General features: G+C 67.7%; 97 protein-coding genes, 1 tRNA gene and 3 riboswitches (2 of these 101 only partly in view). Of the genes, 70 read left to right on the forward strand and 28 right to left on the reverse strand.

Annotation, left to right across the window (positions count from 1 at the left end):
- The 16 genes from mnmG to WI26_RS00565 form a co-directional block, all read left to right on the forward strand.
- Positions 1–25, forward strand: the final stretch of a protein-coding gene (gene mnmG, locus WI26_RS00495) for a tRNA uridine-5-carboxymethylaminomethyl(34) synthesis enzyme MnmG (protein ID WP_069224968.1). 1946 nt of this gene lie to the left of the window's left edge; only the last 25 of its 1971 coding nucleotides appear in the window; the start codon falls outside the window, past its left edge; it ends in the stop codon at positions 23–25.
- Positions 22–708, forward strand: coding sequence for a 16S rRNA (guanine(527)-N(7))-methyltransferase RsmG (gene rsmG, locus WI26_RS00500; RefSeq protein WP_069224969.1), 687 nt, complete (start codon positions 22–24; stop codon positions 706–708). Before mnmG ends, rsmG begins: the two co-directional genes overlap by 4 nt.
- Before the next feature lie 51 nt (positions 709–759).
- The gene (locus WI26_RS00505; RefSeq protein ID WP_059465983.1) at positions 760–1539 is read left to right on the forward strand and encodes a ParA family protein; all 780 of its coding nucleotides are present in this window, start codon (positions 760–762) and stop codon (positions 1537–1539) included.
- A gap of 31 nt (positions 1540–1570) precedes the next feature.
- Positions 1571–2464, forward strand: a complete 894-nt coding sequence (locus tag WI26_RS00510; protein ID WP_069226323.1) for a ParB/RepB/Spo0J family partition protein — start codon at positions 1571–1573, stop codon at positions 2462–2464.
- Between the two features lie 13 nt (positions 2465–2477).
- Positions 2478–3608 (forward strand): SLC13 family permease, encoded by a 1131-nt coding sequence (locus WI26_RS00515; RefSeq protein WP_069224970.1) that lies wholly within the window; start codon positions 2478–2480, stop codon positions 3606–3608.
- 119 nt (positions 3609–3727) lie between these two features.
- On the forward strand, positions 3728–4063 hold the full coding sequence (locus WI26_RS32580; RefSeq protein ID WP_167359223.1) for a hypothetical protein: 336 nt from the start codon (positions 3728–3730) through the stop codon (positions 4061–4063).
- 114 nt (positions 4064–4177) lie between these two features.
- Positions 4178–4702, forward strand: coding sequence for an ATP synthase subunit I (locus tag WI26_RS00520; protein ID WP_060109661.1), 525 nt, complete (start codon positions 4178–4180; stop codon positions 4700–4702).
- A 110-nt stretch (positions 4703–4812) separates the two neighbouring features.
- The gene (gene atpB / locus WI26_RS00525) at positions 4813–5664 is read left to right on the forward strand and encodes a F0F1 ATP synthase subunit A (protein ID WP_059465986.1); all 852 of its coding nucleotides are present in this window, start codon (positions 4813–4815) and stop codon (positions 5662–5664) included.
- 75 nt (positions 5665–5739) lie between these two features.
- Positions 5740–6009: a F0F1 ATP synthase subunit C gene (gene atpE / locus WI26_RS00530; protein WP_006482730.1), complete on the forward strand. Its 270-nt coding sequence runs from the start codon at positions 5740–5742 to the stop codon at positions 6007–6009.
- A 129-nt stretch (positions 6010–6138) separates the two neighbouring features.
- Positions 6139–6609 carry a F0F1 ATP synthase subunit B gene (locus WI26_RS00535; protein WP_006477283.1) on the forward strand — a complete coding sequence of 157 codons (471 nt, stop codon included), beginning with the start codon at positions 6139–6141 and terminating at the stop codon, positions 6607–6609.
- A gap of 2 nt (positions 6610–6611) precedes the next feature.
- Positions 6612–7151, forward strand: a complete 540-nt coding sequence (locus WI26_RS00540) for a F0F1 ATP synthase subunit delta (RefSeq protein ID WP_040142773.1) — start codon at positions 6612–6614, stop codon at positions 7149–7151.
- Positions 7152–7195: 44 nt separating this feature from the next.
- Positions 7196–8737 (forward strand): F0F1 ATP synthase subunit alpha, encoded by a 1542-nt coding sequence (gene atpA, locus WI26_RS00545; RefSeq protein WP_006756467.1) that lies wholly within the window; start codon positions 7196–7198, stop codon positions 8735–8737.
- 69 nt (positions 8738–8806) lie between these two features.
- Positions 8807–9682, forward strand: coding sequence for a F0F1 ATP synthase subunit gamma (gene atpG, locus WI26_RS00550; protein ID WP_059452572.1), 876 nt, complete (start codon positions 8807–8809; stop codon positions 9680–9682).
- A 66-nt stretch (positions 9683–9748) separates the two neighbouring features.
- On the forward strand, positions 9749–11143 hold the full coding sequence (gene atpD / locus WI26_RS00555) for a F0F1 ATP synthase subunit beta (protein ID WP_059465987.1): 1395 nt from the start codon (positions 9749–9751) through the stop codon (positions 11141–11143).
- Positions 11144–11303: 160 nt separating this feature from the next.
- Positions 11304–11729 carry a F0F1 ATP synthase subunit epsilon gene (locus WI26_RS00560; protein WP_006477288.1) on the forward strand — a complete coding sequence of 142 codons (426 nt, stop codon included), beginning with the start codon at positions 11304–11306 and terminating at the stop codon, positions 11727–11729.
- Between the two features lie 257 nt (positions 11730–11986).
- Complete coding sequence (locus WI26_RS00565) at positions 11987–13714, forward strand: AMP-binding protein (RefSeq protein ID WP_069224971.1); 1728 nt, start codon at positions 11987–11989, stop codon at positions 13712–13714.
- A gap of 700 nt (positions 13715–14414) precedes the next feature.
- On the opposite strand, the gene WI26_RS00570 is transcribed toward WI26_RS00565, so the two are convergent.
- Positions 14415–15224 carry a transporter substrate-binding domain-containing protein gene (locus WI26_RS00570; RefSeq protein ID WP_069224972.1) on the reverse strand — a complete coding sequence of 270 codons (810 nt, stop codon included), beginning with the start codon at positions 15222–15224 and terminating at the stop codon, positions 14415–14417.
- Positions 15225–15373: 149 nt separating this feature from the next.
- Here WI26_RS00570 and hemE point away from each other — a divergent pair, with 149 nt between their 5' ends.
- From hemE to WI26_RS00590, 4 genes are all read left to right on the forward strand, one after another.
- Positions 15374–16468 (forward strand): uroporphyrinogen decarboxylase, encoded by a 1095-nt coding sequence (gene hemE, locus WI26_RS00575; protein ID WP_311766328.1) that lies wholly within the window; start codon positions 15374–15376, stop codon positions 16466–16468.
- Between the two features lie 448 nt (positions 16469–16916).
- The gene (locus WI26_RS00580) at positions 16917–19178 is read left to right on the forward strand and encodes a primosomal protein N' (RefSeq protein ID WP_069224973.1); all 2262 of its coding nucleotides are present in this window, start codon (positions 16917–16919) and stop codon (positions 19176–19178) included.
- A 378-nt stretch (positions 19179–19556) separates the two neighbouring features.
- Positions 19557–23489: a trifunctional transcriptional regulator/proline dehydrogenase/L-glutamate gamma-semialdehyde dehydrogenase gene (gene putA, locus WI26_RS00585; RefSeq protein ID WP_069224974.1), complete on the forward strand. Its 3933-nt coding sequence runs from the start codon at positions 19557–19559 to the stop codon at positions 23487–23489.
- A gap of 84 nt (positions 23490–23573) precedes the next feature.
- Entirely contained in the window at positions 23574–24713 is a 1140-nt protein-coding gene (locus WI26_RS00590) for a branched-chain amino acid ABC transporter substrate-binding protein (RefSeq protein WP_059539814.1), read from the forward strand.
- A gap of 212 nt (positions 24714–24925) precedes the next feature.
- Here WI26_RS00590 and WI26_RS00595 read toward each other — a convergent pair whose 3' ends face one another.
- Positions 24926–26578 (reverse strand): acyl-CoA dehydrogenase family protein, encoded by a 1653-nt coding sequence (locus WI26_RS00595; RefSeq protein WP_069224975.1) that lies wholly within the window; start codon positions 26576–26578, stop codon positions 24926–24928.
- 73 nt (positions 26579–26651) lie between these two features.
- On the opposite strand from WI26_RS00595, the gene WI26_RS00600 reads away from it, so the two are divergent.
- From WI26_RS00600 to WI26_RS00615, 4 genes are all read left to right on the forward strand, one after another.
- Positions 26652–27320: a TetR/AcrR family transcriptional regulator gene (locus WI26_RS00600; RefSeq protein WP_069224976.1), complete on the forward strand. Its 669-nt coding sequence runs from the start codon at positions 26652–26654 to the stop codon at positions 27318–27320.
- A gap of 266 nt (positions 27321–27586) precedes the next feature.
- The gene (locus tag WI26_RS00605) at positions 27587–28741 is read left to right on the forward strand and encodes a pyridoxal phosphate-dependent aminotransferase (RefSeq protein WP_060191023.1); all 1155 of its coding nucleotides are present in this window, start codon (positions 27587–27589) and stop codon (positions 28739–28741) included.
- Between the two features lie 114 nt (positions 28742–28855).
- Positions 28856–29644: an ABC transporter substrate-binding protein gene (locus WI26_RS00610; protein WP_069226324.1), complete on the forward strand. Its 789-nt coding sequence runs from the start codon at positions 28856–28858 to the stop codon at positions 29642–29644.
- Positions 29645–29657: 13 nt separating this feature from the next.
- Positions 29658–31088 (forward strand): FAD-binding oxidoreductase, encoded by a 1431-nt coding sequence (locus tag WI26_RS00615; RefSeq protein WP_069224977.1) that lies wholly within the window; start codon positions 29658–29660, stop codon positions 31086–31088.
- A 25-nt stretch (positions 31089–31113) separates the two neighbouring features.
- Here the strand turns inward: WI26_RS00615 and WI26_RS00620 are convergent, their stop codons facing one another.
- The 3 genes from WI26_RS00620 to WI26_RS32885 all read right to left on the reverse strand — a co-directional run bounded on the left by WI26_RS00620 (position 31114) and on the right by WI26_RS32885 (position 32600).
- Positions 31114–31686 carry a PadR family transcriptional regulator gene (locus WI26_RS00620; RefSeq protein ID WP_069224978.1) on the reverse strand — a complete coding sequence of 191 codons (573 nt, stop codon included), beginning with the start codon at positions 31684–31686 and terminating at the stop codon, positions 31114–31116.
- A 68-nt stretch (positions 31687–31754) separates the two neighbouring features.
- A complete protein-coding gene (gene cadR / locus WI26_RS00625) occupies positions 31755–32186 on the reverse strand; it encodes a Cd(II)/Pb(II)-responsive transcriptional regulator (RefSeq protein WP_059505566.1) in 432 nt (143 codons plus the stop codon).
- Positions 32187–32237: 51 nt separating this feature from the next.
- Positions 32238–32600 carry a hypothetical protein gene (locus tag WI26_RS32885; protein ID WP_236849287.1) on the reverse strand — a complete coding sequence of 121 codons (363 nt, stop codon included), beginning with the start codon at positions 32598–32600 and terminating at the stop codon, positions 32238–32240.
- 105 nt (positions 32601–32705) lie between these two features.
- Here WI26_RS32885 and WI26_RS00630 point away from each other — a divergent pair, with 105 nt between their 5' ends.
- Together WI26_RS00630 and WI26_RS00635 are read left to right on the forward strand one after the other, a co-directional pair.
- Positions 32706–34814, forward strand: coding sequence for a heavy metal translocating P-type ATPase (locus WI26_RS00630; protein ID WP_236849288.1), 2109 nt, complete (start codon positions 32706–32708; stop codon positions 34812–34814).
- A gap of 10 nt (positions 34815–34824) precedes the next feature.
- Positions 34825–35169 (forward strand): zinc ribbon domain-containing protein, encoded by a 345-nt coding sequence (locus WI26_RS00635; protein WP_069224980.1) that lies wholly within the window; start codon positions 34825–34827, stop codon positions 35167–35169.
- 120 nt (positions 35170–35289) lie between these two features.
- Here WI26_RS00635 and WI26_RS00640 read toward each other — a convergent pair whose 3' ends face one another.
- The gene (locus tag WI26_RS00640) at positions 35290–36168 is read right to left on the reverse strand and encodes an AraC family transcriptional regulator (protein ID WP_069224981.1); all 879 of its coding nucleotides are present in this window, start codon (positions 36166–36168) and stop codon (positions 35290–35292) included.
- 275 nt (positions 36169–36443) lie between these two features.
- Between WI26_RS00640 and WI26_RS00645 the strand changes: the two genes are divergently transcribed.
- From WI26_RS00645 to eutC, 4 genes are all read left to right on the forward strand, one after another.
- Positions 36444–37916 carry a mechanosensitive ion channel gene (locus WI26_RS00645; protein ID WP_059452694.1) on the forward strand — a complete coding sequence of 491 codons (1473 nt, stop codon included), beginning with the start codon at positions 36444–36446 and terminating at the stop codon, positions 37914–37916.
- Positions 37917–38110: 194 nt separating this feature from the next.
- Complete coding sequence (gene eat / locus WI26_RS00650) at positions 38111–39523, forward strand: ethanolamine permease (protein WP_059508682.1); 1413 nt, start codon at positions 38111–38113, stop codon at positions 39521–39523.
- A gap of 106 nt (positions 39524–39629) precedes the next feature.
- Positions 39630–41027: an ethanolamine ammonia-lyase subunit EutB gene (locus WI26_RS00655; protein WP_059452590.1), complete on the forward strand. Its 1398-nt coding sequence runs from the start codon at positions 39630–39632 to the stop codon at positions 41025–41027.
- The gene (gene eutC / locus WI26_RS00660; RefSeq protein WP_069224982.1) at positions 41024–41815 is read left to right on the forward strand and encodes an ethanolamine ammonia-lyase subunit EutC; all 792 of its coding nucleotides are present in this window, start codon (positions 41024–41026) and stop codon (positions 41813–41815) included. The genes WI26_RS00655 and eutC overlap by 4 nt, the downstream gene beginning before the upstream one ends.
- A gap of 12 nt (positions 41816–41827) precedes the next feature.
- Here the strand turns inward: eutC and WI26_RS00665 are convergent, their stop codons facing one another.
- The gene (locus WI26_RS00665; protein WP_069224983.1) at positions 41828–42712 is read right to left on the reverse strand and encodes a LysR family transcriptional regulator; all 885 of its coding nucleotides are present in this window, start codon (positions 42710–42712) and stop codon (positions 41828–41830) included.
- A 150-nt stretch (positions 42713–42862) separates the two neighbouring features.
- Between WI26_RS00665 and WI26_RS00670 the strand changes: the two genes are divergently transcribed.
- Positions 42863–44470: an MFS transporter gene (locus tag WI26_RS00670; RefSeq protein WP_069224984.1), complete on the forward strand. Its 1608-nt coding sequence runs from the start codon at positions 42863–42865 to the stop codon at positions 44468–44470.
- A gap of 158 nt (positions 44471–44628) precedes the next feature.
- Here WI26_RS00670 and WI26_RS00675 read toward each other — a convergent pair whose 3' ends face one another.
- Positions 44629–45057 (reverse strand): pyridoxamine 5'-phosphate oxidase family protein, encoded by a 429-nt coding sequence (locus WI26_RS00675; RefSeq protein ID WP_069224985.1) that lies wholly within the window; start codon positions 45055–45057, stop codon positions 44629–44631.
- A gap of 317 nt (positions 45058–45374) precedes the next feature.
- Between WI26_RS00675 and WI26_RS00680 the strand changes: the two genes are divergently transcribed.
- The 3 genes from WI26_RS00680 to WI26_RS00695 all read left to right on the forward strand — a co-directional run bounded on the left by WI26_RS00680 (position 45375) and on the right by WI26_RS00695 (position 48992).
- Entirely contained in the window at positions 45375–46901 is a 1527-nt protein-coding gene (locus WI26_RS00680; protein WP_069224986.1) for an aldehyde dehydrogenase family protein, read from the forward strand.
- A 328-nt stretch (positions 46902–47229) separates the two neighbouring features.
- Positions 47230–47772: a hypothetical protein gene (locus WI26_RS00690; protein ID WP_059594323.1), complete on the forward strand. Its 543-nt coding sequence runs from the start codon at positions 47230–47232 to the stop codon at positions 47770–47772.
- 185 nt (positions 47773–47957) lie between these two features.
- On the forward strand, positions 47958–48992 hold the full coding sequence (locus WI26_RS00695) for a helix-turn-helix domain-containing protein (protein WP_059594322.1): 1035 nt from the start codon (positions 47958–47960) through the stop codon (positions 48990–48992).
- 60 nt (positions 48993–49052) lie between these two features.
- On the opposite strand, the gene WI26_RS00700 is transcribed toward WI26_RS00695, so the two are convergent.
- From WI26_RS00700 to WI26_RS00740, 9 genes are all read right to left on the reverse strand, one after another.
- Complete coding sequence (locus WI26_RS00700) at positions 49053–50147, reverse strand: ADP-heptose--LPS heptosyltransferase (protein ID WP_069224988.1); 1095 nt, start codon at positions 50145–50147, stop codon at positions 49053–49055.
- A complete protein-coding gene (locus WI26_RS00705) occupies positions 50144–51859 on the reverse strand; it encodes a thiamine pyrophosphate-binding protein (protein ID WP_069224989.1) in 1716 nt (571 codons plus the stop codon). Before WI26_RS00705 ends, WI26_RS00700 begins: the two co-directional genes overlap by 4 nt.
- Positions 51860–52019: 160 nt before the next feature.
- Entirely contained in the window at positions 52020–53408 is a 1389-nt protein-coding gene (locus WI26_RS00710; RefSeq protein ID WP_060322742.1) for an L-serine ammonia-lyase, read from the reverse strand.
- A 30-nt stretch (positions 53409–53438) separates the two neighbouring features.
- Positions 53439–54575 (reverse strand): alginate lyase family protein, encoded by a 1137-nt coding sequence (locus WI26_RS00715; protein ID WP_069224990.1) that lies wholly within the window; start codon positions 54573–54575, stop codon positions 53439–53441.
- Positions 54576–54727: 152 nt separating this feature from the next.
- Positions 54728–57655 carry an aminomethyl-transferring glycine dehydrogenase gene (gcvP, locus tag WI26_RS00720; protein WP_069224991.1) on the reverse strand — a complete coding sequence of 976 codons (2928 nt, stop codon included), beginning with the start codon at positions 57653–57655 and terminating at the stop codon, positions 54728–54730.
- A gap of 61 nt (positions 57656–57716) precedes the next feature.
- Positions 57717–58097 (reverse strand): glycine cleavage system protein GcvH, encoded by a 381-nt coding sequence (gene gcvH, locus WI26_RS00725; protein WP_069224992.1) that lies wholly within the window; start codon positions 58095–58097, stop codon positions 57717–57719.
- Between the two features lie 127 nt (positions 58098–58224).
- Positions 58225–59343, reverse strand: coding sequence for a glycine cleavage system aminomethyltransferase GcvT (gcvT, locus tag WI26_RS00730; protein WP_069224993.1), 1119 nt, complete (start codon positions 59341–59343; stop codon positions 58225–58227).
- Positions 59344–59427: 84 nt separating this feature from the next.
- Positions 59428–59561, reverse strand: a riboswitch (glycine riboswitch).
- Positions 59562–59592: 31 nt separating this feature from the next.
- A riboswitch (glycine riboswitch) is annotated at positions 59593–59704 on the reverse strand.
- Between the two features lie 112 nt (positions 59705–59816).
- The gene (locus WI26_RS00735; protein WP_059465055.1) at positions 59817–60185 is read right to left on the reverse strand and encodes a hypothetical protein; all 369 of its coding nucleotides are present in this window, start codon (positions 60183–60185) and stop codon (positions 59817–59819) included.
- Positions 60186–60389: 204 nt separating this feature from the next.
- Entirely contained in the window at positions 60390–61442 is a 1053-nt protein-coding gene (locus tag WI26_RS00740) for an oxidoreductase (protein WP_059531109.1), read from the reverse strand.
- A 242-nt stretch (positions 61443–61684) separates the two neighbouring features.
- Between WI26_RS00740 and WI26_RS00745 the strand changes: the two genes are divergently transcribed.
- Positions 61685–62392, forward strand: a complete 708-nt coding sequence (locus tag WI26_RS00745) for an SGNH/GDSL hydrolase family protein (RefSeq protein WP_069224994.1) — start codon at positions 61685–61687, stop codon at positions 62390–62392.
- 21 nt (positions 62393–62413) lie between these two features.
- Here WI26_RS00745 and WI26_RS00750 read toward each other — a convergent pair whose 3' ends face one another.
- Together WI26_RS00750 and WI26_RS00755 are read right to left on the reverse strand one after the other, a co-directional pair.
- A complete protein-coding gene (locus WI26_RS00750; protein ID WP_059539831.1) occupies positions 62414–63208 on the reverse strand; it encodes an FkbM family methyltransferase in 795 nt (264 codons plus the stop codon).
- A 97-nt stretch (positions 63209–63305) separates the two neighbouring features.
- On the reverse strand, positions 63306–64745 hold the full coding sequence (locus tag WI26_RS00755; protein WP_069224995.1) for a glycosyltransferase family 2 protein: 1440 nt from the start codon (positions 64743–64745) through the stop codon (positions 63306–63308).
- A 379-nt stretch (positions 64746–65124) separates the two neighbouring features.
- On the opposite strand from WI26_RS00755, the gene WI26_RS00760 reads away from it, so the two are divergent.
- A complete protein-coding gene (locus tag WI26_RS00760) occupies positions 65125–67212 on the forward strand; it encodes a UvrD-helicase domain-containing protein (RefSeq protein ID WP_059465057.1) in 2088 nt (695 codons plus the stop codon).
- 88 nt (positions 67213–67300) lie between these two features.
- On the opposite strand, the gene WI26_RS00765 is transcribed toward WI26_RS00760, so the two are convergent.
- Entirely contained in the window at positions 67301–68200 is a 900-nt protein-coding gene (locus WI26_RS00765) for a c-type cytochrome (RefSeq protein WP_069224996.1), read from the reverse strand.
- A 253-nt stretch (positions 68201–68453) separates the two neighbouring features.
- Between WI26_RS00765 and WI26_RS00770 the strand changes: the two genes are divergently transcribed.
- The 4 genes from WI26_RS00770 to WI26_RS00785 all read left to right on the forward strand — a co-directional run bounded on the left by WI26_RS00770 (position 68454) and on the right by WI26_RS00785 (position 76056).
- Positions 68454–68529 (forward strand) — tRNA-Arg (locus tag WI26_RS00770).
- A 545-nt stretch (positions 68530–69074) separates the two neighbouring features.
- A complete protein-coding gene (locus WI26_RS00775; RefSeq protein ID WP_081334205.1) occupies positions 69075–70928 on the forward strand; it encodes a tetratricopeptide repeat protein in 1854 nt (617 codons plus the stop codon).
- Between the two features lie 63 nt (positions 70929–70991).
- Complete coding sequence (locus tag WI26_RS00780) at positions 70992–73502, forward strand: tetratricopeptide repeat protein (RefSeq protein ID WP_069224997.1); 2511 nt, start codon at positions 70992–70994, stop codon at positions 73500–73502.
- Positions 73503–73566: 64 nt separating this feature from the next.
- Complete coding sequence (locus WI26_RS00785; protein WP_069224998.1) at positions 73567–76056, forward strand: tetratricopeptide repeat protein; 2490 nt, start codon at positions 73567–73569, stop codon at positions 76054–76056.
- Between the two features lie 150 nt (positions 76057–76206).
- On the opposite strand, the gene WI26_RS00790 is transcribed toward WI26_RS00785, so the two are convergent.
- The 3 genes from WI26_RS00790 to WI26_RS00800 form a co-directional block, all read right to left on the reverse strand.
- Positions 76207–76506, reverse strand: coding sequence for a flagellar protein FliT (locus tag WI26_RS00790; protein ID WP_059539835.1), 300 nt, complete (start codon positions 76504–76506; stop codon positions 76207–76209).
- Between the two features lie 40 nt (positions 76507–76546).
- A complete protein-coding gene (gene fliD / locus WI26_RS00795; protein WP_069224999.1) occupies positions 76547–77977 on the reverse strand; it encodes a flagellar filament capping protein FliD in 1431 nt (476 codons plus the stop codon).
- Between the two features lie 184 nt (positions 77978–78161).
- Positions 78162–78980, reverse strand: a complete 819-nt coding sequence (locus WI26_RS00800) for a flagellin domain-containing protein (protein WP_069225000.1) — start codon at positions 78978–78980, stop codon at positions 78162–78164.
- Positions 78981–79527: 547 nt separating this feature from the next.
- Between WI26_RS00800 and rpsU the strand changes: the two genes are divergently transcribed.
- Positions 79528–79740: a 30S ribosomal protein S21 gene (gene rpsU, locus WI26_RS00805; RefSeq protein WP_006401410.1), complete on the forward strand. Its 213-nt coding sequence runs from the start codon at positions 79528–79530 to the stop codon at positions 79738–79740.
- A gap of 331 nt (positions 79741–80071) precedes the next feature.
- On the opposite strand, the gene WI26_RS00810 is transcribed toward rpsU, so the two are convergent.
- Positions 80072–80677 (reverse strand): DNA-3-methyladenine glycosylase I, encoded by a 606-nt coding sequence (locus WI26_RS00810; RefSeq protein ID WP_069225001.1) that lies wholly within the window; start codon positions 80675–80677, stop codon positions 80072–80074.
- 141 nt (positions 80678–80818) lie between these two features.
- Here WI26_RS00810 and WI26_RS00815 point away from each other — a divergent pair, with 141 nt between their 5' ends.
- On the forward strand, positions 80819–81700 hold the full coding sequence (locus WI26_RS00815) for a BadF/BadG/BcrA/BcrD ATPase family protein (RefSeq protein WP_069225002.1): 882 nt from the start codon (positions 80819–80821) through the stop codon (positions 81698–81700).
- Between the two features lie 386 nt (positions 81701–82086).
- A complete protein-coding gene (locus WI26_RS00820; protein WP_059465073.1) occupies positions 82087–82920 on the forward strand; it encodes a Cof-type HAD-IIB family hydrolase in 834 nt (277 codons plus the stop codon).
- Positions 82921–83024: 104 nt separating this feature from the next.
- Here WI26_RS00820 and aqpZ read toward each other — a convergent pair whose 3' ends face one another.
- A complete protein-coding gene (gene aqpZ, locus WI26_RS00825; RefSeq protein WP_069225003.1) occupies positions 83025–83765 on the reverse strand; it encodes an aquaporin Z in 741 nt (246 codons plus the stop codon).
- Between the two features lie 297 nt (positions 83766–84062).
- Here aqpZ and WI26_RS00830 point away from each other — a divergent pair, with 297 nt between their 5' ends.
- Positions 84063–84359, forward strand: a complete 297-nt coding sequence (locus WI26_RS00830; protein ID WP_059452621.1) for an H-NS histone family protein — start codon at positions 84063–84065, stop codon at positions 84357–84359.
- A gap of 110 nt (positions 84360–84469) precedes the next feature.
- Here the strand turns inward: WI26_RS00830 and WI26_RS00835 are convergent, their stop codons facing one another.
- Positions 84470–85534: a glycosyltransferase family 4 protein gene (locus WI26_RS00835; RefSeq protein WP_069225004.1), complete on the reverse strand. Its 1065-nt coding sequence runs from the start codon at positions 85532–85534 to the stop codon at positions 84470–84472.
- Positions 85535–86198: 664 nt separating this feature from the next.
- Between WI26_RS00835 and flhD the strand changes: the two genes are divergently transcribed.
- The 25 genes from flhD to metF all read left to right on the forward strand — a co-directional run bounded on the left by flhD (position 86199) and on the right by metF (position 111958).
- Positions 86199–86519 carry a flagellar transcriptional regulator FlhD gene (gene flhD / locus WI26_RS00840; protein WP_014895554.1) on the forward strand — a complete coding sequence of 107 codons (321 nt, stop codon included), beginning with the start codon at positions 86199–86201 and terminating at the stop codon, positions 86517–86519.
- A 94-nt stretch (positions 86520–86613) separates the two neighbouring features.
- Entirely contained in the window at positions 86614–87168 is a 555-nt protein-coding gene (gene flhC, locus WI26_RS00845; RefSeq protein ID WP_059452623.1) for a flagellar transcriptional regulator FlhC, read from the forward strand.
- A 179-nt stretch (positions 87169–87347) separates the two neighbouring features.
- Entirely contained in the window at positions 87348–88208 is an 861-nt protein-coding gene (gene motA, locus WI26_RS00850) for a flagellar motor stator protein MotA (protein ID WP_059452624.1), read from the forward strand.
- A 13-nt stretch (positions 88209–88221) separates the two neighbouring features.
- Positions 88222–89241, forward strand: coding sequence for a flagellar motor protein MotB (gene motB / locus WI26_RS00855; RefSeq protein ID WP_059594296.1), 1020 nt, complete (start codon positions 88222–88224; stop codon positions 89239–89241).
- A 107-nt stretch (positions 89242–89348) separates the two neighbouring features.
- Positions 89349–89726 (forward strand): response regulator, encoded by a 378-nt coding sequence (locus WI26_RS00860; protein ID WP_069226326.1) that lies wholly within the window; start codon positions 89349–89351, stop codon positions 89724–89726.
- Positions 89727–89759: 33 nt separating this feature from the next.
- Positions 89760–91997, forward strand: coding sequence for a chemotaxis protein CheA (gene cheA, locus WI26_RS00865; protein ID WP_069225005.1), 2238 nt, complete (start codon positions 89760–89762; stop codon positions 91995–91997).
- A gap of 48 nt (positions 91998–92045) precedes the next feature.
- Complete coding sequence (gene cheW / locus WI26_RS00870) at positions 92046–92561, forward strand: chemotaxis protein CheW (protein ID WP_031397017.1); 516 nt, start codon at positions 92046–92048, stop codon at positions 92559–92561.
- A 37-nt stretch (positions 92562–92598) separates the two neighbouring features.
- Positions 92599–94554: a methyl-accepting chemotaxis protein gene (locus tag WI26_RS00875; RefSeq protein WP_069225006.1), complete on the forward strand. Its 1956-nt coding sequence runs from the start codon at positions 92599–92601 to the stop codon at positions 94552–94554.
- A gap of 3 nt (positions 94555–94557) precedes the next feature.
- A complete protein-coding gene (locus WI26_RS00880; RefSeq protein WP_069225007.1) occupies positions 94558–95544 on the forward strand; it encodes a CheR family methyltransferase in 987 nt (328 codons plus the stop codon).
- Complete coding sequence (cheD, locus tag WI26_RS00885; RefSeq protein WP_069225008.1) at positions 95541–96287, forward strand: chemoreceptor glutamine deamidase CheD; 747 nt, start codon at positions 95541–95543, stop codon at positions 96285–96287. Before WI26_RS00880 ends, cheD begins: the two co-directional genes overlap by 4 nt.
- Complete coding sequence (locus WI26_RS00890; RefSeq protein WP_059465082.1) at positions 96284–97375, forward strand: protein-glutamate methylesterase/protein-glutamine glutaminase; 1092 nt, start codon at positions 96284–96286, stop codon at positions 97373–97375. Before cheD ends, WI26_RS00890 begins: the two co-directional genes overlap by 4 nt.
- Positions 97376–97442: 67 nt before the next feature.
- The gene (gene cheY, locus WI26_RS00895; protein ID WP_006754880.1) at positions 97443–97838 is read left to right on the forward strand and encodes a chemotaxis response regulator CheY; all 396 of its coding nucleotides are present in this window, start codon (positions 97443–97445) and stop codon (positions 97836–97838) included.
- Between the two features lies 1 nt (position 97839).
- Positions 97840–98571: a protein phosphatase CheZ gene (gene cheZ / locus WI26_RS00900; RefSeq protein WP_059452632.1), complete on the forward strand. Its 732-nt coding sequence runs from the start codon at positions 97840–97842 to the stop codon at positions 98569–98571.
- Positions 98572–98850: 279 nt separating this feature from the next.
- Positions 98851–99354 carry a DUF2844 domain-containing protein gene (locus WI26_RS00905; protein WP_059508699.1) on the forward strand — a complete coding sequence of 168 codons (504 nt, stop codon included), beginning with the start codon at positions 98851–98853 and terminating at the stop codon, positions 99352–99354.
- Positions 99355–99370: 16 nt separating this feature from the next.
- The gene (locus WI26_RS00910; RefSeq protein WP_059539843.1) at positions 99371–100621 is read left to right on the forward strand and encodes a DUF3443 domain-containing protein; all 1251 of its coding nucleotides are present in this window, start codon (positions 99371–99373) and stop codon (positions 100619–100621) included.
- Positions 100622–100786: 165 nt separating this feature from the next.
- Positions 100787–101284, forward strand: coding sequence for a VOC family protein (locus WI26_RS00915; RefSeq protein ID WP_059539844.1), 498 nt, complete (start codon positions 100787–100789; stop codon positions 101282–101284).
- 362 nt (positions 101285–101646) lie between these two features.
- Complete coding sequence (locus tag WI26_RS00920; RefSeq protein WP_059465086.1) at positions 101647–102027, forward strand: DUF805 domain-containing protein; 381 nt, start codon at positions 101647–101649, stop codon at positions 102025–102027.
- Between the two features lie 296 nt (positions 102028–102323).
- Positions 102324–103523: a flagellar biosynthesis protein FlhB gene (gene flhB, locus WI26_RS00925; RefSeq protein WP_069225009.1), complete on the forward strand. Its 1200-nt coding sequence runs from the start codon at positions 102324–102326 to the stop codon at positions 103521–103523.
- Complete coding sequence (gene flhA, locus WI26_RS00930) at positions 103520–105622, forward strand: flagellar biosynthesis protein FlhA (protein ID WP_059465088.1); 2103 nt, start codon at positions 103520–103522, stop codon at positions 105620–105622. The genes flhB and flhA overlap by 4 nt, the downstream gene beginning before the upstream one ends.
- Entirely contained in the window at positions 105619–107376 is a 1758-nt protein-coding gene (gene flhF / locus WI26_RS00935; RefSeq protein WP_069225010.1) for a flagellar biosynthesis protein FlhF, read from the forward strand. Before flhA ends, flhF begins: the two co-directional genes overlap by 4 nt.
- Entirely contained in the window at positions 107369–108178 is an 810-nt protein-coding gene (locus WI26_RS00940; protein ID WP_069225011.1) for a MinD/ParA family ATP-binding protein, read from the forward strand. The genes flhF and WI26_RS00940 overlap by 8 nt, the downstream gene beginning before the upstream one ends.
- 22 nt (positions 108179–108200) lie before the next feature.
- Positions 108201–108935, forward strand: a complete 735-nt coding sequence (locus tag WI26_RS00945; protein ID WP_059452641.1) for an RNA polymerase sigma factor FliA — start codon at positions 108201–108203, stop codon at positions 108933–108935.
- A gap of 77 nt (positions 108936–109012) precedes the next feature.
- Positions 109013–109129: riboswitch (S-adenosyl-L-homocysteine riboswitch) on the forward strand.
- 34 nt (positions 109130–109163) lie between these two features.
- The gene (gene ahcY, locus WI26_RS00950; RefSeq protein ID WP_059465092.1) at positions 109164–110582 is read left to right on the forward strand and encodes an adenosylhomocysteinase; all 1419 of its coding nucleotides are present in this window, start codon (positions 109164–109166) and stop codon (positions 110580–110582) included.
- Between the two features lie 167 nt (positions 110583–110749).
- Entirely contained in the window at positions 110750–111103 is a 354-nt protein-coding gene (locus WI26_RS00955) for a phage holin family protein (protein ID WP_006477367.1), read from the forward strand.
- A gap of 24 nt (positions 111104–111127) precedes the next feature.
- The gene (gene metF, locus WI26_RS00960; protein ID WP_059465093.1) at positions 111128–111958 is read left to right on the forward strand and encodes a methylenetetrahydrofolate reductase [NAD(P)H]; all 831 of its coding nucleotides are present in this window, start codon (positions 111128–111130) and stop codon (positions 111956–111958) included.
- A gap of 85 nt (positions 111959–112043) precedes the next feature.
- Here metF and WI26_RS00965 read toward each other — a convergent pair whose 3' ends face one another.
- Positions 112044–113522 (reverse strand): amidase, encoded by a 1479-nt coding sequence (locus tag WI26_RS00965; protein WP_069225012.1) that lies wholly within the window; start codon positions 113520–113522, stop codon positions 112044–112046.
- Positions 113523–113601: 79 nt separating this feature from the next.
- The gene (locus WI26_RS00970) at positions 113602–114294 is read right to left on the reverse strand and encodes a dienelactone hydrolase family protein (protein WP_069225013.1); all 693 of its coding nucleotides are present in this window, start codon (positions 114292–114294) and stop codon (positions 113602–113604) included.
- Positions 114295–114572: 278 nt separating this feature from the next.
- On the opposite strand from WI26_RS00970, the gene WI26_RS00975 reads away from it, so the two are divergent.
- Positions 114573–115343, forward strand: the 5' portion of a protein-coding gene (locus tag WI26_RS00975) for an NAD(P)H-dependent flavin oxidoreductase (RefSeq protein ID WP_069225014.1). It continues 309 nt past the right edge of the window; only the first 771 of its 1080 coding nucleotides appear in the window; the start codon lies at positions 114573–114575; its stop codon lies off the right edge, out of view.

Consider the following 115343-nt stretch of genomic DNA (forward strand, 5'->3'; position numbering starts at 1 on the left):
CGGTACCGTCCCGACGCAACAATGACGGCGCGTCGCGCGCCGGCGGTTAATCGGGACGTACTCGCACAGATGCTCGTCGATGGCGCGACCGCGCTCGACATCACATTGACGGATGCACAACGCAACCAGCTGCTCGACTATGTCGCGCTGCTCGGCAAGTGGAACGCGGTCTACAACCTGACCGCGATCCGCGACCCAAAGCAGATGATGATCCAGCACATTCTCGATTCGCTCTCCATCGTTCCGCATTTGCGCGACCGTGCATCGGCGCGCGTGCTTGACGTAGGTTCGGGCGGCGGGCTGCCCGGTATCGTGCTGGCGATCGTCCAGCCGGACTGGCAGGTCACGCTGAACGATATCGTGCAGAAGAAGTCGGCATTCCAAACGCAGATGCGTGCCGAGCTGAAGCTTGCGAACCTGTCTGTCGTCACCGGGCGTGTCGAATCGCTGCAGCCGGGTGTCGATGTGCCGGAAAAATTCGACATGATCGTATCCCGCGCTTTCGCGGATCTATCCGACTTCGTTAAACTTGCTCGACATCTCGTCGCGCCTGGCGGATCGATCTGGGCAATGAAGGGTGTCCATCCGGACGATGAAATTGCACGGCTGCCCGAAGGCAGTCGCGTAAAGCAGACGATGCGGCTGGCGGTACCGATGCTCGATGCCGAACGGCATCTGATCGAGGTCGCTGTCGACGAGGCGAATTGAAGGCGCGCGGTAGCGCGCCGTTTGTTTGAAGGTAAAGGGAACACACCAACGATGGCAAAGATCTTCTGCGTTGCGAACCAGAAGGGGGGCGTCGGCAAGACGACGACATCGGTCAATCTCGCCGCAAGCCTTGCAGCGCAGGAGCAACGAGTCCTGCTGATCGATCTCGACCCGCAGGGCAACGCGACGATGGGCAGCGGGATCGACAAGGCTGCTTGCGAGTCGACCGTGTACGAAGTGCTGGTCGACGGCGTATCGGTGACGGACGCGCGCGTGCGTCCGGAAGGCGTCACGTACGACGTGCTGCCGGCCAACCGTGAGCTGTCAGGTGCCGAGATCGAGCTGATCAGCATCGATAATCGCGAGCGACGGTTGAAGGCCGCGCTCGAGCGCGTGGCTGACGACTACGACTTCGTGTTGATCGATTGCCCGCCGACGCTGTCGCTGCTGACGCTGAACGGGCTATGCGCGGCGCATGGCGTCGTGATTCCGATGCAGTGCGAATACTTCGCGCTGGAGGGGCTGTCCGATCTCGTCAATACGATCAAGCAGGTTCACGCGAACATGAATCGCGACCTGAAGATCATCGGCTTGCTGCGTGTGATGTTCGATCCGCGCATCACGCTGCAGCAGCAAGTCTCCGATCAATTGAAAGCGCACTTCGGCGACAAGGTGTTCGACGCGGTGATTCCGCGCAACGTGCGCTTGGCGGAAGCGCCGAGTTACGGATTGCCGGGCGTCGTATTCGACCGTAACTCGCGCGGTGCGCAGGCGTATCTCCAGTTCGGTGCCGAGATGATCGATCGCGTGCGCGCGTTCGAGGTGTCGTGATCCGGACATGAGCGAAGCGAGGAAGAAAGACATGAACGCGGTACCAAAGAAGAAGGGCTTGGGACGTGGCCTCGAAGCGCTGCTCGGCGGCAGTGCGGACATCACCGAAGCGGTGAAGATCGAAGGGGCGCCGAACACGCTCGCGCTCGGCAAGCTGCAGGCCGGCAAGTATCAGCCGCGGACGCGGATGGACGAAGGCAGCCTGCAGGAGCTGGCGGCCAGCATTCGCGCGCAAGGCGTGATGCAGCCGATCCTGGTACGACCTATTTCGTCTGACAAATACGAAATCATCGCCGGCGAGCGGCGTTTCCGCGCGGCACGCCTGGCCGGCCTCGACGAAGTGCCGGTGCTCGTGAAGGACGTGTCCGATCAGGCCGCCGCCGCGATGGCGCTGATCGAGAACATCCAGCGCGAGGACCTGAATCCGCTGGAAGAGGCGCACGGTATCCAGCGCTTGCTCGGCGAGTTCGGTTTCACGCACGAGCAGGCGGCCGAATCGGTCGGCCGCTCGCGCAGCGCGGTGTCGAACCTGCTGCGCCTGCTGAACCTCGCAGCGCCGGTGCAGACGATGCTGCTGGCCGGCGACCTCGACATGGGCCACGCGCGTGCGCTGCTTGCAGTCGATGCCGCGACGCAGATCACGCTCGCGCACCAGGTCGTCAACAAGCGCATGTCGGTGCGCGAGACCGAGAAGATGGTCGCGCATACGACGAAGGAAGCGCCGGCGGTGAAGGCGCGCGCGAAGGATGACGGCGGCCGCGACACGCGTCGTCTCGAGGAAGAGTTGTCCGACCTGCTCGCGTCGACCGTGAAGATCAAGCTCGGCCGCCGTGGGCGAGGGCAGGTGATGATCGACTTCGGTAATCTCGACGCGCTCGAGGGCATTCTTGCGCGCCTGCGCGGCAACGTCGCGACCGAAGAATAACGAGGCTCGATTGATGGAAAACACGGGCGCGCCGGCGCCGCGCCGGTGGCTTGGCTGGCTTTTGCAGGAGCCCGTACTGACGGTGCTGGCGCTTGCGCTGATTGTTCTGCAATGGTTGCGTCCGCAACCAATCGCCGCACTGACCGGTCTCGTCGACTGGCAGACCGTTGCGACGCTCGCCGGTCTGCTGATGCTGACCAAGGCGCTCGAGCTGTCCGGATGCCTGATGTGGCTCGCACATCGCATCGTCCATCACGTGCATTCCGAGCGCGGGCTTGCGATGCTGCTCGTCGTGTTCGCGGCGGCACTCGCGATGTGGCTCACCAACGATGTCGCGCTGTTCGTCGTCGTGCCGCTGATGGTATCGCTGCGCACGTTGACGCCGCTACCGTTCCGGCGGCTCGTGATCGTGGTCGCGCTGGCCGTCAATGCGGGCTCCGTCGCGACCCCGCTCGGCAATCCCCAGAACCTTTTCCTGTGGCAATTGAGCGGTGTGTCGTTCGGCCGCTTCGTCGTCACGCTCGGGCCGCTCGCGCTGGCGCTGATGGCGCTGCTGCTCGTGTTGACGGTGTGCGCGTTTCGCGCGAAGCCGCTCGACCTGTCGGGGGATGTCGAGGCCGTTCCCGTGCAGCGTCTGCATGCGCTGCTCGCGGCGGTGCTGTTCGGTGCGTTCGTGCTGCTTGCCGACGCACACGATCCCGTGCCGGGCCTGATCGGCGTCGTGATCGCGCTGCTGGTGGCGAGGCGTGACGCAGTCCTGAAGATCGACTGGCTGCTGCTGCTGATCTTCGTGCTGATGTTCGTCGTGCTGCGCAGCGCGGCCGCGCTGCCGGTCGTCCACGATGCGATCGCGCGAACCCATCTCGATTCGCCGCTGCGTGTGTTCGCGGCGGGCGCGGTGGTTTCACAGGGAATCAGCAACGTGCCGGCGGCGATTCTGCTGTCGGAATTCACGCGCGACTGGCGGGCGCTCGCGTTCGGTGTGTCGGTCGGCGGTTTCGGTTTCGCAATCGGTTCGCTCGCGAACCTGATCGCGGTGCGTCTCGCGAGGGAGCCGCGCATGTGGCTGCCGTTTCACCTCGTGTCGATTCCGTTCGCGCTGGTGAGCGCAGCGCTGGGGGCGTGGCTGCTCGCTCACGGCTGAGCGATGCGGATCGGTTCGATGCGTACTGCAAGCGTGCCGGGGAGCGCGCACAGCGTTCCCGGTCGTTGTGAACTCAAGCCTGTTGATAAGTGTTGCGCCACCACAGTCGAAGGACTGTGGTGGCGCAACAACTGATTGTGGGCATCGGCGTGCTCGGTTCGAGCGCGTTTCACGCATCGCGCTCGTCGCGATGGTCACAGTATTTCCTCTGTCATGCATTGCCGCGCCGGGGTATTTCCCGTGATCGCATCACTGCAGAATTCCTGCTCCGATCGCATCGCGCCTGTGACATCCGCACCAGACGTCGCTGTCACATCATTTCGTTGGTGTCGCACTTTTTCGGGCAAGAAATACCGTTGCCAAAAACCGACCTTACAACTGTCATCGTACGTCGTTGCGACGCGCGTTTTTCACATGATGAGGCGTCGTTTTACGCAGGTTTTTGTCGCGTCTAAAGCCTTGAATCACCTGCAACTATCGCTTACAATCGCCCGGATTTGTTAGCTAGGCACCCCTGAAAGCTTTCAGAAAGCTTGGGGCCGGGTTCAAGGATTTTGCGGAAGATTGCGATGGCGGGTCAGGCGCCGAACGACAGGCACGATGGTCCCCGAGCGCAACGCACCGCTTCAGCGGCCGGCGAGCGGCGCGAGTCCGACGACGACTGGGATGCCGAGCAGCAAGATAACAACATCGTTCCGCTCACGCGGACAGAAGCCGAGAGGCTGTTCGGTCCGAACGTGAGCAAGCCGTCGCGCGTGACCCCCTACAAGGTGGTGATCGCGCAGGTGGTCTTGTCCCTGGTTGCAACGCTGGCGTGGTGGCTGTTTTCAAAGTCGCCGGGCGCCGCTGCGCAGTCCGCGTTTCTGGGCGGGGCGATCGGCTGGGTGCCAAGCGCGTTGTTCGTGGCACGACTGAAGGCAGGTGGTTCGGCCACCGTGATGAGCTGGGTGATGGGCGAAGCCCTGAAGCTCGGCGTGACGATCGGGATGTTCGCCGCAGTGGCGTACGGCTATGCCGGCGTGCACTGGCCGGCACTCCTCGTCACCTACCTCGTCGTGCTGAAGACGTACTGGATCGCGCTGGCCTGGCGGTAAGCAACAAGCAGCGTGCGGTTTCGACAACGAACCGCACCGGCCCGTTCCCGCAATAGCGTATTGCGGAACGGGGTAAAACGATTTTCGACAATTTGGGTGGCATTAACGATATGGCAGCTAGCGAAGGCACGCGCGGTCCGGATCCGTCCGAGTACATTGCGCACCACTTGCAGAATTTCTCCACCTCGCATCAGACGTCGATTTTCGACATCCACGTCTGGAACCTCGACACGCTGTTCTGGTCGATCGTGTGCGGCATCGTGACGATCATCCTGCTGCGTCTGGCCGCCCGCAAGGCGACCTCGGGCGTGCCGGGCCGTTTCCAGTGCGCGATCGAGATGCTCGTCGAAATGGTCGAAGACCAGTCGAAGGCCATCGTCCACGGCAACCGCGCGTTCATCGCTCCGCTCGCCCTCACGGTCTTCGTGTGGGTCGCGCTGATGAACTCCCTCGACTTCCTCCCCGTCGACCTGCCGGGCCGCATCATCGGCCTGCTCGGTCTGTCGGACGTGATTTCCCACCATCGCATCGTCCCGACGGCCGACCTGAACGGCACGCTCGGCATCGCGCTCGGCGTGTTCGTCCTGATGATCTACTACAGCATCAAGATCAAGGGCGCGGGCGGCTTTGCGCATGAGCTGCTGTCGGCCCCGTTCGGCGCCCACCCGCTGCTGTGGATCCCGAACCTCGCGCTGAACATCGTCGAATATCTCGCAAAGACCGTTTCTCTCGGCATGCGGCTGTTCGGCAACATGTACGCGGGTGAGCTGTTGTTCCTGTTGATCGCCCTGCTCGGCAGCATGTGGAGCTTCGGTGGCGACGCAACGTTCCTCGGCTTCGTTGGTCATGTGATCGCGGGTAGCGTCTGGGCAATCTTCCACATCCTGATTGTTCTGTTGCAGGCATTCATTTTCATGATGCTGACGCTGGTGTATCTCGGCCAGGCGCACGACAAGCACTAAGCGCGGCGTGCAAAAAAGAGTTTCCGTTTTAGTTTTTTAAATCTCAGTTCCAAGTCTTTTCACAAAGGAGTGATCATGCAAGCTTACATCGCCAACATCCAGGGTCTGACCGCCATCGGTATCGGCATCATCATCGGCCTGGGTGCAATCGGCGCCTGTATCGGTATCGCGCTGATGGGTGGCAAGTACATCGAAGCCTGCGCACGTCAGCCGGAACTCATCAACCCGCTGCAAACGAAGATGTTCCTGCTGGCCGGCCTGATCGACGCTGCATTCCTGATCGGCGTTGGTGTCGCAATGCTGTTCGCGTTCGCGAACCCGCTCCTGTCGAAGCTCGCAGGCTAAGGTTCCTCGGAAATATGCGTCCGGCGCAAGCCGGCGCAGGGCGGAACGGAGACTTGGGGCGCTGATCGAATGCAACTCGATGAGCGCCTTACCGTTTCATTTTTCCGGAATAGCAGATAAGGAAACACCGTGAATCTCAACGCAACTCTGTTTGCGCAAATGGTCGTGTTCCTGGTCCTCGCGTGGTTCACGATGAAATTCGTGTGGCCGCCGTTGATCAACGCCCTCGACGAACGTTCGAAGAAGATCGCCGACGGCCTCGCCGCCGCGGAGAAGGGCAAGGCGGAACTCGACGCAGCGCACAAGCGCGTGGACCAGGAACTCGCGCAGGCCCGCAACGACGGCCAGCAGCGCATCGCCGACGCTGAAAAGCGTGCACAGGCGGTCGCCGAGGAAATCAAGGCCAACGCCCAGGCTGAAGCCGCCCGCATCGTCGCCCAGGCGAAAGCGGAAGCAGAACAGCAAATCGTGAAGGCGCGCGAAGCGCTGCGTGGCGAAGTCGCCGCGCTGGCCGTGAAGGGCGCCGAGCAGATCCTGAAGCGCGAAGTCGATCAAACGGCCCACGCCCAACTGCTGAATCAACTGAAAGCCGAGCTCTGATCATGGCCGAACTTGCAACCATCGCCCGCCCTTACGCAGAAGCGCTGTTCCGCGTGGCCGAGGGAGGTGACATCGCCGCCTGGTCCACGCTCGTGCAAGAGCTGGCCCAGGTTGCGCGTCTGCCGGAAGTGCTGTCGGTCGCGTCGAGCCCGAAGGTGACGCGCACGCAAGTGGCCGAGCTGCTGCTTGCTGCGGTGAAGTCGCCGCTCGCGGCCGGCGCCGAAGCGAAGAACTTCGTGCAGATGCTGGTCGACAATCATCGCATCGCGCTGCTGCCGGAAATCGCCGAGCAGTTCGAGGCGCTCAAGAACGAACGTGAAGGTGCAGCCGACGCCGAGATCGTGAGCGCGTTCCCGCTGAACGGCGCGGATCTCGAAAGCCTCGTCTCTGGCCTCGAACGCAAGTTCAAGCGCAAGCTGAAGCCGACGGTCGAAGTCGATTCGTCGCTGATCGGCGGCGTGCGCGTGACGGTCGGCGACGAAGTGCTCGACACCTCGGTTCGCGCGCGCCTCGCATCGATGCAGGCTGCCTTGACCGCCTGAGCGCCACGCCGGCACGCAACAGAATTGACTATCAGGAGCGAATAATGCAACTCAATCCCTCTGAGATCAGCGAGCTGATCAAGAGCCGGATCCAGGGCCTTGAAGCGAGCGCAGACGTTCGCAACCAGGGCACCGTGATCTCCGTGACCGACGGTATCGTGCGCATCCACGGCCTGTCGGACGTGATGCAGGGCGAAATGCTCGAGTTTCCGGGCAACACGTTCGGCCTCGCGCTGAACCTCGAGCGCGACTCGGTCGGCGCGGTGATTCTCGGCGAATACGAACACATCTCGGAAGGCGACATCGTCAAGACGACGGGCCGCATTCTGGAAGTCCCGGTTGGTCCGGAACTCGTCGGCCGCGTGGTCGACGCGCTCGGCAACCCGATCGACGGCAAGGGCCCGGTCAACGCGAAGCTGACCGACGCGATCGAAAAGATCGCCCCGGGCGTGATCTGGCGTAAGTCGGTGTCGCAGCCGGTGCAGACGGGTATCAAGTCGATCGATGCGATGGTGCCGATCGGCCGTGGCCAGCGTGAGCTGATCATCGGCGACCGTCAGTGCGGCAAGACCGCGGTGGCGCTCGACGCGATCATCAACCAGAAGGGCAAGGACCTGATCTGTATCTACGTCGCGATCGGCCAGAAGGCTTCGTCGATCATGAACGTGGTTCGCAAGCTCGAAGAAACGGGCGCGATGGAATACACGATCGTCGTCGCCGCTTCGGCTTCGGATTCGGCAGCGATGCAGTACCTCGCACCGTACGCCGGCTGCACGATGGGCGAATACTTCCGCGACCGCGGCCAGGACGCGCTGATCATCTATGACGACTTGACCAAGCAAGCCTGGGCATACCGTCAGATCTCGCTGCTGCTGCGCCGTCCGCCGGGCCGTGAAGCATACCCGGGCGACGTGTTCTATCTGCACTCGCGTCTGCTCGAGCGCGCTGCTCGCGTGTCGGAAGAGTACGTCGAGAAGTTCACGAACGGCGAAGTGAAGGGCAAGAGCGGCTCGCTGACGGCACTGCCGGTCATCGAAACGCAGGCTGGCGACGTGACCGCGTTCGTTCCGACGAACGTGATCTCGATTACCGACGGCCAGATCTTCCTGGAAACCGACCTGTTCAACGCAGGCATCCGCCCGGCAATCAACGCCGGCGTGTCGGTGTCGCGAGTCGGTGGCGCTGCTCAGACGAAGGTCGTGAAGAAGCTGTCGGGCGGTATCCGTACCGACCTCGCACAGTACCGTGAACTGGCAGCATTCGCGCAGTTCGCATCGGACCTCGACGAGGCGACCCGCAAGCAGCTCGAGCGCGGCCGCCGCGTGACGGAACTGCTGAAGCAGCCGCAGTACCAGCCGCTGCAGGTGTGGGAACTGGCCGTGTCGCTGTACGCCGCGAACAACGGCTACCTCGACGATCTCGACGTGAAGCAAGTGCTGTCGTTCGAGAAGGGCCTGCGCGACAACCTGAAGACCAGCCACGCTGACCTCATCAAGCGCATCGAAGACACCAAGGATCTCTCGAAGGACGACGAAGGCGCGCTGCGCGCGGCGATCGAATCCTTCAAGAAGTCGGGTGCCTATTGATCCGCGAGTGACACACTGAGGCCGCGCGGGTGCTGATGCGCCCGCGCCGCTTCGGTCAAGGAGCAAGCTATGGCTGGAATGAAGGAAATTCGCGGCAAGATCAAGAGCGTGCAGAACACGCGCAAGATCACGAAGGCGATGGAGATGGTGGCCGCATCGAAGATGCGCCGCGCGCAGGAACGCATGCGCGCCGCTCGTCCGTACGCGGACAAGGTCCGTGCCATCGCCGCGCACATGAGCCGCGCGAACCCGGAGTACCGCCACCCGTTCATGGTGGCAAACGACGGCGCGAAGACGGCCGGCATCATCCTCGTCACGACGGACAAGGGTCTTTGCGGCGGTCTGAACACCAACGTGCTGCGTGCGACGGTGCAGAAGTTCAAGGAGCTGGAAGAGAAGGGCCAGAAGGTCGAAGCCACCGCGATCGGCGGCAAGGGCCTCGGGTTCCTGAACCGCTTCGGCGCGAAGGTGATGTCGCAGGTCGTGCACCTCGGCGACACCCCGCATCTGGACAAGCTGATCGGCGCCGTGAAGACGCAGCTCGATCTGTACTCGGAAGGCAAGCTGTCGGCGGTCTATATCGCTTACACGCGCTTCGTCAACACGATGAAGCAGGAAGCCGTGATCGAGCAGCTGCTGCCGCTGTCGTCGGACCACTTCGATGCCGATGACGGTACGCCGGCCACGTCGTGGGACTACATCTACGAGCCGGACGCGCAGGCAGTCGTCGACGAACTGCTCGTGCGTTACGTCGAGGCGCTGGTGTACCAGGCCGTCGCGGAGAACATGGCGTCCGAGCAATCGGCGCGGATGGTCGCGATGAAGGCCGCGTCCGACAACGCGAAGACGGTGATCAGCGAACTGCAGCTCGTATACAACAAGAGCCGCCAGGCCGCGATTACGAAAGAACTGTCGGAGATCGTCGGCGGCGCAGCCGCTGTTTAAGCGCGCGCCCGGGACGACAACTGCGCCTTTGCGCGAGTAAAGAATCAGGTATTTAAAGGAAAAGCGATGAGTACTGCTGCTTTGGTAGAAGGCAAGATCGTACAGTGCATCGGCGCCGTTATCGACGTGGAATTCCCGCGCGAAAGCATGCCGAAGATCTACGACGCGCTCATTCTCGATGGCTCGGAACTGACGCTCGAAGTCCAGCAGCAGCTGGGCGACGGCGTGGTCCGTACCATTTGTCTGGGTGCATCCGACGGCCTGCGCCGCGGCCTGACCGTGAAGAACACGGCGAAGCCGATTTCGGTGCCGGTCGGCAAGCCGACCCTCGGTCGTATCATGGACGTGCTCGGCCGTCCGATCGACGAGGCCGGCCCGATCGAGAGCGAACATACGCGTTCGATCCACCAGAAGGCTCCGGCGTTCGACGAACTGTCGCCGTCGACCGAACTGCTCGAAACGGGTATCAAGGTCATCGACCTGATCTGCCCGTTCGCGAAGGGCGGCAAGGTTGGCCTGTTCGGCGGTGCTGGCGTGGGCAAGACCGTCAACATGATGGAGCTCATCAACAACATCGCGAAGGAACACGGCGGTTACTCCGTGTTCGCGGGCGTGGGCGAGCGTACCCGTGAAGGGAACGACTTCTACCACGAAATGAAGGACTCGAACGTTCTCGACAAGGTCGCGCTGGTGTACGGCCAGATGAACGAGCCGCCGGGCAACCGTCTGCGCGTCGCGCTGACCGGCCTGACGATGGCCGAGCACTTCCGTGACGAAGGCCTCGACGTGCTGTTCTTCGTCGACAACATCTACCGTTTCACGCTGGCCGGTACCGAAGTGTCGGCACTGCTCGGCCGTATGCCGTCGGCAGTGGGCTATCAGCCGACGCTGGCTGAAGAAATGGGCAAGCTGCAGGAACGCATCACGTCGACCAAGAAGGGCTCGATCACGTCGGTCCAGGCCGTCTACGTCCCTGCCGACGACTTGACCGACCCGTCGCCGGCAACCACCTTCGGCCACCTGGACGCAACCGTCGTTCTGTCGCGTGACATCGCTTCGCTGGGTATCTACCCGGCAGTCGACCCGCTCGACTCGACGTCGCGCCAGATCGACCCGAACGTGATCGGTGAAGAGCACTACACGATCACCCGTCGCGTTCAGCAGACGCTGCAGCGCTACAAGGAACTGCGCGACATCATCGCGATTCTGGGCATGGACGAACTGTCGCCGGAAGACAAGCTGTCGGTCGCACGTGCGCGTAAGATCCAGCGTTTCCTGTCGCAGCCGTTCCACGTCGCTGAAGTGTTCACGGGCTCGCCGGGCAAGTACGTGCCGCTGAAGGAAACGATCCGTGGCTTCAAGATGATCGTCGACGGCGAGTGCGACCACCTGCCGGAACAGGCGTTCTACATGGTCGGCACGATCGACGAAGCCTTCGAAAAGGCCAAGAAGATCCAGTAAGGGCTTGAGTGAGTAGCACGCTGGCGCGTGCCGGCCGGATGCATGAGTCAGTCGTGATTCATGCGCCGGCCCATCGCGCCGACCGCAATACGCTCAACCCGCCGTGCATGGGACGAGCGCAGGCGCCGACAGGCGTGTGCGTTCGTCGACAGGAGTCGATATGGCAACCATCAAAGTAGACGTCGTCAGCGCGGAAGAGCAGATCTTCTCGGGCGAGGCGAAATTCGTCGCGCTGCCGGGCGAAACGGGTGAGCTGGGTATTCTGCCGGGTCACACGCCGCTGATCACGCGGATTCGTCCGGGTGCGGTGCGCATCGAAGTCGAGGGCGGCAACGACGAATTCGTGTTCGTCGCGGGCGGCATTCTCGAAGTGCAGCCGGGCGCCGTGACGGTGCTCGCCGATACCGCGATCCGCGGCAAGGACCTCGACGCGGCGAAGGCCGAGGAAGCGCGCAAGCGTGCCGAGGAAACGCTGCAGAACGCGAAGTCGGACCTCGACCTCGCAAAGGCGCAATCGGAGCTCGCGACCGCGATGGCGCAGCTCGAGGCGATCCAGCGTCTGGCGAAGATTCGCAGCCGGCACTGAGCCGCGCGCGCGTATCCCGCGAAAGAAAGCAGCCTTCGGGCTGCTTTTTTTTCGTCCATCGTTTTCGTCTGTTTTTTGCGGCCCGGATCCGTATCGTCCGGTCGTGCTATTTCATCCGGCCGCCGCGATTTGATGTCAGAGTGTCGTCAGCAGAGCGCGGCATCATCGGCGGAAAGGCAGACCGCCGCGATCGTGGCGGAGCAGGCGCGCGTCAGCCGCGCGCCGGGCCGATCAGACAAAAACGGACGGAGACATCGATGGCAGCAGACCTTGGCAAGGGGGCGCCGATCGCGCCCGAAAACGGACTGTCGTACGTGCGCGGCGCGACCGACGTGCCGCTATCCGAAGCGACGATCGGCCGGTTCCTGCTCGACACGGCGGGCCGCTTTCCCGATCGTCCGGCCGTCGTGTTCCGCGAGCAGGGCATTCGCTGGAACTGGCGCACGTTCGCGCACGAGATCGATGTGCTCGCGGCGGGCCTCGCCGCGCTCGGGATCGCGAAGGGCGACTGCGTCGGCATCTGGTCGCCGAACCGCAGCGAATGGCTGCTCACGCAGTTCGCGACCGCGCGCATCGGCGCCATCCTCGTCAACATCAACCCGGCCTACCGCCTCGCGGAACTCGAATACGCGCTGAACAAGGTCGGCTGCAAGGCCGTGATCGCGGCCGAGCGCTTCAAGACGTCCGCGTACGTCGAGATGCTGCAGACCATCGCACCGGAGCTCGCGAGCGCGACGCCGGGCGACCTGCATGCGGCGCGCGTGCCGAGCCTGCGCACGGTCGTGTCGATGGGCGAGGTCGCGCCGGCCGGCATGTTTCGCTTCGCGGACGTGATGGCGCGCGGCCGCGACACGCTCGATGTCGCGCGGCTCGACGCGATCGGCGCGACGCTGGCGGCCACCGATCCGATCAACATCCAGTTCACCAGCGGCACGACCGGCAGCCCGAAGGGTGCGACGCTCACGCACCGCAACGTCGTCAACAACGCCCGCTCGATCGCGATGGCGATGCGGTTCAGCGAGCAGGATTCGCTTTGCATCCCGGTGCCGCTGTATCACTGCTTCGGGATGGTGCTGGCCGTGCTCGCGTGCGTGTCGAAGGGCGCGGCGATGGTGTTCCCCGGCGAGGCGTTCGATCCGGTCGCGACGCTCGCGGCCGTCGCCGAAGAACGCTGCACCGCGCTGCACGGCGTGCCGACGATGTTCATCGCGGAACTCGATCATCCGGACTTCGCGAAATTCGACCTGTCGACGCTGCGCACCGGGATCATGGCCGGCTCGCCGTGCCCGATCGAGACGATGAAGCGCGTCGTGTCGCAGATGCATTTGTCGGAGATCACGATCGCGTACGGAATGACGGAGACGAGCCCCGTGTCGTTCCAGAGCTCGACCGACGACCCGCTCGAGAAGCGCACGACGACGGTCGGCCGGATCCAGCCGCATCTGGAGGTGAAGATCGTCGACCCGAACGGCGAGATCGTGCCGGTCGGCGCGACGGGCGAGCTGTGCACGAAGGGGTATTCGGTGATGCTCGGCTACTGGGACGATGACGCGAAGACACGCGAGGTGCTGGTCGACGGGTGGATGCATACGGGCGACCTCGCGACGCTCGACGCCGACGGCTACTGCAACATCGTCGGCCGCCTGAAGGACATGGTGATCCGCGGGGGCGAGAACGTGTATCCGCGCGAGATCGAGGAATTCCTGTTCAGGCATCCGAAGATTCAGAGTGCGCAGGTGTTCGGCGTGCCCGATGCGAAATACGGCGAGGAGCTGTGCGCGTGGATCGTGCTGCGCGCGGGCGAGCAGATGACGGAGGACGACGTGCGCGCGTTCTGCAACGGCCAGATCGCGCACTACAAGATTCCGCGCTACATCCGCTTCGTCGACGAGCTGCCGATGACCGTGACGGGCAAGGTGCAGAAGTTCGTGATGCGTCAGCAGATGATCGAAGAACTGAAGCTCGCCGTGCAGAAGACCGCGTGAGCAGGTTCGCAGGTTCGACGACGGGACTCACGCTGCGGCCTGCGGGCCGCTGCGTTTTCGATGGACGAAAAAAAGCGGGCTTATTAGCCCGCTAAAAACCACACGCTACGGGGTTAGCGCGAGGAGACCAAAGATGAAACCGAGTCCGGCGGGAGCCGGAAACGACTCCAACAAGGATGCCCCTCGGAAGGGCTTCGGTACGTGACCGACTGGCTCGCAGCGCTTCGCGTCCGCTCACACTTGGCACACGAGACCGCATCCGTGTTGAAACCGTTGAGGCCATTGTGGGCGAATTAATCAGCCGTCGCGGTAACAAAGTGTTTCAGGTTGTAACGCCCGCCAGATAAGGCTTTCCGGGATTTTTTGCTGTTTTCGGGATCCTGAAAAAGGTCATATTTACCCATCTATTCCGCAGAGTTTTCATCGGGTGCGCGTAATGCGTTTTTCATGCGTATCGGCGCTGATGAATTGCCGATTTACACGCCGGAATGTGCATCGTTTGGCAGATGCCGCATATGACGATTCATTCGTCGGAAAGATTTTGAAACGTGATTGCCGCGCGCGATAGTCGGCCATTCGGCCGGTTTCGCGATTTCACGCCGGCCGGGCGCAACGGCGGTGTGTAGCGGCGATGCGCCCGGCTCGCGTCGGCAACGGGGGCCGTGTCGTTATCGGCCATCTGTTCCGCGCGCGGTGACGCTCACTTCAACCACTTGTCGGAGATCGCCTGGTATTCGCCGGACGATAGCGCCAGGTGCAGCCATTGATCGACGTACTGCTGGAACACGACGTCCCCGCGCGGCACCATGTACGCCTTTTCGCCGAACTGGAACGGCTTGTCCGGATGCACGGAGCACAGGCCCGGATTCAGCTTTTGCTGCAGCAGCGTCTCGGACGCATCCGTCACCATCACGTCCGCCTTGCCCGCGAGGATCTGCTTGAAGATCGTCACGTTGTCCGGATAGACGCTCAGGTTCGCATGGGTGAAGAACTGCTTCGCGAAGCGCTCGTTGGTGCCGCCGGGGTTCACGATCACGCGGGTTTCGGGCCGGTCGATCTGCGCGACGGTCTGGTATTTGTCGGCGTCCGCACAGCGCACGATCGGCGTCTTGCCATCGACCACGTACGGCTGCGTGAAGAACACGCGCTTCTGGCGCTCGAGCGTCGTCGACACGCCGCCCACCGCGATGTCGCACTTCGCGACGAAGTCGTTGGTGAGGTTCGACCAGCTCGTCTTCACGAAATCGGCCTTCACGCCGAGCGATTTCGCGAGCGATTCGGCCATGTCGATGTCGATGCCCTCGAAGCGGCCATCCGTCCGGTAGTACGAATACGGCTTGTAGTCGCCCGTCGTGCACACGCGCAGCGTGCCGCGCGCGATCACGTCGTCGAGCCGCGAGCCGGCGGCCGCTGCGCTCGGCGTTGCCGTCGTGGTCGTACCCTGCGCGTACGCGGCGGCGCAGCAGAACACGGCAGCGGTGAGCGTGGCCAGCGTGGCGAATGTCTTCATCGGTCTCCTCCATCGTTCGGTTCGATATCAGCGTCCGATCATAACGGAGCCATCGCGCGCGTCATATGGCCGCCATCGCATCGGCATACGCAGCCGTGCGGCCGCGCTCCGGTAAAATGCCGCTTTGCCTTCGCATCGTCGCTCCTACCGTGGCCCATACCCTGCTCAACGACACCTTCCTGCGTGCGCTTCTGCGCGAGCCGACCGACTACACGCCGATCTGGCTGATGCGCCAGGCCGGCCGCTATCTGCCCGAATACAACGCGACGCGCGCGCGCGCCGGCAGCTTCCTTGGCCTCGCGAAAAATCCCGACTACGCGACGGAAGTGACGCTGCAGCCGCTCGAGCGCTTCCCGCTCGACGCCGCGATCCTGTTCTCGGACATCCTGACGATTCCCGACGCGATGGGTCTCGGTCTCGACTTCCAGGTCGGAGAAGGGCCGAAGTTCGCGCATCCGGTGCGCACCGAGGCCGACGTCGCGAAGCTCGCGGTGCCGGACATCGAGGAGACGCTCGGCTACGTGACGGGCGCCGTGCGCGAGATCCGCCGCGCACTGACCGATGGCCAGGGCCGGCAGCGCGTGCCGTTGATCGGCTTCTCCGGCAGCCCGTGGACGCTCGCGTGCTACATGGTCGAGGGCGGCGGGTCGGACGATTTCCGCACGGTGAAGTCGATGGCGTATTCGCGCCCCGACCTGATGCACCGGATCCTCGACGTGAACGCGCAGGCCGTGGCCGCGTACCTGAACGCGCAGATCGAAGCCGGCGCGCAGGCCGTGATGATCTTCGATACATGGGGCGGCGCGCTGGCCGACGGCGCATACCAGCGTTTCTCGCTGGACTACATCCGTCGCGTGGTCGCGCAGCTGAAGCGCGAGCACGACGGCGAGCGCGTGCCGGTGATCACGTTCACGAAGGGCGGCGGGCTGTGGCTCGAAGAAATCGCGGCAACGGGCGTCGACGCGGTCGGGCTCGACTGGACGGTCAACCTCGGCGCCGCGCGCGAACGCGTGGCCGGGCGCGTCGCGCTGCAAGGCAACCTCGACCCGACGATCCTGTTTGCGCCGCCGGCCGCGGTGCGCGAGCAGGCGCGCGCGGTGCTCGACAGCTACGGCAATCATCCGGGCCACGTATTCAATCTCGGTCACGGCATTTCGCAGTTCACGTCGCCGGACCACGTCGCCGAACTCGTCGACGAAGTGCACACCCACAGCCGCAAGATCCGTAGCGGAGCGGCGGGCTGAGCGCAAGTGCCGTCATGTTGCACTGCGGGGCGGCAGCGTTTCGCTGCCGACACTAAACAGGGCGCAACCCCGCACCGGATGCCGATTCAAGGCTTGTCAAGACTTGACTTATACACATTTTCCACGTTGCAGCGCGGTAGAGCCCTGTATCGGTCGAATTGTCTCGCTATGGTTCCGTAATTTGAATAGCAGCCTTATGGAATAAGGCTCCGCGGGGCACGGCCGACGGTGTCCGAAAACGGCGGAAAGCACGGCCCCGCGCGCTTCGCGGCTGTTGAACGGCGAGTTCTCAACAAAGTTATCCACAGGCTGGTCAGGGTATACGGCGATTCCTAATGCGAATCCAAAACTTAGCGCCGAATCTGAAGTTTTACTTTAAGTTCGCCACCGTGGCGCGGACCGGGGTGCCAGTCGCCGGTGCGCCCCGCGCTGTCGCCGGAGCGGAGTGATGGACGGCACGTACCTGCGGGTCGCCCTCGACCACCCGCTCGCCACCCTGTTCGACTATCGCTGCGACATCCAGCCGGCGCCCGAGCCCGGCACCTTGGTGCAGGTGCCGTTCGGCAAGCGGCAGGTTGTCGGCCTCGTCTGCGAAGTGACGACTCACACCGACGTGCCGCCGTCCCGGTTGCGGGCGGTCGATGCGATCTGCACCGAGCTGCCGCCGCTTGCGCCGGATTGGCTCGCGCTCGTGTCGTTCGCGGCCGACTACTACCAGCGCGGCCGTGGCGAAGTTGCGCTGCCGGCGCTACCGCAGGCGCTGCGTGATGCGCAGCGCTGGGGTCGGCTGCTGGCACCCGAGGTGCGGCACCGGCTGACCGAATCCGGCCGCGCGGCGCTGCCCGACGCACTGCCGGCGCGCGGGGCCGCAATGCGGCGGCTCGCGCAGGCGCTCGCCGACACCGATTCGCTGACGTTGCCCGATGCGCGTGCGTTGCATCCGAAGGCAGCCGCCACGCTCGACGACTGGGCGGCGCGCGGCTGGGTCGCCATCGAGGAAATCGGCTGGGCCGAGGCACCTGTGTCCAAAGCTGTGGATAACCTGTCGACAACCAGTGGACGAACTGTGCCGCCGGCGCTCACCGACCAGCAGGCGGAGGCGCTCGACGCGATCCGTGCCGCGCAGGGTTTCGCGCCGTTTCTGCTGCATGGCGTGACCGGCAGCGGCAAGACCGAGGTTTATCTGCATGCGCTCGCCGCGTTGCTCGATGCGCGGCCCGATGCGCAGGCGCTCGTGCTCGTGCCCGAAATCAACCTGACACCGCAGTTCGAGGCCGCGTTCCGCGCGCGCTTCGCGGGCACGCTCGCCGACGACGCGATCGTCACGCTGCACAGCGGGCTCGCCGAGGGCGAGCGTGCGCGCAACTGGCTCGCCGCGCACACGGGCCGCGCGCGGATCGTGCTCGGCACGCGGCTCGCGGTGCTCGCGTCGCTGCCGATGCTCGCGCTGATCGTCGTCGACGAGGAGCACGAGCCTGCGTACAAGCAGCAGGAAGGGCTGCGCTATTCGGCGCGCGATCTTGCCGTGTGGCGCGCGAAGCATCTCGGCATTCCGGTCGTGCTCGGTTCGGCGACGCCGTCGCTCGAGAGCTGGTGGCAGGCCGAGCAGGGCCGTTACACGCGGCTCACACTATCGCGCCGCGCGGTGGCCGACGCGACGCTGCCGACCGTTCGGCTGATCGATCTCGAAGAGGAGCGGCGGCGCGGGCGCGCGTCGATGGGCGGGCTGTCGGGCCCGCTCGTCGCGGCGTTGCAGGCGCGGCTCGAGCGCGGCGAACAGAGCCTCGTGTTCCTGAACCGGCGCGGTTACGCGCCACAGCTCGCGTGCGATGCGTGCGGCTGGGTCGCCGGTTGCCCGCGCTGCAGCGCCTACGTCGTGCTGCACAAGCCCGAGCATGCGCTGCGCTGCCATCACTGCGGCTGGGAAGCACGCATCCCGCGGTCGTGCCCGGAATGCGGGAACGTCGACATCGCGCCGCTCGGGCGCGGCACCCAACGCATCGAAGAGGCGCTCGCTGAGGCCGTGCCTGGCGCACGCATCCTGCGGATCGATGCGGACAGTACGCGGCGCAAGGGCAGTGCGCAGGCGCTGTTCTCCGACGTGCATGCCGGCGAAGTCGACATCCTGGTCGGCACGCAGATGATCGCGAAGGGGCACGACTTCCAGCGCGTGTCGCTCGTCGGCGTGCTCAATGCCGACACCGCGCTGTTCTCGCATGACTTCCGCGCGAGCGAGCGGCTGTTCGCGCAACTGATGCAGGTGAGCGGCCGTGCAGGGCGCGCCGGACTGCCGGGCGAGGTGCTCGTGCAGACGCGTTACCCGCGTCACGCGCTGTATCACGCGCTCGGCCGGCAGGATTACGTCGGCTTCGCGAATTCGACGCTCGGCGAGCGCCGGGACGCGCACCTGCCGCCGTTCGTCTACCAGGCGCTGCTGCGTGCCGAAGGACGCACGCTCGATGCGGCGCTCGCATTCCTGCAGCAGGCCGCGGCCGCATTGCCGGGGCTGCCGGGCGCCGATCGCGTGACCGTCTACGACGCGGTGCCGATGACGATCGTCAAGGTCGCGAACGTTCACCGCGCGCAGTTGCTGCTCGAAAGCGCGTCGCGGGCCGCACTGCAGCATGCGCTGCGCGCATGGCAGCCGGCGCTGCGTGCGCTGAAGGGCGTGCTGCGGTGGAGCGTCGAGGTCGATCCGCTGGATATCTGAGCGGTGCGCGCGGCGGCCGCGCCGCACGCCGATAAACGAGCGCTGGCCGGATCCGCGGACCCGCCTGCGCAATCCCTCCCGGTCAGCGCGGCAACCCCCGCATGACCTTCCTCCATGCACAGTGCAACCCGCTTTTCCCCTCGGTGGTGCACGCAGACGGTTGCCCACGCGCGCCAACTGGTCCCGATCAGGGAAAACACCGATCCGCCGACCACGGGCAACCCCTAGGTTGCAACCTCATAAGTGGCTGATTATATTGAATAACTTGAGGGTGCAACCAATCCATCAATTCGGTTGCACCTTTTTATTGCGTGCCGTAGGATTTCGCGCATCCTCTCACACCACATTGCCGGGCTCGCACCGGCGCACGAACCCACCATGGCAAGCACGACTCTCGGCGTCAAAGTCGACGACCTTCTCCGCTCGCGCCTGAAAGACGCGGCAGCGCGTCTCGAGCGCACTCCCCACTGGCTGATCAAGCAGGCGATCTTCGCGTATCTCGAGCGGATCGAGCACGGCCAGCTGCCGCCTGAACTGTCGGGCAGCAGCGGCGTGACGGAGCTTGCCGACGGCCAGGCGGCGGACGGCGACGATGACAACTCGCCGCATCCGTTCCTCGAGTTCGCGCAGAATGTACAGCCTCAATCGGTGCTGCGCGCGGCGATCACGGCCGCGTATCGCCGCCCCGAGCCGGAATGCGTGCCGTTCCTGCTGGGCCAGGCGCGCCTGCCGGCGAACCTGCAGGCCGACGTGCAGGGGCTCGCGACGCAGCTCGTCGAGGCGCTGCGCGAGAAGAGCTCGGGCGGCGGCGTCGAGGGGCTGATTCACGAGTTCTCGCTGTCGAGCCAGGAAGGCGTCGCGCTGATGTGTCTGGCCGAAGCGCTGCTGCGCATTCCCGATCGCGCGACGCGCGATGCGCTGATCCGCGACAAGATCAGCAAGGGCGACTGGCGTTCGCACGTCGGCCACGCGCCGTCGCTGTTCGTGAACGCGGCGACCTGGGGCCTGATGATCACCGGCAAGCTCGTGACGACCAACAGCGAAGCGGGCCTGTCGTCGGCGCTCACGCGCCTGATCGGCCGCGGCGGCGAGCCGCTGATCCGCAAGGGCGTCGACATGGCGATGCGCCTGATGGGCGAGCAGTTCGTCACCGGCGAGACGATTTCAGAAGCGCTCGCGAACAGCCGCAAGTACGAAGCGCGCGGCTTCCGCTACTCATACGACATGCTCGGCGAAGCGGCGACGACCGAAGAGGACGCGCAGCGCTACTACGCGTCATACGAGCAGGCGATTCACGCGATCGGCAAGGCCGCCGGCGGCCGCGGTATCTACGAAGGCCCGGGCATCTCGATCAAGCTGTCGGCGCTCCATGCGCGCTACTCGCGCTCGCAGCAGGATCGCACGATGAGCGAGCTGCTGCCGCGCGTGCGTGCGCTGGCACTGCTCGCGCGCCGTTACGACATCGGCCTGAACATCGACGCTGAAGAAGCCGACCGTCTCGAACTGTCGCTCGACCTGCTCGAGGCGCTGTGCTTCGATCCGGAACTCGCGGGCTGGAACGGCATCGGCTTCGTCGTGCAGGGCTACCAGAAGCGCTGCCCGTTCGTGATCGACTACCTGATCGACCTCGCGCGCCGCAGCCGTCACCGCCTGATGATCCGCCTCGTCAAGGGCGCGTACTGGGATACCGAAATCAAGCGCGCGCAAGTCGACGGCCTCGAAGGCTATCCGGTCTACACGCGCAAGATCTACACGGACGTGTCGTACCTCGCGTGCGCGAAGAAGCTGCTCGCGGCGCCCGACGCCGTCTATCCGCAGTTCGCGACGCACAACGCGTACACGCTGGCCGCGATCTATCACCTGGCCGGCCAGAACTACTACCCGGGCCAGTACGAATTCCAGTGCCTGCACGGGATGGGCGAGCCGCTGTACGAAGAAGTCACGGGCCGCGACAAGCTGAACCGTCCGTGCCGCGTGTACGCGCCGGTCGGCACGCATGAAACGCTGCTTGCATACCTGGTGCGCCGCCTGCTGGAGAACGGCGCGAACACGTCGTTCGTGAACCGCATTGCCGACAAGACGGTGTCGGTGAAGGAACTGGTCGCCGATCCGGTCGACGAGGCGTCCAAAGTCGTGCCGCTCGGCGCGCCGCACGCGAAGATTCCGCTGCCGCGCAATCTGTACGGCGACGAGCGTCCCAACTCGATGGGTCTCGACCTGTCGAACGAACACCGCCTCGCGTCGCTGTCGTCCGCGCTGCTCGCGAGCGCGCACCATCCGTGGCGCGCGGCGCCGATGCTCGCCGACGACGCGCTCGCCGATGCCCCGGCGCGCGACGTGCGCAACCCGGCCGACCTGCGCGACCTGGTCGGCACGGTCAGCGAAGCGACGGCCGAACACGTAAGCGCGGCGCTCGCGCACGCGGTGGCTGCCGCGCCGATCTGGCAGGCGACGCCGGTCGATGCGCGCGCCGACTGCCTGGTGCGCGCGGCCGACCTGCTCGAAGCGCAGATGCACACGTTGATGGGCCTGATCGTGCGCGAAGCCGGCAAGTCGCTGCCGAACGCGATCGCCGAAATCCGCGAAGCCGTCGACTTCCTGCGCTACTACGCGGCGCAGATCCGCGACGAATTCTCGAACGACACGCACCGTCCGCTCGGCCCTGTGGTCTGCATCAGCCCGTGGAACTTCCCGCTCGCCATCTTCATGGGCCAGGTGGCCGCCGCGCTCGCTGCCGGCAACACGGTGCTCGCGAAGCCGGCCGAACAGACGCCGTTGATCGCAGCGCAGGCCGTGCGCCTGCTGCGCGAGGCCGGCGTGCCCGCCGGCGCGGTGCAGCTGCTGCCGGGTACCGGCGAGACGGTCGGCGCGGCGCTGGTCGCCGATCCGCGCACGCGCGCGGTGATGTTCACCGGCTCGACCGAAGTCGCGCGCCTGATCAACAAGACGCTGTCCGCGCGCCTCGATCCGGACGGCAAGCCGATTCCGTTGATCGCGGAAACGGGCGGCCAGAACGCGATGATCGTCGACTCGTCGGCGCTCGCGGAGCAGGTCGTCGCGGACGTGATGCAGTCGTCGTTCGACTCGGCCGGTCAACGGTGTTCGGCGTTGCGCGTTCTGTGTCTGCAGGACGATGTCGCGGACCGCACGCTGACGATGCTCAAGGGCGCGATGCACGAGCTGGCGCTCGGCAATCCGGACCGGCTGTCGACCGACGTCGGCCCGGTGATCGACGCCGAAGCGAAGCAGACGATCGACGCGCACGTCGCGGCGATGAAGGAGAAGGGCCATGCCGTCACGCAACTGCCGTCGCCGGAAGCCTGCGCGCACGGCACGTTCGTGCCGCCGACGCTGATCGAGATCGGCAGCATCGACGAGTTGAAGCGCGAAGTGTTCGGCCCGGTGCTGCACGTCGTGCGCTATCGCCGCAACCAACTCGACAAGCTGCTCGAGCAGATCCGCGCGACGGGTTACGGCCTGACGCTCGGCATCCACACGCGGATCGACGAGACGATCGCGCACGTGATCTCGAACGCGCACGTCGGCAACATCTACGTGAACCGCAACGTGATTGGCGCGGTGGTCGGCGTGCAGCCGTTCGGCGGCGAAGGGCTGTCGGGCACGGGCCCGAAGGCCGGCGGCGCGCTGTACCTGCAGCGCCTGCTCGCGACGCGTCCGTCCGGCCTGCCGCGTTCGCTCGCGCAGACGCTGATCGCGGACGGCGCGGTCGACGGCGAACAGCGCGGCAACCCGGCGGCGGCGCTCACCGCGCTGCGCGACTGGCTGATCGAGCAGCGCGAGCCGGCGCTGGCCGCACGCTGCGACGGCTATCTCGCGCAGGTGCCGGCCGGTGCGACCGCCGTGCTGACCGGCCCGACGGGCGAGCGAAACACGTATACACTCGGCCCGCGCGGCACGGTGCTGTGTGTCGCGGCCACGCCGGGCGGCGCACGCGCGCAGTTCGCGGCGGTGCTGGCGACGGGCAACCGCGCGTTGTTCGCCGGTGCGGCGGGCGAGGCGCTGGTGGCCGCGCTGCCGGCTGCGCTGAAGCCGCATGCGGCCGTGCGCAAGCAGGCCGACGCGCCGTTCGACGCGGTGCTGTTCGAAGGCGACAGCGACGAATTGCAGACGCTCGTGAAGGACGTCGCGCAGCGGCCGGGCCCGATCGTGTCGGTGCAGGGCGTGTCGGCGGGCGCGTTCGAGAACGGCGACGCGGAAGACTATGCGCTCGAGCGCCTGCTGACCGAGCGCTCGGTGAGCGTGAACACGGCCGCGGCGGGCGGCAATGCGAATTTGATGACGATCGGCTGACCATCCTTGCCGTTCGGATCAAACAAAGGAAGCGGCAAGGCGATCCCGAAGCCGCTCCATTTACCCTGGTACCAAGGAGATGCTATGCAACACACGATGAAAAAGCTGGCAGGCGCGACGTTCGTCGCCGTCATGTCGCTTGCGGGGACGGCCCATGCGGACGACGTGAAGATCGGTTACGCAGGGCCGATGACGGGCGCCCAGGCTCACTACGGCAAGGATATGCAGAACGGGATCGCGCTCGCGCTGGAAGACTTCAACGCGACCAACCCGAAGATCGGCGGCAAGGCGGTGAAGTTCGTGCTCGAGACGCAGGACGACCAGGCTGACCCGCGCACCGGCACGACGGTTGCGCAGAAGCTCGTCGACGACGGCATCAAGGGCATGCTCGGCCACTTCAACTCGGGCACGACGATTCCGGCTTCGCGCATCTACGCGAACGCCGGCATTCCGGAAATCGCGATGGCGACGGCGCCGGAATACACGCAGCAGGGTTACAAGACGACCTTCCGCATGATGACGTCCGACACGCAGCAGGGCTCGGTGGCGGGCACCTTCGCGTCGAAGGATCTCGGCATGAAGAAGATCGCGATCGTCGACGACCGCACGGCCTACGGCCAGGGTCTCGCCGACCAGTTCGAGAAGGCCGCGAAGGCCGGCGGCGCGACGATCGTCGACCGTGAATTCACGAACGACAAGGCCGTCGACTTCAAGGCGATCCTGACCAAGCTGAAGGCGGCGAAGCCGGACCTCGTCTACTACGGCGGCGCGGATTCGCAGGCAGCGCCGATGGTCAAGCAGATGAAGACGCTCGGCATCACCGCACCGCTGATGAGCGGCGAAATGGTGAAGACGCCGACGTTCCTGAAGATCGCGGGCAACGCGGCCGATGGCACGATCGCATCGCTCGCAGGCCTGCCGCTCGAGGAAATGCCGGGCGGCAAGACCTACGCCGAAAAGTACAAGAAGCGCTTCGGCGAAGACGTGCAGACGTACTCGCCGTACGCGTACGACGGCGCGATGGCGATGCTCAACGCGATGAAGAAGGCTGATTCGACCGATCCGGCGAAGTACCTGCCGGTGCTCGCGAAGACCGACATGGCCGGCGTCACGTCGTCGCACGTCGCGTATGACGCGAAGGGCGACCTGAAGAACGGCGGCATCACGATGTACAAGGTCGAGAAGGGCGAGTGGAAGCCGCTGAAGAGCATCGGCGGCAAGTAAGCATCGCGCGTGTTGCGGGCGGCGGCAACGCTGCGTCGTCCGGCTTGCGTGTGGAGGCCATCGGACCATTCGGTCCGGTGGCTTTTTTGTTGGGTCGCTAGTCGGGCCGGTTGCGCGGCAGGAACTTCTGCAGCTTGCCGGGCGCCGCCCGGGCGGCGCGGTCGAGGGCGGCGACGAGGTTCATCGGGGCTCCTGAGCGATGGGGCGCGAGGTCAGGCCGGGTACGCGCGCTGCAGCAGCGCGGCGACGTCGAGCGCATGCGGATCGAAGCCGCCCGCGATGCGGCCCCAGTCGGGGGCGGCCAGCCGCGTCGCGATGAACGCGTCGGCGACGGCTGCGGGCGCGTCGCGCCGCAGCAGGCACGCCTGCGCGACGAGCGCGAGCCGCTGCGCGAACACGCGCGCCGACGCCTCGAGCGTATCGGCCGGTGCCGCGAGCATCGCGCGCAGCGCATCGAGCGCCGTGCGGATGCGCGGTTCGCCCGCGCCGAGGTCGGTCAGTTCGGCGAACAGCGCCGCGGCCGCGTCGGGCTCGCGCGACACCGCGCGCAGCACGTCGACGCACATCACGTTGCCGGAGCCTTCCCAGATCGAATTGACCGGCGCCTCGCGGAACAGCCGCGCGATCGGGCCGTCGTCGACGTAGCCGTTGCCGCCGAACACTTCCATCACCTCGCCGGTCAGCTCGACCGCGCGCTTGCAGACCCAGAATTTCGCGGCGGGCGTGACGATCCGCTTCCACGCGCGCTCGCGCGGCGAGCCGTCGCGCTCGAATGCGTCGGCCAGACGCATCGCGAGCGCGAGCGCGGCCTCGCTTTCGAGCGCGAGATCGGCGAGCACGGTTCGCATCAGCGGCTGCTCGGCGAGCGCGCGGCCGAACGCATGGCGCTGGCGCGTGTACGCGATCGCCTGCACGACGCCCTGGCGCAGCATCGCGGCGCTGCCGAGCACGCAGTTCAGCCGCGTGTACGTGGCCATCTCGATGATGGTCGGAATGCCGCGCCCTTCGTCGCCGAGCATGATGCCCCACGCGTCGTTCAACTCGATCTCGCTGCTTGAGTTGCTGCGGTTGCCGACCTTGTTCTTCAACCGCTGGATCTCGACCGCGTTCTTCGTTCCGTCGGGCCGCCAGCGCGGCACGTAGAAGCACGACGGGCTGCCGGCTTCGGTGCGCGCGACGATCAGGTGCGCGTCGCACATCGGCGCGGAGAAAAACCACTTGTGGCCGCGCAGCCGGTATTCGCCGCCGCGTCCGCCCGCGCCGACGGCGCTCGCCAGCGTCGTGTTCGCGCGCACGTCGGAGCCGCCCTGTTTCTCGGTCATGCCCATGCCGAACCAGATCGAGCGCTTGTCGGCGACAGGCACGTCGCGCGGATCGTAGTCGTCGCTGTACAGCTTGTCGCGCAGCAGATCCCACAGCGCGGGTTCCTTCTGCAGCACCGGAATCGCGGCCTGCGTCATCGTCGCCGGGCACAGCGTGCCGGCTTCGATCTGGCCGTGCAGGTAGAAGGCGGCCGCGGTCGCGGCCCAGCGGCCGGCGCGCGGATCGCGGAACGCGAGCGACACGAAGCCTTCGTTGCGGTACATGCCGAGCAGCGTGTGCCACGCCGGATGGAAGTCGACGCGGTCGATGCGCCGGCCGCGCCGGTCGAACGCATTCAGTTCCGGCGTGTGGCGATTTGCTTCGTCGGCGAGCCGCGCGGCGTCGGCGCTTCCCAGCCGCGCGCCGTACGCGTCGAGCTGCGGCACGGCCCAGCCGGCGCCCGCGCGCGCCAGCGCCTCGCGCAGCGCGATGTCGGTGGCGAAGAGGTTATAGTCGACCAGTTCGTCGAACTGGTTCGTGACGGCATGGGTCGATTCGGTCATCGGGCTGTCTCCGGTCTCATGCTTCGCGGTCTGCCGGTCAAACGCGTTTCCGCTGAATTTCAGAGTAGCAAATATGCTGCCGCGACATGTTCAGGTTCCGGCGCCGCCCGGCCAGCCGGCGGCGCAACCCGCGCCCGCGTTGCGCCGCCGGCCGCGCCAGTCGCGCGCGCAGGCCACGTCCGAGGCGCTCCAGCAGGCATTCGTTCAGCTTTTGCTCGAGCGCGGCTATGCGAAGGCGACGATCCGCGAGATCGCGGCCGTCGCGGGCGTGAGCGTCGGCACCTTTTACGAATACTTCGGCGACAAGCAGAGCCTCGCCGCGCTGTGCATCCACCGCCGCGTGCTGGCGCTGGCCGACCGGCTGCGCGAAGCGGCGCACGGGCTGCGCGGCGTGTCGCGTGCCGAGCTCGCGGCCGCGCTCGTCGACCTGCAGGTCGATGCGATCGCCGCCGACGCCGCGCCGTGGAGCGCGTTCTTCGCGCTGGAGCGGCAGGTGTCGCCGCTCGGCGCGTACCGCCGCCATTACGACGCGTATGTCGCGCTGTGGCGCGACGCGCTTGCGCAATGCAGCGATCCGCCGCCCGCCGCGCGGCTCGACGGGATCGCGCGGATGGCGCATGCGGTCTGCTACGGCGGCGTGTCGCAGGCGCTGCTCACGCTCGGGCCCGTGCTCGACTTCGCCGCGTTGCGCGGCGAGTTGCGGGCCGTGCTGGATGCCTATCTGGCGGCCGCGGGCGCGTGACGCGCGGCGTGGCCGTGCGTCCGGGCAGCCCGCGCAAGCCGGCCGTGCGTGTGAGCCGGCTGCGGCGGAAATTCCTGAAGTGCATGCATTGCCGGCCAGACGGCCGTGGCATTGAGCCCTGTGCATGACTCGTCATGAGAAAAATGCATGGCCGCCATGACGAACTTTCGATTGTCCACGCTTATTGACTCGGGCTAAATCATGCGTCGAGAGCCGGGCCGCACGCGTCGCGCGGGCCGGCGCGAAGGACATCCGAAGGAGGAGCCATGCGAAGTGCCACCACGCCCCGTTCGAAACTGCCGGACGTCGGGACGACGATCTTCACGGTGATCGGCCAGCTCGCCGCGCAGCACGATGCACTGAACCTGTCGCAGGGCGCGCCGAATTTCGCGCCCGATCCGGCGCTCGTCGACGGCGTCGCGCGCGCGATGCGCGACGGCCACAACCAGTACGCGCCGATGGCCGGTGTCATGTCGCTGCGCGAACGCCTCGCGGAGAAGACGGAGGCGCTGTACGGCACGCGTTACGACCCGGGCACCGAGATCACGGTGATCGCGAGCGCGAGCGAAGGCCTCTACGCGACCATCAGCGCGCTCGTGCATCCGGGCGACGAAGTGATCTATTTCGAGCCGTCGTTCGACAGCTATGCGCCGATCGTGCGCTTGCAGGGCGCGACGCCGGTCGCGATCAAGCTGTCGCCCGAGCATTTCCGCGTGAACTGGGACGAAGTGGCCGCGGCGATCACGCCGCGCACGCGGATGATCATCGTCAACACGCCGCACAACCCGACCGCGACGGTATTCTCCGCCGACGATCTCGAACGGCTCGCGCAGCTCACGCGCAATACCGACATCGTGGTCCTGTCGGACGAGGTCTACGAGCATGTCGTGTTCGACGGCGCGCAGCATCAGAGCGTCGCGCGTCACCGTGAGCTTGCCGGGCGCAGCGTGATCGTGTCGTCGTTCGGCAAGTCGTTCCACGTGACGGGCTGGCGGGTCGGCCATTGCATCGCGCCGGCCGAACTGATGGACGAGATCCGCAAGGTGCACCAGTTCATGGTCTTCTCGGCCGATACGCCGATGCAGGTCGCGTTCGCGGAAATCCTCGCGCGGCCGGAAAGCTATCTCGGGCTGTCGGCGTTCTACCAGGCCAAGCGCGACCTGCTCGTGCGCGAGCTGACCGGTTCGCGCTTCGAGCTGCTGCCGAGCGAAGGCTCGTTCTTCATGCTCGCGCGGTTCCGGCATTTCTCGGACGAGCGCGACAGCGACTTCGTGCTGCGCCTGATCCGCGATGCCCGCGTCGCGACGATTCCGCTGTCGGCGTTCTACACCGACGGCACCGACGCGGGCGTGATCCGGCTCAGTTTCTCGAAGGACGACGCGACGCTGATCGAAGGCGCGCGGCGGCTGCGTTCGCTGTAATCGCGGGCGCGGCCCGCACCCCAAGCAGGCGACGTGTACGTCGCACGGAAAGTCAACGACGGAACCGGAGCACGCGCGAACGCACGGCGCCGGCCGACAAGCCAGGAGATCACGATGAAGCATGCACACATCCTCAAGCTCGCGTTCGCATTCGCGTGCGCGCTCGGGTCCGGCGCGGCGCTCGCCGACGGGCAAACGCTGCGTTTCGGCCTCGAGGCGCAATACCCGCCGTTCGAGTCGAAGGCGCCGAACGGCGATCTGCAGGGCTTCGACATCGACGTCGGCAACGCCGTTTGCCAGACCGCGAAGCTGTCGTGCAAGTGGGTCGAGACGTCGTTCGACGGGCTGATTCCCGCACTGAAGGGCCGCAAGTTCGACGCGATCAACTCGGCGATGAACGCGACCGAGCAGCGGCGCCAGGCGATCGACTTCACGACGATCATCTATCGCGTGCCGACCCAGCTGATCGCGCGCACCGGCAGCGGCCTGCTGCCGACGCCGGAGTCGCTGAAGGGCAAGCGCGTCGGCGTGCTGCAGGCGTCGATCCAGGAAACCTACGCGAAGGCGCACTGGGAGCCGGCCGGCGTGTCGATCGTCGCGTACCAGGATCAGAACCAGGTCTATGCGGATCTCGTGGCCGGCCGTCTCGACGCAACGCTGGTGCTCGCGCCGGCTGGCCAGCGCGGTTTCCTGTCGCGCCCGGACGGCAAGGGTTTCGCGTTCGTCGGCCAGCCGGTGCGCGACGACCGGATTCTCGGCAGCGGGATCGCGTTCGGCCTGCGCAAGGGCGACGACGCGCTGAAGGCGAAACTCGATTCCGCGATCAACAAGCTGAAGGCGGACGGCACGGTGAAGTCGCTTGGCCAGAAGTACTTCGGCGATATCGACATCTCCGCGAAGTAAGCGGACGCGCACGATGCAGAGCCAGGATACGGGCGGAGAGGCGGGCGGCCACGGTGCGGCGGCGCCGGCGGACGACGCACTCGAGGCGGCGCTCGTCGCCGGCCTGGGCGACGCGCTGGTCACGCGGGCGGCCGAGATCGATCCGCGCTACTTCACCGCGTACAACGAGCCGGCCGGTGTGCGGCCGCGCGCGCTGGTGCGGCCGCGCAGCGTCGACGACGTGTCGCGCACGCTCGCGCTGTGCTCGCGGCTCGGGCAGCCGGTCGTGCCGCAGGGCGGGCTCACCGGGCTCGCGCGCGGCGCGGTCGCGCTGGGCGGCGAGGTCGTGCTGTCGATGGAGCGTTTCGCAGGTGTCGAGGCAATCGACACGGCGGCGGGCACGATGACGGTGCGTGCCGGGACACCGCTCCAGACGGTGCAGGAGGCCGCGGACGCGGCGGGTTTCACATTCGGCGTCGATCTCGGCGCACGCGGGTCGTGCCAGATCGGCGGCATGCTCGCGACCAACGCGGGCGGCACGCGCGCGATCCGCTACGGAATGATGCGTGAGCAGGTGCTCGGACTGGAGGCCGTGCTCGCCGACGGCACCATCGTGTCGTCGATGAACCGGATGCTGAAGAACAATGCGGGCTACGACCTGAAGCAACTGTTCATCGGCAGCGAAGGCACGCTCGGCATCGTCACGCGTGCCGTGCTGCGGCTGCATCCGAAGCTGGCCGCGCTCGCCACCGCGCTCTGCCGCGTGCATGGCTACGACGCCGTCGTCGGGTTGTGGAACCGCTTGCGCGCCCTGCCCGAGATCGTCAGTTTCGAAGCGATGTGGCCGGCCTTCTACGACTACGTCGCGGGCCACACGCCCGGCGTCGTCGCGCCGTTCGCGGGCGACGGCGGCTTCGCGGTGCTGATCGAGTGCGCGACGAGCGCACCGAGCGGCGATGCGCGCCAGGCGCTGGAAACCGGCCTCGCGGGGGCGATCGACGCGGGGCTCGTCGACGATGCGACGCTCGCGATGTCCGAGCGGCAGGCGCGCGATCTGTGGACGTTGCGCGAAGGCCTCGCGATCGATGCGCTGCCGCATCTGGTGAACTTCGACGTGAGCCTGCCGACGGGCGAGCTCGGCCTGTTCGCGGAGCGCTGCGAGGCGGCGTTGCGTGCGACCTGGCCCGATATCGTTTGCCTGTTCTTCGGCCACGTCGGCGACGGCAACGTGCATATCGGCGTATCGCTCGCCGGCATGCGCGATGCGGACGCCGACGCGATCGATCGCTGCGTCTACGCGGTCGTTCGGGACATGGGCGGCTCGGTGTCGGCGGAGCACGGCATCGGCATGCTCAAGCGCGCGTATCTCGCGCATACGCGCAGCGAAGCGGAAATCGGCTTGATGCGGCGCCTGAAGGCTGCACTCGATCCCGTCGGCGTGCTCAATCCCGGCAAGGTGCTTTGATCGGCGCGAGCCGATGGCGGGCGGGTCAGCCGTCGACCCAGCGCAGCGCGCCGATCTTCAGGTGTTCGACGACGCTGCGCGCCCAGTCGAGCTCCGCATCGAGCAGCACGAGCGCATGCTCGTTCTGCAACAGGAACAGGCGCGGCACCTGGTCGTTCTGCGCGGCGTTGCGCAGCGACTCGAGACGTTCGCGTTCGGCCTCGAGCGCGGCGATGCGGCGCTCGAGTTGCTGGCGCGCATCGTCGGCGTCGAGCAGCGGCAGGAACGCGAGGCCGGCGCCGAACGCCGGAAACTCGCGTGCCGGCTCGGCGAGCAGCGCATGCAGCCACGCCTGCCCGGCCGTATGCCCGGCTTCGGTCAGCGTGTACAGCGTGCGTTCGGGAAACGCGCCGTCGCGCTCGGTGTCGTGCACGGCGATCAGCCCGTCGCGCAGCAGCCGGTCGATCGTCTGGTAGAGGCTCGTGCGCTGCCGCACGTTGACGACTTCGTCATACCCGCGTGCCTTCAACTGCTGCAGCATCCCGTACGGATGCATTGGCGTTTCGGTGAGTGTCGCGAGGACGGCGAGCGCGAGCGGAGACGGGCGGCTTGTTGCCATGAATAGTTCGAATATGTCTAGTAAAGATATAACTAGTATCGACTAGACTATCGTATTCCACAAGGGTTTCAGCCGAGGTGCGAGCGCTTCGCGGCCGGCGCGACGGTTTCCATCGTCGTGAGACCGTGGACGATTCCGCAGTCCTCGACCGAATGTTCGCCGACGCACTGGCGGCGCAACTCGGTGAGCTGGTCACGCAGATGCGTCAGTTCAGCCAGGCGCGCGTCGACGTGGCCGATGTGCTCGTCGAGCAGCGCGTTGACCGAATCGCACGGGTCGGCGGGTGTGTCGGTGAGCTGCAGCAGCGTGCGGATTTCGTCGTGCGCCATGTCCAGCGCGCGGCAGTTGCGGATGAAGCGCAGCCGCTCGACGTGCACGTCGGTGTAGTTGCGGTAGTTCGAATCGGTGCGCTCCGCGTCCGGCATCAGCCCCTCCTTCTCGTAGAAGCGGATCGTTTCGGGCGTGCAGCGGGCCGCCTTGGCCAGTTCGCCGATCTTCATGGCTTTCTCCGTTGAAAGGGTTGACCTTGTAGTGGCTTCAGGGTGTTAACTCTACACCGTCAAGCCATAGAGGAGGTTGTCATGACCGACGCCCAGCGTACCCCCGACCCACGACACCGTCATGCCGGCGGCGCCGATGCGTGCTGCGCCGACGCGCGCGACACGCAGGCGGCGACCGTCGCCGACGCGGCGTCGGCGGCCGGTGAGCACGCGCATGGCGACGCGCCGCCGCACCGCGCGCAGCCGCATGCATGCGGTCACGATCATGACCACGATCACGCATCCGCGCGCGCCACGGGGGACGATCGTGCCGAGCACGCGCACGGCGACGGGCATGAGCACGGCGCGGCGTGCTCGCACGACCACGCGCCGCATGACCATGCCGGTCACGACCACGACCACGACCACGACCACGCAGCCGGCGCTTGCTGCGCGCCGGCCGCGCTGACGCTTGCGCCGTTGCCGGTCTCGCGGGCGACCGCGTCGGGTCACGTGCGCTCGGCGTTCCGGATCATGCAGATGGACTGTCCGACCGAGGAAACGCTGATCCGCAAGAAGCTCGGCGCGATGCAGCAGGTGTCGGCGCTCGAATTCAACCTGATGCAGCGGATGCTGAGCGTCGAACACGTGCCCGGCGCGCAGCCGGCGATCGAAGACGCGATCCGCGCGCTCGGGATGACGCCGGAGGCCGCGTCGGCCGACGCACCGGCAGCGCCCGTCGCGCCGCCGCCCGCGAAGCCGTGGTGGCCGCTCGCGCTGGCCGGCGTCGCCGCGATCGCGTCCGAGGCGGTGAGCTGGGCCGGCCTGCCGGTGTGGCTGTCGGCGGCGCTGGCGCTCGCGGCGGTGCTCGCATGCGGGCTGACCACCTACAGGAAGGGCTGGATCGCGATCCGCAACGGCAACCTGAACATCAACGCGCTGATGAGCATCGCGGTGACGGGCGCGATGGCGATCGGCCAGTGGCCGGAAGCCGCGATGGTGATGGTGCTGTTCACGATCGCCGAATTGATCGAGGCGAAGTCGCTCGATCGCGCGCGCAACGCGATCCAGGGCCTGATGCAGCTCGCGCCGGACACCGCGACGGTGCAGGACGCCGACGGCTCGTGGCGCACGATCGAGGCCGCACAGGTCGCGCTTGGCGCGATCGTGCGCGTGAAGCCGGGCGAGCGGATCGGGCTGGACGGCGAGGTCGTCGCGGGCCGCTCGACGGTGAACCAGGCGCCGATCACCGGCGAGAGCCTGCCGGTCGACAAGACGGCCGGCGACGCGGTGTACGCGGGCACGATCAACGAAGCGGGTTCGTTCGACTATCGCGTGACGGCGGTCGCCGCCAATTCGACGCTCGCGCGGATCATCCACGCGGTCGAGGAAGCGCAGGGCGCGAAGGCGCCGACGCAGCGCTTCGTCGACCAGTTCGCGCGCGTGTACACGCCGATCGTGTTCGCGGTCGCGCTGCTGGTCGCGGTGGCGCCGCCGCTCGTGATGGGCGGCGCGTGGCACGACTGGATCTATCGCGCGCTGGTGCTGCTCGTGATCGCGTGCCCGTGCGCGCTGGTGATCTCGACGCCGGTGACGATCGTGTCGGGGCTCGCGGCCGCGGCACGGCGCGGGATTCTCGTGAAGGGCGGCGTATATCTGGAAGAAGGCCGCAAGCTCGCGTGGCTCGCGCTCGACAAGACCGGCACGATCACGCACGGCAAGCCGGTGCAGACCGACTTCGACCTGCATGCGACGGACGCCGACGCGGCGCGCGTGCGTCATCTCGGCGCGAGCCTCGCGGCGCGCTCGGATCATCCGGTGTCGCAGGCGATTGCCGCCGCGGCGCGCGATGCGAAAACGGCAGCGTTCGCCGATGTAAAGGACTTCGAAGCACTCGTCGGGCGCGGCGTGCGCGGCACGATCGACGGCGCGCGCTACTGGCTCGGCAACCATCGGCTCGTCGAGGAGCTCGAACGCTGTTCGCCGGCGCTGGAGGCGAAGCTCGACGCACTCGAGCGGCAGGGCAAGAGCGTCGTGATGCTGATCGACGACACACGCGTGCTCGGCATCTTCGCGGTGGCCGACACGATCAAGGACACCAGCCGCGCGGCGATCGCCGATCTGCACGCGCTCGGCATCCGCACCGCGATGCTCACCGGCGACAACCCGCACACCGCGCAGGCGATCGCGCGGCAGGCCGGCATCGACGATGCGCGCGGCAACCAGTTGCCAGAGGACAAGCTCGCAGCCGTCGAGGAGCTGTCGGCGGGCGGCGCGGGCGCGGTCGGGATGGTCGGCGACGGCATCAACGACGCACCGGCGCTCGCGCGCGCCGACATCGGCTTCGCGATGGGCGCGATGGGCACCGACACCGCGATCGAGACGGCCGACGTCGCGCTGATGGACGACGACCTGCGCAAGATCCCGGCGTTCGTGCGGTTGTCGCGCGCGACGCACCGCGTGCTGGTGCAGAACATCGGCTTCGCGCTCGGCGTGAAGATCGTGTTCCTCGGCCTCACGGTCGCGGGGCTCGGCACGATGTGGATGGCCGTGTTCGCCGATGCCGGCGCGAGCCTGATCGTCGTCGGCAACGGGTTGCGGCTGCTGTCGAAGACGGGCGTGTTCGACGGCGCGACGGCGAAGCGATGAGGAGCGGGCGATGAGCTTTCTGAAACGGATCCTGGGCGGCCACGGAGGAGGTGGTCACGGCTGCGGCGGACATCACGGCGTGCAGCAACGCGACGGCCATGGCGGTCACGATGTGCGCGGCCGCGACCGTTACGGCTGGGGCTGGCAGCCGTCGGCCGAGGGGCAGCGCGGCCCGAGCGGCAACATGCCGCTGCGCCAGCTCGCGTGCGCGGGCTGCGGCGCCATCAACGCAGCGGATGCGCGATTCTGCGCGCAGTGCGGCGTATCGCAGCGCGGCAAGGCGTGCGGCCGGTGCCACGCGGCGCTGGCCGCCGATGCGCGCTTTTGCCCTGGCTGCGGGACGCAGGCCGGGTAACGCCTGGTCGCCGGCCGCGTTGCCGGCGCGATGGCCGAATCACAGGACGGCACGGCGCCTGCAACGGGCGCCGCATGGCACGACGCGCGGGCGCGGAGCCCGCGTGCCGCGAACCGCCGCTCAACGCAGCGGCAAATGGATCTCGGTGCGCAGGTCGGCCGGCGCCGCGTCCATCGGCGTATTCAGATACAGCTCGAACGGCGGTGCATCGGCGGCCTCGCGGCCCGAGTGCCGCAGCCAGTCGCCGTACAGCCACTGATAGGCCGTCTTCAGGTCGGCATAGGGGCCGGTATGCAGCAACACCGCGTACTCGCCGCCGGCGACCGTCACGCGCTCCACGGGCGGCGTCGGCTCGATGTCAGGCGCGCCGTCGGCGGGCACGAAGCACGCTCTCGCGCGCAGCTGCGCCTCGGGCGTCGTATCCGGATCGTCATAGAAGATCCCGATCATCCTCGCGCCGGGGCCGATCAGCCCGTGCCGTCCGGCCCACGCGCCGATCTGCCCGAACGCGTCGCCGACCTTCAGGTACGCGCCCGTATGCGGTACCGCATAGCCGCGCAGTTCCGGCAGCCGCCGGATCTCGACTTCATGCTTGAACATGTCTTCCTCTCCTCGCTGTAACGGATAGATTGGCCGGTGAACGCCGGCGCGCCGGTGCTGCGCGGGCGGCACGCCGTAAGCATCGCGAAATGCGCGGGCGAACGCATGCGTCGAGCCGTAGCCGGCGCGCCGCGCGATCGCGTCGAGCGGCAATGTCGTGCACACGAGATCCTCGGACGCGCGCACGATCCGCATCCGCCGCACCGTCAGCACGATCGACTCGCCGTACAGCGCGCGATAGACGCGCTGCCAGTGATACGGCGACAGGCACGCGATTTCAGCGAGCCGGTTCAGGTCGAGCGTGTCGTCGAGGTGACCGAGGATGTAGTCGTGAACGCGGGCGATGCGTGCCGCGTAGCGGGCCCACGCGGGCGTTTCGATTCTGGTGTCGACGGTCATGCGTGCGTCCGGGGCAAGAGTCGGCGTCACGGTAGCACGCCGCCGATTGATAAATCTTGCGGAGATGCGTAGCGCGAATATTTCCGTCCCTTTTTATTTCGACGAAATTGGGTCTCGTTCCCGTCGATCTGTGTCTAAAGTTAAAGACGGTGAAATCGGGTGATCGCGTCATTTTTCTCGGGTAAGTTGCTCGGACGGCAACGCACGGTTTTCGAAGTACGCAGGTAGTTCGTCGATGTTCAATCGCAACGCCACGTTTTTCGGGAGAAGAAGAAATGGATGCTTCCAGCTTCATCACGTCGCTGCAGACCACGCTAGGCGGATATCTGCCGAAGATCGCCGGCGCGATCGGTATCCTGGTGATCGGCTGGCTGATCGCCGTGGCGGTGCGGGCCGGTGCGCTCCGGTTGCTCAGCGCGCTGAAGGTCGATCAGCGCATCAACGAAAGCACCGGCCAGGGCGCGTGCGTCGAGCGGATCATCGCCGGCGGCCTGTTCTGGCTCGTGCTGCTCGTCACCGCCGTGGGCATCTTCAACGTGCTCAACCTGTACGCGGTGTCCAATCCGTTCTCGCTGCTCGTCACGCACATCGTCAACTACCTGCCGAACCTGATCGGCGGCGCGGCGCTGACGCTGATCGCGTGGCTGATCGCATCGCTGTTGCGCAGCCTCGCGAACCGCGCGCTGAAGGCGAGCAAGGTCGACGACAAGCTGTCCGAAAGCGCGGGCATGCAGCCGATGAGCGGCTATCTCGGCGACGTGCTGTTCTGGCTCGTGATCCTGATGTTCCTGCCGGCGATTCTCGCGTCGTTCGCGCTGTCCGGCCTGCTGTCGCCGGTGCAGGGCATGGTCGACAAACTGCTCGCGATCGTGCCGAACCTGTTCGCGGCCGCGGTGATCGGCTTCGTCGGCTGGATCGTCGCGCGCGTGCTGCGCGGCCTCGTGACGAACCTGCTCGTCGCCGCCGGCGCCGATCGCCTCACGCAAGGCCTCGACAGCCCGACGCCGGTGCGCGTGTCGAGCCTGGTCGGCACGATCGTCTACGTGTTCGTGTTCGTGCCGACGCTGATCTCCGCGCTCGACGCGCTGAAGATCGACGCGATCTCGATTCCCGCGACCAACATGCTGAACCAGTTCCTCGGCGCGGTGCCGGACATCGTCGCGGCGATCGTGATCGTGCTCGTCACGTTCTACTTCGCGCGCTTCGTCGCGTCGCTCGCGCAGAAGCTGCTGGAGGCCGCCGGCGTCGACGGGCTACCGGCCGTGCTCGGCGTCGAGCGTGTGTTCTCGGGGATCCTGCAGCCGTCGGTGCTGGTCGCGCGGCTGATCGTGTTCTTCGCGATGCTGTTCGCGTCGGTGGAAGCCGCGAACCGGCTCGGCTTCACGCAGGTGCGCGACGTCGTCACGCTGTTCATCGAATTCGGCGGGCACGTGCTGATGGGCGGCGTGATCCTCGTGATCGGCGTGTGGCTCGCGGGTCTCGCGCGCCGCGTGATCGAGCAGGCCGACCGCGAGCACAGCGTGCTGTTCGCGCGGATCGCGCAATTCGCGATCCTGGGCCTGGTATTTGCGATGGGGCTGCGTGCGATGGGCATCGCCAACGAGATCGTGCAGCTCGCGTTCGGCCTCGTGCTCGGCGCGATCGCGGTGGCGGTCGCGCTGTCGTTCGGCCTCGGCGGCCGCGAGGCCGCCGGCAAGCTGCTCGACCGCTGGTTCAACCAGCGCGGCGGCGGCCAGTCGGGCCAGTAACGCGTCGGCCGTCCGGCCGCGTCGTGCGGCCGGACGGCGCGCGCTGGGCGACGGCGGCGCGCGACTGGCGTTACCGTCAGCGAAACGTCGGCCATCATCTTTGCCGAATTTCGATAACACGTCGTTTAATGACTCTCTAGCATCGATTCTCAGTCGCGCGGGCCCGGCAGGCCGGCGCCTTTCAGGAGAATCCGATGAAAGCAGAGTCGAATGGCCGGCCCGCCGCCGGCGCCAAGTCGTCCGGCCAGCCCGCGCTGCAGCAGACGCTCGGGACCTGGCAACTGTGGGGCATAGCGGTCGGCCTCGTGATTTCAGGCGAATACTTCGGCTGGAGCTACGGCTGGGCGAGTGCCGGCACGCTGGGTTTCGTCGTCACCGCGCTGTTCGTCGCGGCGATGTACACCACCTTCATCTTCAGCTTCACCGAGCTGACGACGTCGATCCCGCACGCGGGCGGCCCGTTCGCGTATGCGCGCCGCGCGTTCGGCCCGGCGGGCGGCTATCTCGCCGGCGCGGCGACCCTCGTCGAATTCGTGTTCGCGCCGCCCGCGATCGCGCTCGCGATCGGCGCATACCTGCACGTGCAGTTTCCGGGGCTCGAACCGAAACACGCGGCGATGGGCGCGTATCTCGTATTCATGGCGCTGAACATCGTCGGCGTGCAGATCGCCGCGACATTCGAGCTGGTCGTCACGCTGTTCGCGATCTTCGAATTGCTGGTGTTCATGGGCGTCGTGTCGCCGGGCTTCGCGTGGAGCAATTTCATGAAGGGCGGCTGGTCGGGCGCCGATCATTTCAGCGTCGGCGCATTCCACGGGATGTTCGCGGCGATCCCGTTCGCGATCTGGTTCTTCCTCGCGATCGAAGGCGTCGCGATGGCCGCCGAAGAGGCGAAGAACCCGAAGCGCTCGATTCCGATCGCCTACGTGGCCGGCATCCTGACGCTCGTCGCGCTGGCGGTCGGCGTGATGGTGTTCGCCGGCGGCGCGGGCGACTGGACCAAGCTCGCGAACATCAACGACCCGCTGCCGCAGGCGATGAAATACATCGTCGGAGCGAACAGCGGCTGGATGCACATGCTCGTGTGGCTCGGGCTGTTCGGGCTCGTCGCGTCGTTCCACGGGATCATCCTCGGCTATTCGCGCCAGATCTTCGCGCTGGCCCGCGAAGGCTACCTGCCGGAGTGGCTCGGCAAGGTGCATCCTCGCTTCAAGACCCCGCATCGCGCGATTCTCGCGGGCGGCGTGGTCGGGATCGCGGCGATCTACAGCGACGAGCTGATCCAGTTCGGCGGCCAGACGCTCACCGCGAACATCGTGACGATGTCGGTGTTCGGCGCGATCGTGATGTATATCGTAAGCATGGCGGCGCTGTTCAAGCTGCGCCGGTCGCAGCCGAACATGGCGCGGCCGTTCCGCGCGCCGCTGTATCCGTTCTTCCCGGCATTCGCGATCGTCGCGGCGCTGATTTGCCTCGGGACGATGGTGTATTTCAACGGGCTGGTGGCGATGGTGTTCGTCGCGTTCCTCGCGCTCGGCTACGCGTACTTCCTCGCGACCCGTGCGCAGCGCGCGAGCGCACCGGCCGACGTGCTGCTGGAGGAATGACGATGGCTCACCCGAACGGCCGCTGGTGACGGCAACCGGCGCGCCCCGTGAAACGGGCGCGCCGTCGGCGTTTCGCAACGCAAGGACTGGCAAGGAGATTCGAACGATGTCCTATACGGAGACGATCGGCCCGCGTACATACCGCTTCGCGGATCTGAAAACGCTGCTCGCGAAGGCGAGCCCGTTGCGCTCCGGCGACCAGCTCGCCGGCGTCGCGGCGGCGAGCGAGGAGGAGCGCGTCGCCGCGAAGATTGCGCTCGCGGGTGTGCCGCTGAAGGCGTTCCTGAACGAAGCGGTGATTCCGTACGAACACGACGAGGTCACGCGCCTGATCCTCGACGATCACGATGCGGCCGCGTTCGCTGAAATCTCGCATCTCACCGTCGGCGACTTCCGCAACTGGCTGCTGTCGCCCGCGGCCGATGGCGCCGCGCTCGAACGGATCGCGCCCGGCCTCACGCCCGAGATGGTCGCGGCCGTGTCGAAACTGATGCGCAACCAGGACCTGATCGCGGCCGCGAGGAAGCGCCGCGTCGTCACGCGCTTTCGCAACACGGTCGGGCTGCCCGGCCGGATGTCGGTACGCCTTCAGCCCAACCACCCGACCGACGACGTGAAGGGCATCGCCGCGTCGATGCTCGACGGGCTGATGTACGGCTGCGGCGATGCGATGATCGGCATCAACCCGGCGACCGACAGCCTCGCGGCGATCGTGAAGCTGCTCGCGATGATCGACGGGTTCCGCGAGCGCTACGGCGTGCCGACGCAGTCGTGCGTGCTCACGCACGTGACCAACACGATCGCGGCGATCGAGAAGGGCGCGCCGGTCGACCTGGTGTTCCAGTCGATCGCGGGCACCGAGAAGGCGAATGCGAGCTTCGGGATCTCGCTCGCGCTGCTCGGTGAGGCGCGCGAGGCTGCGCTGTCGCTCGGGCGCGGCACCGTCGGCAACAACCTGATGTACTTCGAGACGGGGCAGGGCAGCGCGCTGTCGGCGAACGCGCATTTCGGCGTCGACCAGCAGACTTGCGAGGTGCGTGCGTATGCGGTCGCGCGCAAGTTCGATCCGTTCCTCGTGAACACGGTGGTCGGCTTCATCGGGCCGGAGTACCTGTACGACGGCAAGCAGATCATTCGCGCGGGGCTCGAGGATCACTTCTGCGGCAAGCTGCTCGGCGTGCCGATGGGCTGCGACATCTGCTACACGAATCACGCGGAGGCCGACCAGGACGACATGGACACGCTGCTGACGCTGCTGGGCGCTGCCGGCATCAACTTCATCATGGGCATTCCGGGCGCCGACGACGTGATGCTGAACTACCAGAGCACGTCGTTTCACGATCAGCTCTACGTGCGCGAGGTGCTCGGCCTGCGCCGTGCGCCGGAGTTCGAGGAGTGGCTGGAGACGATGGAAATCGCCGACGCGCATGGCGCGCTGCGCGCCGCGAACGCGCGCGTGCCGTTGCTCGCCGGCGCGAACGACTGGATGGGGATTTCCGCATGAGCGACGCCGTCGAGAAGAATCCGTGGGCGCAGCTGAAGTCGTTCACGAACGCACGGATCGCGCTCGGCCGCGCGGGCAGCAGCCTGCCGACCGCGCCGCTGCTCGCGTTCAACCTGTCGCACGCGCAGGCGCGCGATGCGGTTCATCAGCCGCTCGACGCGGACGCGCTGCGCCGCGAGATCGACGCGGCCGGCTTCGCGACGCTCGGCGTGCAGAGCGCGGCGCCCGACCGCCAGCATTACCTGCGCCGGCCCGACCTCGGCCGCAAGCTGTCCGATGACGGACGCGCGCTGCTGGCCGGCTACGGCGCGGCGCTCGACGACGCGCCGGACGTCGTGTTCGTGGTCGGCGACGGGCTGTCGGCGTTCGCGGCCGCGAAGCAGGCGCTGCCGTTGCTGCAGGCGATGCGGCCGCGGCTCGATGCGGACGGCTGGCGAGTCGGCCCGGTGGTGGTCGCGACCCAGGCGCGCGTCGCGCTCGGCGACGAGATCGGCGAGCTGCTGCGCGCGCAGGTCGTCGCGATGCTGATCGGCGAACGGCCGGGGCTCAGCTCGCCGGACAGCCTGGGCGTGTACCTGACCTGGGCGCCGAAGGTCGGCTGCCACGACGCGCTGCGCAACTGCATCTCGAACGTACGGCCGGAAGGGCTGCCGCACGCCGCCGCCGCGCACAAGCTGCATTACCTGATGACGCACGCGCGCAGGCTCGAGCTGACGGGTGTCGGCCTGAAGGATGACAGCGACGCGCTGCTGTCCGACGCGCAAGCGGAGCGGATCGGCGCCGTGTGACGGGGCGGCCGTCTACTTGAACAGCCGCTCGCACAGGAAGTCGACGAACACGCGCAGCTTCGGCGACAACTGCCGGCTCGACGGCCACACGATCGAGAACTGCCCCGGCGCGATCCGGTAGTCGTCGAGCACGGTGACGAGCGCGCCCGTATCCAGCGCGTCGCGTGCGAGGAAGTCGGGCATGTAGCCGATGCCCACCCCCGCCATCACCGCGCCGCGCAGCGCTTCCATGTTGTTGCAGGTCATCGCCGTGCGCAGCTTCAGCGGCGTGCCGTCGTCGGCGGCGAGCGCCCAGTCCTGCAGCTTGCCGGTGGTCGGAAAACAGTAGCGCACGCAATCGTGCGTTTCGAGATCGTGAGGCGCCTGCGGCGTGCCGGCCTGCGCGAGATACGCGGGCGTCGCGCACAGCACGAACGCGAACGGGCCGAGCCGCCGCGACATCAGGCTCGAATCCGACAGCGGGCCGCTGCGGATCACCGCGTCGAAGCCGCCTTCGACGAGATCCACCATCCGGTCGTTGAAATCCAGGTCGAGCTCCACGTCCGGATAGCGCTGCCTGAATTCGGGCAGCACCGGCAGCAGGAACCGGTAGCCGATCACCGGCAGGCTCACGCGCAGCTTGCCGCGCGGGCGCTGCGCGGAGGCCGTCACCGTCGCCTCCGCATCACGAAAATCCTCGAGGATCCGCTGGCAGCGTTCGTAGAAATGGCGTCCTTCGTCGGTCAGCGTGACGCGCCGCGTCGTGCGGTTGAACAGGCGCACGCCGAGCGACTGCTCGAGCCGCGCGATCGTCTTGCCGACAGCGGAGGCCGAGATGCCGAGCGCGCGGCCGGCCGCGACGAAGCTCAGCGCTTCGGCGGTGCGGACGAAGGCGGCGATGCCGTTCAGATTTTCCATCGACGTAGACGAGTGAGCGGGCGCGAAGCGGTCAATTGAAGAATTTTAGTCCGTTATCTGCGGAGCTCTACGTCGTTTTTTAATCATTGAATCGAAATTATCCTTGATCGCTCTTGAGGCGCATCTGCGCCGGCTTTTCGAGGAGCGATGATGGATCACCCGTTTTCAGCCGCTTCAGCCACGTCGGCGCGCCGGCGCGCGTGGGTGCTGGCCGCCGTCTGCATGGCCGCCGTCGCGCTGCCGCTGTCGTTTTCGGGCGGCGCGGTCGCGACGCCCGCGATCGGCCGCGACCTGCACGGCGGCCCGGTCGCGATGAACTGGATCACCAACGCGTTCATGCTCGCGTTCGGCAGTTTCCTGATGGCGGCCGGCGCGCTGGCCGACCAGTTCGGTCGCAAGCGCGTGTTCGCGATCGGTGTCGGCGGCTTCACGCTGATGTCGGTGGCGCTAGCATTCGCGCCGTCGATGCTCGCGGTCGACCTGCTGCGCGCCGCGCAGGGGCTCGCGGCGGCCGCAGCGCTCGCGGGCGGCACGGCCGCGCTCGCGCAGGAGTTCGACGGCGCGGCGCGCACGCGCGCGTTCAGCCTGCTCGGCACGACATTCGGGATCGGGCTCGCATTCGGGCCCGTGCTGGCCGGCGCGCTGATCGCGCACTACGGCTGGCGCGCGATCTTCATCACGGGCGCGGCGGCCGGTGCGTTGTCGCTCGCGTTCGGGCTGCCGCGCATGCACGAGTCGCGCGATCCGCACGCGACCGGGCTCGACTGGCCGGGCACGGCCGCCTTCACCGTGGCGCTGACGCTGTTTACGTTCGGCGTGATCGAGGCGCCCGCGCGCGGCTGGACGCATCCGCTCGTCGTCGCGCTGCTGGCGGGCGCGGCGTTCGGTGCGTACGCGTTCGTCGCGATCGAGACGCGCGTCGCGCGGCCGATGCTCGATCTGTCGCTGTTCCGGATTCCGCGCTTCGTCGGCGTGCAGGTGCTGCCGGTGTCGACCTGCTGCTGCTATATCGTGCTGCTCGTCGTGCTGCCGCTGCGCTTCATCGGCATCGACGGCTTCAGCGAAATCGACGCAGGCTGGCTGATGCTTGCGATCTCCGCGCCGATGCTCGTCGTGCCGCTCGTCGCGGCGACGCTCACGCGCTGGCTGTCGGCCGGCGTGATCTCGGGGCTCGGGCTGCTGTTCGCCGCCGCGGGCCTCGTGTGGCTGGGCGTCGCGCTGCGCGGCGGCGCCGGGCCGCAGGCGATCGCGCCGATGCTTGCGATCGGCGTCGGGGCCGGCATGCCGTGGGGGCTGATGGACGGACTGTCGGTCAGCGTCGTACCGAAGGAGCGCGCGGGGATGGCGACCGGGATCTTCAGCACGACACGCGTGGCGGGCGAGGGGATCGCGCTCGCGATCGCCGGCGCGGTGCTGGCGACGCTCGCGCACGCCGAATTGCGGCAGGTGGCGGCGGGCGCGTCCGACGCCGCGTTGCGCGCGGCCGCGCGGCTCGCGACCGGCGATCTCGCCGGCGCGGCGGCCGTGTTGCCGGGCGTCGAACGTACGGCGCTGCTGGCGACCTATGCGCACGCGTTCGATCGGCTGCTGATCGGGCTCGCCGTCGTCACGGTGCTGTGTGCGGTGGTGGTGTTCGCGTTTCTCGGCACACGGCCCGTGGTGCCGGAAGCGGGCGGCGACGACGGTGAACGTGCGCTGCCCGACGCGCCCGTGCGCCGCCAGTCCGAACCGGTTTGCGCGGAAGCCCGCGGGCGGTGAGCGGTGCGTTGCGTCGCCGGACACGCGTCCGGCGCGAATGGCGCCGGTGTGCCTGCTGCGTCGACCCGTTCGACGCATCACGCGTGCGCAAGCGCTCGCAGCGCATCACCGGCCGATGTGCGGCCGCCTTGCCGCGACGCCGGCATCGTGCGGCGCAATCACGCCAGCACGAGCGGCGGCAACCCCGCATCGGTCCGCGCGTGCGCGCTTTCCACGTCGACGACCACATGGCGCAGCGCATCGGGCCACAGGTGCGCGCGACTGCCGGCATCTTCATCGATCGCCGCGCGCCCTTGCACGAGCCATGTCGTCTGCCGGACGAAGTCCACGAACAGCAGCGCGATCGCCGGATTCACGAGCAGGTTGCCGATCGTGTTGAACAGGTTGTTGCCCGCGAAATCGGGCAGCACGAGCGTACGGCGATCGGGCAGGTCGACGAGCGGGGCGAACGAACCGTCCGCGCGCGGCTGCCGGCCGCGATACGAGCAGTCGCTGTCGCCCGCCGCATTCGCGGTCGCGACGATCAGAAATGCCTGTTCATGGATGAACGCGACGGCATCGTCGCCGAGTGGGCCCGGGTCGTTCATGGTTCGGTCGGCGCATGGCCGGAGCGTGCGGATCCACGTACCGCACGCAAGCGACGTGCCACGCGGCGAGCGCGGCGCGCGGCGACGCAGGCGCGGGCGCGCTGTGGAAAATCAGAACACCCGCCGCGGCGCCTGTGCCGTCGCGGTGTTCAGAATCGGCACACCCGTTTTGCGTGCGCCGGCACCGCGCGCGGCGGGCGGCCGGACGCACCGCTTCTGTTCCGTCATCAGCCGGTTTGGCACGCATGTTGCGTAAACCGTGCTGCGCGATCCAACCGGCGCTGCATTCACACAAGCACGATGAACAGGAGACATGTATGAACCCGTTTGACCTGAAACAACTGGGCCTCGACGTCGAATATCCGTACCGTCAGCAGTACGACAATTACATCGGCGGCAAGTGGGTTCCGCCGGTGAAGGGCGAGTATTTCGAGAACGTGTCGCCGATCAACGGCAAGCCGTTCTGCCGCGTGCCGCGTTCGGGCGCCGACGACATCGAGGTCGCGCTCGACGCCGCGCATGCCGCGCGCCGCAAGTGGGGCAAGACGTCGGTCGCCGAGCGCGCGAACATGCTGCTCGCCGCCGCCGACCGGATGGAAAAGAACCTGAAGCTGCTCGCGGTGGCCGAGACGATCGACAACGGCAAGCCGCTGCGCGAAACGATGGCGGCCGACCTGCCGCTCGCGATCGACCACTTCCGCTATTTCGCGGGCTGCATCCGCGCGCAGGAAGGCGGCATCTCCGAGATCGACGACAACACCGTCGCGTATCACTTCCACGAGCCGCTCGGCGTCGTCGGCCAGATCATTCCGTGGAACTTCCCGCTGCTGATGGCCGCATGGAAGCTCGCGCCCGCGCTCGCGGCCGGCTGCTGCGTCGTGATGAAGCCGGCCGAGCAGACGCCCGCGTCGGTGCTGGTGCTGATGGAGCTGATCGGCGACCTGTTCCCGGCCGGCACGATCAACATCGTCAACGGTTTCGGCAAGGAAGCGGGCGAGGCGCTCGCGACCAGCAAGCGGATCGCGAAGATCGCGTTCACCGGTTCGACGCCGGTCGGCAAGCACATCCTGCGCACCGCGGCCGAGAGCCTGATCCCGTCGACGGTCGAACTGGGCGGCAAGAGCCCGAACATCTTCTTCGCCGACGTGCTCGACCAGGACGACGCGTTCCTCGACAAGGCGCTCGAAGGCCTCGCGATGTTCGCGCTGAACCAGGGCGAGGTGTGTACGTGCCCGTCGCGGATCCTGATCCAGGAATCGATCTACGAACGCTTCATCGAGAAGGCTGTCGCGCGCGTCGAGCGCATCAAGGCCGGCCACCCGCTCGACCTGCAGACGATGATCGGCGCGCAGGCGTCGCAGCAGCAGCTCGACAAGATCCTGTCGTACATCGACATCGGCCGCGACGAAGGCGCGCAATGCCTGACGGGCGGCGAGCGCACGGCGCCGGCGGCCGAACTCGGCACGGGCTACTACGTGAAGCCGACGATGCTGCTCGGCAACAACAAGATGCGCGTGTTCCAGGAAGAGATCTTCGGGCCGGTCGCGTCGGTGATGACGTTCAAGGACGAGCAGGAAGCGATCGAACTCGCGAACGATACCTTCTACGGGCTCGGCGCGGGCGTGTGGACGCGCAACGGCACGCGCGCGTACCGGATGGGCCGCGAGATCGAGGCCGGCCGCGTGTGGACCAACTGCTATCACCTGTATCCGGCGCATGCGGCGTTCGGCGGCTACAAGCAGTCGGGCATCGGTCGCGAGACGCACAAGATGGCGCTGTCGAACTATCAGCAGACGAAGTGCCTGCTGGTCAGCTACCAGGCCGAGGCGCTCGGGTTCTTCTGATCGCAGGCGCAGGGAGCGATGTGCCGGGGCCGGCCGGGCGGCAGTGCAACGCCGCCCGGTATGGTGGCCGGCGCCGGACGGCGGCGCGTGCGAAACCGGATGGCTGTGCAACGTTCGACGGTCGGGCGATGGCTGCCCTGCCGTCGGACGATGCTCGCCGCGCGGCAGCGCGCCGGCGGCCGATCGCGCGGCACTTCGCTGTTTTTGCCTTTCGTCATTCGATAACGCGGCGTCGGCCGCGCGTCGCCGGCGACCCGCGTCGGTAGCGGCACCGGCCGTCGCGCGTTCGCGCCCGCATCGCGCACCGATGACCCCGACGGAAACCAGCATGGCAGATCCGCCCCGTTCCTATCCGCGTCACCCGGTGTTTCACGCGGGCGAGCTCGACGCGCAGCACCGGTTCGGCGTCGCCGACGAAGCCGAGCGCATGAGCGACGTCGTCACGACGCGGCTGAGCATCGGTGTGCGCCAGTTCGTCGAATCGCAGCCGTTCATGTTCGTCGGCACGACGCACGGCGCCCCGGCGCGCGTGACCTGCGACATCGTGCAGGGCATGCGCGACGCGAACGGCGACCTGTGGCCGGTCGTGCGCGTGATCGACACGAAGACGCTGCGCTTCGCGCTGCCGACGCACGGCGACGGCAACCGGATCGATCCGCTTGCGTGCGACGGCAGCGGCGTCGGGCTGTTGTTCGTCGATTTCGTGCGCGGCATCCGCTATCGGATCAACGGCCGCGCGACGTTGCGCGCCGATCTGCCGACGGCGGACGCCGCACCCTGGCCGTCCGGCAGCCCGATCGTCGAACTGGCGGTCGCGCAGGCATACGGCAACTGCGGCACGCGGGTCGTGCGGCTGCGTCCGGGCGCATAGCGCGTCGCGGGGCCGGCCGCAGCGCGCATGCCGCACCCGCGCGGTGCGTGGCATGCCGCCTCCGGGTGCGCCCGCATGGCGCGCGGCGGCCGCACGGCGTGCAATGACGGGCTTGTCGCCGGACCGCGCGGTTCGGCACGGGACTTGCGTATGGGACGCGGGTGCGGGCAGGTGAGGAGAACACGATGGGTCAACGAGTGGAGTGCATGGCGGAACCGACGGCTGAGAACACGCGGTGCAGCGCGCAGGGTGACGACGCGCTCGCCGGCCGGGCCGTGGTCAGCGTTGCGCACGACGCCGACGAGCAGGCGCGCAACCTGATCGGCTGGCGGCAGACCTACGACCAGCTCGCGGCCGGCCGCTTCGTCGGCACGCTGACCGAGCTGCCGCTCGACACGATGAAGCTGTTTCGCGAATCGACCAGCCACCTGCTGCGCCAGGCATGCGAGGTGCGCGGCGACGCGTACTGGTTCGGCATTCCGCTGGCCGGCGACGGCACCGCGCGCGTCGATGCGTGCCGCATCGGGCCCGGTGCGCTCGCATTCCGGCCGGGCAATGTCGAATTCGAGCTGCTGACACCCGCGCAGTTCTCGATCTACGGCGTGGTCGTGCGCGGCGACGTGCTGCGCCGCTACGCGGAGGAAGTCGAACGCCGCGCGCTCGACGAGCGGCTGTTCACGCAGCGGGTGATCCAGGCCGGCGATACGCGGCTCGCGCGCCTGTGCACGTTGCTCGGCCGCCGGCTCGACGGCGCGGCGGCCGTAGGCGGGCCGTTGCCCGACGCGCAGCGCGACGAGCTGCAGGCCGAGGTGCTGGCCGCGCTGTTCGATGCATGTGCGCAACCGGCGGACGATGGCGCCGGCGGCGCACCGTCTACCCGGCGCTGGATCGTCGAGCAGGCGCGCGAGTACGTGCTCGCGCACCGCACGCGTCCGGTCGGCGTGCCCGAGCTGTGCGAGCAACTGCACGTGAGCCGGCGCACGCTGCAGTATTGCTTCCAGGACGTGCTCGGCATGGCCCCCGCGACCTACCTGCGCACGCTGCGGCTGAACGGCGCGCGGCGCGACTTGTGCGGGCGGGCGGCGGGTTCGGTACAGGACGTCGCGGAGGCGTGGGGCTTCTGGCACCTGAGCCAATTCGCGACCGACTACCGGCGGCTGTTCGGCAAGCGGCCGTCGGAGACGCTGCGCGAGCGCGCGGTGACGGTGGCGGCTGGCTGAGCCGGACGGCGGCGCGTGGCAGCCGCCGCACGCTCGATCTTTCGGGCGATTGTCGTTTTTCTATCGGGACGTAGCCGTCGCGTCGCGCGGCGCGGGCCACGGCACCGCATCCCAGTCGATCGCCTGGTAAGCGGCTTCGACCGCCGCGAGATCGCCCGGTCGCTCGCTGCGGTGCAGCCCGTGCAATTCGGCCGGCACGTCGAGCACGACCGGCACGCAGTGCGGATAGTCGCGCACGCGTAGCGCCGGCCCGATCGTCGTGAAACAACCGAGGGTCGGCACGTCGAAGCCGTCGGCGAGATGCAGCGCGGACGTATCGGGCGCGAACAGCACGCTCGCACCCTTGACCCAGGCAATGAAGCGCGCCGTATCGGCCGCGTCGCGGCTCACGTCGACGTAGGCGGGATGCGCGATCGGGCCGAAGCCGACCACCGGCAGCCCGTAACGCTGCGCGAGTCGCTCGACGAACGTCGCGAGGAGCGCCGGCGGCACGCTGCGCACCGCGGTGCTCGCGCTCGGGCAGAACAGCACGTATGGCCGCCGCCATTTGGCCGGCAGTGCGGGCAGCCGCAGCCGCGCGAGCCAGCGGTTGCGTTTCGCGGCGGCCGGCACCGTGGCCGGATCCGCGCCAAGTGCATCAAGGTAGAAGTCGATCATCGGCTGGCGCGCGAATGCGGGCCAGTACAAGTGATTGCCGAGATCGACGCACGGTGCGTGCGCGGGCAGTGCATCGGCGGCACACGGCAGCGCACGCGACGGCGCGACGACGTCGGCCGCGAGCGCATACAGCGCGTCGACGTAGCGCGGCGCGCGGGCCGGCCGGTACAGCGTGAAGCGCAGGCCCGGATGCATCGCGCGCAGCGCGGCGAGCGCCGTCAGCCCGATCACCGAGTCGCCGAGCGTGACGCCCATTCCGTTGATCACGTGCACGTCCTTCATGCGGTCGTAGTCGAGCCGGAACGGTTGGTGGACGCCGTGCAGCAGGCCGAGCGCCGGCGCGGCGGGCACATGATCCTCCGCCGGGCCGCCGCCATGCTCGAGGTCGTACGGCGCGACGAGCGTGCCGTCGGGCGCGAGCAGCGTGCCGGGATAGGCGAGCGCGTCGTCGCGCGACAGCGCGAGGCCGGCTGCGGCGATACGCAGTTCCACGGTCATGCGCCGCGCGCCCGGCGGCCCTGCTCGCGGATCTGCTCGCGGATCTGCTCGAGCGTCGCGGCCGGCGTGCTGGCGTCCTGCGGAATCCGGATCTCGATCAGCGCCGGCAGCCCGCAGGTCAGTGCGCGCTCGAGTGCCGGCGCGAAGTCGGCGGTGCGCTCGACCGTCTCGCCATGCGCGCCGAATGCGCGCGCATACGCGGCGAAATCGGGATTCGTGAGCCCGGTGCCGTGCACGCGGCCCGGATAGTTGCGCTCCTGATGCATGCGGATCGTGCCGAAATGCCCGTTGTTGACGACGATCGCGATGATGTTCAGCCCATACTGCATCGCGGTCGCGAGCTCGTTGCCGGCCATCATGAAGCAGCCGTCGCCGGCGAGCGCGACCACTGCTCGCGACGGATACAGCGACTTCGCGGCGAGCGCGGCGGGCAGCCCGTATCCCATCGCGCCGCTGGTCGGCGCGAGCTGCGAGCGGAAGTGCCGGTACGCGAAGTGACGATGCAGCCAGATTGCATAGTTGCCAGCGCCATTGGTCAGGATCGCATCGTGCGGCAGGCGTTCGCGCAACTGCACCATCACGTCGCCGAGCTGGACGTCGCCGGGCATCGGCAGCGGCGCATGCCATTCGCGGTATGCGCGATGCGCGTCGGCGGCCGTGCCGGCCCATGCGGGATTCGCCGGCGGTTCGAGCGCGGCGAGGGGCGTCGCAATCTCCGGCATCCCGGACACGATCGGCAGGTCGGCCGCGTACACGCGGCCGAGTTCGTCCGCGCCTTGGTGCACGTGGATCAACGTCTGGCGCGTCTTCGGGATGTCGAGCAGCGTGTAGCCACCGGTCGTGGCTTCACCGAGGCGCGGGCCGAGCACGAGCAACAGGTCCGCGTCGCGGATTCGCTTGCCGAGCGCGGGATTGATCCCGAGACCGACGTCGCCCGCATAGTTCGGATGCGCGTTGTCGAACGTGTCCTGGTAGCGGAACGCGCATGCGACAGGAAGCTGCCAGCGCTCGACGAAGGTGCGCAGGTTCGCGCAGGCGTCGGGCGTCCAGCCGCTGCCGCCGACGATCGCGAACGGCCGTTCGGCGCGTGCGAGCCGTTCGCACAACTCGTCGACCTGCGCGGCCGACGGCGACGCCGCGACGCGCTTCGCGGCCGGCACGACGGGTTGCGGTGCGCATGCTTCGGACAGCACGTCCTCCGGCAGCGCGAGCACGACCGGGCCGGGCCGGCCGGAGGTCGCGACGTGAAATGCATGACTCAGGTATTCCGGAATGCGGCGCGGATCGTCGATCTGCGCGACCCATTTCGCCATCTGGCCGAACATCCGGCGGTAGTCGATTTCCTGGAAGGCTTCGCGGTCGAGGTGCTCGCGCGCGCACTGGCCGACGAACAGGATCATCGGCGTCGAATCCTGGAACGCGGTGTGTACGCCGATCGACGCGTGGGTCGCGCCGGGCCCGCGCGTGACGAACGCGATGCCGGGGCGGCCGGTCAGCTTGCCGACCGCCTCAGCCATGTTCGCGGCGGCGGCCTCGTGGCGGCACACGACCGTCTGGATGCGCGCGGTGTCGTCCGCCAGCGCATCGAGTACGGCGAGGAAGCTCTCGCCCGGCACGCAGAACACGCGTTCGACGTGATTGGCGAGCAACGCATCGACGAGCAGTCGCGCGCCGGTGGTGGCGCGCGGCTCGAGATCCTTGGAATGCGACATGGGCTGCCGTCTCCCTGGGTAGCGGGACGTACAGCTTACGCCTGCGCGTGGCTCGATGAAAGGTGTCGGAACGGGACGTGGTGCGGACAGTGTGTTGTCCGGGTTCGCCGGCAGCCCTTGACGACCGGCCAGCTCACCCCACGTTATCGCCGTAACCGCATCAGCACTCGACGATATTCACCGCGAGCCCGCCGCGCGACGTTTCCTTGTACTTCGTCTTCATGTCGGCGCCCGTCTCGCGCATCGTCTTGATCACCGAGTCGAGCGACACATAGTGCGAGCCGTCGCCGCGCAGCGCCATGCGCGCGGCGTTGACCGCCTTCACCGACGCCATCGCGTTGCGCTCGATGCACGGGATCTGCACCATCCCGCCGACAGGGTCGCAGGTGAGGCCGAGGTTGTGCTCCATCCCGATCTCGGCCGCGTTCTCGACCTGGCGCGGCGTGCCGCCAAGCACGGCCGCGAGCGCACCGGCCGCCATCGAGCACGCGACGCCCACTTCGCCCTGGCATCCCACTTCCGCACCCGAAATCGACGCGTTGAGCTTATACAGAATGCCGATCGCGGCGGCCGTGAGCAGGAAGTCGATCACGCCCTGTTCGTTCGCGCCAGGCGTGAAGCGCGTGTAGTAGTGCAGCACGGCGGGAATGATGCCGGCCGCGCCGTTGGTCGGCGCGGTGACGACGCGGCCGCCGGCCGCGTTTTCCTCGTTGACCGCGATCGCATACAGGTTGATCCAGTCGACCATCGACAGCGGATCCTGCAGCGCGCGCTCCGGATGGCCGGTCAGCGCACGATACAGCTGCGGCGCGCGGCGCTTGACCTGGAACGGGCCGGGCAGGTTGCCGTCGGCGTCCGGGTTGCCGATCCCGCAGCCGCGCGACACGCACGACTGCATCACGGCCCAGATCTTCAGCAGGCCGTCGCGCGTCTCTTCCTCGGTGTGCCACGCGCGCTCGTTTTCCCACATCAGCTGCGCGATCGACTTGCCGGTCGACTCGGTCAGCGCGAGCAGCTCCGCGCCGGTGCGGAACGGATGCGTCATCTGCTCGGCCGCGCTCAGCACCTTCGTGTTCGGCGCGCCGGCCGTCACGACGAAGCCGCCGCCGACCGACAGATAAGTGCGCTCGACCAGCACGTTGCCGTTCGTGTCGGACGCGCGCAGCTTCATCCCGTTCGGGTGCTCGGGCAGCGCCTGGCGGTAGAACGCGATGTTCTCCTTCAGCACGAACGGCACCGGATGCGTGCCGAGCAGCGCGAGCTGCTTCGTCTTGCGGACATCTTCCAGCCGCGCGTCGATCGTGTCGGGATCGACGGTGTCGGGTGCGTCGCCGAGCAGGCCGAGCATCACGCCGCGATCGGTGCCGTGGCCCTTGCCGGTGGCGCCGAGCGAGCCATACAGCTCGACCTTCACGTTGGCCGTCGCGTCGAGCAGCCCGTCGCGCTCGAGGCCCTGGACGAACATCAGCGCCGCGCGCATCGGTCCGACCGTATGTGAACTGGACGGGCCGATGCCGATCTTGAAGAGGTCAAACACGCTGACTGCCATTTCGATTCCTGCCTTGCTTTGAGAATAGTGCTACCGCGCCTGCAATGGCAGGCACGCGGCCAGCCATGCGGGCGGCATGGGGGAGAGCTGCCGCGCGACGCGGGCATAGCGCCCGTCGAGCCGCGCGGCCAGATGAAAGAGTTCGGTGGCGTTTTTCGGGTCCCACTGCCCCGTGTAGCCCGGCAAGCCGGCCTCGCGGCGCTTTGCGTCGAACGGCACCGGCGAATTCACGAATTCCTCATGCGTTTTTTCGCCGAGCGCGTACGGCTCGAGCCAGTCGAGCGCGGCCGCGAGCGTCGCGCCGTTCGCGCCGCGCTCGCGCAGCCAGTTGCGATTGAAGCGGCGCGCGGCGAGTGCGGCCGTCACGAGCGGCTGCAGGTCGTACACCGCGTAGTGCAGCGCGTCGCGTTCCTCGAAATCCCAGGTCTTGCCGTCCGGGCCGATGTTGTCGGCGAGATGCTCGACGAACAGCCGCTGCGCGGCGTTCATCATCTTGCGGTCGCCGAGCGTGAACGCGGACAGCGCGATCAGCTTGATCCGGTGGCTTTGCCAGTTGTTGCGCCAGGTGCCGGCGAGCGGGCGCTTCTGCGCATCGATCTGCGCGACGTAACCGGCGCCGAGCTTCGCGATGAATGCCGCCGTCGCGTTGCGCGTCTTGACCGGCAGCGCGCTGGCTGTCATGTCATACGCGACGATCAGGCTGTCGAAGCGCGTCTCGTCGATCGGATTGAAGCTTGGCTGATAGGTCGAGACCCACGCGGACAGAAAACGGTCGACGAGCTGCAGATAGCGCGGCGCATTGGTCACGCGCCACGCGAGCGCGGCGTCGCGCATCAGTTCCATGTCCTTCAGTGCTTCGGCGCTCTGGTCGTAGATGCCTTCGTGCGGCAGCGTGCCTTCGGTATGCACGCGCGCCATCGCCTTCGGCTGCTCGCCGAGGCGCGCGTCGACGCTGCGGATCAGCGCCTGCACGCCCGGCTCGGCCTGCGTTGTCTCGCTCGCCTGCAACGCGGGCGCCGCGCAGAAATTCATCGCCGCACGCGCGCTGCCGGCCGTGCCGAGGCCGGCGGCGGCAAGCGACAGCGACGCGACGAGCAGCGGCACGAAGCGGCGCGTGCGCGGCTGCTCCTGCGTTGCACCATGGCCCGGAAACATCGGACGCACCATGCGGAACTCCTTGATTGGCTGGATCGCGTGTGATGTTAGCCGGATTGGCGGGCAAACGTGAATCGATCGGACTGGCGGCGAACGCAAAAACCGCACGCAACCGGTGGTTGCGTGCGGTGTGGTCATGGCCGGACTCCGGTACGCGGCGGGCGTTATGCGTATTCCGACATCGGCACGCACGAGCAGAACAGGTTGCGGTCGCCGTACGCGTTATCCGCACGGCCGACCGGCGGCCAGTACTTGTTCGTGCCGAGCGATGCGACCGGGTACGCTGCCTGCTCGCGCGAGTACGCGTGCGGCCATTCGTTCGCGGTGACGACGGCTGCCGTGTGCGGTGCGTGGCGCAGCGGGTTGTCCTCGCGATCGGCGCGGCCTTCCTCGACTGCGCGGATTTCCTCGCGGATCGCGATCATCGCGGCGATGAAGCGGTCGAGTTCTTCCTGCGATTCCGATTCGGTCGGCTCGACCATCAGCGTGCCCGGCACCGGGAAGCTCATCGTCGGCGCGTGGAAACCGTAGTCCATCAGGCGCTTCGCGACGTCGTCGACGCTGATGCCGCTCGTTTCCTTGAGCGGACGCAGGTCGAGAATGCACTCGTGCGCGACCAGCCCGCCCGGGCCCGAATACAGCACCGGGTAGTGCGGCGCGAGACGCTTGGCGATGTAGTTCGCGTTGAGGATCGCGGTTTCGGTCGCAGCGGTCAGGTTCTTCGCGCCCATCATCGCGATGTACATCCACGAGATCGGCAGGATCGACGCCGAGCCGTACGGCGCGGCCGACACCGCACCGATGCCTTCTTCGCCGCGTGCATAGCCGGTCGAACGCTGGTTCGGCAGGAACTTCGCGAGGTGCGCGCCGACCGCGACCGGGCCGACGCCCGGGCCGCCGCCGCCGTGCGGGATACAGAACGTCTTGTGCAGGTTCAGGTGCGACACGTCGCCACCGAACTGGCCCGGCGCGGTCAGGCCGACCATCGCGTTCATGTTCGCGCCGTCGACGTACACCTGGCCGCCGTGCGCGTGCACGATCTCGCAGATTTCGCGCACGTTCTGCTCGAACACGCCATGCGTCGACGGATACGTGATCATGATCGCCGCGAGGTCGTTCGCGTGCTGCTCGGCCTTCGCCTTCAGGTCGGCGATGTCGACGTTGCCCTGCGCGTCGCACGCGACGACCACGACCTTCATGCCGGCCATGTGCGCGGATGCCGGGTTCGTGCCGTGCGCGGATGCGGGGATCAGGCACACGTCGCGATGCGCTTCGCCGCGCGACGCGTGATACGCGTGGATGATCAGCAGGCCCGCGTATTCGCCTTGCGAGCCGGCGTTCGGCTGCAGCGACACGGCCGCGTAGCCGGTGGCCGCGACGAGCATCTGCTCGAGCTGGTCGATCATCTCGCGATAGCCGACGGTCTGCTCGGCCGGCGCGAACGGATGGATCCGGCCGAATTCGGGCCACGTGACCGGCAGCATTTCCGACGTCGCGTTCAGCTTCATCGTGCACGAGCCGAGCGGGATCATCGAGCGGTCGAGCGCGAGATCCTTGTCCGACAGGCTGCGCAGGTAGCGCAGCATTTCGGTTTCGGAATGGTGACGGTTGAACACGTGGTGCGTCAGGTACGCGCTCGTGCGCTCGAGGCCGGCCGGCAGCGCCGCGGTGCCGCCGAGGCCCGCGTCCAGCGCGTCGACGGCCGGCGCAGTGCCGCCCGCGGCCTGCGCGAACACGGCGAGGAGATCGGCGAGATCGTCGCGGGTCGTCGTTTCGTCGACCGATACGCCGACTTGCGTGTCGCTCACGCGGCGCAGGTTGATGCGCTTGCCCTTCGCGAACTCGTGAACCTGCGCGGTGCGCGCGCCGGTTTCGATCGTCAGCGTGTCGAAGAACGTGTCGTTGACGGTCGCGAAGCCGAGCTGCTTCACGCCGGCGGCGAGCAGCGCCGCGATGCGGTTCACGCGCAGCGCGATCGTCTTCAGGCCGTGCGGGCCGTGGTACACCGCGTACATGCTCGCCATGATCGCGAGCAGTGCCTGCGCGGTACACACGTTCGACGTCGCCTTCTCGCGGCGGATGTGCTGTTCGCGGGTCTGCAGCGCGAGACGCAGCGCGGCCTTGCCCTGCGCGTCGACGGTCACGCCGACGAGGCGGCCCGGCATCTGGCGCTTGAATTCGTCGCGCACGGCCATGTAGGCGGCATGCGGGCCGCCGAAGCCCATCGGCACGCCGAAGCGCTGCGTGTTGCCGACCGCGACGTCCGCGCCCCATTCGCCCGGTGGCGTCAGCACGGTCAGCGCGAGCAGGTCGGCCGCGACGACGACATGGCCGCCCGCCGCGTGGATCGCTTCGGTGAGCGCGCGGTAGTCGCGCACGTCGCCGTTCACGCCCGGGTACTGGAGCAGCACGCCGAACGCGTTGGCCTGCGCGGCGTCGGCCGCCGGGCCCGTCTTGACCTCGATGCCGATCGGCAGCGCACGCGTGCGGACCACTTCAAGGGTTTGCGGCAGCACGTCGTCGGCGACGTAGAACACGTTCGACGCCGGCTTGCCGGTGCGCTGCAGCAGCGTCATCGCTTCGGCCGCGGCCGTTGCTTCATCGAGCAGCGACGCGTTCGAGATCGCGAGGCCCGTGAGGTCGGCGACCATCTGCTGGAAGTTCAGGAGCGCCTCGAGGCGACCCTGGGAAATTTCGGGCTGGTACGGCGTGTAGGCCGTGTACCACGCCGGGTTTTCGAGCACGTTGCGCAGGATCACGGCCGGCGTGTGCGAGTCGTAATAGCCCTGGCCGATATACGAGCGGAACACCTGGTTCTTGTCCGCGAGGGCGCGCAGCGCGGCGAGGGCTTCGGCCTCGCTCTTCGGTTGCGCGAACGGGCCGAGCGGCAGCGTTTCGGCGCGGCGGATCGAGGCCGGGATCACGGCGTCGATCAGGGCGGCGCGCGACGCAAAGCCGAGCGTGTCGAGCATGGCCTGCTGGCTGGCGGCATCGGGGCCGATGTGGCGTTCTGCGAACGCGTCGTGCGTTTCGAGCGCGGCGAGCGAGAGGGGCGTGCGGTTCATCAGGCGGTCCGGGTGTTCGAGCTTCATGGCGTGACTCTGGTCCCGCGCGGGCCGGCTGGGCGGCCGCGCGCGGTTCGGGTAGGGAAAATTAGTCGATCAGCTTGCTGTACGCGTCGGCGTCGATCAGCTTGTCGGTCGACGCGCCGGCCGCGAGCTTGATCTTGAAGAGCCACGTGCCGTATGCGTCGCTGTTCACTTCTTCCGGCGAGTCGGCGGCTTCTTCGTTGATGGCGACGACCTCGCCGGACACCGGCGAGTAGATGTCGGATGCCGCCTTCACCGATTCGACGACACCGACGGCGTCGCCCGCGTTCACCGACTTGCCGACTTGCGGCAGTTCGAGGAAGACGATGTCGCCGAGCGTGCTCTGCGCGTGATCGGTGATGCCGATCGTCAGCGTGCCGTCTGCTTCGGTGCGGACCCACTCGTGTTCGTCGGTGTACTTCAGATCGGCCGGGACGTTGCTCATCGGATGCTCCTGGATAAAAGGGTGTGTTCGTTATGCTTGGCGCGCCGCCGGGGCGCGCCGGGTGTGGTTGCGCCGGGCGCCACTTCCCGGCTTCCCGGGACGCGGCCTCCCGGTCGCGTCCCGATCGTTACGCAGCGAGGACCTTGCCGTTGCGCACGAACGGCAGTTTTACCACGCGCGCGGGAAGTTGCTTGTCTCGAATCTGCACATGAACGGTGTCGCCGATCCGGACGGCCGCCGGCACGCGCGCGAACGCGATCGATTCCTGCATCGACGGCGAGAACGTGCCGCTCGTGATCTCGCCTTCGCCGTGCGGCGTGACGACCTTCTGGTGCGCGCGCAGCACGCCGCCGGCCTTGCCGTTTTCCTTCTGGAGAATCAGGCCGACGAACGCGGCGCGCGAGCCGTCGCGCTCGAGCGCGGCGCGGCCGACGAACTCGCGCGGCGCCGACAGGTCGACCGTCCACGCGAGGCCCGCGTCGAGCGGCGATACCGTGTCGTCCATGTCCTGGCCGTACAGGTTCATGCCGGCCTCGAGGCGCAGCGTGTCGCGCGCGCCGAGCCCGCAGGGCCGCACGCCGTTTTGCTGCAGCGCTGTCCACAGCGCTTCGACGTGCACGGCCGGAACGATCACTTCGAAGCCGTCCTCGCCGGTGTAGCCGGTGCGCGCGACGGTGAGATCGCCGAACGGCGTGCCGGCGACCTGCGCGGCGTTGAACGGCTTCAGTTCGCTGGTCGCGGCGCGCGCGGCGGGCACCGTCGTCCAGACCTTTTCACGGGCGTTCGGGCCCTGAACGGCGACGATCGCGAAATCGCGGCGCGGCGCGATGGTCAGGCCGTAGCCGCCTTGTTCGTTGAGCTGGTTGAACCACGCGATGTCCTTCTCGGCCGTGCCGGCGTTGACGACGACGCGGAAGAAGTCTTCGGTGAAGTAATAGACGATCAGGTCGTCGACGACGCCGCCCTGCGGATTGAGCAGGCACGAGTAGAGTGCCTTGCCGGGAGTCTTGAGCTTGCCGACGTTGTTGGCGATCGCGTGTTCGAAGAACGCGCGCACGCGGCTGCCGGTGAAATCCACGACGCACATGTGCGACACGTCGAACATGCCGGCGTCGGTGCGCACGGCTTCGTGCTCTTCGATCTGCGAGCCGTAGTTGACGGGCATGTCCCAGCCGCCGAAGTCGACCATGCGGGCATTGAGCGCGCGGTGCGCGGCGTTGAGCGGGGTTTGATTCAGTGCAGTCATCGAGGCCTCAGGCAAGGCGCTTGCGCGCGGGTCAGAACGGCCATGTGCCGACCGCCGCGGCCGCGAGCCTGCGAGCGATGCGATACATGCCCCTCTGTCCTCGATACCTGAGAGATTGCGCCGCGGCGACAAGCCGGCGAACGCGCGCCCCTTCGGTGGGCAGCCTGCCCGCGCTGCATGTGCGCAACGGGCTACTGCCGCTCTCCAGAGTGCGGGGAGTGCGGCCCGCGCGATGCGCGGACGGGATTCCCCGACGCGGTCGGTCCTTTTGCCTGAGAGTTTGCGGGTGTGCCCCTTCGGCGGCGCAACCGGCGTTGCTGATAGCGAACTACGCGGTCACACGCTCTCCCGACGCGTGCGGGCGACTGTACGCGAGCGGGTGGGCATTGTCAATTTGCGCAAAAGAATGTCGCTTCGCGACAAGCGGCGGCGCGGGATCGCCGCCGCTTTCGCTGGCGCCCGCATGGCCGGTATTACTCGCCGATCGCGCGCGCGGCCGTGTCGAGTTCCTGGTTCAGCACGCGCTGCTCGTCGCCGGACAGGCCGCCGTTGTGCTGCGCCGACATGTCGTTCGCTTCCTGGCGGATCACGTCGAGCCGGTGGTGCAGCTGCGCGCCGTACGGCGGCGGGTAGTAGCCGCCGTTGACGCGTGCGTCGACGCGGCGGTGCAGGTTGTCGATTCGGCCCTGAACCTCCTGCAGGCGGTCGTTCGCGACGACCTGCGGATTCGGCCGCGGCGGGGGCGGGGGTGCCTGTCGGGCCGGCCGCTGCGGCTGCACGATACAGGCCGCGAGCGAGGAAACCAGGACGCAGCATGCCGCTGCGCGAATCAACCGTTGCATCACATTCTCCTGACGGTTTGGTGTCGGATCGACTTTTTGAGAAACGCATCAGACCGGGCGAGCGCTGACTTTCGTTCCCGCACCATTTGTAACGGAATGTTCGGGATCGTGCCGTCGCGGCGGCTGACGCGTGGCCGCTGCCGGGGACGGCGCGGTGCGCGACGGCCGCCGAGGGCGGGACCGCGCCGCACCGGCCGGCGGCGGTCAGACGGTGCGGCGCACGAACGGTACCCGGCGGCCTTCGTGTTCGCTTTGCGCGGCGAGCTCGATGATCGTCATCACGTCGACGGCGTCCTGCGGCGTGACCGGGAACGGCGCACCGTCATGGACCGACGAGGCGAGCGCGCGGTAAAACTCCGCGTACTGCCCGTCGAGCGTCGGCACCGGCCGCTCGACCTCGACTTCGCCGTCGAGCACGCGCAGCACGCCGGGCGGGTTGCCGCCGCCGAACTCGACGTGGTCCGGCGTGAGGCCGGCCTTCAACTGGTCTTCCTGCGTGTCGAGCCCGAACTTCTGGTAGCTGCCGCGCGTGCCGTGCAGCGTGAAGCGCGCGGGCTCGATGGCCGACAGCGCGCTCGCGTGCAGTGCGACGTCCTTGTCCGGATAGCCGAGCAGCAGATGCACGAAATCGGGCGCCGTGCCGTTGTCGCGGCGCGTCTTGACCGTGGCGCTGACCGTTTCCGGCAGCCCGAACAACGCGAGCGCCTGGTCGATCAGGTGCGGGCCCAGGTCGAGCAGCAGGCCGCCGCCGCGTGCGGGCTCCTCGCGCCAGCGCGTGCGCGGGGTCGGCCGGAAGCGGTCGAAGTGCGACGCGAAATACGTGAGCCGGCCGAGTTCGCGGGATTCGACGATGCGCCGCACGGTGAGGAAGTCGCCGTCCCAGCGGCGGTTGTGGAATGGCGCGAACAGGCGGCTGCGCGCGTTCGCGAGCCGCGCGAGCGCCAGCGCTTCGTCGGCGGTGAGGGTGACGGGCTTGTCGACGACGACGTGGCGGCCGGCTTCGAGCACCTGGCGCGCCAGCGTGAAGTGCGTGTCGTTCGGCGTGGCGATCACCACGCAGTCGATGTCGTCGAGGCCAAGCAGCGTGTCGAGATCGGGGACGATGCGTGCGCCCGGGTATGCGGCGCGCGCGCGATCGGGCTGCCCCGTCGCGATCGCGGCGATCTCGGTGCGACCGCTCGTGGCGATTACGGGCGCGTGGAACGTCGCGCCGGCGAAACCGAAACCCATCAAACCAATCCTGAGCAATGACGACATGGCAATCCTTGGCTGCGTACGAGGGGGCAAAGCGCAGCGGCCACCGGCCGCGCGGACGGCTATTGTGGCACGGCGGCACGCGCGCGAGCGGGCGTTGGCCGAACGGGCAGGGAACCGGTGCGCGTGCGCACGACCCGGCCGAATGGCGGGACACGCGCCGCCGGCGCGCGAATCCGACACAATGAGGGCCATTCCGGCGCGTGTCCCGCGTCGCCTGCCTGCCTCGTTACCGGATCGAAACCATGGGTTATCCGCTTGCCACCGCCGCCCTGGGCCCGTTGCTGCTGATCCAGGGGCGGCGCGTGCGCCGCATCACGCCGCGGCTCGCCGAGGCGGCGGGCCCGCGCGACGGCACGGCCGGGGACGGGCCGCCGCTGCGCGTGCTGGTGCTGGGTGACTCGGCTGCCGCAGGCGTCGGTGTCGCGTCGCAGTGCGACGCGCTGTCCGGGCAGCTCGCCCGTGCGCTCGCGGCATCGCACCGCGTGAGCTGGACATTGCTGGCGCGCACGGGGCTGACTGCCGAGGAGCTCGTCGAGTGGCTTGCCGCCGAGCCGGCGCGGCCGTTCGATGCGGCGGTCACGTCGCTGGGCGTGAACGACGTGACGGGCGGTGTGTCGCCGGCACGCTGGCGCGCCGCGCAGGCGGCGCTCGTCGACCTGCTCGCCACACGGTTCGGGGTTGCGCACGTGATCCTGTCGGCGGTGCCGCCGATCGAGCGCTTTCCCGCGCTGCCGCAGCCCCTTGCGTGGTATCTCGGCCTGCGCGCGAGGCGGCTCAACGCGACGCTCGCCGAGTGGGCCGCGACGCAGCCGCGCTGCACGTTCCTGCGCGTCGCGCTGCCGCTCGAGCCGCACCTGATGGCGGCGGACGGCTTTCATCCCGGCGCGGCCGCGTGCGCCGCCTGGGCCGCACAGGCCGCCGACGCGCTCAGGCAGCGCCTGCGCGCGTGACGGCGCGCCGGATGCGAATCGTCAGCGGGTGCGGTTCATCCGGATCACGCCGTCGGCGCCGGTCTCGAAGCTGACCTGCCGCGCGAACGACGGATGCTGAGCGACGAGCTCATCGCCCATCGCGAACCAGGTGTAGCCGAGCGTCTTCAGGTAGTCGAGCAGCGCGGCGCGCTTTTCCGAGAACCATTCGAGGTTCCAGGCCTCGAGCAGCAGCGGCGGGAAGCCGTGCCGTTCGAGAAAGGCCGTGCCGCCTTTGAGCACGTCGAGCTCGAGCCCTTCGACGTCGATCTTGATCAGCGCAGGCGACTTCGGGAAGTTCAGCGTGTCGAGCCGTGCGATCGGCACGTCGCTCGGCTGCTGGCTCGCGACGGTCTCGACCGAATTGCGGCGCATGTTGAACTGTTCGTCGAGCGAGAAGCCGCCGATGTTGATCGAGCGCGAATAATCGATCGCGGGCAGCGGGATGATGCCGTCCTGGTTGCCGATCGCGACGTTGAACGCGTGCACGTTCTCGAGCCGGTTCAGGAACACGTTGCCGCACAGCTGGTAATAGACGATCCGCTGCGGCTCGAACGCGTAGACCATGCCGCCCTGCGCGGCGATGCTCTTGGCGACCGGCACCGCGTAGGCGCCGAGGTTCGCGCCGATGTCGAGGACCAGCGGCGCTTCCTCGTTCGCGTAGAACATCTGGCTGATGGTCAGCAGCGACGCGTCCCAGGAGCCGTTGTAATAGAGGTTCGCCGAAATCGCGTCCCGGGTCGCGAACAGCAGGTAATCGGCGTTGTCGGTCTTGACGAGGTTGACTCTGGGTAGCATGGCGCGAGATGTCAGGGTTGTCGGGCGAAGGGGACGAGGAGGGCGGCGTACGTGCATCGCGCGGCGGCGCGCGGACGCTCGCCGCCCCTCCCGCGTGTCAGGCGAGGTAGTTCGACCACTTCTGGTGTTCGCGGTAGTACTGCTCCTCCGCGTCCGTCAGGCCGGTCTCCTTGTACCAGGGGATGTGCTTGCAGGTGTAGCGGCCCGCGAACCGGACGCCGCAGAGATGCGAGTCGCGGCGGAAGTAGCGCTTGTTGTAGACGGCGAACGTCGTATCGATCGGCGCGTTGTAGATCGGGTCGCCGCCCGCCGTGCTGCCGATCTGGTGGCGCCAGAAATTCGCCTCCCATTCGAGCGTGGTGTATTGGCGGTCGCCGCAGAAGAGCGTCGTTTCCTTCATCAGCTCCGGTTGCGAGATGTCGAGCGCGAAGCCGGCCTTGCCGGCCTGGAATGCTTCGGTCGCGTCGATCAGCTCGAACAGGAATTCGGGCGGCAGCGCGTCGTTCAGTTCGAGGTCCGGGTCGGTCACGCAGAAGAGGTCCGGCAGGCGCGCGTAGTTCGCGTCCGACAGGAACACGTCGCGCGGGCCCGCGTTGCGATCGAGGCGCACGACGGTCGCGTCGTCCTGCACGCTTTCCAGGAACGCCAGCATGTCCGGCGCGCTCGACGCGTTGTCGACGATCACGATGTTGCGCAGGCCGCGCGCCTTCAGCTGAGCCACCATCCGGCGCGTATAGGTCGGATTGTTGAAGGTCGGGATCAGCACCGGCACCGTGGCGACCAGACCGCCTGCGAAATGCCGGAACTGACGGCTGCCGGGCAGCGTCGTGCAGAGCGTCGCGTTCGGCACCAGCGGCATCGCGACCGGCTGCGGCGCCGGCGCGGATTGCATCACATGCGCCTCGAGGTCCGCGAGGTCCTGCCGCGTGTCGGCGTCGTCGGGCATCAGCGCGGCGGCCTTGCGCATCGGCGCGAGGGCTTCCGCGTGGCGCTCCTGTTGAATCAGCGTAACGGCCAGCGCCCGCCAGCCGAGCCCGACGTCGGGCATCCATTCGGTCAGCTGGGTCGCGATGCCTTCCGCCTGCGCGAATTGCCGCTTGTCGAGCAGCGCCGCGAGCGTATTCATGAATTCGGAGAGGACGGCCGCGAGTTCGTCGGCGGTGGCCGACGGCGCATCGGCCGCCGCGAGTTCGAGCGACAGCGCGTCGATGCCGTGCGTGCGGGCCTGCGCGACCAGCGCGCGCGCCGCATCCATCTGGTTGTCGCGCGTCAGCGCGTCGATGCACGCGATCCAGTAGCGCCGCTGCGACGGCTCGGTCGCCACCGCGGCCCGGAAATGCCGCAGCGCGGCGTCGCGCCGGTCGAGCTGTTCGAGCACCGTCGCGAGGCGGAGGTGCGAATCGGCGTGTTCGGGATGCGCTTGCAGGATCTGGCGGTAGGCCTGCTCCGCGTCCTGAAGCGAGCCGGCGGCGTGAAGCGCGGCGGCGCGGGCCAGCTCGGCCTCGGAAACGGGAGCGGCGATGACTGTGTCATTCATGGCGGCGGAAGTCGGTGACGGCGAATGAAGGGGCGCCGGCGCGTACTCGCCGACGTTTCGCGTATGTTGCCGCTGGGGGCCGCGCGGCCATGGATCAAACAGAGGGGAGATTTGCTGCCTGTTCGAATGTTCGGCGGGCGTCCGGCGGCGCGGGCCGCGCACGCGACGCGCGCCGGGAAAGGAAGCAGGAACGGGCGCGGAAAAAGGGGCGCGAAGTCTACCCGTGCCGCGCGTCGCCGCCCGGCGGCGGCGTCAGCCGCCGGCCGCCGCCGACGTGTTAACATGCGCGTCCTGCCCCGCGTGTCCGCCTGCAATCCAGGCCTGCCGCGCGCGGCATCCTCCCGGCGTTCCGCCGTCAACCGCAACATCATCCGTCATCATGTCCGCAGGCCTCAACCCCGCTCAGAACGAAGCGGTGCGCTACCTCGACGGTCCCTGCCTCGTGCTCGCCGGCGCGGGCAGCGGCAAGACCCGCGTGATCACGCAGAAGATCGCGCACCTGATCGAAGCGAAAGGTTTCGAGCCGCGCCACATCGCGGCCGTCACGTTCACGAACAAGGCCGCCGCCGAAATGCGCGAGCGCGTGTCGAAGCTGCTGGAGGGCAAGACGCTCACCACGCCCGGCAAGGAAGGCCGCAAGGTGCCGGTGAACCAGCTCACCGTGTGCACGTTCCACTCGCTCGGCGTGCAGATCTTGCGCCAGGAGGCCGAGCACGTCGGCCTGAAGCCGCAGTTCTCGATCATGGATTCGGACGACTGCTTCGGGATGATCCAGGAGCAGATCGGCACCACCGACAAGGGCCTGATCCGCAAGATCCAGAGCACGATCTCGCTGTGGAAGAACGGCCTGATCATGCCCGAGGAGGCGATGACGATCGCGGCCAACGAGGACGAGCACCAGGCGGCGCTGGTCTACCGCAATTACGTCGCGACGCTGCACGCGTACCAGGCCGTCGACTTCGACGATCTGATCCGCCTGCCGGCCGAGCTGTTCGCGAAGAACGAGCAGGTGCGCGACCGCTGGCAGAACAAGCTGCGCTACCTGCTGATCGACGAATACCAGGACACCAACGCGTGCCAGTACGAGCTGCTGAAGCTGCTCGCCGGCCCGCGCGCCGCGTTCACGGCGGTGGGCGACGACGATCAGGCGATCTACGGCTGGCGTGGCGCGACGCTTGAGAACCTCGCGCAGCTCGGCAAGGATTTCCCGAAGCTGCACGTGATCAAGCTCGAGCAGAACTACCGGTCGACGGTGCGCATCCTCACCGCCGCGAACAACGTGATCGCGAACAACCCGAAGCTGTTCGAGAAGAAGCTGTGGTCCGAGCACGGGATGGGCGACTCGATCACCGTCACGCCGTGCAACGACGAGGAACACGAAGCCGAATCGGTCGTGTTCCGGCTGTCCGCGCACAAGTTCGAGCGGCGCACGCAGTTCCGCGATTACGCGATCCTGTATCGCGGCAACTTCCAGGCGCGGATCTTCGAGCAGGTGCTGCGGCGCGAGCGGATCCCGTACGTGCTGTCGGGCGGCCAGTCGTTCTTCGACAAGGCCGAGATCAAGGACCTGTGCGCGTATCTGCGCCTGATCGCGAACGCCGACGACGATCCCGCGTTCATCCGTGCGGTCACGACGCCGCGCCGCGGGATCGGCAACACGACGCTGGAAGCGCTCGGCTCGTTCGCGGGCCAGGCCAAGGTGTCGCTGTTCGAGGCCGTGTACATGGGCGGGATCGAGGCGCGGCTGTCCGCACGGCAGATCGAGCCGCTGCGGATGTTCTGCGACTTCATCCAGCGCCTGACCGATCGCGCGGACAAGGAGCCCGCGACCGTCGTGCTCGACGACATGATGGAGGCCATCCACTACGAGGCCTATCTGTACGACGCGTTCGACGAGCGGCAGGCGCAGTCGAAGTGGCAGAACGTGCTCGAATTCCTCGAATGGCTGAAGCGCAAGGGCACCAAGCCCGAGGCGGAAGCCGTCGACGGCGAGGCCGACGGTTTCCACAACGCCGACGGGCTCGCCGATACCGGCAAGAACCTGCTCGGCCTGATCCAGACCGTCGCGCTGATGTCGATGCTCGAAGGCAAGGACGAGGATCCGGACGCGGTGCGGCTGTCGACCGTCCATGCGTCGAAGGGGCTCGAGTATCCGCACGTGTTCCTGGTGGGTGTCGAGGAGGGGATCATGCCGCATCGCGGCGGCAGCGAGGACGACGGCCCGATCGACAACGAACGGATCGAGGAGGAGCGCCGGCTGATGTACGTCGCGATCACGCGCGCGCAACGCAGCCTGCATCTGAACTGGTGCAAGAAGCGCAAGCGGGCGCGCGAGACGGTCGTGTGCGAACCGTCTCGCTTCATCCCCGAGATGGGCCTGGACGAAGCGCCGCCGCCGACGCCGGAGGAAGCGCCGATGACGCCGAAGGACCGGCTCGCAAGCCTGAAGGCGCTGTTGCAGAAGTGACGTGCGCGGCGGCCGGGCCGGCCGTCCCGGCAACGAAAAACCCCCGCGATGCGCGTGCGCCGCGGGGGTTTTTTCTGGCCGGCGGGTGTTACTTCGCGGCGTTCACCATGTAGTCGACGGCCGCCTTCACGTCGGCGTCGGACGCGTTGGACCCGCCCTTCGGCGGCATCGCGCCCTTGCCGTGCAGTGCGTAGTTGTAGACGGTATCCATCGAATCCTTCAGGCGTGGCGCCCAATCCTCCTTGCTGCCGAACTTCGGCGCGCCGAGCACGCCGGCCGCGTGACACGCCTGGCAAACCTGCGTGTACAGCGCCTTGCCGGCCGATGCGGCGTCGGCGCTGGTCGGCGCGGCCGCGGGCTTTTCGCCGGCCTTCGGAATCGCGGCGATCGCGGCCATCGCAGCGGCGGCCTGTGCGTTCGATGCATCGGCGCCCGATGCGCCTGCCGCACCCGCCGCGCCGCTCGCCGCCGGTGCCGCATTGGCGGCCGGGGCAGCCGGTTCGGGGAAGTTCGCGCCGTCGTTGTTGGCCATGTAGACGATCGCGCGCGCGATTTCATAGTCGCTGACGTCGTCGGGATTCGTGCCGCCACGCGGCGGCATCGCGCCCTTGCCCGACAGCGCCGTCTTCAGCAGCGTGTCGAAGCCCTGCGAGATGCGCGGCGCCCAGTCGTCCTTGTTGCCGAACTTCGGCGCGCCGGCGGCGCCCGTGCCGTGACAGGTCACGCACACGGCCTTGTAGACTTCCTCGCCGGTCTTGTACGTGCGGGGCGCGTTGGCGTCCTTCACGTCGACCTTCGCGAGCGGTGCGATTCGCGCGGCGACCTGTTCGTCCGATAGCGCGTCCGTGCCTGCGCCGGAACGGAACGCATGGTTGGCGTAGGTGGCAAACAGGACGATCAGGGCGATCGGAATCGCGAATGATGCGATGACGACGGCAATCAGCTGCCCGGGGGTTTTGACGGGAGATTCGTGGGGTGCTTCGCTCATGCTTGCCTCGTCTCCGTGAATAGGAATTGTGAGCGCGGTGCAACGGCAAAATGGCAGTCCAATGAAGCACGGACGATTATAGACGGAACGTTTACATCACGGCGAGCGGCGCGAAGGCGCGTGTTTACCCGCACGAATTGGGGGCCCGACGGGGATTCTGCGGGCAAGGTGGACGCTTCATGGGAAACCGGGTATCCTTGCCGTCTTGCCAATGGTGGGCGGCCGGTTTATTGGGGTCGTTTCACTGTCACACGCGCCCGTAGCTCAATGGATAGAGTACTGCCCTCCGAAGGCAGGGGTTGCTGGTTCGATCCCAGCCGGGCGCGCCAAATAGCCTGATTCCAGGTACCGAATTTCCCCGATCCGTTTTTCCGAATTCACTGAAGCGTCGCATCGCGCATTCGTTCGCGTCCGCATGGCTTTCCCTCGTCGTTTCGTCGCCAGACCGTTGTGCGAGACGCCAACGCAACGACAACTCCAGGCGTCGATCGCGGTGGTCGTCCGCGCATCGCGCGGACTCTCGAGTCGCCACGGACCGCCCCGGCATGAACGATCAAGACCCGATCAGTCATGGGCCCGAGCGCGCCCCCGACACGCCCCCCTCCCGCGATGCGACGAATTACGGGTGTTTTGCTCGACTGATCGTCCCTTCGAAACACGGCGAACGTCGCGACAATATCCGCGAGTTTCCTGCCGTCGGCGCCGATGCGTCGGCGTGTCCGCGCCCGCCTTTCATGCGACCGGCGCCCCCGTCTGATGGCGCGGGCGCCGGCTGTCGCACGCCTGAAGCGCCGTCCGGGCATCGTCCGGGGCTATCGCCCGGGCGGCCGGCTCGTCATCCATGCCTGTCGCAGACCCAGCGGAAGCCCGGCCTATGAACGAAAACCTCCTCGAACGCGGACACCCGTCCGGCAGCGTACGGGAACCGTCCGACGGCCTGTCCGGCGCGGACACGCCAGTCGAGGCATTGCTGACATGCGCGCTCGAACATTACGACGCAGGCCGGCTCGATGCCGCCGGGCGTCTGTGCCGGCAGGTTCTGCAACGCGAACCCGAACGCGCCGACGCGCTGCACGTGCAAGGACTGCTCGCGTTTCGCCGCGGCGACTTCGACGGCGCGGTCGCGGCGATCGCGGACGCGATCCGGCGCGATCCGCAGGCACGCTATTACTACAACCTGGGCACCGTGATGGCCGCGCACAACCGGCCCGCGGCGGCGGCCGAGTGCTTCCGGCAGGCGCTTGCGCTGCAACCGGACGACCCCGATGCGTACAACAACCTCGGCAACGCGTTGCGCTCGCTGAAGGATTGCGAAGGCGCGGTGGAGGCGCTGGGCACGGCGATCCGGCTGCGGCCCGACCACGCGCAGGCCTACAACAATCTCGCGAACGCGATGCTCGATGCGGGCGAACTGGAGGCCGCGCTCGATGGCTACCGCGCCGCGATCGCGTTGCGGCCGGACCTTCTCGAGCCGCACGACAACCTGCTGTTCGCGTTGAATTACAGTGCGGCCGCCGCGCCGCAGGTTCATTTCGATGCCGCGCGCCGTTACGGCGCGCAGGCCGCCGCGCGCGCGGTGCCGTACCGCTCGTGGCCGACCAACGACGGGGCGAGACCGCTGCGGGTCGGCATCGTATCGGGCGATCTGAAGCATCACCCGGTCGGCTATTTCCTCGAAAGCGTGCTGCGCGCGACCGATCGCACGCGCGTCGTGTTCGTTGCATATCCGACCCGCGACATCAAGGACGACCTGACGCAGCGGCTGCGCCCGCTGTTCGCCGGCTGGACGAGCGTCGCCGCGCTGAGCGACGAGGCCGCGGCCCGGCGGATTCGCGATGATGCGATCGACATCCTGGTCGACGCGGCGGGCCACACGATCTTCAACCGGCTCGCGCTGTTCGCGTGGAAGCCGGCGCCGGTGCAGGTTTCGTGGATCGGCTATGTCGCCACCACCGGGCTCGACGCGATCGATTACGTGCTGGGCGATCGCCACGTGCTGCCGGCCGACGAGGAAGCGCATTTCGTCGAGCGGCCGTGGCGCCTGCCCGACAGCTACCTGTGCTACACGCCGCCGCGCGATGCGATCGTGCCCGGCCCGCTGCCGCAACTGACCGGCGGCACGGTGACGTTCGGCTATTTCGGCAAGCTCGGCAAGATGAGTGACGCGGTCGTGCGCGTGTGGTCGCGGGTGCTCGCGGCGGTGCCTCGGTCGCAGCTGCTGCTCAAGGCGAGCGAGCTGGCCGGCGCGTATGCGGTGCGCCGCACGCGCGAGCGGTTCGCGCAGCACGGTATCGATCCGGCGCGGCTGCTGCTCGAACCGAATGCGCCGCGCGGTGAATACCTGGCGTCGTACCGCCGCGTCGACGTGATGCTCAGCCCATTTCCGTATTCGGGCGGCACGACGACCGCAGATGCGCTGTGGATGGGCGTGCCCGTGCTCGGCATCCGGGGCGACCGGTTCGTCACGCATATCTGCGAAAGCCTGCTGCGGACGGTCGGCCTGTCCGACTGGATCGCGCGCGACGAAGACGACTACGTCGCGAAAGCCGCGGCGTTCGCGACCGATCCGGCGCAACTGCGGCTGCTGCGGACCGGCCTGCGCATGCAGTTGATCGCATCGCCGCTGTGCAACGCGCCGCGCTTCGCACGGCACCTCGAGGACGCGTTCCACGGAATGTGGGCTCGTCGTGCGGACGGAGCTGGCGATGTCGCCGGCTCGCACGACTGACCGATCGACCGAACCGCGCGCGAACGACGAAACGACGCAACGACGCAACGACGCAACGACGACATGCAACAGACCACGGACATTCTCGGCGCCGCACTGGCGCATCACCAGGCGGGCCGGCTGGGCGACGCGAAGGCGGGCTACGAGCAGCTGCTCGCGCGCGAGCCCGCGCATCCGGATGCGCTGCATTTCCTCGGACTGCTGACCTGTCAGGCAGGGCAGCCGGAGGAAGGGATCGCGCTGATGCGCCGCTCGATCGACGCATATCCGAGCGCGATCTATCACAACAACCTGGGCAACGCGCTGCGCGAGCGCGGCCGGCTCGACGACGCGATCGCGCAGTACCGCGAAGCGGTGCGGCGGCAGCCGGACTACGCGGAAGCGCACAACAACCTCGGCGATGCGCTGCGCGAGGCGCGGCAACCGGATGCGTCGATGCAGCACTGCGCGCAGGCGATCGCGCTGCGGCCGGACTATGCGCAGGCGTACAACAACCTGGGCAACGCGCTGAAGGACCTTGGGCAGTCGGATGCGGCGGTGCTCGCATACAGCAAGGCGATCGAACACGATCCGCGCTACGCGGATGCATACAACAATCTCGGCAACGTGCTGACGGCGCAGCGCAAGTTCGACGCGGCGGTCGACAGCTATCGCGCGGCCGCCGCGCTGGCCCCGGCCAACCCGATCGCGCACCGCAATCTCGGCGCGGCACTGCTCGCGCGCGGCGACCTCGACGAGGCGATCGCGACCTTGCGCCGTCTCGTCGAACTGGCGCCTGCCGACGCGCAGGCGCGTGTCGATCTCGGCACCGCATTGCGTGACGCAGGGCAGGCCGACGCGGCGATCGCACAGTTCGAGTGCGCCGCGCAACTGTCGCCGTTGCGCGCCGACGCGCACGCGGGCCTCGCGGAGGTGCTGTACCGCCGGCGGCAGACGGCGCGTGCGGCCGAGTGCATGACGCGCGCGCTCGAGCTGGCGCCCGATCACGGTCCCGCCTATCGCATGCTCGGCGACATGTATCACGACCTGGGCAAGTACGACGCATCCGTCATGTGCTACCGGGCCGCGGCCGAACTCGATGCGAACGACGCCGACGCGCATCATCGCTGCGCGATGGTGCTGCTCAAGCAAAACCGTGCCGACGACGCGCTGCATCATGCGCGCGCGGCGCTCGCATTGAACGACCGCGCGGCGCCCGCGCACATGACGCTCGGCGACGTGCTCGGCATGCTCGGCGATGTGGATGGCGAACTCGCGCATTACCGTCGCGCGGTCGAGCTCGATGTGACGAACGCGGTCCTGCACGACCGGCTGATCTTCGCGCTTGCCACGCATCCGTCGATCGACCAGGAAGAGACGCGACGGGCCGCGCGGCATTTCGGCGAATACGTCGAAGCCGATGCGCGGCCGCTCGCGCAGGTCGACACCCGCTTGCGCCCGTCGGGCGGGCGGCTGCGCATCGGCTGGGTGTCGGGCGACCTGGTGACGCATCCGGTCGGCATTTTCCTCGAAGGCGTGCTGGCGCATCTCGATCGACACCGGCTCGAACTGATCGCCTATCCGACCTCGGCGGCGGAAGACGACACGACCGCGCGCCTGAAGCCGTACTTCGACGCATGGCATCCGCTTCTCGACCTGTCGGACGAGCAGGCGGCGCAGCGGATCCGCGCGGACGGCATCGACGTCCTCGTCGACCTGTCGGGCCACACGGCGCAAAACCGGCTTGGCGTGTTCGCATGGAAGCCCGCGCCGGTGCAGGTCACGTGGATCGGCTTCTTCGCGTCGACGGGGCTGCACGCGATCGACTACGTGCTGGGCGACCGGCACGTGCTGCCGCCGGCCGAGGAAGCGCATTTCGTCGAGCGGCCGTGGCGGCTGCCCGACAGCTATCTGTGCTTCACGCCGCCGCATCCGGCACTCGACGTCGGTCCGTTGCCGCATCGCGAGAACGGTGTGATGACGTTCGGCTATTTCGGCAAGCTCGGGAAGATGAACGATGCGGTCGTGCGCGTGTGGTCGCGGGTGCTGGCCGCGGTGCCGGGCGCCCGGCTGTTCCTGAAGGCGGGCGAGCTCGACGGCGCGCACGCGGTGCGCCGGACGGTCGAGCGCTTCGCCCGCAACGGGATCGACGCGAGCCGGCTGGTGATGGAAGGCCGGTCGCCGCGCACCGATTACCTGACGGCCTATCGCCGCGTCGACATGATGCTGAGCCCGTTCCCATACCCGGGCGGCACGACGACGGCCGAATCGCTGTGGATGGGCGTGCCCGTGCTCGGGATGAAGGGAGAGCGGTTCGTCACGCACATCTGCGAGAGCGTGCTGCAGACGGTCGGCCTGGCCGAATGGATCGCGCGGGACGAAGACGACTACGTCGCGAAGGCGGTGGCCGCCGCGGCCGATCCGCAGCAGCTCGACGCGCTGCGGCAGGCCTTGCGTGCGCGCCTGCTCGCGTCGCCGCTGTGCGACGCGCCGCGCTTCGCGAAACATCTCGAGGAAGCGTTTTACGGAATGTGGATGGACAGGACAAACGCCGGCGCCGACGAACGAGCCGCCGCGGGCGACGAACGGAATTGAGCCGCCCGGCAGGGCGGCGCGCGAACGACGAAACGACGCAACGACGCAACGACGCAACGACGACATGCAACAGACCACGGACATTCTCGGCGCCGCACTGGCGCATCACCAGGCAGGCCGGCTGGGCGACGCGAAGGCGGGCTACGAGCAGCTGCTCGCGCGCGAGCCCGCGCATCCGGACGCGCTGCATTTCCTCGGACTGCTGACCTGTCAGGCAGGGCAGCCGGAGGAAGGGATCGCGCTGATGCGCCGCTCGATCGACGCATATCCGAGTGCGATCTATCACAACAACCTGGGCAACGCGCTGCGCGAGCGCGGCCGGCTCGACGACGCGATCGCGCAGTACTGCGAAGCGGTGCGGCGGCAGCCGGACTACGCGGAAGCGCACAACAACCTGGGCGATGCGCTGCGCGAGGCGCGGCAGCCGGATGCGTCGATGCAGCACTGCGCGCAGGCAATCGCGCTGCGGCCGGACTATGCGCAGGCGTACAACAACCTGGGCAACGCGCTGAAGGACCTCGGGCAGTCGGATGCGGCGGTGCTTGCATACGGCAAGGCGATCGAACACGATCCGCGCTACGCGGATGCATACAACAATCTCGGCAACGTGCTGACGACGCAGCGCAAGTTCGACGCGGCGGTCGACAGCTATCGCGCGGCCGTCGCGCTGAATCCGGGCCGGGCGATCGTGCACGGCAATCTTGGCACCGCGCTGCTCGCGCGCGGCGACCTCGACGAATCCATCGCGACGCTGCGCCAGGCAGTCGAACTCGATCCGCTGGATCCGCAGGTCCACAACTGTCTGGGCAGCGCGCTGCGTGAAGCGGGCCGGAACGACGAAGCGATCGTGCATTTCGAACGGGTGATCGAGCTGTCCGGCGGCGACGTCGACGCCCACCTCAACCTGAGCCGGGCGCTGAAGAGCCAGAACCGGATCGAGGAGTCAGTCGAGGCCGGCAAGCGCGCCATCGAGCTGGATCCGCGCCGGGCGGAGGGCTATGTGAACCTGGCCCACGCGTATTACTGGCTGGACCGTGTCGACGACGCGATCGTGCAGTACCGGCACGCGCTCGAATTCGATCCGGATTCGGCGGACATTCACCAGAACCTGTCGATCGCGCTGTGCCAGGCGCGGCGCGTTCATGAGGCGCTGGAGAGCGCGCATGCCGCCGTGGCACTCGAACCCGGCACCGCGCGCCGGCATGCGCATCTCGCGGACGTGCTGCGCAAGACCGGCGACGTCGACGCGGCGATCAAGTGCTATCGCCGCGCGCTGGAGTGCGATTCCGACAATCCGGGCACCTACACGTCGCTGCTGTTCTGCCTCGCGGGCCAGACCGCTTTCGATCCCGATGCGTACCTGGCGGATGCGCGCGGGTTCGGCGCGCGCATGTCGATGCACGCGCAGCCGTGGCGGCACCAGCCGGCGCCGCTGAACGGGCGCAGGTTGCGCGTCGGCTTCGTGTCGGGCGATTTCCGGCGGCACCCGGTCGGCATCTTTCTCGAAAGCGTCGTCGCGCATCTCGATCGGTCGCGGCTCGAACTGGTCGCGTTCACGACGTTCGACACCGAGGACGACTACACCGCGCGGCTGAAGCCGCATTTCGACGGCTGGCATCGCATCACGGATCTCGGGACGGAGCAGACGGCCCGGCGCATTCACGAAGAGCGGATCGACGTGCTCGTCGATCTGGCCGGGCATACGGCGCACAACCGGCTGCCTGCGTTTGCGTGGAAGCCGGCGCCGATCCAGGTGAGCTGGCTTGGCTTTTTCGCGTCGACCGGCATCGCGGAAATGGACTATTTCCTCGGCGATGCACACGTGCTGCCGGCCACCGAGGAAGCGCACTTCGTCGAGCGGCCGTGGCGCCTGCCGGACAGCTACCTGTGTTTCACGCCGCCGCCGTACGACGTGCAGGTCGGCCCGCTGCCGATGCTGCGCAACGGGCACATCACGTTCGGTTGCTTCGGCAAGCTCGTGAAGGTGACCGACGACGTGGTGCGCGTCTGGTCGCGCCTGCTGCATGCCGTGCCGGGCGCGAAGCTGCTGCTCAAGGCGTACGAGCTCGCGGTCGAAGACATCTGCGATGCAACGCGCGCGCGCTTCGCGGCGCACGGCATCGACGCCGACCGGCTGATCCTCGAGCAGGGCTCTTCGCGCGACGCGTACTTCGCTGCGTACAACCGCGCGGACGTGATGCTGAGCCCGTTCCCATACCCGGGCGGCACGACGACGGCCGAGTCGCTGTGGATGGGCGTGCCGGTGCTCGGGATGAAGGGGGAGCGGTTCGTCACGCACATCTGCGAAAGCCTGCTGCATGCGGCCGGTCTCGGCGACTGGATCGCAAGCGACGAAGCGGACTATATCGCGAAGGCCGTCGCGTTCTCGCGCGATCGCGGCGAGCTCGCGGCGATGCGCGCCGGATTGCGCCAGCAGATGCAGCGTTCGCCGCTCGGCGACGCGAAGCGGTTCGCCCGCCACCTCGAGGACGCGTTTCACGGCATGTGGGACGCGTGGCTCGCCGGCACCGCGGGCGACGCGCCGGCGCGGTAACGGCGGCGGCCGGCCGCGCGCCGTGTCGCCGGGCATCGCGGTGCGGTGCGGACATCCCCCAAAAAAAAGAAGCCGCATCGCTGCGGCTCTTCGAGGAGAGCGCCCTCGCGGGCGTCGTTGTTGTTCTCGTTCGTTCGGCGTCGGTGCGGGTCAGCCGAGCATTCCGGTCGACTGATAACGCGATGCCGCGTCGATGCGCTGCAGCGCCAGCCGCTGATTCGTCATCAGCCGTTCGCGGCCGGCCGTCGCCTGATCGGTGATGATCGCGTCGAGTCGCTGGATTTCGCGGATGATCGCGAGCGCATCCGGCGTCTGGTCCGCGTCGAGCGACATCAGCAGTGGGGCGCGTTCGTTCACGAGCGCGGCGGCTTGCTCCCATGCGTCGTGCGAGACGGCGTCCGCGAGCGCGTGCGTGAGCGCCAGCGCGTGTGTCAGCGAAGTATGTTCCATGGCGAGATGTCCTCGTGGGCGGTGGCCGGGCGCCGGGCCGTCACTTGTTGGTGGCGAGCGTGCCGGCGCTGTTCGACCCGCCGAACAGCTGCGTCAGGTACTGCTGGTTGTTCTGCATCTGCGTCATCAGCGTGTTGAGCGCGGTGAACTGCGCGTTGTACTGGGCGGTGAGCGCGGTCTGGTAGTTCTGCAACTGCGTCGCCTGGTCCTGCAGGTTCGACAGGTCCTTGTTCAGCGAGGCCGTGCGCTGGTCGATCAGGCCGCCCGTCTGCGAGTACGAATTCGCGAAGTTGTTCAGCGCGACCCCGACGCCGTTCGTCGAGTTGAAGATCGCGGAGACGGCCGAGCCGTTGGTCGTGAGTGCGGTCTGCAGCTTCGTGCTGTCGACCGTCAGCGTGCCGTCGGTATTCAGGTTGATGCCGATCGACGACAGGCTGTAGGTCTTGCCGCCCGTCGTGACGCCGCCGCTCAGCGCGGTCGCGAGGCCGTTCGTGATCGAGTTCAGCATTGCGTCGCCGAGCAGCGGGCCGGCCGTCGAACCCGAGGACGTGGTCGTGTACGACGACAGGCTCGATGCTGTCGTGACGAAGCTCGAGTACGCCTTCGCGAAATTGTTGATCGCCGTCGTGATGCCGGTCGTGTCCTGCGCGATCGTGAGCGTCTGCGTCGTGTTGACCGCGGCTGCCGTCAGGTTCAGCGTGACGCCGGTCAGCGCGTTGGAGATCTGGTTCGTCGCGCTCGTCACGGTGCTGCCGGCGATCGTGATGTTCGCGTCCGCGGCGGGCGTCACCGTGTTGTAGGTCGACTGGGTCGAGTCGAGCTTGCTGTTCAGGCCGGCGCCGGCGGTGATCGACACCGTGTTCGCCGCACCCGTGTTGTTCGACGAGAGCACCAGGTGCTGGCCGTCGGACGCATTGATCACCGTGGCCGTCACGCCCGGGTTGTTCGACGCCTTGTTGATGTTCGCGGCGATCGTCGCGAGCGTATCGGTCGACGAGACCGACACCTGCATCGAGCCGGTGCCGACGCCGACGGTCAGCGTGCCGCTGCCGATGGTATCGGCCGACGTGATCGCCGGCGACGAAATGGAGTTGGCGGTCGCGATGGCATTGACTTTCACCGCATACGTGCCGGCCGCCGCGCCGCTCGCGGTGGTGGCGGTGAGGCCGGAGCCGCTGGCCGTCGCGGTCAGCGCCGACAGCGCCGTGCCGTCGGTGAGGCCCTTCAGTGCGGTCTGCAGCGCCGCGAGCTGCGACTTGATCTGCCCGATCGCGGACAGTTCGGTGTTGTCGGAAGTCTGCTTGTTCGTGAGCGCGGTCGATTGCGCGGCGGTCTTCGCGGTGACGAGCGCGGAGACGAGCGAATTGACGTCGAGCGACGACTTCGTCGAGCCGCTGATGATGGACTGCGCAGCCTGCTGGAGCGCGGTGTTCAGGTCACTGGAGGACGTGGTGGTGGTCGTCGAGGTCATTCGGGGGCTCCGGTCCGCGTCGCCGGACAGGTTCGGGCGAATCGCGCGTCGGTGTCGAACAAGCGCGCAACGGGAGGTGAACCTCCCGGGGGCGCGATGAAAAGGCGCGGGCGCCGGACCCAGGTCGCGGCGCCCGTGCCGGCGGACGGCGCGTCGCGAGACGCGCGCCGCCGGCCGTTGGGTATTAACCCAGGAGCTTCAGGACCTGCTGCGGCAGCGAGTTCGCCTGTGCCAGCACCGAGATGCCTGCTTGCTGCAGCACTTGGGCCTTGCTCAGGTTCGCCGTTTCCGTCGCGAAGTCCGCGTCGGTGATCTGCGAACGGGCTGCCGACATGTTGGTCGACTGCGTCTGCGTGTTCGTGATGGCCGACTGGAACGTGTTCTGCGTTGCGCCGAGCGTTGCCTGGAACGTGTTGACCTTCGTCAGCACGGCGTCGATCGAGCCCATCGCGGCTTGCGAATCGGTGACGCTCGAAACCGTCAGCGCGGAGAGGCCGAGGTTTGCCGAGTCCCAGCTCTGCGAGCCGAAGTTTGCTGCGATCGTCTGGCCGCTGACCGCGCCGATCTGGAAGCTGACCGTGCCCAGGCCTTGCAGGACGGACTGGCCGTTGAACGTCGTTTGCGTTGCGACGCGCGAGATTTCCGTCAGACGGGTCGAGACTTCCGACTGCAGGTTTGCACGTGCGTTGGAGTCGAGCGAGCCGTCGCCTGCTTCAACTGCCAGCTGGCGGATACGCTGCAGGTTGTCGACGATCGACTGGAGCGCGCCGGCCGTCGTCTGGACCATCGAGATGCCGTTGTTCGCGTTCGACACGCCCTGGTTCAGCGCGTTGATCGCGGCCGTCTGGGTCGTTGCGATTGCGAGGCCCGCTGCGTCGTCCGCTGCGCTGTTCACTCGCTTGCCCGAGGACAGGCGGTTGATCGCTTGCGACAGCGCGTTTTGCGAGCCCGACAGATTCGTCTGCGTCGACAGCGAAAGGATGTTGGTGTTGATGTTCAGCATTTGCTTCCTCGTTTTGGAAAATGCCTGAGTACAGACAGGATCAGGTTCGTTTTCGGCGTTGCGCTTTATCGCGAGTGGCGCTGCCCGCCTTTCCTGGTTGACGGCGGCACCCGGCGAAAACTTTAGAGGGATGTGTGAGGAAAATCGGGACGGAAGCATGCCGCTGCCGTGAAGTCCGCGTCCGGCATGGCTGGCAGCGATTTCGGCCGGCGTGCGCGACGGTCTCATTCGACGGTGTGGGCGGCCGCGCCGCGCGGGGCGGCGAACTGGAAGCGACAAAAGGATGGTTTTGTCTGTGATTTCCTGATATGATGGCGGGCTGAATTGAGATTTTCTGTCAAGCCTGTGCCGTCTCGGCACTCTTGCTGGCAGTCAAACGCGGCGCTGCACGCGGCTTGTGAAGCGTACTCGCGGTGCTTTGTGCCTCTCTTTTCCGGCCTCCGAGGCCGTATTTCCGCTCGTTTCGCCTGTTGTGGGGACGCCCGGATGGCCGGTGCGTGGCGCTTGGCCGCTACGTTTTTGACCGTTTAAGCAATTTAGGAACGACATGACGACGATTCTTCTGAAAGAAAACGAGCCGTTCGAAGTGGCGATTCGCCGCTTTCGCCGTGCTATCGAAAAAAATGGCCTGATCGCTGAACTGCGCGAACGCCAGTCCTACGAAAAGCCGACCGCAGTCCGCAAGCGCAAGAAGGCAGCAGCCGTCAAGCGCCTGCACAAGCGCCTGCGCAGCCAGATGCTGCCGAAGAAGCTCCACTAAGAGCATCTACGGTTTGCCGCGAAACGGCGGAGCGTGCTTCGAAAGAAGCCGCTCCGCCGTTTTGCTTTTCGGGGCCGGAAAAAGGGCATCGATCTCGGGATTAAACTCCTGCGGGGCGGCCGCCCGACGGCGACGCGGCGTGCTCGATGGATTGCCGGCGGCTTCGCTTCGGGCCGCCGCCGGGTGCGTTCCGGAGTCGTCATCGCGACGCCCGGCGTCAGCGTGACGGGATCGGCATCTGCGTGAAGAAGTGCGGCGCGCGCGTGCGGGGCCATGCAGGATGCGACGACGTACCGATGCATCCAATTGGGCTGGGCGGGCTTCGCCGCCGTCACCCTGCCTTGCGGGCCCGTGCCGGCTGCTGCTTGGCGCCGAGCGCCGCGCATTTGGCGTGGCACGGGCAGCCCGTCTCGTGGTCGTTGACCATCCCGGTTGCCTGCATCAGCGCGTAGCAGATGGTCGAGCCGACGAACTTGCAGCCGTATTCCTTCAGCGCCTTGCTGAGCGCATCCGACTGGGCGGTCGATGCGGGCGCGTCGCGATACGACTGCCATGCGTTCTGCACCGGCCTGTGGTCGACGAACGACCACAGGAATTGCGCGAGCGACCCGTGGTCGTCGCGAATGCGCTGCACGGCCCGCGCATTGGTGACCGCGGATTCCACCTTCGCGCGATTGCGCACGATGCCGGGATTTTCGAGCAGTTTCTCGATGCGCTTCGGCGTGAAGCGCGCGACCGCGTCGACATCGAATTCGGCGAACGCCTCACGATAGCCGGCGCGCTTGTTCAGGATCGTCGACCAGGACAGCCCCGCCTGCGCGCCTTCCAGAATCAGCATTTCGAACAGGTGACGATCGTCATGCGACGGTATGCCCCACTCGGTATCGTGATAGTGAGCATCCGCTTCCGTCTTTACCCAGTTGCACCGCTGCGACATCGTCAGCCTCGTTCCAGTGTCGATTCGATCGTGCCAGCATAGCGGAAGGCCCATTCACGGCATAGCCGGCCGAACGGCAGATGGGCGCGCGGCGCCGATCCGGTTAAGCTTGGCGCCTGTTCGAATCAGCAGGATCAACGCATGACGGCACTACTTTTCGCGATCGGCATCGACGGCGGCGGCACCGGCACCCGCGCGGTACTGGCCGACCGGCACGGCCGCGAACTCGCGCAGGGGCGCGGCGGCCCGTCGGGGCTCGGCCTCGGCATCGAGCGCGCGTGGGCATCGATCGGCGCGGCTTGTGCCGACGCCTTCGCGCGGGCGGGGCTCGCGTTCGACTGGTCGCAATGTGCGCTCGGTTGCGGGCTCGCGGGCGTCAACAATGCCGCGTGGCTCGCCGCGTTCCGTGCGCAGGCGCCGCTCGACGCGCTCGCGATCGAGAGCGACGCATATACGACCGTCGTCGGCGCGCACGGCGGCGCGCCGGGGCTCATCGTCGCGCTCGGCACGGGCAGCATCACGGCGGCGCTCGACGCCGCGGGCGACTGCCGCATCGCGGGCGGCTTCGGTTTTCCGTCCGGCGACGAGGCGAGCGGCGCGTGGCTCGGCATGCGCGCGCTCGCATACGCGCAGCAGGCGCTCGACGGCCGGGTGCCGCGCGACGCGTTCGCCGGCGCGCTGCTCGCGGAAACGGGCGCGCACGATCGCGACGCCCTCGTCCAGTGGTCGTGCGATGCGAACCAGACGATCTACGCGCGCCTCGCGCCGATCGTGTTCGCGCACCGCGACCACCCTCGCGCGGCGGCGCTGATCGCGCAGGCCGGCGACGAGATCGGCAAGATGATCGACGCGCTCGATCCGCAGCAGGCGCTGCCGGTCGCGCTGTGCGGCGGGCTCGCCGACGCGTTGGCGCCGGCCGTGCCGGCGCGCCATGCGGCGCGGCTGCGCGCGCCGCTCGACGATTCCGCGCACGGTGCGTTGCGGCTCGCGCTGCGGGCGTTGAAGGTGGCTGAAGCGGGGTGAGAGGGGCGCGTGGGGCGGGGCGTGCGATGAGTAGGCCGAGCAGGCCGGGCGGGCCGATCGGGCAAAGCGACGGGCGGGCACGTTGAGCGGGCAAGCTGGACGGAGCGGACTGAGCGGACTGAGCAAACGGAGCAAACGGAGCAAACGGAGCAAACGGAGCAAACGGAGCAAACGGAGCAAACGGAGCGAACTGAGCGAACTGAGCGAACTGAGCGAACAGCCTGCCCCGACCGAACCAGCGACGCCCCGAACGCCCGAACGCCCGAACGGCCGAACGGCCGAACGGCCTGAAACCCGCCCCCCATTTCCCGACCACCCGGCGTGCCCCCGGGCACGACGTTAAAATGGCGGTTCCGCAGCGTCCTGCGTGTCATTCACCCATCCCCATGTACAAAGTCATCGCCACCGATCTCGACGGCACCCTGCTGAACAGCGACCACCAGCTCGATCCGTACACGATCGAGACCGTCCGCCGGCTCGATCGCGACGGCTTGCGGTTCGTGATCGCGACGGGGCGTCACTACGCGGACGTCGCCGGCATCCGCGATGTGCTGGGCATCCGGCCGTACCTGATCACGTCGAACGGTGCGCGCGTGCATGCGCCGGACGACACGGCGATCCACGCGCAGGACATCGATCCCGCAATCGTGCGCGGCCTCGTGCAGCCGGAGGTGACGGGCACGCACGGGCGGGTGATCGTCAACCTGTTCACCGATCGCGGCTGGCTGATCGATCGCGACGCGCCCCACCTGCTCGAATTCCACCAGGATTCGGGATTCCGGTACGACGTGATCGACATGTCCGCGCACGACGGCGCCGATATCGCGAAGGTGCTGTACATCGGCGAGCCGGCCGACCTGGCGGTGGTCGCCGAGCAAATGCGCGTGCGGTTCGGCGATGCGCTGTACGTCACGTACTCGCTGCCCGACTGTCTCGAAGTGATGACCGCCAACGTGTCGAAGGGCCGTGCGCTGCGTGCGGTGCTCGCCCGACTCGGCGTCGATGCCGGCCACTGCATCGCGTTCGGCGACAACATGAACGACATCGACCTGCTCGAAACGGCCGGTCACGCGTTCATGATGAACAACGCCAACCCCGACCTGATCGCGCGCTTGCCGCACATCCCGCGGATCGGCAACAACTTCGACGCGGGCGTCGCCCGCCACCTGCGCACGTTGTTCGCGCTCGAGGACACCCTCGACGGCGTCGCCGCTTCCTGATCGGCCATGAAAAACGGGCGCCAGCGGCGCCCGTCCAAATTACCTGCCTCGATGTTGTTCGACAGCGTGAGGCTCGCTGCTCTGCTCGCGCGACCCCGTAGTGTTTATTCGCTGGTGCGAGCGGATGCGGGCAGCAGGGCGACAGCATCGTCGCGCCCCGCGATCAGCGGGTAGACGATCCCTGCGATGGCTGCACCGATGATCGGCGCAACCCAGAACAACCACAACTGACCGATCGCGTCGCCGCCCACGAACAGCGCGGGGCCGGTCGAGCGGGCCGGGTTCACCGACGTGTTGGTGACCGGGATCGAGATCAGGTGAATCAACGTCAGGCACAGACCGATCGCGATCGGCGCGAAGCCGGCCGGCGCGCGCTTGTCGGTGGCGCCGAGAATCACGAACAGGAAGAAGCCCGTCATCACGACTTCGCAGATGAACGCCGCGCCGAGCGAGTAATGGCCGGGCGAGCGTTCGCCGAAGCCGTTCGTCGCAAAGCCGCTGCCGACGAGGTCGAAGCCGGGCTTGCCGGTCGCGATCAGGTACAGCACGAATGCACCCAGCGTGGCGCCGACCACCTGCGCAACGATGTACGGCGCGAGATCGCGCGCCGGGAAGCGGCCGGCGACCGTCAGGCCGACGCTCACCGCCGGATTCAGGTGGCAGCCCGAAATATGGCCGATCGCGAATGCCATCGTCAGCACGGTCAGGCCGAAGGCAAGTGCCACGCCGGCAAAGCCGATGCCGAGGCCCGGAAAGGCGGCGGCCAGCACGGCGCTTCCGCACCCGCCGAGCACCAGCCAGAACGTGCCGAATACCTCTGCAGCCAGACGCTGAGAAAGATTCATGTGAGGACCTCGTTCAAGTGGGTTGACGACAACCGGACGACGGGATGATTTATTCCGACGCCCCGAATTGGTCTGGATTATAGGAAATGAATCGGGTTCTGGAGGTCAACGATTGTTAAATTTGAATGGCTTGCCAATGGCTTTTATTAGAATAAGTCCGCATTCTCGATATCGGCGAATCGGTTAAAGATGGCAGCATTAATTTCGAAGAGCAGGGCGGCAGTACGATGACGTAACGGATGTTGGTGTTCCGGCCGGACTCGCCGGAGCCGCATCATGGAAAAGGGGAGTCGAAAAATGTCTCAATACGCGAAACTCAAGGCGCAGATCGCCGAGTTGCAGGCCCAGGCGGATGACGTGCGTCGCCAGGAAGTGGCGGCGGTGATTGCCGATGTCCAGCGAATGATTGCCGAATATGGCCTGACGGCCGAAGACCTGGGCTTCGCGGAGCGAGCGCGGCGCGGCCGTCCGCCGAAAAAGGCGCCGCTGCCCCCGAAATACCGCGACCCGAAGTCGGGCGCAACCTGGAGCGGGCGCGGCAAGCCGCCGAATTGGATCGTCGGGAAAAACCGCGATCGTTTCCTGATCGAATGACCGCGCAAAAAGAAAGAGCCGCATCGACGATGCGGCTCTTTCGCGTCTTCGGGATTTTCACGCCGATTTCGGCGCAAATTTTGCCCGATATTTCCTGACGAATTTCAGCGTCACGCGCCCGCGACCTGACGCAAGACCGGCCGTTTTGCCGCCGTGCAAAGCGATTCGTAAGTTTCGACGTAACGCCGCGCCATCGCTTTCGAGCTGAAGCGCGTATCGAAACGTGCGCGGATCGCGTCGCGCGACAGGCTGTCGATTCGGTGCAGCGCACCGACGGCGCCTTGCACGTCCTCGACGATGAAGCCGGTCACGCCGTCCTCGATCACTTCGGGCACCGAGCCGCGGTTGAACGCGACGACCGGCGTGCCGCAGGCCATCGCCTCGATCATCACCAGGCCGAACGGCTCCGGCCAGTCGATCGGGAACAGCAGCGCCTTCGCACCGGACAGAAACGCCGGCTTCTGCGCCTCGTTGATCTCGCCGATGAATTCGACGTGGGCCTCGCCGAGCAGCGGTTCGATCACTTCCTTGAAGTAGTCGGCGTCGGCCTTGTCGACCTTGGCGGCGATCTTCAGCGGCAGCCCGCTTTGCGCGGCGATCCGGATCGCGGTGTCGACCCGCTTTTCAGGACAGATCCGGCCGAGGAACGCGAGGTATTCGGGCTTCACGTCCGGTTGCGGCGTGAGCAGCGTGTCGGGCAGCCCGTGATACACGGTGCCGGCCCACGCGGCCTGCGGCAGCGGCTTGCGCTGGTTGTTCGAGATCGACACCACCGGCGCGTCCGGGAATGCGTCGAAAACCGGCTGCAGCTCCGGCAGGTCGAGGCGGCCGTGCAGCGTCGTCACGTAAGGCGTATCGAGGCGCGACATCAGCGAGAAGGGCAGGTAATCGAGGTGGAAGTGCAGCACGTCGAATTCGTGCGCGACACGGGCGACCTGCTCGATCAGGCGCATATGGGGCGCCATCGAGTCGCGGATCGACGGGTCGAGCCGCAATGCGCGCGGCCATGCCGCCTCGAGACGGGCGGACGTGACGGAGTCGCCGCTCGCGAACAGCGTCACGTCGTGGCCGAGCTCGACGAGCGCTTCGGTGAGGTAGGACACGACACGCTCGGTGCCGCCATAGAGTTTCGGCGGGACAGCTTCGTAAAGCGGCGCGATCTGGGCAATACGCATGGGCGTTCTCCAGTGTCGACCAGCGAGGCGCTCGAGTGCGCATGCTGGTCCGATGCAGGGTTGCGGAACTCGCCGACGCACGCGCTGTGCGGTACGTGGCCCGGTCCGGGGCGCGGTGCGCGGGGAGGCCGGACGGCAAGCTGCGGGGCGGGCCGGCGCGGCTCCCGCCGCCGCCCATTGGAGTCCATTATCGATATCGCCTTCGGGGGTTCGAGTGTTTTTTCAAACACTTAAGGCTTGTTACACCATGAAATACGCGAAAACCCCGATAAAAGGGGTGCGGAAACACAAAGCGATATGGCAACGAGAATTGTTGCGCTATCGTGAAAAACCACTATAATTTTTACCGATTCATTTTCCGGCAGCCTTGCCGGAAGGCCATCAGCCGGATTCTTCCCATGCGGGATCGCATCGCCGACGAATTCGCGCATCTCTCGCCAGCCGTTTGTTCCCTTTCAATTCGCCTTGTCGGAAAAATTCCTACACGGTTTACAGACAAATCCTGCGCGGCATACGCCACTTCGCTGATACCGGCATAAATGCCGTTTAGCCAAAATTCGCCCTGTAAGACTATAAACGTGCCGACGGTGCGCCCAACGCGGCCTGCTCGAGCAAACGTTTTCATAACATGAAAGGCCAAAGCAAAGTTCTTAACGGGGGAATCATGAGCGCCACCAGCGAAATGCTCAGTGAGATCAAAGAGGTCAACCTGTCGTACCTCCTCCTCGCGCAGCGCCTGCTGCGGGAAGACAAAGCGATGGGCATGTTCCGCATGGGCGTGTCCCAGGAACTGGCCGACGTGCTCGCGAACCTCACGCTCGCCCAGACCGTGAAGCTCGCCGCATCGAACCAGATGTTGTGCCGCTTCCGCTTCGACGATCACGCGTTGCTGTCGTCGCTCGCCGACAAGGGGCGCAGCGACGTCGTCACGCACGCGCATTCGGCCATCCTGATGGCCGGCCAGCCGGTCGAAAGCGTCCGCTGATCCTTCCCCGCCTTGCATTCGTCCCGGCGCGCCGCGCCGGCAGGCGGCGTATTGGCCACTCATCCGAACAACGTCAAGCGGACGGTTATTCACCATGGCAAGCAAAAGCGTCGTGATCGAGGTGAAGGAAATCACCCTCGCCATCGAACTGATCGAACTGGGCGCCCGGCTTCAGCTGCTGGAGGCGGAGACGAGCCTGTCGCGCGATCGCCTGATCAAGCTGTACAAGGAGCTGAAGGGTGCGTCGCCGCCAAAGGGGATGCTGCCGTTCTCGACCGACTGGTTCATGACGTGGCAGCCGAACATCCACTCGTCGCTGTTCTACAACATCTACCGGTTCATGCAGGACCACGGCCGCTGCGAGCCGATCCAGTCGATCGTGAAGGCGTACCGGCTCTACCTGGAGCACGTGAACCTGTCCGGCGACGAGGCCGCGCTGAGCCTCACGCGCGCGTGGACGCTGGTGCGCTTCTTCGACTCGGGGATGCTGCAGATGACCCCGTGCACGCGCTGCGGCGGCCACTTCGTCGCGCATGCGCATGATCCGCATCAAGGATTCGTGTGCGGCCTGTGCCAGCCGCCGTCGCGCGCAGGCAAGACCCGCAAGGCCGCCGCCGCGCGCGCCGAGTTGTCCGCCGCCGCGGCCTGAGCGCCGCCGGGCGGGGCGCGAGCGGACGCCGGACGGTTGCCGCTCGCCGCGCGAACCGGCCGGCGCTTGCTGGTAAACACCGCCGCGCCGCCGCGGCGCGGCCGCGAAAGTTTTCCTGCCGACTGCCGTAAACCTGATTAACGGCGGTCTCTCCGCCGGTCATTCGTGAGGGACAGGCAGTGCTGATTATCGTGGGAACACTCGTGACGCTGTTGTCCGTCTTCGGCGGTTACGCGCTGGCAGGCGGGCATCTGGGCGCATTGATCCAGCCGGTCGAGATCCTGATGATCGCGGGCGCGGGCGTCGGCGCGTTCATCCTCGGCAACGGCATGAAGACCATCAAGGGGACGCTGCGCGTGCTGCCGACGCTCTTCAAGGGCTCGAAGTACACGAAGGACGTCTATATGGAACTGATGGCGCTCCTGTACGTGCTGCTCGCGAAGGCGCGCAAGGAAGGCACGCTGACGCTCGAGGCCGACATCGACGATCCGGACAAGAGCCCGATCTTCACGCAATACCCGAAGATCCTCGCCGATCGCCACATCGTCGAATTCCTGACCGACTACCTGCGCCTGATGGTGGGCGGCAACATGAACGCGTTCGAGATCGAGAGCCTGATGGACGAGGAGATCGAGACCCACCACGCGGAAGGCGAGGGCCCGGCGCATGCGTTGATGCGCGTCGGCGACGCGATGCCGGCGTTCGGGATCGTCGCGGCCGTGATGGGCGTCGTGCATACGATGGCATCTGCCGACAAGCCGCCCGCGGTGCTCGGCGCGATGATCGCGCAGGCGCTGGTCGGCACGTTCCTCGGGATCCTGCTGTCGTACGGGCTGATCGGGCCGCTCGCGAGCCTCGCGGAGCAGCGCGTGGCCGAGTCGACCAAGATGTTCCAGTGCATCAAGGTGACGATCCTCGCGAGCCTGAACGGCTATGCGCCGGCGATCGCGGTGGAGTTCGGCCGCAAGGTGCTGTTCTCGACCGAGCGGCCGTCGTTTACCGAGCTCGAAGAGCACGTGCGCCGCGTGAAGGCGAAGTGACGCGGAGCGTTCGATGAGCAAGAACAAGGATCGCGCGATCGTCGTGAAACGGGTGGCCCCGCAGAAGAAGGGCCATCACGGCGGCGCATGGAAGCTCGCGTATGCGGACTTCATGACCGCGATGATGGCGTTCTTCCTGCTGATGTGGCTGCTGAGCTCGGTCACGCCGGTGCAGCTGAAGGGGATCGCCGAGTACTTCAATACGCCGCTGAAGGCCGCGCTGTTCGGCAGCGGCGACCGCAGCTCGCAGGACTCGAGCATCATCAACGGCGGCGGCCGCGACCTGTCGAGCGTCGACGCCGGCACGCTGCGCCGCACCGACGGCACGACGTCGCTCGCCGACCGCGTCGCGAAGGCCGGCGACGACAAGACGCGCTCGCAGGCGCAGGGCGCGCAGGACCGGCTCGAGCAGACGCGCCTGCACGACCTGCAGATCAAGCTGATGGCGGCGATCGAGGCGAACCCGACGCTGCGCCAGTTCAAGCAGCAGATCCGCATCGATTCGACGCTGATGGGGCTGCGCATCGAGATCGTCGATACGCAGAAGCGGCCGATGTTCGCGATGTCGAGCGATCACGTCGAGCCGTACATGCGCGACATCCTGCGCGAGATCGGCAAGACGCTGAACGACGTGCCGAACCGGATCATCGTCCAGGGTCACACCGACGCGGTGCCGTACGCGGGCGGCGAAGGCGGCTACAGCAACTGGGAGCTGTCGGCCGACCGCGCGAACGCGTCGCGTCGCGAGCTGATCGCGGGCGGCATGGACGAGGCGAAGGTGCTGCGCGTACTCGGCCTCGCGTCGACGCAGAACCTGAACAAGGCCGATCCGCTCGATCCGGAAAACCGCCGGATCAGCGTGATCGTGCTGAACCGCAAATCCGAAGATGCGCTGATGCGCGACGACGCGACGACCACGACGCTGTCGGCCGACGCGGCGGGCTCGAAGCTGCTGGCCCAGCAGCTCGGCGGCCCGGCGCCGGCTGCGCGACCGGCGCTCGCGAGCGCCGTCGCCGTGGCGCCGAAACCCTGACGCTTCCAAGATTCCGGGACACGCATGAAACAACCCTCACGCTCACTTCGTTTGCCGCCCCCCGACGGGGCCGACAGCCATCCTGGAGCGGTCCTGTGGAGGCCGGCATGATCCGAACCATTCTCGCCATCGACGACTCCACGACGATGCGCGCGCTGCTGCAGACGACGCTGGCGCAGGCCGGCTACGACGTGACGGTGGCGCCGGACGGCGAAGCCGGCTTCGACATGGCGGCCACCGTGCCGTACGACCTGGTGCTGACCGACCAGAACATGCCGCGCAAGAGCGGCCTCGAGGTGATCGCCGCGCTGCGCAAGCTGACGGCATACGCGGACACGCCGATCCTCGTGCTGACGACCGAAGGCAGCGATGCCTTCAAGGACGCCGCGCGCGACGCGGGCGCGACCGGCTGGATCGAGAAGCCGATCGACCCGGCCGTGCTGGTCGACCTGGTCGCGACGCTGTCCGAGCAGACCGCCTCCTGACATGAACGCGACGAATCCAACCGGTGACCGGGCATGACTCTCGACATCACGCAGTTCTACCAGACCTTTTTCGACGAAGCGGACGAGCTGCTCGCGCAGATGGAGCAGCTGCTGCTGAACCTCGACGTCGGCTCGCCCGACCCCGAGGACCTGGCCGCGATCTTCCGCGCCGCGCATTCGATCAAGGGCGGCGCGGCGACCTTCGGCTTTTCCGCGCTGACCGAGACGACCCACATCCTGGAGTCGCTGCTCGACCGCGCACGCAACCATGAGCTGACGCTGACCAAGGAAATGGTCGACGCGTTCCTCGAGACCAAGGACGTGCTGTCCGACCAGCTCGTCGACTATCGCGCGAGCGCGGAACCGGACGCGGCGGCCGCCGCGACGATTTGCGCGAAGCTCGAACGCCTGAAGGCCGAGAGCGGCGGCGGTGTGGCTGCGGCCGCGGATGCCGCGCAGGCCGTGCCGGCTGTAACTGCCGCAACGGCCGAGGTGGCCGCTCCGGCGCCGGCGCCGGCCGCTGCCGATCGCGCGCCCGATCACGTGGTCGAACAGGCCGTCGCGGCCGCGCATCCGGCGGACGACGCCGGCGCGGGCGGCCCGCACCTGAAGATCACGCTCGTCGGTGTCGACGCGAAGGACCAGGCGCTGCTCACCGAGGAACTGGGCAATCTCGGCCGGATCGTCGGCCGTGAGGAAGCGGGCGCGGACCTGACGCTGTGGCTCGAATCGGACGTGCCGTCCGACGACATCGTCGCCGTGTGCTGCTTCGTGATCGACGACAGCCAGATCCGCATCGCGCGCGGCACCGCGCCGGCCGCACCGGCGGCGCCCGCCGCCGCGCCGGCCGCGCTCGAACCGGCCGCCGCGCCGGAGCCGGCCGCACGCGTCGAGGTATTCGCGCAAGCCGCCGGTGCCGCACCGGCCGCCGCCGCGTCGCAAGCGCTGGCGCAACCGGCGCCGCAAGCGGCCCCGCAACCGCACGCCGAACCCGCCGCGCCGGCTGCCCAGGCTGCCGCGCACCACGACGACAAGCGCCCGCGCCCGGCCGCCGCCGCGTCGGGCGCCGAAGGCAGCTCGATTCGCGTCGGCGTCGAGAAGGTCGACCAGCTGATCAACCTGGTCGGCGAACTCGTGATCACGCAGGCGATGCTCGCGGAAACGGCGAGCGCGTTCGATCCGGCGCTGCACGATCGCCTGTTCAACGGAATGGCGCAGCTCGAGCGCAACGCGCGCGACCTGCAGGAAGCGGTGATGTCGATCCGCATGATGCCGATGGACTACGTGTTCAGCCGCTTCCCGCGCCTCGTGCGCGACCTGGCCGGCAAGCTCGGCAAGCAGGTGGAGCTCGTCACGTTCGGCCAGGCGACCGAGCTCGACAAGAGCCTGATCGAGCGGATCATCGACCCGCTCACGCACCTCGTGCGCAACAGCCTCGACCACGGGATCGAGACCGTCGACAAGCGTATCGCCGCGGGCAAGGACGCGGTCGGCCAGCTCGTGCTGTCGGCCGCGCATCACGGCGGCAACATCGTGATCGAGGTCAGCGACGACGGTGGCGGCCTGAACCGCGAGCGGATTCTGGCGAAGGCCGCCAAGCAGGGCATGCAGATCCCCGACACCATCAGCGACGACGAAGTCTGGCAGCTGATCTTCGCGCCGGGCTTCTCGACGGCCGAGACGGTGACCGACGTGTCGGGCCGCGGCGTCGGGATGGACGTCGTGAAGCGCAACATCCAGTCGATGGGCGGCCACGTCGAGATCTCGTCGCAGGCCGGCCGCGGCACGACCACGCGGATCGTGCTGCCGCTTACGCTCGCGATCCTCGACGGGATGTCGGTGAAGGTCGGCACGGAGATCTTCATCCTGCCGCTGAACTTCGTGATGGAGTCGCTGCAGCCGTCGAACGACGACATCTACACGGTCGGCAACGGCGAGCGCGTGGTGCGCGTGCGCGGCGAATACCTGCCGCTGGTCGCGTTGCACGAAGTGTTCTCGGTCGATGACGCGCGCACCGACCCGACCCAGGGCATCGTCACGATCATGGAAACCGAGGGACGCCGCTTCGCGATGCTGATCGACGAGCTCGTCGGCCAGCAGCAGGTGGTCGTGAAGAACCTCGAAACGAACTACCGCAAGGTGCACGGCATCTCGGCGGCGACCATCCTCGGCGACGGCAGCGTCGCGCTGATCGTCGACGTCGCGGCGCTGAACCGTGAAACCCGTGCGACGCACGGCGCCCGAGCGGGCGCCGAGCTCGCAATCTTCTGACTCTCGCCATTCAACCGATTGGGGGCAAACGTGTCTGCTGAAGTCCAAATGATCAATCCGGCCGCGGCGAACGCGGCAACGAGCCGCCGTGACGCGGAGCAGGGCGATGCGACGGGCCAGGAGTTCCTCGTCTTCACGCTCGGCGACGAGGAATACGGGATCGACATCCTGAAGGTGCAGGAAATCCGTGGCTACGACAGCGTCACGCGCATCGCGAACGCGCCGGACTTCATCAAGGGCGTGATCAACCTGCGCGGGATCATCGTGCCGATCGTCGACATGCGGATCAAGTTCCATCTCGGCCGCGTCGAGTACGACCACCAGACCGTCGTGATCATCCTGAACGTGTCGAATCGCGTGGTCGGGATGGTGGTCGACGGCGTGTCGGACGTGCTGACGCTGCAGACCGACCAGATCATGCCGGCGCCGGAATTCGGTGCGACGCTGACGACCGAGTACCTGACGGGCCTCGGCACGGTCGATGGCCGGATGCTGATCCTGATGGACATCGAGAAGCTGATGTCGAGTCGGGAAATGGCGCTGATCGAGACGCTCGGCGGATAAGCGCGCCGCGCGCGCAGGAATTTCGGGAGAATCTGCAATGTTGCATAACTGGTCGATCCGCACGACGCTCACGGCGGTCGGACTCATCCTCGTGTGCCTGGCCGCCGCGGTCGGCGGGCTCGGCCTTTTCGCGCTCAACCACGCGAGCCGCTCGCTCGACGAGATCGCGCACGTCGACCTGCCGGCGATCCACACGCTCGACGACACGGCCGCGCACCTGCTGCGCGCCCGCGTCGCGCTCGATCGCTTCCGGACGCTGACCGAAGCCGGCAATTCGGCCGATGCGACGAAGGTGCTCGACCGCGCGCAGGAGCTGTTTGCGAAGTCGAACCAGAACTGGCAGGCGTTCCAGTCGTTGCCGAAGCTCGGCGTCGAGCAGGCGCTCGTCGACGAGCTCACCGCGCGCTACACGACGATCGTGAAGGACGGCGTCGAGCCCGAATTTGCCGCGGCGCGCGCAGGCGACATGGCGGCGTACCACGCGATTGCCGACACGAAGATCAGCCCGATGTTCGTCGCGTTCGACCAGACGGCGGCGGCCGTGATCGCATCGCTGCAGAAGCGTGCGGAAGAGCGCCAGACGTCGACGCAGTCGCAAATCTCGCTGATGGTCGCGCTGATCGCGGCCGGCATCGCGATCGCGTTCGTCGTCGTGATCGCGATCCGCTTCGCGCTGCGCGGGCTGATCGTGAAGCCGCTCGAGGACGCGATCGCGCACTTCGAGCGCATCGCCGGCGGCGACCTCACGCAGCCGGTGAACGTATTCAGCACCAACGAGATCGGCCGCCTGTTCGGCGGCATCAAGCGGATGCAGGACGCCGTGACGGCGATGGTGCAGGCCGTGCATCGCGGCACCGAGTCGATCGACGTCGGCGCGCGCGAGATTTCCACCGGCAACACAGACCTGTCGCAGCGCACCGAGGAGCAGGCCGCGTCGCTGCAGGAAACCGCATCGAGCATGGAGCAGTTGACCGGCACCGTGCGGCAGAACGCGGAGAACGCGCGGCAGGCGAGCCAGCTCGCGGTGAACGCGTCGGACATCGCGATGCAGGGCGGCGACGTCGTTGGCCAGGTCGTGTCGACGATGCAGGACATCGCGGCGAGCTCGGGCAAGGTCGTCGACATCATCGGCACGATCGAAGGCATCGCGTTCCAGACCAACATCCTCGCGCTGAATGCGGCGGTCGAAGCCGCGCGCGCGGGCGAGCAGGGCCGCGGCTTCGCGGTGGTCGCGGGCGAAGTGCGCTCGCTGGCGCAGCGCAGCGCGAGCGCGGCGAAGGAAATCAAGCAGTTGATCGGTGACTCGGCCGAGAAGGTCGAAAGCGGGTCGGCGCTCGTCGCGCGCGCCGGTTCGACGATGGACGAGATCGTGCAGGCCGTGCGCCGCGTGACCGACATCATGGGCGAGATCAGCGCCGCGTCGGACGAGCAGTCGACCGGCATCGAGCAGGTCAATCGCGCGGTCGGCCAGATGGATTCGGTCACGCAGCAGAACGCGGCGCTCGTCGAGCAGGCCGCGGCGGCGGCCGCATCGCTCGAGGAGCAGACGCGCCAGATGAAGGCGGTCGTGTCGGCGTGGCGCGTCGCGGGCGGCATCGCGCTCGCGCCGGCGCGCAATGCTGCGCGCCCGGCCGCGCACGCACCGGCGCCGGCGTTGCCGGCGGCGCATCGTCACGAAGCGTCGCCGGCCGCCCTGCCGGCACCGCAGGCAGCCGCGCAGCCGGCTCGTCGCGCCGCGCCGGCACCGCATGCGTCGGCACCGGCTGCCAGCCAGGCCGGCCAGGACGCGAAGCGCGCGCCGGACGCCGCTGCCGCACGCGCATCGAAGGAAACGCCGGCCGCGGGCGGCTACGGCCCGCGTCTCGCGAAGGCGGCCGCCGCGCCCGCGCCGAAGCCTGCCGAGAAGCCCGCACTCGTGCGCCCCGCGCTGAACGGCGAGAAGCCGGCGATGGCGGCGGCCGGCACGTCCGACGACGACTGGGAGACTTTCTAAGCCATGCCGTCCGCGCGCGCACCGTTTCGAACTGATGCACCGGATGCCTCGCCCCGCGCGGGCGAGCCGGGGCGCGACTTCGCGTTTACCGGCGCGGATTTCGCGCGCATCCGCGCGCTGATTCATCAACGCGCGGGCATTTCGCTGTCCGAGCACAAGCGCGACATGGCGTACAGCCGGCTGGCACGCCGGCTGCGCGCACGCGGCCTCGACACGTTCCGCGACTACCTCGACCTGCTCGAGCAGGAAGATGATCCGCTCGAGTGGGAAGCGTTCACCAACGCGCTGACGACGAACCTGACCGCGTTCTTCCGCGAGTCGCACCATTTCCCGATCCTGGCCGACTTCGTGAAGGGACGCGCGGCGCCCGTGTCGGTGTGGTGCTCGGCGGCGTCGACCGGCGAGGAGCCTTACTCGATCGCGATCACGCTGATCGAGGCGCTCGGCGAATCCGCCGCGCGTGGCGCATCGATTCTCGCGACCGACCTCGACACGCAGGTGCTCGCGAAGGCCGAGGCCGGCATCTATACGTACGACCAGGTCAAGCACCTGAGCCCGGAGCGGCTCAAGCGCTTCTTCCTGAAAGGCACGGGCGCGCAGGCCGGTCGCGTGAAGGTGCGCCCGGAGCTGCGCGCGATGATCCGCTTCGAGCAGTTGAACCTGACCGATGCCGACTACGGGATCGCGAAGCCGTTCGACGCGATCTTCTGCCGCAACGTGATGATCTATTTCGACAAGCCGACGCAGGGGCAGGTGCTGTCGCGCTTCGAGCCGCTCGTGAAGCCGGGCGGCCTGCTGTTCGCCGGGCATTCGGAGAATTTCACGTACGTCTCGCAGGCGTTCCGGCTGCGCGGGCAGACCGTGTACGAACTGACGCGCGATGCCGCGACGAGCCTGCGCCCGCGCGGCGCCGCGCCGGCCGCGCCGGTGCCGCCGCGCGTCCATGCGCGTGCCGCGGGCTCCGCCCCCGCGTATGGAGAGCGCGGATGAGCGGCCTGCCGATCGCGACCAATCGCTACTTCGACAACCACTTCGAACGCCCGGGCGTGAAGCTGCTGCCGAACGAGTTCTACACGACGGCCGAGGACATGGTGCTGATGACCGTGCTCGGCTCGTGCGTCGCCGCGTGCCTGCACGACCCGTTCGCGGGCATCGGCGGGATGAATCACTTCATGCTGCCCGACGACGGCGCCGATGCCGGCGCCGCCGCATCGGAGTCGATGCGCTACGGCGCGTACGCGATGGAAGTGCTGATCAACGAACTGATCAAGGCCGGCGGGCGCCGCGAGCGCTTCGAGGCGAAGGTGTTCGGCGGCGCGGCCGTGCTGGCGGGAATGACGACCATCAACATCGGCGACCGCAACGCGGATTTCGTGCGTCGCTATCTCGCGCTCGAACGCATCCGCATCACCGCGGAGGACCTGCAGGGCGTGCACCCGCGCAAGGTCGCCTTCATGCCGCACACGGGGCGCGCGGCGGTGAAGAAGCTGCGGCTGCAGGTGCCGGGCGTGACCGAGCGCGAAGCCGCGCTGGCGCGCGAGGCCGACCGCGTGCGCGCCGACCGGCAGCGCGCGCACGTCGAGCTGTTCGCCGCGAAGCGGCCGGCCGCGCCGCCGCCGGCACGCCCGCGCATCGAGCTGTTCGGCGCGCGCGGCGGCGCGGGCGCGCAGACGACGAACACGAAGGCCGGCAGCCCGTTTGCGGCCAACCTTTCGAGAAAGCAGGAGGCATGACCGCAGTGCAGAAGATCAAAGTGTTGTGCGTCGACGACTCGGCGCTGATCCGCAGCCTGATGACGGAGATCATCAACAGCCAGCCCGACATGGAAGTGTGCGCGACCGCGCCCGATCCGCTCGTCGCGCGCGAGCTCATCAAGCAGCACAACCCGGACGTCCTGACGCTGGACGTCGAAATGCCGCGCATGGACGGGCTCGACTTCCTCGAGAAGCTGATGCGCCTGCGCCCGATGCCGGTCGTGATGGTGTCGTCGCTGACCGAGCGCGGCTCGGAGATCACGCTGCGCGCGCTCGAACTCGGCGCGGTGGATTTCGTCACGAAGCCGCGCGTCGGGATTCGCGACGGCATGCTCGATTATGCGGAAAAGCTCGCGGACAAGATCCGCGCGGCCTCGCGCGCACGCGTGCGGCAGGCGCCGCAGCCGCAGGCCGCCGCGCGCGCGGCGAGCGGCCAGAGCGCCGCGCCGATGGTCAACAACCCGCTCGTCAGTACCGAGAAGCTGATCATCATCGGCGCGTCCACGGGCGGCACCGAGGCGATTCGCGAGGTGCTGACGCCGCTGCCGCCGGATGCGCCGGCGGTACTGATCGCGCAACACATGCCGCCCGGCTTCACGAAGTCCTTCGCGCAGCGGCTGAACGGCCTGTGCCGGATCGCGGTGAAGGAAGCCGAACACGGCGAGCGCGTGCTGCCGGGCCATGCGTACATCGCGCCGGGCCATGCGCACCTGCTGCTCGCCAGGAGCGGCGCGAACTACATCGCGCAGCTGTCCGACGAGCCGCCGGTGAACCGGCACCGGCCGTCGGTCGACGTGCTGTTCCGCTCGGCGGCGCAGCACGCGGGCAAGAACGCGATCGGCGTGATCCTCACGGGGATGGGCCGCGACGGCGCGGCCGGCCTGCTGGACATGAAGCGCGCGGGCGCCCACACGTTCGCGCAGGACGAGGCGAGCTGCATCGTGTTCGGCATGCCGCGCGAGGCGATCGCGCTCGGCGGCGCGGACGAGGTCGCGCCGCTTTCGGAGATGAGCCGGCGCGTGATGGCGCGACTGGCGACGATGGGCGACCGCGTACAGCGCGTCTGAATGAAATGTCACGGGGCACGTGCGATGGCGCGGGCTCCGACGGTAACGAATCTGCAAAGGAACGACGATGGACAAGAGCATGAAAATCCTGGTGGTGGACGATTTCCCGACGATGCGCCGGATCGTCCGCAACCTGCTCAAGGAGCTGGGCTACACGAACGTCGACGAAGCCGAGGACGGCGCGGCCGGCCTGGCGCGCCTGCGCGGCGGCGGCTTCGACTTCGTGATTTCCGACTGGAACATGCCGAACCTCGACGGCCTCGCGATGCTGAAGGAAATTCGCGCAGACGCGACGCTCACGCACCTGCCGGTGCTGATGGTCACGGCCGAGTCGAAGAAGGAGAACATCATTGCGGCTGCGCAGGCGGGCGCGAGCGGCTACGTCGTGAAGCCGTTCACGGCCGCGACGCTCGACGAGAAGCTGAACAAGATCATCGACAAGATGGCCAAGGCCGGGAGCTGACGTGAACGAGCCGATCCATGCGGCGCTCGCCGGCGCGGCAATCAACGCCGACGGCCATGCCGAAGGCGCCGATTACGCGAGCGACCGGATCCTCGCGCGCATCGGCCACGTCACGCGCACGCTGCGCGATTCGATGCGCGAGCTCGGGCTCGACAAGCATGTCGAGCGCGCGGCGGAAGCCGTGCCCGATGCGCGCGACCGGCTGCGCTACGTCGCGACGATGACCGAGCAGGCGGCCGAGCGCGTGCTGAACGCGATCGAGGTCGCAAAGCCGATGCAGGAGCGCATCCAGAACGAAGCCGAGGCGCTCGATGCGCGCTGGGCGCAATGGTATGCGGCGCCGATCGAGCACGCGGAAGTGCGCGAGCTGATGGACGACACGCGCACGTTCCTGCGCACGCTGCCGGAGGCGGCGTCGGCGACCAGCGCGCAGCTGCTCGAGATCATGCTCGCGCAGGATTTCCAGGACCTGACCGGGCAGGTGATCAAGAAGATCATGGACATGGTCTACCTGATCGAGCAGCAATTGCTCACCGTGCTCGTCGAGAACATCGCGCCCGAGCGGCGCGAGCAGTTCGCGGCGACAGCGGCCGCGCTCGCGGCCGAGCAGATCAGCGCGACCGGCAGCCCGGAGTCGCTGCTGAACGGGCCGCAGATCGCGCCGGAAGGCAAGTCCGACGTCGTGCAGGACCAGGCGCAGGTCGACGACCTGCTCGCGAGTCTCGGCTTCTGATCCCGCCCCATCGCATCGACGTCGCTCCCGATCGCGGAGCGGCCCGGTGCGCTTGGCTTTTCCCCATGCCTGTCACGACGCGCCCCCGCGTGCGAGTCGGGCCGCACGTCATGCTGCGCTGCGTCATGCAACGTGGATTTGACACTCCGACACACTCCGCAGGCATACTACGCGTCAGCAGCAACGAAGCGTCATTCTTAAGACTTTGATTTGTTGGCCCGCGGCGCCGCGCCCGATGGCGGCACCGCCGGCAACGAAGCCAGTCCCTTGGGGGGGAACGTGAAGCTGAAACGCTTGGGCTGGGCCGCCGCGCACGCGACGGCCGCAATGGGTGTGCTGTGGGCCGTCCACGCACAGGCCGAACTGGGCGGCGCGCCGATGTCGCCGCCGGCGGACGATCACGCCGCCACGGTGCGCGCGCTGCAGCGCGCGATGCGTTCCGCCGACGGCGCGCAGGCGAACGCGGCCGCCTATACCGTCCGCGAGATCACGCTCGGGTCGGGCACCGTCATCCACGAATACGCGAGCGCGGCCGGCACCGTGTTCGGCCTTGCCTGGCGCGGGCCGAGCATGCCGGACCTCGAGTCGCTGCTCGGCAGCTATTTCCCGCAGTACACCGCCGGCGTCCAGGTCGCGCATGCGGCGCGCGGCTGGCGCGCGCCCGTGTCCGTCGATACGAGCGGCCTGGTGATCCGGACGGGCGGCCACATGGGCGCCTTCGCGGGCCAGGCGTGGCTGCCGACGGCGCTGCCTGCCGGGTTGACCGGCAACGACATCCAGTGACAGCGGGAGAGCGATCTTGCGAATTCCTCGTACCTTCAAGCGCTGGCTCGGCCTGCTGAGCGTCGCGGCCGCGACGGCCATGCTCGTGACCGCCTGCGGCGGCGGCGATGGCAACAACGGCGGCGGCGGCAGTGGTGGCGGCTCCAGCGTCTCCGACGGCAATACCGCGAACACGGCCGTGATTACGGTCGGCACCGGCGTCGCGCACGTGATCAACATCCCGACCGTCAACGTGAAGATCTGCGTGCCGGGCACGACGAACTGCCAGGTGGTCAACAACGTGCTTGTCGATACGGCATCGTACGGGCTGCGGCTGGTCAGCAGCGCGCTGTCGTCGGGCGTGTTGAACAACCTGCCGCAAACCACGACCGGCGGCGCGCCGGTGGCCGAGTGCGGCAAGTTCGTGTCGAGTTTCACATGGGGCTCGGTGCGTACCGTCGACCTGTCGATCGGCTCCGAGCAGGCGAGTTCGCTGCCGGTGCAGATCATCGGCGATCTCGGCACGAGCAACGTGCCGAGTTCATGCTCGAACAACGGCGCCCGAACGTCGGCCAACACGGCCAGCGACCTCGGCGCGAACGGCATTCTCGGCATCGGGCCGGCGCCGGTCGATTGCGGCACGAGCTGCGCGACGTCGACGTCGGCGACGTCCAACAACTACTACGCGTGCCCGAACGGCAATTCGAGCTGCACGGTAGCGCTGGTGCCGGTTGCGCAGCAGGTGGCCAACCCGGTCCATCGCTTCGCGACCGACAACAACGGCGTGATCGTGCAGATGCCGAACATCTCGAGCAGCGGGCAGAGTAGCGCGACCGGTTTGCTGACCTTCGGGATCAACACGCAGAGCAACAACGCGCTCGGCGCATCGACGGTGCTGACGTCGACGACGACCGGCGACGTCGATGCGACGTTCCTCGGTGGCAGCGTGACCGCGTTCTTCGATACGGGTTCGAACGCGTACTTCTTCAACGATTCGTCGCAGAAGACCTGCTCGACCAACACGCAGTTCTACTGCCCGTCGTCGACGACCACCTATACGGCGACGCTGACCGGCAAGAACGGTGTGTCGGGCGGCGTGTCGATGCCGGTTGCGAACGCCGATGCGCTGTTCGCGAATTCGTCCACGTTCGCGTTCAACGACATCGCCGGCCCGTTCGGCGCGGCCGGCTGGCTCGATATCGGCATGACGCACTTCTACGGCAAGACGATCTACTTCGGGATGGACCGGACCGGCAGCGGTGGCGCGCAGCCTTACGTCGCGTTCTGATCGCGCGCGAACGGCGGCAGCAGAAAAGGGGGCGGGCGATCGCCCCCTTTTTTTTTGCCTTGCCGGCGGCGACGCACTACGCGCCGGGCGGCCGCGCCGTGCCGGCACAGCGCCTACGATAGAAGACCGGCACCGGTGCCGGCACGACATCGAGGAGACAGCGCCATGAGCCAGCGTATTCAACGCATCACGCCGTTTCTGTGGTTCGACCACGACGCAGAGGCGGCCGCCCGCTTCTACGTGTCGGTATTCGACGACGCGCGCATCCTGCACGTCGCCCGCTACGGCAAGTCCGGCGCGCAGGCGTCCGGGCAAGCGGAGGGCGCGGTGATGACGGTGTCGTTCGAACTGGACGGGCAGGCGTTTCTCGCGCTGAACGGCGGCCCGGCGTTTCCGCTCACGCCGGCCGTGTCGTTCGTCGTCAACTGCCGCGACCAGCAGGAGATCGACCGTTACTGGGCGGCCCTGACCGAAGGCGGCGACGAGCGCGCGCAGCAGTGCGGCTGGCTGCGCGACCGCTTCGGCGTGTCGTGGCAGGTGGTGCCCGTACAGATGCCCGAACTGATGGCGGGCGATCCGGCACGCGCCGAGCGCGTGATGGCGCAGGTGATGAAGATGAAGAAGCTCGATCTCCACGTGCTGGAGCAGGCGGCGGCAGGCTAGCGCGAACGCCGGCCGGGCCACGCCGATTTCGACGTGCGCATGCGACGCCCGGCGTTATTCCCGGTCGGCCGGTAAATGCGCGCCAAACGATCGATTCGATTATCGATCGCGGCGCGTTTCATGCTGGTGTAATCACTCTATGGATTATGTGCGTCTGATTTCTGTCAGCGCATCGCGATTATAAAAATGACGTGACATACCCGCAGGCGATGCGGCATGCAGCCGCTGAAGCCGCTCCAGTTCTGCGAGAGCCTGCGTGCGAACCGGCCGGTGCGCGAAAAGGGATGCAATGCCCGGAAATTCAAATTTATAATGCCCGCGTTGTTTCCGGTGTCGCCGATATAAAACATGAGGGCAATAAAATGAATTTCACCGAGGCTGTGCGTTCCGCACTCAATCAATACGCGAAATTCGAGGGCCGCGCGCGCCGTGCCGAATACTGGTATTTCGCGCTGCTTACCGGCGTGGTGTCGATCGTCTGCCAGGTGATTACCATGGCCGGGCGCGATGCGAGCGCGCTGTCGCTGCTGCTGATGATCGTCGCGGCCGTCGTGTCGCTTGCGCTGGTGCTGCCGAGCCTCGCGGTCACCGTGCGCCGCCTGCACGATACGGGCCGTTCCGGCTGGTTCCTGCTGGTCGGGTTCGTTCCGGTCGTCGGCGGGATCCTGCTGCTCGTGTGGATGTGCTCGCGCGGCACCAATGGCCCGAACCGTTTCGGCCTGGATCCGATTCCGGCGATCTGAGCGCCGCCCGCCCCGACGCGCGACGCCGTCGCGCCGGGGCGGGCAGACGATCGCTTCACGCTGCCTCGATTCCCCGCTTTACCTCTTCATCCGCTTCACCGCGCCGTCGTCCGAACGCGGTTACCGACGCCTCCCGGCGCGCCGCGCCTGCCCGCGACCGCCCGCCGCACCGGCTCGCCCGATTCACAGAAATACCCCCCTTTCCCGGCTTTGCTCGACCGATCGGCGTTTGACGCGCGCATGAATAATCGGTGTCACTGGAAAGCGGCATTCCGCCGTACCCGACTGGAGGCCCCGTGGCAGACGAGAGCGATCTCGACAGAACCGAAGCCGCCACTCCGAGGCGCCGCGAGAAGGCGCGCGAGGAGGGGCAGGTCGCGCGTTCGCGCGAACTGGCTTCGTTCGCGCTGCTCGCGGCCGGGTTTTACGGCGCGTGGCTGCTCGCGGGTCCGTCGGGCGCCCATCTCCAGACGATGCTGCGCGGCGCGTTCGCGTTCGACCGCGCGACCGCGTTCGACACGCACCGGATGCTGTCGGCGGCCGGCAGCGCGAGCGTCGAAGGTCTCGCCGCGCTGCTGCCGATCCTCGCGCTCACCGGGCTGGCTGCGCTGGTCGCGCCAATGGCGCTCGGCGGCTGGCTGATCTCGCAGAAGACCTTCGAGCTCAAGTTCGACCGCCTGAACCCGATCGCGGGCCTCGGCCGGATGTTCTCGATCCAGGGGCCGATCCAGCTCGGGATGTCGCTCGCGAAGACGATCGTCGTCGGCGGGATCGGCGGGATCGCGATCTGGCGCAGCAAGGACGAGCTGCTCGGCCTCGCGACCCAGCCGCTCGGCTCGGCGCTTGCCGATGCGATGCACCTGGTCGCCGTGTGCTGCGGCACGACGGTCGCCGGGATGCTGGTGGTCGCCGCGCTCGACGTGCCTTACCAACTCTGGCAGTACAACAAGAAGTTGCGCATGACGAAGGAAGAAGTGAAGCGCGAGCATCGCGAGAACGAAGGCGATCCGCACGTGAAGGGCCGTATCCGCCAGCAGCAGCGCGCGATCGCGCGGCGCCGGATGATGGCCGCCGTGCCGAAGGCCGACGTGGTCGTCACGAACCCGACGCACTTCGCCGTCGCGCTGCAGTACACGGACGGCGAGATGCGCGCGCCGAAGGTCGTCGCGAAGGGCGTGAACCTCGTCGCCGCGCGCATTCGCGAACTTGCGGCCGAGCACAACGTACCGCTGCTCGAGGCGCCGCCGCTCGCGCGTGCGCTGTATCACAACGTCGAACTCGAACGCGAGATTCCGGGCTCGCTGTATTCGGCCGTCGCGGAAGTGCTCGCGTGGGTCTACCAGCTGCGGCGCTTCCGTTCGGAAGGCGGCGCCTTCCCGGCCGCACCGGTCGATCTCGACGTGCCGGCCGAACTCGACAAGGGGTCGTCGGTCGCCACCGACGACGAGCGTGAGGAAGCCGAAGACACGCTCGGCAAGCAAGGAAACGCAGCATGAGCACCCCGACCACCGGCCTGTTCGCCAAGCGCCAGAATCCGTTCGCCGGCACCAACCTGCGCGCGCTCGCGGGCCCGATCCTCATCTGCATGATCCTGGGGATGATGATCCTGCCGCTGCCGCCGCTGCTGCTGGATCTGCTGTTCACGTTCAACATCGCGCTGTCGGTGATGGTGCTGCTCGTCAGCATGTACACGATGAAGCCGCTCGACTTCGCGGCGTTCCCGAGCGTGCTGCTGTTCTCGACGCTCTTGCGCCTGTCGCTGAACGTCGCGTCGACGCGCGTCGTGCTGCTCGAAGGCCACACCGGCCCCGACGCGGCCGGCCAGGTGATCGAGGCGTTCGGCCACTTCCTCGTCGGCGGCAACTTCGCGGTCGGCATCGTCGTGTTCGTGATCCTGATGATCATCAACTTCATGGTGATCACGAAGGGCGCGGGGCGGATCGCGGAAGTGTCCGCGCGCTTCACGCTCGATGCGATGCCCGGCAAGCAGATGGCGATCGACGCCGACCTGAACGCGGGCCTCATCAACGAAGAGCAGGCCCGCAAGCGGCGCCTCGCCGTGTCGCAGGAAGCCGAGTTCTACGGGTCGATGGACGGCGCGTCGAAGTTCGTGCGCGGCGACGCGATCGCGGGCCTGATCATCATGGCGATCAACGTGATCGGCGGGCTGATTGTCGGGATGGTGCAGCACGACATGTCGTTCGCCGCGGCCGGCACCAACTACACGCTGCTGACGATCGGCGACGGCCTCGTCGCGCAGATCCCGTCGCTCGTGATCTCGACGGCCGCCGGCGTGATCGTGTCGCGCGTCGCGACCGACGAGGACATCGGCACGCAGATCACCGGCCAGCTGTTCACGAACCCGCGCGTGCTGACGATCACCGGCGCGATCATCGTGCTGATGGGCCTGATCCCGGGCATGCCGCACTTCGCGTTCCTCGCGCTCGGCGGCGGTGCGATCTGGCTGGCCCGCACGCAGACCCGCCGCGCGGCGGCCCGCGTGGCGGCCGGCGACGTGACCGAGATCGCACCGCCCGCCGCACTGCCGGGCGACAGCCACGAGGCGACCTGGGACGACGTGCAGCTGATCGATCCGCTCGGCCTCGAAGTCGGCTACCGGCTGATTCCGCTCGTCGACAAGAACAGCGACGGCGAGCTGCTCAAGCGCATCAAGAGCATCCGCAAGAAATTCGCTCAGGAGATCGGCTTCCTGCCGCCGGTGATCCACATCCGCGACAACCTCGAGCTGCGGCCGAACGCGTACCGGATTGCGCTGAAGGGCGTCGAGATCGGCGCGGGCGAAGTGTTCCCGGGCCAGTGGCTCGCGATCAACCCGGGCCAGGTGACGGCCGCGCTGCCGGGCGCCATGACGCAGGATCCTGCGTTCGGGCTGCCCGCCGTGTGGATCGACGTCGCGATGCGCGAGCAGGCGCAGGTGTACGGCTACACGGTCGTCGATGCGAGCACGGTCGTCGCGACGCATCTGAACCATCTGGTCGTCCAGCACGCGGCCGAACTGCTCGGCCGCCAGGAAGTGCAGGCGCTGGTCGAGCGCACCGGCAAGGACGCGCCGTCGCTCGTCGAGGATCTCGTGCCGAAGACGATCTCGCTGACGACGCTGCAGAAAGTGCTGCAGAACCTGCTCGAGGAAGGCGTGCCGATTCGCGACATGCGCACGATCCTCGAAGCCGTGTCCGAACACGCCGGCCGCGGCGACGCGTACGAGATCACCGCCGCGGTGCGGCTGTCGCTCGGTCGCGCGATCACGCAGCAGTGGTATCCGGGCTCGGGCGAGATGCAGGTGATGGGCCTCGATTCGAATCTCGAGCGCGTGCTGTCGCAGGCGCTCGCCACCGGCGCGAACCCGGGCCTCGAGCCCGGTCTCGCGCACAACCTTCTGACCGGCACGCAACAGGCGATGCTGCGTCAACAGAATCTCGGGCTGCCGCCGGTGCTGCTGGTGCAGCACGCGCTGCGCGCGATGCTCGCGCGTTTCCTGCGCCGCAGCCTGCCGCAACTGAAAGTGCTGTCGTATGCCGAAGTGCCGGACACGCGCACGATCAAAGTCGTTAACGTCATCGGGGGTTCCGCTTGAACATTCGCAAATTCACCGGCGCGACCAGCCGCGACGCGCTTCGCCTCGTGCGCGAGGCACTCGGGGCCGACGCCGTCGTGCTGTCGAACCGCACGCTCGATGACGGCAGCGTCGAAATCGTCGCACTCGCCGACTCGGATCTCGCCGCGGTCGCACCGCCGGCTGCCCGGACGCGCACCGTCGCGCCGCGCGCGCCGGAATCCGTGCCGGCAGCGGCCGTCCCGGGCATCGTGTCGCGCCCGGGTGCAGCGTTCGCGCGCCCGGCCGTCAATCCGTATGCGGCGGGCGAAGGCGGCCTGCCGGATGTGTTCTCGTCGGTGTTCGGCGCGAGCGCCGAAGCGACCGCGCCGGCAGCTCAACCGGCCGGTTTCGACGCCGACGCGCACGCAGCGGACGCGGCATCGCCGTCGTCGGCTGTGTCCGCCGCCGCAGCCGACGCAGCGGCGGCCGCGTCCGAACCCGCGCCGTGGCTCGTCGAGCACGCGAAGCGCCTCACCCAGCAGCGCGAAGCGCTGATGGCCCGCGCGCAGGCCGCCCCGGCCGCACCGCAATCGCCGGCCCGTGCGCAGCAGGACGCCGCACCGGCGACGCCGGCCGGCTGGGCGCGCGACATCGTGCGCGACGCCGAACGCCGGATGCCGTCCGCTGGCGCTGCCACGCTTCGCCAGGGCGAAGCGAGCGCGGCGAAGCCGGTCGAACGCGCGCGCCTGTCCGCGGAAGCGGCGGCCGCGGTGGCCGACGCGGTGAAGACGCGCATCGAGAGCATCGTCAACGACACCGTGATGCACGAGCTCGGCGCGATGCGCGGGATGATGGAAGAGCAGTTCGACAGCCTGATGTGGCACGACCGCCAGCGCCGCAGCCCGGTGCACGGCGCGCTGACCAAACATTTGTTCTCGGCCGGCTTCTCCGCGCAACTGGTGCGGATGCTGGTCGACAACCTGCCGTCCGGTGACGGCGCGCAAACCTTCGAGCAGGCCGCCGAATGGGCGCAGTCGGTGCTCGCGGCGAACCTGCCGGTGCTCGAGAGCGAAGACGCGCTGATGGAGCGCGGCGGCGTGTTCGCGCTGATGGGGCCCACGGGGGTCGGCAAGACGACGACCACCGCGAAGCTCGCCGCGCGCTGCGTGATGCGCTTCGGCGCGAGCAAGGTCGCACTCCTGACCACCGACAGCTACCGGATCGGCGGCCACGAGCAACTGCGCATCTTCGGCAAGATCCTCGGCGTGCCCGTGCACGCGGTGAAGGACGCGGGCGACCTCGAGCTCGCGCTGTCCGAGCTGCGCAACAAGCACATCGTGCTGATCGACACGATCGGCATGAGCCAGCGCGACCGCGCGCTGTCCGACCAGATCGCGATGCTGCACGGTGCGAACGCACCGGTCCAGCGCCTGTTGCTGCTCAACGCGACGAGCCACGGCGACACGCTCAACGAGGTCGTCCAGGCTTACCGCAGCGCGGCCGAATATCCCGATCTGGCCGGCTGCATCCTGACCAAGCTCGACGAGGCGACTCACCTCGGCGGCGTGCTCGACACGGTGATCCGCTACAAGCTGCCGGTCCATTACGTGTCGACCGGCCAGAAGGTGCCGGAGAACCTGTACGTCGCATCGACCCGGTTCCTGCTGAAGAGCGCGTTCTGTGTGCCGCGCGACGGCTCGCCCTTCGTGCCGCAGGACGAGGACATGCCGACGCTGCTTTCCGCTCTGACCGCACGTTCCACCGCCGAGCTGCACGAGGTGCGATTTGGATAAACCGATCATCGACCAGGCCGAAGGGCTGCGGCGCCTGCTGGCCGGGCGCGCGTCGCGCATCGTCGCGGTGACGGGCGGGCCGGCCGGGGTCGGCTGCACGACGACCGTCGTGAACGTCGCGGCCGCGCTGGCCGCGCTCGGCAAGGACGTGCTCGTCGTCGACGAGCGCGCCGACGTGCATTCGGCCGCGGCGACGCTCGCGGGCGCGTGGCTGCGCGACGGCGAACGCACGCGCGTCGCCGCCGGGTTCGGCCTGTGCGCGGCCCCGCGGGACGGTTACAGCGATTCGCAATTGAGCGACTTCATCGACGGCCAGGCGGACATCGTTCTGGTCGACGCGCAGCTCGGTGCCGACGGCACGTTCTCCCCGCTCGCGCGCGAGGCGCACGACGTGCTGATCGTCACGCGGGTCGCCGCGCAGGCGATCACCGAGGCGTACGCATGCATGAAGCGCCTGCATTTCGCGCACGCGGTCGCGCAGTTCCGCGTGCTGACCAATCACGTCGGCAGCCATGCCGACGCCAGGACCGCATTCGACAACCTCGCGGGCGTCGCGAGCCGCTACCTGACGGTGTCGATCGCCGACGCCGGCTGCGTGAGCGCCGATCCGCTCGTCGAGCATGCGCGCGACCTGATGCATACCGCGGTCGACGCGTTCCCGTCGTCGGCCGCCGCGCGCGATTACCGGCAGCTTGCCGCCGACCTGCTGTACTGGCCGATGCGCCCGCGCTCGGGCGCCGGCCGTGCCGTGCATGCGGGCGGCAAGCCGTCGTACGAGGCGGGTGCGGCACACGCCGCGTGAGCGCCACCGGAAGGAGAGAGCCATGATGTACAACGCTCAAGGAAAGATGACCCAGGCCGACGTGCTCGCGCAATACGCGCCGCTCGTGCGGCGCCTGGGGCTGCAGCTCGTCGCGAAGATGCCGGCGAGCGTCGATCTCGACGACCTGATCCAGGCCGGCATGATCGGCCTGATGGACGCGGCCGGCCGCTACAAGGAAGACCAGGGCGCCCAGTTCGAGACCTACGCGACGCAGCGCATTCGCGGCGCGATGCTCGACGAGCTGCGCAGCAACGACTGGCTGCCGCGCAGCCTGCGCAAGACGTCGCGCGAGGTCGAGTACGCGGTGCACCAGGTCGAGCAGCAGCTCGGCCGCTCCGCGAGCGAGACCGAGATCGCGCAGCACCTGAAGATGCCGCTCGACGAATACCAGGGGATGCTGCAGGACCTGCACGGCAGCCAGCTCATCTATTACGAGGATTTCGATCGCGCGGCCGACGACGAGCCGTTCCTCGACCGCTATCGCGTCGATCACGCCGATCCGTTGTCGTCGCTGCTCGACGAACACCTGCGCGAGGCGCTCGTCGAAGCGATCGAGCGCCTGCCCGAGCGCGAGAAGCTGCTGATGTCGCTGTACTACGAGCGCGGGCTGAACCTGCGCGAGATCGGCGCGGTGCTCGAGGTCAGCGAGTCGCGCGTGTGCCAGCTGCACAGCCAGGCCGTCGCGCGGCTGCGTGCGCGGCTGCGCGAACAGGCTTGGGTGGGGGCGGAGAACTGACCCTTTCATGACGCCCGCGCGCGCCGACGCCGCGCGCGGCGCGCATTTCCCGCGCCGATTTGCTACAATCCCTCCCGTTTTCCGAGGAGCGTTGCGACGGACCATCCTGCGTCCGCCAGGCTCGGAAAGCTTCACCAAGCAGCCGTGCGGCAACATTTGCGCCGGCCCCGCTTCCTGAACGGCGCTCACGTCACCAATTTCTAGAACTTTTTTAGAAAGGAGGGCGTGATGAACGCCATTATCGATTCCCAGGCTTCCAAGGATTACATCGTCGCCGACATGGCGCTTGCCGGCTGGGGCCGCAAGGAACTGAACATCGCCGAGACCGAAATGCCGGGCCTCGTGCAGATCCGCGACGAATACAAGGCGCAGCAGCCGCTGAAGGGCGCGCGCATCGCAGGTTCGCTGCACATGACGATCCAGACCGGCGTGCTGATCGAGACGCTGAAGGCGCTCGGCGCGGACGTTCGCTGGGCGTCGTGCAACATCTTCTCGACGCAGGACCACGCTGCCGCCGCGATCGTCGAAGCCGGTACGCCGGTGTTCGCGTTCAAGGGCGAGTCGCTCGACGAATACTGGGAGTTCTCGCACCGCATCTTCGAATGGCCGAACGGCGAATTCGCGAACATGATCCTGGACGACGGCGGCGACGCAACGCTGCTGCTGATTCTCGGCTCGAAGGCCGAGAAGGACCGTTCGGTGATCGCGAAGCCGACCAACGAGGAAGAAGTCGCGCTCTTCAAGTCGATCGCGAAGCACCTCGACGCCGATCCGACCTGGTACTCCACGCGTCTCGCGCACATCAAGGGCGTGACCGAGGAAACCACGACCGGCGTGCACCGCCTGTACCAGATGGAAAAGGACGGCCGCCTGCCGTTCCCTGCGTTCAACGTGAACGATTCGGTCACGAAGTCGAAGTTCGACAACCTGTACGGCTGCCGCGAGTCGCTCGTCGACGGCATCAAGCGCGCGACCGACGTGATGATCGCGGGCAAGGTCGCGGTCGTCGCGGGCTACGGCGACGTGGGCAAGGGCTGCGCGCAATCGCTGCGCGGCCTGGGCGCGACCGTGTGGGTCACCGAAATCGATCCGATCTGCGCGCTGCAGGCGGCGATGGAAGGCTACCGCGTCGTGACGATGGAATACGCGGCCGACAAGGCCGACATCTTCGTGACGGCGACCGGCAACTACCACGTGATCAACCACGATCACATGAAGGCGATGCGCCACAACGCGATCGTCTGCAACATCGGCCACTTCGACTCGGAAATCGACGTCGCGTCGACCCGCCAGTACCAGTGGGAAAACATCAAGCCGCAGGTCGACCACATCATCTTCCCCGACGGCAAGCGCGTGATCCTGCTGGCCGAAGGCCGCCTCGTGAACCTCGGCTGCGCGACCGGCCACCCGTCGTTCGTGATGTCGAACTCGTTCGCGAACCAGACGCTCGCGCAGATCGAACTCTTCACGCGCGGCGAACAGTACGAGAACAAGGTGTACGTGCTGCCGAAGCATCTCGATGAAAAGGTCGCGCGCCTGCACCTCGCGCGCATCGGCGCGAACCTGTCCGTGCTGTCGGACGAGCAGGCCGCGTACATCGGCGTGCAGAAGGACGGCCCGTTCAAGCCGAACCACTACCGCTACTGATGCACCGGCGCCGCCATGCCGCGTGCGCCCCGCAGCGGGCGTGCGCGGTGCGGCGGCGCGGTGCCGGATCGCCGGCCGTCGCGCGATGTCCGCCGCTGCGCGGAGCGCGTGCGACGGCCGGCGGCGGCCACTGACCGACCAGATCGACAACCGAACCGGAGTCCTCCATGAGCGTCATCCTCACCTGGGTCATCAACGCCCTCGCGCTGCTGATCATCACGTACCTCGTGCCGTCGATCCACATCAAGAGCTTCGGCACCGCGCTGATCATCGCGGTCGTGCTCGGCCTGATCAACACGGTGATCCGTCCGGTGCTGATCCTGCTGACGCTGCCGGTCACGATCGTCACGCTCGGGGTGTTCATCCTCGTGGTGAACGCGCTGTGCTTCTGGTTCGCGTCGTCGCTGCTGAAGGGTTTCGAGGTGTCGGGCTTCTGGTCGGCGTTCTTCGGTTCGATCCTGTACAGCATCGTGTCGTGGCTGCTGTCCGCGCTGATCTTCGGGCAGCGCGACATCGGCTGACGGCCGCGCCCATTCTTGCGAATCATGAAATCGATCGAACTCTCGTTTGAATTCTTCCCGCCGAAGACGGCGGACGGCGTCGAGAAGCTGCGCGCGACGCGTGCGCAGCTGCTTCCGCTGAAGCCGAAATTCGTCTCCGTGACGTTCGGCGCCGGCGGCTCGACGCAGCAGGGCACGCTCGATACCGTGCTCGACATGCAGAAGGACGGCCTCGAGGCCGCGCCGCACCTGTCGTGCATCGGCTCATCGCGCGACAACCTGCGCGCGATCCTCGACCAGTATCGCTCGCACGGCATCCGGCACATCGTCGCGCTGCGCGGCGACCTGCCGTCGGGGATGGGCGAGGTCGGCGAGCTGCGCTATGCGTCCGAGCTCGTCAGCTTCATCCGCGCCGAGCATGGCGACTGGTTTCACATCGAAGTCGCCGGCTATCCGGAATACCACCCGCAATCGCGCTCGCCGAAGGCCGATCTCGAGAACTTCGCGCGCAAGGTGAAAGCCGGCGCGAATTCCGCGATCACGCAGTACTTCTTCAACGCCGACGCGTATTTCCGCTTCGTCGACGACGCGCGCAAGCTGGGTGTGGACGTGCCGATCGTGCCGGGCATCATGCCGATCACGAACTTCTCGCAGCTGATGCGCTTCTCGGAAATGTGCGGCGCGGAAGTGCCGCGCTGGGTCGCGCGCCGGCTCGAGAGCTTCGGCGACGATCGCGACGCGATCCGTGCGTTCGGCGCGGACGTCGTCACGAGCCTGTGCCAGCGCCTGATCGACGCGGGCGTGCCGGGTCTGCACTTCTATACGCTGAACGCGGCGGCCGCGACGCGGACCATCTGCGAACGGCTCACGATGTAAGCGCCATCGCGCGGTTGCATGGGCAAAAGCCTCGCCGGCAAAACCGGCGAGGCTTTTTTTTCGCTTGCGGCGGCCGACGCGGGTGTCAGCGCTGCGCCTGCATCAGTGGCGGGCGCCGGTCGAACCACGGCCGCGCCTGTTCGAGCTGGCGCGCGAGTTTCAGCAGCAACGCCTCGTCGGCGTGACGCGCGACGAACTGCACGCCGATCGGCAGGCCGCGCGCGTTCCAGTAGAGCGGCACCGACATCGCCGGCTGGCCCGTCAGGTTGAACAGCTCGGTGCAGCCGGCCCACGCGAACGCCTTGTCCGACGCCTTCGCGAGCATTTCCCGCAGCAGCGGTTTGACCGGCAGCGCGCCGAGCAGCTTCATCTGCGCGGCTTCGAGCGGCGTCGGCCGCAGCTCGCCGATCTTGACCGGCGGCCCCGCGAGCGTCGCGCACAGGATCGCGTCGTAACGCGACACGAGGCCCGACACCTGCACGGTGAGCTGGCGCTGCCATTCGAGCACGTCCGGCAGACGCGCGCGGGCGATGCGCCGGCCGACGACGGCCATCGCCCACGTCGCCGGTTCGAACTCCGCGCGCTTCGGGGTGCGCCCGGTCAGCGCGCGCGCACCGAGCACCATCTCCTCGGCGATCGTCGCCCACAGCGTGAGAAAGGTTTCGGCCGCGCGTGCGTAGTCGATGTTCAGCGTCGCCGGCTCGACGTGATGGCCGAGCGATTCGACGAGCGCGGCCGCGTCGTCGAGCGCCGCGCGCGTGTCGTCGGAAAGCGCCGGCGCGAGCATCGGGTCGACGACGAGGCCGATGCGCAGCGGACCGGGCGGCGTGTCGAGCGCGCCCAGAAAGGTGCCGGGCGCACCGGGCGGCAGCGTCTGGCCGGTCGTCACGTCGAGCAGCAGCGCGCTGTCGCGCACGCTGCGCGAAACCGCATGCTGGACGACCAGTTCGCCGTTCGACGGCAGGTCGACCAGCACCGGATTGCGGCTCGGCTTCAGGCCGAACAGCCCGCAGCATGACGCCGGAATCCGGATCGAGCCGCCGCCGTCGGACGCATGCGCGAGCGGCACGATGCCGGCCGCGACCGCCGCGGCCGCGCCGCCGCTCGAGCCGCCGGGCGTGTGATCGAGGTTCCACGGGTTGCGGCACGCGCCGAACAGTTCGGGTTCGGTGTACGGCATCTGGCCGATTTCCGACGTGTTGGTCTTGCCGAACACGTTGAGTCCCGCCGCGCGGCTGCGCGCGATCACCGGCGAATCGTCGGCGGGGACGAAGTAGCGATAGTGGCGGCTGCCCATCGACAACGGCAGCCCGGCGACCGCCGCGCCGAGATCCTTGACGAGATACGGGACGCCGGCGAATGGCGCATCGGTGCCGGTATCGGTGGCCGATTCCGCCCGCTTGCGCGCATCGTCGTAGTCCTGCAGGACGATCGCGTTGATCGCGCCGTTCACCGCTTCGGCCTGGCCGATCGCGGCGTCGAGCAGTTCGCGCGGGCTCGCGTGGCGCTCGCGCACGAGTGTGGCAAGCCCGATCGCGTCATGCGCGAGATAGTCCGAGTGCATCGCAGTCACCCCCGTTGTGACCCGTGGCGATGAAAGGAGGATAACGCGGGCCCGACGCACCGGGCCCGCTGCCGAGCCGTTACACGTGCTCGGCGAGGAACGTCAGCGTGCGGCCATGCGCGAGCGCGGACGCGCGCTGGTTGTACGACGCGCGATCGGTGCAGTTGAAGCCGTGTTCGGCGCCCGGATACAGATGAAACGACGCGTTCTGGCGGCCCGCGAACGCGGCCTTCACCTGCTCGACGGCGTCGAGCGGGATGCCGTGGTCGTTCTCCGCGTAGTGGAACAGGATCGGCTGCGTGATCTTGCCGGCGAGGTCGAGCGTATTCTGGATACCGCCGCCGTAATAGGCGACCGCCGCATCGACCTTGGCGGCCGCGGCCGCGCGGTACGCGAGCTGGCCGCCGAAGCAGTAGCCGATCGCGGCAACCTTGCCGGCGACTTCGGGGCGCGCGCGCAACGCGTCGGCGGCCGCGCCGATGTCCGCGACCGCGAGGCCGACGTCGGTCTTCTTCATCAGCTCGATGCCCTTGTCGCGATCGGCGCCTTCGTAGGTCAGCTCGACGCGCGGCTGCGTGCGCCAGAACACGTCCGGCGCGAGTGCGACGAAGCCGTCGGCCGCGTACTGGTCGGCGACCGCGCGGATATGCGAGTTCACGCCGAAGATCTCCTGGATGATGATGACGGCGGGGCCCTTGCCGCGCTTGGGCAGCGCGAGATAGCCGCCGAAGCTGTCGTTACCGGTCGGGATGTCGATCCATTGGGCAGTCACGTTGAAACTCCTGGCGAACGGGCGCGCGACATGCGCGCCGCGGATGGAAAAAGGGGCGGCCTAGTGTGCCACCAATCCTGTGGTGCTGCAGCGCGCAAGCGACGCGCCTGGCGGATGCGCGCGTATCGGCTCTGTGCCGAGTCCGCGTCGCGAACTGCTTCTCGCGCAGCGATCGTTTCGATCTCGATTATTCATTTTTCGGCGACGCGCCGCTTCGATAGAGTCGATGTGCAGGCCTTTACAAAGCGCTTTCGCGCATCGTCATCGAAGGATTCGCCATGTCCGCCCGTGCATTTTCCACTCCGTTTTCCGAACGCTTCGGCCTGCGCTTGCCGCTCGTGCAGGCGCCGATGGTCGGCGCGACCACCGCCGCGATGGTCGCGGCCGCATCCAGTGCCGGCGCGCTCGGCAGTCTCGGCGCCGGCGCGTTCGAGCCGGATCGTCTCGCGGCCGAAGTCGCGGCGATTCGCGCAGCGAGCTCGCGTCCGTTCGCCGTGAACCTGTTCGTGTTGCCCGAGGCCGCGCCCGACGCGGCGACCGTCGCACGCGCGCTCGCGGCGATCGATCCGTTGAACGCGACGCTCGGGCTGCCGCCCGGCACCGCACCCGCACGCTACGCGCCCGACTTCCGCGCGCAATTCGACGCGCTCGTCGCGCTGCGCGTGCCGGTCGCGAGCTTCACGTTCGGCGTGCTCGATGCGGCCGACGTCGCGCGCCTGAAGGCCGCCGGCACCTACGTGATCGGCACCGCGACGCACGTCGCCGAGGGGCTCGCGTGGCAGGCGGCCGGCGCCGACGCGCTGTCCGCGCAGGGCGCCGAAGCCGGCGGCCATCGCGGTACCTTCATCGGCTCGGCCGACGATGCGCTGATCGGCACGCTCGCGCTGGTGCCGCAGCTGGTCGATGCGACCGGCCTGCCCGTGCTCGCCGCGGGCGGCATCATGGACGGTCGCGGGATCGCCGCCGCGCTCGCGCTCGGCGCGCAGGGCGCGCAGCTCGGCACCGCGTTCCTGACGTGTGCGGAAAGCGCGATCGCGGCGGACTGGAAA

Source organism: Burkholderia diffusa (assembly GCF_001718315.1).
Classification (GTDB): domain Bacteria; phylum Pseudomonadota; class Gammaproteobacteria; order Burkholderiales; family Burkholderiaceae; genus Burkholderia; species Burkholderia diffusa_B.

What these genes read in the sequence shown, in the direction of transcription:
- atpA (WP_006756467.1), top strand. Translation starts at nt 7,196, where the DNA reads ATGCAACTCAATCCCTCTGAGATCAGCGAGCTGATCAAGAGCCGGATC.
- WI26_RS00830 (WP_059452621.1), top strand. Translation starts at nt 84,063, where the DNA reads ATGTCTCAATACGCGAAACTCAAGGCGCAGATCGCCGAGTTGCAGGCC.
- WI26_RS00680 (WP_069224986.1), top strand. Translation starts at nt 45,375, where the DNA reads ATGAACCCGTTTGACCTGAAACAACTGGGCCTCGACGTCGAATATCCG.
- WI26_RS00740 (WP_059531109.1), bottom strand. Translation starts at nt 61,442, where the DNA reads ATGTCGTCATTGCTCAGGATTGGTTTGATGGGTTTCGGTTTCGCCGGC.
- flhC (WP_059452623.1), top strand. Translation starts at nt 86,614, where the DNA reads ATGGCAAGCAAAAGCGTCGTGATCGAGGTGAAGGAAATCACCCTCGCC.
- WI26_RS00820 (WP_059465073.1), top strand. Translation starts at nt 82,087, where the DNA reads ATGTACAAAGTCATCGCCACCGATCTCGACGGCACCCTGCTGAACAGC.
- WI26_RS00600 (WP_069224976.1), top strand. Translation starts at nt 26,652, where the DNA reads ATGCTGCCGCGACATGTTCAGGTTCCGGCGCCGCCCGGCCAGCCGGCG.
- WI26_RS00920 (WP_059465086.1), top strand. Translation starts at nt 101,647, where the DNA reads ATGAATTTCACCGAGGCTGTGCGTTCCGCACTCAATCAATACGCGAAA.
- atpB (WP_059465986.1), top strand. Translation starts at nt 4,813, where the DNA reads ATGGCAGCTAGCGAAGGCACGCGCGGTCCGGATCCGTCCGAGTACATT.
- fliD (WP_069224999.1), bottom strand. Translation starts at nt 77,977, where the DNA reads ATGACCTCGACGACCACCACCACGTCCTCCAGTGACCTGAACACCGCG.
- cheY (WP_006754880.1), top strand. Translation starts at nt 97,443, where the DNA reads ATGGACAAGAGCATGAAAATCCTGGTGGTGGACGATTTCCCGACGATG.
- flhA (WP_059465088.1), top strand. Translation starts at nt 103,520, where the DNA reads ATGAGCACCCCGACCACCGGCCTGTTCGCCAAGCGCCAGAATCCGTTC.
- WI26_RS00860 (WP_069226326.1), top strand. Translation starts at nt 89,349, where the DNA reads ATGATCCGAACCATTCTCGCCATCGACGACTCCACGACGATGCGCGCG.
- atpE (WP_006482730.1), top strand. Translation starts at nt 5,740, where the DNA reads ATGCAAGCTTACATCGCCAACATCCAGGGTCTGACCGCCATCGGTATC.
- WI26_RS00835 (WP_069225004.1), bottom strand. Translation starts at nt 85,534, where the DNA reads ATGCGTATTGCCCAGATCGCGCCGCTTTACGAAGCTGTCCCGCCGAAA.
- eutC (WP_069224982.1), top strand. Translation starts at nt 41,024, where the DNA reads ATGAGCGACGCCGTCGAGAAGAATCCGTGGGCGCAGCTGAAGTCGTTC.
- WI26_RS00780 (WP_069224997.1), top strand. Translation starts at nt 70,992, where the DNA reads ATGCAACAGACCACGGACATTCTCGGCGCCGCACTGGCGCATCACCAG.
- WI26_RS00570 (WP_069224972.1), bottom strand. Translation starts at nt 15,224, where the DNA reads ATGAAGACATTCGCCACGCTGGCCACGCTCACCGCTGCCGTGTTCTGC.
- WI26_RS00705 (WP_069224989.1), bottom strand. Translation starts at nt 51,859, where the DNA reads ATGTCGCATTCCAAGGATCTCGAGCCGCGCGCCACCACCGGCGCGCGA.
- WI26_RS00890 (WP_059465082.1), top strand. Translation starts at nt 96,284, where the DNA reads ATGACCGCAGTGCAGAAGATCAAAGTGTTGTGCGTCGACGACTCGGCG.
- WI26_RS00640 (WP_069224981.1), bottom strand. Translation starts at nt 36,168, where the DNA reads ATGACCGTCGACACCAGAATCGAAACGCCCGCGTGGGCCCGCTACGCG.
- cheD (WP_069225008.1), top strand. Translation starts at nt 95,541, where the DNA reads ATGAGCGGCCTGCCGATCGCGACCAATCGCTACTTCGACAACCACTTC.
- WI26_RS00565 (WP_069224971.1), top strand. Translation starts at nt 11,987, where the DNA reads ATGGCAGCAGACCTTGGCAAGGGGGCGCCGATCGCGCCCGAAAACGGA.
- WI26_RS00750 (WP_059539831.1), bottom strand. Translation starts at nt 63,208, where the DNA reads ATGCTACCCAGAGTCAACCTCGTCAAGACCGACAACGCCGATTACCTG.
- WI26_RS00810 (WP_069225001.1), bottom strand. Translation starts at nt 80,677, where the DNA reads ATGTCGCAGCGGTGCAACTGGGTAAAGACGGAAGCGGATGCTCACTAT.
- WI26_RS00590 (WP_059539814.1), top strand. Translation starts at nt 23,574, where the DNA reads ATGCAACACACGATGAAAAAGCTGGCAGGCGCGACGTTCGTCGCCGTC.
- WI26_RS00800 (WP_069225000.1), bottom strand. Translation starts at nt 78,980, where the DNA reads ATGCTGAACATCAACACCAACATCCTTTCGCTGTCGACGCAGACGAAT.
- WI26_RS00655 (WP_059452590.1), top strand. Translation starts at nt 39,630, where the DNA reads ATGTCCTATACGGAGACGATCGGCCCGCGTACATACCGCTTCGCGGAT.
- rsmG (WP_069224969.1), top strand. Translation starts at nt 22, where the DNA reads ATGACGGCGCGTCGCGCGCCGGCGGTTAATCGGGACGTACTCGCACAG.
- WI26_RS00775 (WP_081334205.1), top strand. Translation starts at nt 69,075, where the DNA reads ATGAACGAAAACCTCCTCGAACGCGGACACCCGTCCGGCAGCGTACGG.
- WI26_RS00670 (WP_069224984.1), top strand. Translation starts at nt 42,863, where the DNA reads ATGGATCACCCGTTTTCAGCCGCTTCAGCCACGTCGGCGCGCCGGCGC.
- WI26_RS00510 (WP_069226323.1), top strand. Translation starts at nt 1,571, where the DNA reads ATGAACGCGGTACCAAAGAAGAAGGGCTTGGGACGTGGCCTCGAAGCG.
- WI26_RS00595 (WP_069224975.1), bottom strand. Translation starts at nt 26,578, where the DNA reads ATGACCGAATCGACCCATGCCGTCACGAACCAGTTCGACGAACTGGTC.
- aqpZ (WP_069225003.1), bottom strand. Translation starts at nt 83,765, where the DNA reads ATGAATCTTTCTCAGCGTCTGGCTGCAGAGGTATTCGGCACGTTCTGG.
- WI26_RS00875 (WP_069225006.1), top strand. Translation starts at nt 92,599, where the DNA reads ATGTTGCATAACTGGTCGATCCGCACGACGCTCACGGCGGTCGGACTC.
- WI26_RS00745 (WP_069224994.1), top strand. Translation starts at nt 61,685, where the DNA reads ATGGGTTATCCGCTTGCCACCGCCGCCCTGGGCCCGTTGCTGCTGATC.
- atpG (WP_059452572.1), top strand. Translation starts at nt 8,807, where the DNA reads ATGGCTGGAATGAAGGAAATTCGCGGCAAGATCAAGAGCGTGCAGAAC.
- WI26_RS00755 (WP_069224995.1), bottom strand. Translation starts at nt 64,745, where the DNA reads ATGAATGACACAGTCATCGCCGCTCCCGTTTCCGAGGCCGAGCTGGCC.
- gcvT (WP_069224993.1), bottom strand. Translation starts at nt 59,343, where the DNA reads ATGACTGCACTGAATCAAACCCCGCTCAACGCCGCGCACCGCGCGCTC.
- WI26_RS00710 (WP_060322742.1), bottom strand. Translation starts at nt 53,408, where the DNA reads ATGGCAGTCAGCGTGTTTGACCTCTTCAAGATCGGCATCGGCCCGTCC.
- WI26_RS00945 (WP_059452641.1), top strand. Translation starts at nt 108,201, where the DNA reads ATGATGTACAACGCTCAAGGAAAGATGACCCAGGCCGACGTGCTCGCG.
- motB (WP_059594296.1), top strand. Translation starts at nt 88,222, where the DNA reads ATGAGCAAGAACAAGGATCGCGCGATCGTCGTGAAACGGGTGGCCCCG.
- WI26_RS00645 (WP_059452694.1), top strand. Translation starts at nt 36,444, where the DNA reads ATGGATGCTTCCAGCTTCATCACGTCGCTGCAGACCACGCTAGGCGGA.
- WI26_RS00715 (WP_069224990.1), bottom strand. Translation starts at nt 54,575, where the DNA reads ATGGTGCGTCCGATGTTTCCGGGCCATGGTGCAACGCAGGAGCAGCCG.
- WI26_RS00915 (WP_059539844.1), top strand. Translation starts at nt 100,787, where the DNA reads ATGAGCCAGCGTATTCAACGCATCACGCCGTTTCTGTGGTTCGACCAC.
- cheW (WP_031397017.1), top strand. Translation starts at nt 92,046, where the DNA reads ATGATCAATCCGGCCGCGGCGAACGCGGCAACGAGCCGCCGTGACGCG.
- WI26_RS00635 (WP_069224980.1), top strand. Translation starts at nt 34,825, where the DNA reads ATGAGCTTTCTGAAACGGATCCTGGGCGGCCACGGAGGAGGTGGTCAC.
- WI26_RS00695 (WP_059594322.1), top strand. Translation starts at nt 47,958, where the DNA reads ATGGGTCAACGAGTGGAGTGCATGGCGGAACCGACGGCTGAGAACACG.
- flhD (WP_014895554.1), top strand. Translation starts at nt 86,199, where the DNA reads ATGAGCGCCACCAGCGAAATGCTCAGTGAGATCAAAGAGGTCAACCTG.
- WI26_RS00540 (WP_040142773.1), top strand. Translation starts at nt 6,612, where the DNA reads ATGGCCGAACTTGCAACCATCGCCCGCCCTTACGCAGAAGCGCTGTTC.
- ahcY (WP_059465092.1), top strand. Translation starts at nt 109,164, where the DNA reads ATGAACGCCATTATCGATTCCCAGGCTTCCAAGGATTACATCGTCGCC.
- WI26_RS00760 (WP_059465057.1), top strand. Translation starts at nt 65,125, where the DNA reads ATGTCCGCAGGCCTCAACCCCGCTCAGAACGAAGCGGTGCGCTACCTC.
- WI26_RS00880 (WP_069225007.1), top strand. Translation starts at nt 94,558, where the DNA reads ATGCCGTCCGCGCGCGCACCGTTTCGAACTGATGCACCGGATGCCTCG.
- WI26_RS00735 (WP_059465055.1), bottom strand. Translation starts at nt 60,185, where the DNA reads ATGCAACGGTTGATTCGCGCAGCGGCATGCTGCGTCCTGGTTTCCTCG.
- putA (WP_069224974.1), top strand. Translation starts at nt 19,557, where the DNA reads ATGGCAAGCACGACTCTCGGCGTCAAAGTCGACGACCTTCTCCGCTCG.
- WI26_RS00520 (WP_060109661.1), top strand. Translation starts at nt 4,178, where the DNA reads ATGGCGGGTCAGGCGCCGAACGACAGGCACGATGGTCCCCGAGCGCAA.
- atpD (WP_059465987.1), top strand. Translation starts at nt 9,749, where the DNA reads ATGAGTACTGCTGCTTTGGTAGAAGGCAAGATCGTACAGTGCATCGGC.
- WI26_RS00630 (WP_236849288.1), top strand. Translation starts at nt 32,706, where the DNA reads ATGGACTGTCCGACCGAGGAAACGCTGATCCGCAAGAAGCTCGGCGCG.
- WI26_RS00665 (WP_069224983.1), bottom strand. Translation starts at nt 42,712, where the DNA reads ATGGAAAATCTGAACGGCATCGCCGCCTTCGTCCGCACCGCCGAAGCG.
- WI26_RS00610 (WP_069226324.1), top strand. Translation starts at nt 28,856, where the DNA reads ATGAAGCATGCACACATCCTCAAGCTCGCGTTCGCATTCGCGTGCGCG.
- WI26_RS00560 (WP_006477288.1), top strand. Translation starts at nt 11,304, where the DNA reads ATGGCAACCATCAAAGTAGACGTCGTCAGCGCGGAAGAGCAGATCTTC.
- gcvP (WP_069224991.1), bottom strand. Translation starts at nt 57,655, where the DNA reads ATGAAGCTCGAACACCCGGACCGCCTGATGAACCGCACGCCCCTCTCG.
- eat (WP_059508682.1), top strand. Translation starts at nt 38,111, where the DNA reads ATGAAAGCAGAGTCGAATGGCCGGCCCGCCGCCGGCGCCAAGTCGTCC.
- WI26_RS00790 (WP_059539835.1), bottom strand. Translation starts at nt 76,506, where the DNA reads ATGGAACATACTTCGCTGACACACGCGCTGGCGCTCACGCACGCGCTC.
- WI26_RS00605 (WP_060191023.1), top strand. Translation starts at nt 27,587, where the DNA reads ATGCGAAGTGCCACCACGCCCCGTTCGAAACTGCCGGACGTCGGGACG.
- WI26_RS00620 (WP_069224978.1), bottom strand. Translation starts at nt 31,686, where the DNA reads ATGGCAACAAGCCGCCCGTCTCCGCTCGCGCTCGCCGTCCTCGCGACA.
- WI26_RS00965 (WP_069225012.1), bottom strand. Translation starts at nt 113,522, where the DNA reads ATGCACTCGGACTATCTCGCGCATGACGCGATCGGGCTTGCCACACTC.
- metF (WP_059465093.1), top strand. Translation starts at nt 111,128, where the DNA reads ATGAAATCGATCGAACTCTCGTTTGAATTCTTCCCGCCGAAGACGGCG.
- WI26_RS00765 (WP_069224996.1), bottom strand. Translation starts at nt 68,200, where the DNA reads ATGAGCGAAGCACCCCACGAATCTCCCGTCAAAACCCCCGGGCAGCTG.
- WI26_RS00615 (WP_069224977.1), top strand. Translation starts at nt 29,658, where the DNA reads ATGCAGAGCCAGGATACGGGCGGAGAGGCGGGCGGCCACGGTGCGGCG.
- WI26_RS00505 (WP_059465983.1), top strand. Translation starts at nt 760, where the DNA reads ATGGCAAAGATCTTCTGCGTTGCGAACCAGAAGGGGGGCGTCGGCAAG.
- gcvH (WP_069224992.1), bottom strand. Translation starts at nt 58,097, where the DNA reads ATGAGCAACGTCCCGGCCGATCTGAAGTACACCGACGAACACGAGTGG.
- WI26_RS00700 (WP_069224988.1), bottom strand. Translation starts at nt 50,147, where the DNA reads ATGACCGTGGAACTGCGTATCGCCGCAGCCGGCCTCGCGCTGTCGCGC.
- cheA (WP_069225005.1), top strand. Translation starts at nt 89,760, where the DNA reads ATGACTCTCGACATCACGCAGTTCTACCAGACCTTTTTCGACGAAGCG.
- WI26_RS00675 (WP_069224985.1), bottom strand. Translation starts at nt 45,057, where the DNA reads ATGAACGACCCGGGCCCACTCGGCGACGATGCCGTCGCGTTCATCCAT.
- WI26_RS00815 (WP_069225002.1), top strand. Translation starts at nt 80,819, where the DNA reads ATGACGGCACTACTTTTCGCGATCGGCATCGACGGCGGCGGCACCGGC.
- WI26_RS00785 (WP_069224998.1), top strand. Translation starts at nt 73,567, where the DNA reads ATGCAACAGACCACGGACATTCTCGGCGCCGCACTGGCGCATCACCAG.
- cadR (WP_059505566.1), bottom strand. Translation starts at nt 32,186, where the DNA reads ATGAAGATCGGCGAACTGGCCAAGGCGGCCCGCTGCACGCCCGAAACG.
- WI26_RS00515 (WP_069224970.1), top strand. Translation starts at nt 2,478, where the DNA reads ATGGAAAACACGGGCGCGCCGGCGCCGCGCCGGTGGCTTGGCTGGCTT.
- WI26_RS00690 (WP_059594323.1), top strand. Translation starts at nt 47,230, where the DNA reads ATGGCAGATCCGCCCCGTTCCTATCCGCGTCACCCGGTGTTTCACGCG.
- WI26_RS00955 (WP_006477367.1), top strand. Translation starts at nt 110,750, where the DNA reads ATGAGCGTCATCCTCACCTGGGTCATCAACGCCCTCGCGCTGCTGATC.
- WI26_RS00580 (WP_069224973.1), top strand. Translation starts at nt 16,917, where the DNA reads ATGGACGGCACGTACCTGCGGGTCGCCCTCGACCACCCGCTCGCCACC.
- rpsU (WP_006401410.1), top strand. Translation starts at nt 79,528, where the DNA reads ATGACGACGATTCTTCTGAAAGAAAACGAGCCGTTCGAAGTGGCGATT.